The following is a 115,343-nucleotide window of genomic DNA, read 5'->3' on the forward strand; positions in this document are numbered from 1 at the left end:
GCTCTTCGGCGGGGTGTTCGGCAGGAACAGGGCAAAGATGCCGAGCAGGGCGGAACTGGCTGCGGTCATCAGCAGCGGGATATTGGTATCGGAGATGTCGCTGTAGCCCATCATCTGCGGCAGGAACCCGCATGCCAGGCCCGAGGCGATCCAGCCAATGGTGCCCATTACGCGAATGCGCGGAAAATCGGCTTCGACGTCATCCACGTTGGCAAAGGCAATGCTGTTGGTCAGCGCGATGGTCGGCATATAGGTCAGTGAGTAGGCCAGCAGCAGCGGGAAGAAGGTGCTGAACTGGGTTTGCTGCGCGGCGAAATACATCAGAATCGCACCGGCGAACATCAGCACCGCCAGCACTTTCTGGGCGGCGAAGAAGCGGTCTGTCAGCGAGCCGACCAGAATCGGTGAAAGGATGGCGGCAATGGCGGTACAGGCATAAGACCAGCCGATTTCCCCGGCGGTAAAACCGCTTTTGCTCAGCCACAGCCACAATGGCACAAACCACGCGCCCCAGATAAACCATTCAACAAACATCATGAATGACAGTTGGACTTTCGTTTTCATTTTTTAATCCTGCATGTCAGTGAGGGTACGCCTTTAACATACCACTTAATAATACCTTTTAAATACCTTTGGGGTGAATGTTTGATCAGTGTAACAAAATTGTTGTATACGAAACGAGCCAGCAGATTGTGCTTAAAAAAGTTGCAGACGGTGGAAAATCTGTTAAGTCGGTACCAGGCTTAGTCTGCCTGCAAACTTGTGGGTTTGGATCACACGCTCCGACGCGACGTCGGACTTACGGGAGCATCACTATGACTGATATTGCGCAGTTGCTTGGCAAAGACGCCGACAGCCTCTTACAGCATCGTTGTATGACCATTCCAGCTGACCAGCTCTACCTGCCCGGGCACGACTACGTGGACCGCGTGATGGTGGACAACAACCGTCCGCCTGCCGTGTTGCGAAACATGCAGACGCTCTATAACACCGGGCGACTGGGCGGCACTGGATATCTCTCTATTCTGCCGGTAGACCAGGGCGTTGAGCACTCTGCGGGGGCATCCTTCGCTGCCAATCCGCTCTATTTCGATCCGAAGAACATTGTCGAACTGGCGATTGAAGCGGGCTGTAACTGCGTGGCATCGACCTACGGCGTGCTGGCCTCCGTCTCGCGTCGCTATGCCCACCGCATTCCGTTCCTCGTCAAACTGAACCATAACGAAACCCTGAGCTACCCGACGGAATATGACCAGACGCTGTACGCCAGCGTGGAGCAGGCATTCAATATGGGGGCGGTGGCAGTGGGAGCGACCATTTACTTTGGCTCCGAGCAGTCTCGTCGTCAGATTGAAGAGATCTCCGCCGCGTTCGAGCGCGCGCACGAGTTGGGGATGGTCACCGTACTGTGGGCGTATCTGCGAAACAACGCGTTCAAGAAAGACGGCGTGGATTATCACGTGTCTGCCGACCTGACCGGGCAGGCGAACCACCTGGCAGCGACCATCGGCGCGGATATCGTGAAGCAGAAAATGGCCGAGAACAACGGCGGCTATAAGGCGGTGAACTTTGGCTACACCGATGACCGTGTATACAGCAAGCTGACCAGCGATAACCCGATCGACCTGGTGCGCTACCAACTGGCGAACTGCTACATGGGCCGTGCGGGGCTGATTAACTCCGGCGGGGCGGCAGGCGGTGATACCGACCTGTCAGACGCGGTGCGCACTGCGGTGATTAACAAACGCGCGGGCGGCATGGGGCTGATTCTTGGCCGTAAGGCGTTTAAGAAATCGATGGCCGACGGCGTGAAGCTGATCAATGCGGTGCAGGATGTGTATCTGGACAGTAAAGTCACGATTGCTTAAGACATATCCCCCCTCACCCTAACCCTCTCCCCGCAGGGGAGAGGGGATGGTTTGCTCCCTCTCCCTCCGGGAGAGGGCCGGGGTGAGGGGAAAAGGTAATTCGGAATCCTATTTCATTTCATTCAAATACCCATCCCGATCCACCTCACACTTCCCCTTCCTTTTGTGAAAACTGTCACTCTTTCCCGTGCATATGCACAAAAAATGGTCGGCGCTTAGCGGAATTTGTCTAAGGCAGCGGACGAATTTTGCGCTTAAAGTTAGTTTCGAAACGGCTTTTCAAAATTCTATTCGTGCTGAACCTCTGTCGTCTTAAGGACTGATAATGAAAATTGAATCTGTAAACGTCACCGTCTTCCAGTACCCGACGCACCGGGTTTCCGACGCCGCCGGGCACTCGCATCCGGGGCCGGAGAGCATGGCTAAAATGGCGATGCTTTCTATTACGGCAGACGATGGCACCAAAGGGTACTCCTTCGCGCCACCGGAAGTGGTGCGCCCCTTTGTGGTTAACACCTTCTTTCGCAAGGTGCTGGTCGGCCAGGACGCGTTCAACCGTGAGCGTATCTGGCAGGATCTGGCGCACTGGCAGCGCGGTAGCGCGCACCAGCTGACCGAGCGCGCGCTGGGCTTCGTTGAACAGGCGCTGTGGGATCTCATTGGCCGTAAGCTGAACATGCCGGTCTGGAAGCTGCTGGGCGGCTACCGCGACAAGGTCCCGGCCTACGGCAGCACCATGTGCGGCGACGATCTGCCCGGTGGCTTATCCACGCCGGACGAGTACGCCAGCTTTGCCGAGACGCTGGTGGCGCGCGGTTACAAGGCCATCAAGCTGCATACCTGGATGCCGCCGGTCTCCTTTGCGCCCAATCCGAAGATGGACGTCAAAGCCTGCGCCGCCGTGCGTGAAGCGGTTGGCCCGGATATCGATCTCATGATCGACGGCTATCACTGGTACAGCCGCACCGAGGCGCTGTACATCGGCAAGGAGCTGGAAAAACTCAACTTCGCCTGGTTCGAAGAGCCGATGGAAGAGGAGAGCATGGCCTCCTACGCCTGGCTGGCGGAAAACCTGTCGATCCCGATTATCGGCCCGGAAAGCCTGGGTGGGAAACACCACAGCCGCGCGGACTGGATCAAAGCCGGGGCGTGCGACATCCTGCGTGCGGGCGCCAACGGTGTGGGCGGCATCTCTCCGACTCTGAAGGTGGCGAACCTGGCGGAAGCCTTCGGGATGGACTGCGAAGTTCACGGCAACGGCGCGGCGAGCCTGGCGGTGATTGGCGCCATCAAAAACTGCCGCTGGTACGAGCGCGGCTTGCTGCATCCGTTCCTCGACTACGACGAACCGGCGGCGTACCTCAACAGCCTGGTCGATCCGATGGATGAACACGGCATGGTCAGCCTGCCAACCCGCCCGGGACTGGGCGAAGACATTAATTTTGCATATATCGAAGCCAATACCGTCAGCCACGACTGACAAATAAAAACGTACCCTACAGGCGATATATACATGAAACGATCTCCTTTAGCAGGGGCGTGCCTGCTCGCGCTCTCGCTGATGATGGGGAGCGGTACGACGGTCGCGAAAACGCCGCCCGACCAGCTCATCATCGGCATGAATATGAACAACCTCCTGACCCTCGACCCGGCGGCAATGACCGGTAACGAAGTGGTCGGCATTGTGGTCAATCTCTATGATTCGCTGGTGGAACTGGATCCGAACGAGCTCACCAACGTCAGGCCCGCGCTGGCAAAGTCATGGGATATTTCGCCGGACCGTCAAACCCTGACCTTCCACCTGCGCGATGACGTGAAGTTTCACTCCGGCAACTCGCTCACGGCGGAGGACGTGGTCTGGTCGATGCGCCGCCTGCTGCACCTCAACCTTGCGCAGGCGTCGGTGTGGAAATCCTACGGATTTTCAAAGAAAAACATCGATAGCCACATCAGCGCACCCGATGCGTACACGGTGCAGATTGTCCTGCCAAAGGCTAACGACCCGCAGCTGGTGATTTACTCCCTTGGCGCGCTCGGCAACCTCGGCGTGCTCGACAGCAAAACGGTGCAGCAGCACGCGGTCAACAACGACTGGGGCAACCGCTGGCTGACCACCAACGAAGCCGGTTCCGGCCCGTTTATGCTGGAAACCTGGCTGGCGAAGGACGTGCTGCGCATGCAGCGTAACCCGCACTCCTGGCGCGACGCGCCGAAGATGAGCCGCGTGGTGCTGCGCCATTTCCAGGAGTCGCAAACTCTGCGCCTGATGATTGAAAAGGGTGACCTCGACATTGCCAACAATATGGCGGTGGCGGACATCAACGCCCTGCGTAAAGACCCTCAGCTCACCGTGGAAGCCGTGCAAAAAGGCACGGTCTACTACGTGGCGATGAGCATGAAGGAGGCCCACTTCGCTAACCCGAAGGTGCGCGAAGCAGTGCGCTACCTGATTGACTATCAGGGCATCAATAAAGCGCTAATGCCGGGCTACGGTGTGCTGCACCAGCGCCCCATCAAGGCCGGTATGCCATCAACGCTGCCGGACCCGGGCTATAAGCTCGATATCCCTCGCGCCAAAAAACTGCTGGCAGAGGCGGGTTATCCGAACGGATTTGATACCACCCTGAGGGTGCTGGCGGATCAGCCGTTCCTGAACATTGCCATTGCGGTGCAGTCAACGCTGATGCAGGCGGGGATTAACGCCAAAATCATCACCGGCACCGGGAACCAGATCTACGGCGCAATGCGCGAACGCAGGTTCGACATGCTGGTCGGGCGCGGGGGCAGCGGGGTAGAGCCGCATCCGCACTCCAGCCTGCGCGCGCTGGTCTATAACCCGGACAACAGCGACGAAGCCCGGCTGACCAACTTCCAGGGCTGGCGCACCAGCTTTTATGACAAGCCGCTCAACGAGATGATCGACAAGGCCCTGCTGGAGCGCGATCCGAAGAAACAGGTCGCCGACTACCAGCAGATCCAGGTGCGCTACGACGCGCTGATCCCGGCGATGATCCCCCTGTCGCAGATGGTGGATTCGGTGGTGGTGCGTAACGAGGTGAAGAACTTTCAGTCGCACCCGTCGGCCACTACCTTCCTGCGCGACGTTTACAAAACCGGAGGTGAAAAATGAGCGTGGCGATCCTCGCGCCCGGCTCCCGGACCCGGCGCTTCTCAAAGCGGCTCACGCAGGTGCTGGTAACGCTGTTCGGCCTGCTGCTATTGACCTTTTTCATCGGTCGCGTGATGCCCGTCGACCCGGTGCTGGCGATTGTCGGCCCGGACGCCGACCACAGCACCTACCAGCAGGTCTATCACCAGTTGGGGTTCGATAAATCTCTGCTGACGCAGTTCGGCATTTATCTCGGTAACCTTCTGCACGGCGATCTGGGCAACGCGCTGCTGACGGGCAAGCCCGTGACCGCCGATATCCTGCGCGTCTTCCCGGCGACGCTTGAGCTGGCGACAATGGCGATAATCGTCGGCGCGGGCTTAGGCATCCCGCTGGGTGTGCTTGCGGCGGCGCGTCGCAACAGCGTTTCCGACTACGTGGTGCGCATCATCAGCCTGGCGGGCTACTCCACGCCCATTTTCTGGGTTGGAATGATGGGGTTGCTGCTGTTCTACGCCTGGCTCGGCTGGGTGGGGGGCGCAGGGCGTCTGGATCTCGGGCTGGAGGGTTTAGTCCCGCGCCGCACCGGACTTATGACGGTGGATGCGCTGCTGGCCGGGAACGGCGCGGTGTTCTGGAACGCCGTTAACCATCTGGTGTTACCGGCCTCGCTGCTCGGCTTCCACTCGCTGGCCTACATCAGCCGCATGACCCGCAGCTTTATGCTGGCGCAGCTGTCGCAGGAGTTCATCATCACCGCGCGAGTAAAAGGCTTAACCGAGCGTCAGGTGATCTGGAATCACGCGTTTCGCAATATCCTCGTACAGCTGCTGACGGTGGTGGCGCTGGCCTACGGCTCGCTTCTGGAAGGGGCGGTACTGATTGAGACCGTCTTCTCCTGGCCGGGCTTCGGCTCGTACCTCACCGGCAGCCTGCTGCTCGGGGACATGAACGCGGTCATGGGCTGCGTGCTGCTGGTGGGGATTATCTTCGTGATGCTCAACCTGCTTTCCGACATGCTGTATCAACTCTTTGACCCGAGGACGAAATCATGACCGTTTCTCTGGATACGCCGCTGGGGGCAGGGCCGTCAGAAAGCCGCCAGCGTATCAAGCGTACGCTGGGCCGCGCCGCCGGTTTTGTCGGCAAGATGGCGCGCAACCCGCTCACCGTCATCGGCGGCGGGATTATCCTGCTGCTGCTGATTGTGGCGGCCTTCGCGCCGCTGATCGCGCCATACAATCCGCTGGTACAGGATCTTAATAACGCGCTGGTCGCCCCGAACGCGCAGCACTGGTTCGGCACCGACGAGTTTGGCCGCGACATCTTCAGCCGCCTGGTGTACGGCTCGCGCATTACGCTCTATATCGTGCTGCTGGTCTCCGTGACCGTCGGGCCGCTTGGGCTGCTGCTGGGCGTCACCGCAGGCTATTTCGGCGGCAAGGTTGATGCCGTGCTGATGCGGGTGACCGATATCTTTATCTCCTTCCCGAGTCTGGTGCTGGCGCTGGCGTTTGTGGCGGCGCTCGGTCCCGGGCTGGAGCACGTAGTTATCGCGATTACGCTCACCGCCTGGCCGCCAATTGCCCGTCTGGCGCGCGCCGAAACGCTCTCCCTGCGTCAGGCCGATTTTATCTCCGCCGTTCGCCTGCAGGGGGCGTCATCGGTGCGCGTGCTGTGGCGCCACATCGTGCCGCTGTGCCTGCCCTCGGTGATTATTCGTATCACCATGAACATGGCGGGGATCATTCTCACCGCTGCCGGGCTGGGCTTCCTCGGCCTCGGCGCACAGCCGCCTGAGCCGGAGTGGGGCGCAATGATCTCCAGCGGTCGCACCTACATGATGGAGTGCTGGTGGGTAGTGACTATTCCGGGGTTGGCGATCCTGATCAACAGCCTGGCGTTCAACTTCTTAGGAGATGGCCTACGTGACATCCTCGATCCTCGCAGCGAATAACCCGCTACTCGACGTGCGCGACCTCCACGTCGATTTCATCAACGGCGGCGCGGTCACCCACGCGGTGCGCGGCGTCTCTTTCCAGCTTGGACGCGAAAAGCTGGCGATCGTCGGCGAGTCCGGCTCCGGCAAATCCACCGTCGGGCGGGCACTGCTGCGGCTGCATCCGGCGAAAGCGCAAATCAGCGCTTCGCGGATGCAGTTTGGCGACGTCGATTTACAGGCCATCAGCGAGGCGCAGATGCGCGGCATTCGTGGCAAGCGTATCTCGATGATCATGCAAGACCCGAAATACTCGCTCAACCCGGTGGTCTGCGTGGGCGATCAAATTGCCGAAGCCTGGCTGACCCATCATCCTGGGCGCAAGGCGGAAGCCAAAGCCAAAGTGCTGGAAATGCTCGACGTGGTGCGCATTCGCCAGCCCGGGCGGGTATATCACCTCTATCCGCACGAGATTTCCGGCGGGCAGGGGCAGCGCATCATGATCGCCATGATGCTGATTACCGACCCAGAGCTGGTGATTGCCGATGAACCGACCTCGGCGCTGGACGTGTCTGTGCGTTTACAGGTGCTCGGCCTGCTGGACGACCTGGTGCAGTCCCGCGGGCTCGGCCTGATCTTTATCAGCCACGACATTAATCTGGTGCGCAGCTTCTGCGATCGGGTGTTGGTGATGTACGCCGGGCGCGTGGTGGAGTCGATCGCCGCGAAGGATTTGCACAACGCGAAGCATCCGTACACGCAGGGTTTAATCAGCGCGCTGCCGGAAATCAACCATCGCCGTCCGACGCTGCCGGTATTACAGCGTCAGGCCAGCTGGCTCACCGAGTAAGGAGCAGAGATGATCGAGATTAACCACCTCAACCTGGCGTTCGGCGAGGGTGAGAAGCGCAATCAGGTGCTGGACAATGTGAATATCAGCGTGAAAGAGGGCGAGATTTATGGGCTGGTGGGGGAGTCCGGTTCGGGCAAAACCACGGTGCTGAAATGTCTGGCCGGGCTGTTCACCCACTGGGACGGTGAGCTGGCGATTGACGGCAAGCCGCTGGAAAAGCGCATCAGCCGGGAACGGTGCCGTCGGGTACAGATGGTGTTTCAGGACCCGTACGGCTCGCTGCATCCGCGCCATACCATCGGGGATATTCTGGAAGAACCGCTGCAGATCCACGGCATAAAAGACCGCGACAGCCGTATTCATACGCTGCTGGATAAGGTGGGATTAAACCGGGCCTTTCGCGACCGCTATCCGCACCAGCTTTCCGGCGGCCAGCGCCAGCGCGTGGCGATTGCCAGAGCGCTGATTCTGGAGCCGCAGGTGCTGCTGCTGGATGAGCCGACCTCGGCACTGGACGTCTCCGTGCAGGCGGAAATCCTCAACCTGCTGGTGGAGCTTCAGTGTGAGTCAAATTTGACTTACCTGATGGTGACGCACGATCTCGGCGTGATCGCCCATCTGTGCCAGAAGGTGGCGGTGATGCAGTACGGCAAAATCCTCGACAGCCTGACCGTCGACGCGCTGGTGGCCGGGCAGGCCAAAACCGACTATACGCAGATGCTGGTCAATGCCAGCCAGCAGTATTCCCGCGAGATGGCGCGAGAGGTGGCGGTGTATTAGGGTTGTGCGGTTTTCAACCGGGTGGCGGCTACGCCTTACCTGGCCTACAGTACCGAGCGCGTAGGTCGAGTAAGGCGTAGCCGCCACCCGACAAAACATCAGCGCAAAAGCACACAGTCCGGCGGCAAACGGCACTGCAGCGCACCGGGCAACACCTCAATGCGGAACTGCGTTCCGCTCAGCGGCTCTCCGTCGAGGTTAAAGGTCATTCCGTGCGGAGCATTCACTTCAAACCACGCCGATTTCCCGGCGATGATATTTGGACTCTCTTCCGGCTGTGTCAGCGTGGTAAACAGCGCGGGCAGCAGGCCGTCGCCCGTGAAAATACGCAGCTGTAGCTGGCCGTCATTGATCAGCGCCTCCGGGCACAGCTGCTGCCCGCCGCCCGCCTGACGCCCGTTGCCGATGCCAATCACCAGCGCGTCGCCCTGCCAGTGAAAATTCTCGCCGTGGATTTCACAGCTGTCTGGCTTGAGGGTGTCCATACGCATCAGGCCGTGGATCAGGTATGACACACCGCCCAGCGCCGCCTTCAGCTTTTCCGGCGTTTCGCTGGTGATGCGCGTCCCGAATCCGCCCGTCGCCATATTGATAAAACAGGTTTTGTCATTCACCTGCGCAATATCCACGGCAGTGGTTTTACCCAGGATCGCCAGCTGGAGGGCTTTTTCTAACTCCTCCGGGATCCCGGCGCTGGTGGCAAAATCGTTGGCGGTGCCGAGCGGTAAAATCCCCATCGCCGGCCGGTCCGCCGAGGGCAGGTCGATAAGGGCTGATGCAATCTCATTGATGGTGCCGTCGCCGCCGCCGGAAATGATGGTCTTTACACCCAACCCTATCCCTTCATCGATATAACGCGCGGCATCGCCTTTTTCAAACGTGACACGCACGTGGATACGCGCGCCGTCTTCACGTAAGCCCAGAATTGCCTGACGCAACAGATCGTTGCCCGCACTTTTGCCATTGAGAATCAATAAACTGTCTGGATAGGTTGCCATCCGCGCTGCTCCCTTTTTTAACTTTACTAAGAGTGTATAGCAGAGAGGAAAAAAGCGGGTAAGAACAGGATGAAAGGAACAAAATATGCATGAAATAGCGTTACACTCCATTGATGACAGGAATGTAATCACAGGAAAGTGATGATGAATAAAATTTTGGTAAGCGCTTGCCTGATGGGCTTCAGGGTCCGTTATAACGGCAGTGAAAAAGCGCGAATGAACGACCAGCTTGCTCGCTGGCAACAGGAACAACGTCTGGTTATCCACTGCCCTGAACTTGCGGCCGGGATGCCTGTACCTCGTCCCCCGGCAGAGATTATGGCCGCTGATGGCAAAGACGTGATGAACGGGCAAGCCAGAATTATTGAACACACGGGGCAGGATGTGACCGAGCATTATCAGCTTGCCGCCTGGCTCGCGCTACGCACTGCTCAGGCATCGGGATGTAGCGCTGCGCTGTTAACTGATGGCAGCCCAACGTGCGGCAGTCAGTTTATTTATGACGGATCTTTTCGCGGTATACATAAAGCGGGAACGGGGGTTGCTGCATCGTTGCTCGCAGAGTATGGGATAGCCGTGTTCGCAGAGAGCCAAATCGACGAACTTATTGCCTGGATTGAGGAAAGAGAAGGCAAAAAATAAGCCCACGTAAGGGAGATTACGCGGGCTAAGGAGGTGGTTCCTGGTACAGCTAGCATTTATGGGTTATGTTTTTCAGCGCTGGGGATAATACCCGTATTGAACGAAGCGGTATGTGATCCGATTCTAAGAATTATCCCGGCGTGAAAAAATCCCGTTGATTGACTATTTACTGTGCGGGTTACGGGTGTTTTCACCTTCAAAATTACGCATCAGCAGTGCGAACTCCAGCTCGACCTCTTCAGGAACCGGCAGCCAGACGACGTGTCCGTCGCCCGGAGCAACGTCAATCGCTTCACCCTTTTTGTTTTCCAGATGCTCCAGACGGAAGTTCATGTTGCCTTGCGGGGTCATCAGCTCCAGGCTGTCGCCTTTGGTGAATTTGTTTTTCACCGCCACGGCCGCCAGCGCGCCTTTGCGCTCGCCGGTGAAATCGCCGACAAACTGCTGGCGCTCAGAGATGGAGTAGCCGTGCTCGTAGTTCTGATAGTCATCGTGGGTGTGACGGCGCAGGAAGCCTTCGGTGTAGCCGCGGTGCGCCAGGCCTTCCAGCGTCTCCAGCAGGGTCGTATCGAAAGGTTTACCGGCTGCGGCATCGTCGATGGCCTTGCGGTACACCTGAGCGGTACGCGCGCAGTAGTAGTAAGACTTGGTGCGGCCTTCGATTTTCAGAGAGTGCACGCCCATCTGGGTCAGACGCTCAACGTGCGCGATGGCGCGCAGATCTTTGGAGTTCATGATGTAGGTGCCGTGCTCGTCTTCAAAGGCGGTCATGTACTCGCCCGGACGTTTAGCTTCTTCAATCATAAACACGCTGTCGGTTGGCGCGCCGACACCCAGCGTTGGCTCAACGTTGGTCACCGGGATCGGCTCGTGCTTGTGCACGATGTTGCCGACGTCATCCTCTTTGCCTTCCTGGACGTTATATTCCCAGCGGCAGGCGTTGGTGCAGGTGCCCTGGTTCGGGTCGCGCTTGTTGATATAGCCAGACAACAGGCAGCGGCCGGAGTAGGCCATGCACAGCGCGCCGTGAACGAAGATTTCGATTTCCATATCCGGCACCTGAGTGCGGATCTCTTCGATCTCTTCCAGTGAAAGCTCGCGGGAAAGAATAACGCGGGTCAGCCCCATCTGCTTCCAGAACTTCACCGTCGCCCAGTTGACGGCGTTAGCCTGCACGGAGAGGTGAATATCCATCTCCGGGAAGTTCTCCCGAACCAGCATGATTAAACCCGGGTCCGACATGATCAGCGCGTCCGGCCCCATATCCACTACCGGCTTCAGGTCACGGATGAACGTTTTCAGCTTGGCGTTGTGCGGCGCGATGTTCACGACCACGTAGAATTTCTTGCCCAGGGCATGCGCTTCATTGATGCCGAGCTGCAGGTTCTCGTGGTTGAATTCGTTGTTACGCACGCGCAGCGAGTAGCGCGGCTGGCCCGCGTAAACGGCGTCGGCACCATAGGCGAAAGCGTAACGCATATTTTGCAGCGTTCCCGCCGGGGAAAGGAGTTCCGGTTTAAACATGTTTGTTCTCGTTCTGATGACAGGTCAGATCCGCGTGCACCTGGTGCAGCGGTAAGGGGAGATCCCCCACTTTAAGGGCGGGCATTGTAGCGCTGCGGGGCAGGGAGGTAAAGTTATTGTGCCGGGTGACGGCTTCGCCTTACCCGGCCTACGTTGACCCGGGGATGACTACGCAATCCTGCACGCATCCGCTTCCCAGCGATACCCCACGCCATACACCGCGCGGATAAACGACTGCTCGGCGTCCAGCGCCTCCAACTTGCGGCGCAGGTTTTTGATATGGCTGTCGATGGTGCGGTCGGTCACGACGCGGTAATCGTCATACAGGTGGTTCAGCAGCTGTTCTCGGGAAAAGACTTTTCCCGGCTCGTGGGAGAGGGTTTTCAGCAGGCGGAACTCCGCAGGCGTCAGGTCCAGCAGCTTGCCGCGCCAGCTCGCCTGGAAGCGGCTTTCGTCGACAATCAGCGGGCTTTCGGCGTCGAGCACCTGAAGCTCGCGCTGCGGCCTGCAGCGGCGCAGAATGGTTTTCACGCGGGCGACCACTTCACGCGGGCTGTAGGGTTTGCAGATATAATCGTCCGCGCCTATTTCAAGCCCCAGCAGGCGGTCGATTTCTTCTATTTTGGCGGTCACCATCACGATGGGCACGTCAGAGAAACGACGAATTTCCCGGCACAGCGTCAGGCCGTCAGTGCCCGGCAGCATCAGGTCAAGCAGGATCAGATCCGGCGGCGTCTGGCGTACGTAGGGCAACACCCGATCGCCATGATTAATCAGCGACGGGGCATAGCTTGCCGCGCGTAAATAGTCGATCAGTAACTGCCCAAGCTTAGGCTCGTCTTCCACAATCAAAATGCGTGGCGTGTTTTCGTCAATCGGTAACTCGGTCATGCTTCTCTCGATAAATCCCGTTCCAGAGGTAACTCTACTGTAATGCTAACCCCGCCAAAAGGCGAATGGGCGGCGCGGAGGGTGCCGTTGTGGGCCTCGACGATGTTGACGCAAATCGCCAGCCCTAGCCCGGAGCCGCCGCTGGCGCGGTTGCGCGATCCCTCGGTGCGATAAAACCGCTCAAACAGTCTCTCCAGCTGCGCATCCTGCACGCCGGGGGCGGAATCCGCGAAGGTGATGGCAAAACGCCCGTTTTCCTGCCTGCCGGAGATGTGCAGCCCGCCGCCGCTGTCGGTGTAGCGCAGGCTGTTTTCCAGCAGGTTGTTAAACAGCTGCATCAGCCGGTCTTTATCGCCAAACACCACCGCGCTGTCCGGCAGGGAGAGGTCGATCTTCAGGTTGCGGCTGGCAAAGCGCTCGCGGAACGCGCCGCTGATCACTTCCAGAATGTTAATCACGTCCACCGGCGCTTTCTGGTAGGCCAGCGCGCCTTCATCGGACATGGAGAGCTGATGCAGATCGTCCACCAGCTTGGTCAGCGTACCCACCTCCGCCTGCAGCGAGGCCACCGATTCGGGCGTAAACTGACGCACGCCGTCCTGAATGGCCTCCAGCTCGCCGCGCAGCACCGCCAGCGGGGTGCGCAGCTCGTGCGAAATATCGGCCATAAAGTCGCGGCGCATCTGCTGGTTCTTCTCCAGCGTGCTGGCGAGCTGGTTAAAGTCCTGCGCCAGCTTACCCAGTTCGTCCTGGCTGCGGGTGTCCACGCGGGTGGTAAAGTCCCCGGCGGCCAGCCTGTGCGTGCCTTCCACCAGCCGTTTAACCGGGGCGAGCAGGCCGCGCGCCAGCGGGAAGGTGGCGAGCGCGGCGAGCAGCGTCGATAGGGCCACAATCAGCCAGCTGGTCTGACGCTGCTGGCGGTCAAAGTTGATGTCGGTGTTGCGCGTCAGCCGTTCCACCGGCGAGGCGATCACCCAGCCCACCGTGGCGCCGTTAGCGGTGATGGCGCGCCGCGTGCCGTCCGGGGGTATTGGCGCGCGCGGGCCAACCAGCGTGCGCATGTCCTGGTCTATCACCCAAAACTGGGTGCGCCAGCCGTGCGGCGGCATGCCCGGCCCCGGGCGGTCGTCGTCATTATCGTGCTCCAGCGAGCGCAGGATCTGGAAGATAAAACGGTCATTATTGCGCAGGAACCGCCAGTTGCCGTGCTGCGTATACTGCTCGCCCAGCGCATCGCTTAACCCCTGCAGGCGCTGTTCGTTGCCGTGCTTGATGTAGTCGATAAAACCGCGCTCAAAGCTGACCCGCACCGCCCAGTGCATGGTGATCAGCAGGACGATACAGGTGGCAAAAATCGCCACAAAGAGTTTGCCGGTAATACCCGGACGCCAGAATTTCATGGTGCACTCCTTTTGCCGCGTCGGATCACGACGTTCTTTGTGGTGTCATTCGGGACTCTGGCGAAGATGACGGCGGGCAGGGCGATAATCACCGACATGCTGAGATAAGTATATAAAAAGACCTGATGCGCAACGGGCGTGTCCACGCTGAGATGGTGCTGCCCGTACATGCCGAGCAGCAAGCCCGCAATGGTCACGCCGACGCTCATGGAGAGCTGCATGATCATCGACAGCAGGCTGTTGCCGCTGCTCGCCAGCTCGTCTGGCAGGTCCTTCAGCGTCAGGGTGTTCATCGACGAGAAGCGCATGGAGTTGATGATCCCCTGGCAAAACAGCACCAGCGGCAGGGCGTAGTACCAGCCCATCAGCGCCACGGCCATAAACAGCAGGCTCACCAGTGCCAGCCCCAGCGTGGCGGCGACCAGCACGTGGCGGTAGCCAAAGCGGTTCACCACCTGCACCACGATGCGCTTCATTCCCATGCTGCCGAGCACCATCGGGATCATCATCAACCCCGCGTGGAACGGCGAAAAACCCATGCCAATTTGCAGGAACACGGGCGTCATAAACGGCAGCATCCCGCTGCCAATACGCCCGGCGAAGCTGCCGAACAGGCCAAGACGGTAGGTGGGGTTTTTAAACAGATTCAGGCTGAACAGCGCTTTGTCATTCTCGCGAGCATGCCACAGATACCACAGAATGGCGGTGATGCCGATAACGACCAGCATCCCCAGCGTCAGGGACGAAATGCCCAGCCCCTTCTGCCCGTCGAGCGCCAGCGTGAGCGTTGCCATGCCCGCCGCTAGCAGGATAAAGCCGAAGAAATCAAAGCGCCGCGTCTGCATTTTGTAGTTCGGCATCAGCGTCAGGGTGGCGATGGCGCCGATGATGCCAACCGGCAGGTTGATTAAGAAGATCCAGTGCCAGGAGGCGTACTCCACCAGAATCCCGCCCAGCGCCGGGCCCAGCAGCGGTCCCACCTGACCGGGTAACGTCACAAAGGTCATCGCCGCCATATACTGCTCGCGCGGCACAATCTTCATCACCGTTAGCCGCCCGACGGGGACCATCATCGCCCCGCCGACGCCCTGCAGCACCCGCGCCATCACCAGCTGGTCGAGGGTACTGGCCTGGGCGCAAAACAGCGATCCGGTGGTAAACAGCACGATGGCGGTAAAAAAGATATTGCGCACGCCCACTTTGTCCGCCAGCCAGCCGCTGGCAGGCAGCATCACCGCTACTGTCAGCACGTAGGAGACAATCACCATATGCATGTGCAGCGGGCTCTCCCCCAGGCTTTTCGCCATTGAGGGGAGGGCAGTATTAACGATGGTCGTATCCAGCGACTGCATAAAGAAGCCGAACGCGACTATCCACAGCTGCCAGCGAACGTTGTTGGGGAGGTCGGTCATTTACTCGGTCACCGTGGTTCTCTTTTTACGTGAAAAACGCAGCCGCAGGCGGTCAAAGAACAGATAGACCACCGGCGTGGTGTACAGCGTCAGCAGCTGGCTCATCACCAGCCCGCCGACGATGGTGATCCCCAGCGGCTGACGCAGTTCAGAACCGTCTCCACCCGATATCACCAGCGGCAGCGCGCCAAACAGCGCCGCCAGGGTGGTCATCATGATCGGGCGGAAGCGCAGCAGGCAGGCCTGGAAGATCGCCTCTTCCGGCGTCAGGCTGCCGTTGCGCTGGGCGTCCAGCGCGAAGTCGACCATCATAATGGCGTTTTTCTTCACAATGCCGATTAACAGCATGATCCCGATGAGCGCGATGAGGCTGAACGGCGCGCCGAACAGCTCCAGCGCCAGCAGCGCCCCCACGCCCGCCGACGGTAGCGTCGAGAGAATGGTCAGCGGGTGAACGTAGCTCTCGTACAGCACGCCCAGCACAATATAAACCGTAGCAATCGCCGCCAGAATCAAAATTACCTGCGAGTTCATCGTATCCTGGAACACCTGGGCCGTGCCGGCAAAGCTGCCGCGCACGGTGGACGGCACGCCAAGCTGCGTCATGGCGCGGTTGATGGCATCGCTGGCCTCTGAGAGCGACGAGCCGGTTGGCAGGTTAAACGAAATGGTCGAGGCGGCCGAAAGCCCCTGATGGTTAACCGACAGCGGCGCATTCGACGGCTGCCAGCTGGCGAAGTACGACAGCGGAATGGCCTTGCCGTCGTTGTTAATCACAAACATTTTATCCAGCGCGCTGATGTCCTGGGTGTAGCGCGGGTCAACTTCCATCACCACCTTGTACTGGTTCATCGGCTGGTAGATGGTAGAAATCTCGCGCTGACCAAAAGCGTTGTTCAGCAGGCTGTTAGCCGCTGCCACGTCAATGCCCAGCCGCGACATGGTTTCGCGGTCGTAGGTGAGCGCCATCTCCGCGCCGTTGTCCTGCTGATCCGAGTTGACGTCGGCCAGCTCCGGCAGGGCAGCCAGCGCTTTACGGATCTTCGGCTCCCACTCGCGCAGGGCGGCTAAATCATCCGAGAGCAGGGTGTACTGATAGCTGGCGTTGGCCTGACGACCGCCGACGCGGATATCCTGAACGGCCATCAAAAACAGGTTCGCGCCCGGCTCTTTGGCGAGCTTCACGCGCAGGCGGTCAATCACCTGCTGCGCGGTAAGATTACGCTCGTCGCGGGGCTTGAGGGTAATAAACATCATCCCGCTGTTGACGCGCGAGCCGCCGGTAAAGCCGGTGACGTTATCCACCGCCGGATCCTCACGAATGATCTTCATAAAGTCCTGCAGCTTGCCGCGCATCGCCTGGAACGAAATGCTCTGGTCAGCCTGAATACCGCCCATCAGCACGCCGGTATCCTGCTCCGGGAAGAAGGTTTTCGGGATGGTGATGTACATCCAGACGTTCAGCCCAATGGTGGCGATAAGTACCAGCCCGACCAGCCGCGTATGGTTTAGCACCCACTTCAGCGATGTGCCGTAGCCTTCCTGCATCGCCATCAGGACACGACCAAAGCCTTTACGGCGCGGCTGCGAGTACGGCTTGCTGCGCCTGAGCATCCAGCCGCACATCATCGGCGTGAGCGTCAGCGAAATCACCAGCGAAATGCCGATGGCGACCGAAAGCGTGACGGCAAACTCCCGCAGCAGTCGACCCGGCAGCCCGCCCATTAGCAGCAGCGGCAGGAACACCGCCACCAGCGACAGGCTCATGGAGAGCACGGTAAAACCGACCTCGCGGGTCCCTTGCAGCGCCGCCTGCAGCGGCTTCACGCCCGCTTCCAGATGGCGGGAGATATTCTCCAGCACCACGATGGCGTCATCCACCACGAAGCCGGTGGCAATCGTCAGCGCCATCAGGGACAGGTTGTTAAGGCTAAAGCCGCACAGGTACATGGCGGCAAAGGTGCCGATCAGCGAGACCGGCACGGCCACCGCCGGGATCAGCGTCGCGCGGCCGGAGCGCAGGAACAGGAACACTACCAGGATCACCAGCGCGACGGAGATGATCAGCGTTTGCTCCACCTCTTCGAGCGAGGCGCGAATAGTCGGGGAGCGATCCTGCGCAATTTGCAGATCGATGGCCGCAGGAATGGTCTCCTGTAGCTCCGGCAACCGCTCGCGGATGCTGTTGACCGTCTGGATGATGTTGGCTTCCGGCAGCTTGCGGATCATCAGCAATATCGCCGGTTTGGCGTTGGTCATCCCGGCGTTACGCACGTCCTGCACCGAATCGGTGACGCTGGCAACGTCGCTCAGGCGCACCGCCGCGCCGTTGTTGTAGTGAATAATCAGCGGCTGATATTCGGCGGCGGTTTTCAGTTCGTCGTTGGTCTGGAGCTGCCAGCGGTGGCTGCCGTCCTCAATCGCCCCCTGCGGTTTGCGCACGTTGGCGTTGCTGATGGCGGAACGCACGTCGTCCAGCGACACGCCCTGATTAAACAGCGCCTGCGGGTTCAGCCCCACGCGCACGGCGGGCAGGGAGCTGCCGCCGACGTCAACGTCACCCACGCCGTCAATCTGGGCGATGGTCTGCGCCAGCTGCGTAGAGGCGAAGTCGTACAGCTGCCCCTGAGAATAGGTCTCCGAGGTCAGCGTCAGGATCATGATCGGCGCGTCGGACGGGTTGGCTTTGCGATAGGTCGGTCGGCTCGGCATGCCGCTCGGGAGCAGGCTTTGTGCGGCATTGATCGCCGCCTGGACGTCTCGGGCGGCACCGTTAATATCCCGATCGAAGCTGAACTCCAGAATGATGCGCGTGCTGCCCAGCGAGCTGCTGGAGGTCATCTCGTTGACCCCCGCAATGCGCCCGAGCGAACGCTCCAGCGGCGTGGCGACCGACGAGGCCATGGTTTCCGGCGACGCGCCGGGCAGCGAGGCGCTGACCATGATCACCGGGAAATCCACCTGCGGCAGCGGGGCCACCGGCAGCAGCCGGAAGCCGAGCACGCCGCACAGGGTGATGGCGACGGAAAGTAAAATCGTCGCTACCGGACGGTAAATGAAGAGGGCGAAAAACTTCACTTACGCCTCCTCTTCACGTTTCGGGAAGCGGCTTTTTGCCCACAGCGCCAGACGGTCAAACAGGAGATAGATCACCGGCGTGGTGAAGAGCGTCAGCACCTGACTGACCAGCAGGCCGCCAACCATGCCGATCCCCAGCGGACGGCGCAGCTCCGCGCCAACGCCGGTACTGAGCATCAGCGGCAGCGCGCCTAACAGCGCCGCCAGTGTGGTCATCAGGATTGGACGAAAACGCAGCAGACAGGCCTGGAAGATGGCATCGCGCGGCGACATCCCCTGCTCGCGTTCGGCGGCCAGGGCGAAGTCGATCATCATGATGGCGTTTTTCTTCACGATCCCAATAAGCAGGATAATGCCGATAATGGCGATGACGTCCAGCTCGCTGCCCGCCAGCATCAGCGCCAGCAGCGCCCCCACGCCCGCCGTCGGCAGGGTAGAGAGGATGGTGATCGGGTGAATAAAGCTCTCGTACAGCACGCCGAGCACGATGTACATCGCGACCACCGCGGCGACAATTAGCCAGACGGTGTTACCCAGCGCGGCCTGGAACGCCAGCGTGCTCCCCTGGAACTGGGTCTGAATATCGGACGGGAAGCTGAGTTCTTTTTCGGCGCTCAGAATGGACTCTACCGCTTCGCCCAGCGAATATCCGTCCGGCACGTTAAACGAAATGGTGGTGGACGGGAACTGATCCAGGTGGTTGATCGACAGCGGGGTATAGCGCTCCTCCACGCTGGCAATGGCGCTTAGCGGCACAATACCGCCGTCTTTACTGGTCAGGCGCACCGAGTCCAGCGCGGCGAGGCCCGGCGTGTTATCCGTGTTGTGCTCCAGCACCACGCGGTACTGGTTCGCCTGGGTGTAGATGGTGGAGATCAGGCGCTGACCAAAGGCGTTATAGAGCGCGTTGTCCACGTCCGACATGGTAATGCCCAGACGGCTGGCGGTATCGCGGTTGACGTTCACGTAGGCCGCCAGCCCTTTGTCCTGCCAGTCGCTGCTGACGTCCGAGAGCTGCGGCAGCGCTTTCAGTTTATCCACCAGCTGCGGCACCCAGGTGCTGAGGGCATCGAGCGTGGTCGCCTGTAGGGTGAACTGATACTGCGTGCGGCTCACCTGGGTATCGATGGTTAAATCCTGAATGGGTTGCAGGTAAAGCTCAACGCCCGGCACCCGCGCGACGGCGTTTTGCAGACGCTCAATGACGGCGTTGACGCGGTCGTCGCGGTCATCCAGCGGCTTAAGGTTGATCTGAAGGCGCGCGCTGTTGAGCGACGGGTTGGTGCCATCCACCCCCACGTAGGCGGTCAGGCTCTCCACCGCCGGATCTTTCATGATGATTTCAGACACCTGCTGCTGGCGCTGGGCCATATTGGCGAAGGAGACCGACTGCGGCGCCTGAAGCGTGCCCTGAATAATGCCGTTGTCCTGGATGGGGAAGAAGCCTTTCGGAATGAAAATCCACAGCATCACGCTGAGCGCCAGCGTACCCAGCGCCACGCCGAGCGTGGCCCACGGATGGTTCAGGACTTTCGCCAGCACGCGACCGTAGGCGGCAATAATCCGCTCGAACATGCGCTCGGAGGCGCGCGAGAAGCGGTTTTGCTTGCGCAGTGACTCGTGGCTCAGCATGCGGGCGCACATCATCGGCGTCAGGGTCAGCGAGACCACGGCGGAGATCAAAATGGCGACCGCCAGCGTCACGGCAAACTCGCGGAACAGCCGCCCGACGATATCGCCCATAAACAGCAGCGGGATCAGCACCGCAATTAGCGAGAAGGTCAGCGAGATAATGGTAAAGCCGATTTCGCCCGCGCCCTTCAGCGCGGCGGCTAAGGGCTTCTCACCTTTTTCGATATAGCGCGAAATATTCTCGATAACGACGATGGCGTCATCCACCACGAAGCCGGTGGCGATGGTCAGCGCCATCAGCGTCAGGTTGTTGATCGAAAAATCGAGGAACACCATCACCGCGAAGGTGCCGACCAGCGAGAGCGGCACGGCGACAGCGGGGATAATGGTTGCCGGGACGTTGCGCAGGAACAGGTAGATGATCATAACGACCAGCGCAATCGCCAGCATCAGCTCGAACTGGGTATCAGTGACCGAGGCGCGAATGTTGGTGGTACGGTCGGAAAGTACTTTCACGCTGACCGATTTCGGCAGGCTTTCAATAAGCTGCGGAAGCATGGTGCGAATGCTGTCGGCGGTGTCGATGATGTTCGCGCCAGGCTGGCGCTGCACGTTCATCACGATCGCCTGCTGCTTGTTGGCCCATGCTCCCAGCCAGCTGTTTTCCGCGCCTTGCTCCACGGTTGCCACGTCGCCCAGGCGAATCGGAGCCCCGTTCTGGTAGGCAATGATCAGCTGACGGTACTCATCGGCGGACTGCATCTGATCGTTCGCGGAGAGCGTTACGGCGCGGGTCGGGCCGTCCAGCGAGCCTTTCGCCGAGTTGACGTTGGCATTACTGATGGCGGTGCGGATGGTTTCGCTGGTCAGGCCCAGCGCGGCAATCGCCTGCGCGTTCAGCTTCACGCGTACGGCAGGGCGCTGGCCGCCCGCCAGCGTGACGAGGCCCACGCCCGAGACCTGCGAAATTTTTTGCGCCACGCGGGTTTCGACCATGTCTTCCACCTGCGTCATCGGCATGGCGGAGGAGGTGACGGCGAGCGTCATGATCGGCGGATCCGCCGGGTTCACCTTGCTGTAGACCGGCGGGTTAGGCAGGTCAGACGGCAGCAGGTTGGTGGCGGCGTTAATGGCGGCCTGTACCTCCTGCTCGGCGACGTCCAGCGACAGCGTCAGCTGGAACTGCAGCGTCACGACGGATGCCCCACCGGAGCTTTGCGAGGACATCTGCTTCAGGCCAGACATCTGCCCAAACTGGCGCTCCAGCGGCGCGGTAATGGCGGACGTCACCACGTCCGGGCTGGCACCGGGATAGAGAGTGACAACCTGAATAGTTGGGTAATCCACCTCCGGCAGCGCCGACACGGGCAGGAAGCGGTAGCCGATAATCCCGGCCAGCAGGATCGCCACCATCAGCAGCGTGGTGGCGACAGGACGCAAAATAAACAGGCGTGAAGGCCCACCTGTAGAGCCTGGTGGCATCACCTGCATCAGGCTTTCGCTCCCTGTTTTGCCGGTTCAACCACTTCCACTTTCGCCCCTTCGGTCAGGCGGTCGATGCCGTCTGTCACCACGCGGTCGCCAGCGGAAAGCCCGGCGGCAATCACCACCGTCTGGCTGTCCTGAATCCCGGTTTTCACCAGATGTTTACTGACCTTATTGTCGCTATTCAGTACCCAGACAAAGTTACCTTCGTTACCCATCTGTAGCGCAGCCGTTGGGATCACTACCGCGTTCTCTTCGGTCGCAACCAGCATTCGCGCATTGACGAACTGGTTCGGGAAGAGGGCATCGTCCTGGTTATTAAAGCGCGCCTTCAGCTTGATGGTGCCGGTGGTGGTGTCGATCTGGTTATCCAGGCTGAGCAGGGAGCCTTCGCTCAGCTTCTGCTTATTGGTGCGGTCCCAGGCTTCCACCACCAGACCTTTACCTGCTTTTTGCGCCTGCACCACCGTCGCAATGTCGCTTTCCGGCAGGGTAAAGACTAAATCGATAGGGTGAGTCTGGGTGATGACTACGATGCCCGTGGTGTCGCCGCTGGAGATCTGGTTGCCGATATCGACCTGCTTCAGGCCCACGCGGCCGTCAATCGGCGCGGTGATGCGGCTCCAGTCCAGCTGCAGCTGTGCGCTGGCCACGGCTGCCTCGTCGGCTTTGATGGTGCCCTGCGTTTCGCTGACCAGCGACTGCTGGGTGTCCAGCTCCTGACGTGACACGAGGTTGGTTTTTACCAGCTGCTGGTAGCGCGCTAAATCGCGACGGGCGTTGGCGAGAGTGGCTTTATCTTTCGCGAGCTGTCCCTGCGCCTGGGCGAGGGCAACCTTGAACTGGCTCGGGTCGATTTCCGCCAGTAAATCACCGGCTTTGACCTGCTGCCCTTCCTGGAAGTGAATGGCCATCAGCTGGCCGTCGACGCGGCTGCGCACCGTCACGGTGTTGGCGGCGGTAATGGTCCCAAGGCCCGTAAGATAGCGCGGAACGGCCTTGTTCACCGCCGTTGCCGCCTGTACCGGCGCCAGCGCGCCGCCGCGCATGCCGTGACGGCCTCCGCCTGCCGGACGCTGTGCCTGACTGCTGGCAGCTGCGGGAGCGGCGGAGTTCGCGGATTGACTGTGCCAGTACCAGGCGGCGGCAAGGACCACCACAATGATGCCAGCGGCGATTGCCCAGCGGGATTTGTTACTGCCTTTCATCGTTATACGTTCTCATCCTGAAGACTTCGGGGAATGATACTAGTTTAGTCAGCTAACACAGCGGAAAAATGGAGGAAATATGGAAGACTGTCAGGAATGGTCTGAATGGAGGTAAAAGCAAAACGGCAACATCCGTTGCCGTTTTTGGTGTTTTCTCCCTCTCCCTGTGGGAGAGGGCCGGGGTGAGGGCACCAGACCGCACCGCAACCGCACTAGCTAAACATCACCTGCGCCCAGCGCGCCAGCCCTGCGGTAACGGAGCCAAAGTCATCCCCACCGGCAATCGGAATGCCCGGCAGCTGTTCCGCCAGCGCTTTCTTGATCAGCGGTGAACGGGCGCTACCGCCGGTCAGGTAGATAACGTCCGGCTTCTCTTTGCCGTTCTCCAGTGCCAGCTGCACCTGTTCCAGAATGCGCTGCAGCGGCTGCGCGAGCGCCGTCTCCAGCCCGTCCTGCGAAATCGCGGTAGCCAGATCGTCGCTGATAAACGGCAGCGAGACCGCATGTTCCACGCGGTCGGAAAGCGCAATCTTACTCTCTTCGGCAGTACGCACCACGCGGTAGCTCAGGCGCTGACGCCACACTTTATACAGCAGTGCGACTTTGTCGGCGTCCTGCGCGTCGCGCACCAGATCGTTGAGGAAGCGGCCGTTCGCGGTGCTGTAAAAATCACTCTGCGCAGGTACGTCGTTGATGGCAATGGCGTTCCACCACGGCAGGATCGGCAGGGCGATGCCTTTTTCCGTTTGACCGCCCATGCCGAGCAGCGGCATCAGGCTCTTGAATGCAAGAGCGATATCGAGATCGTTACCGCCTACGCGGCACCCGCTGTGCCCCAGCAGGCTGTTTTCACGGTCACGACGGTTATGCCACTCTGGCCCCATCAGCAGCAGCGAGCAGTCCGTCGTGCCCCCGCCGATATCCACGACCAAGACGCGTTTTTCTTCCGTCAGCGTGGCTTCAAAATCCAACCCCGCGGCAACCGGCTCGTACTGGAACACCACGTCGCGGAAGCCCGCGCGGTGCGCTGCGCGTTCAAGGATCCCCTGTGCCTGCTGGTTGGCCTCGTCGCCGCCCAGCCCCTGGAAGTTGATCGGGCGGCCAATCACCGCCTGGGTGATGGCATCCGAAACCTGGGTCTGCGCCTGATGACGGATGTGCAGCATCATGGCGCATACCAGATCTTCAAACATGGCCACCTGCTGCGGCTTCAGGCCGCTGGCACCCAGGAAGGATTTCGGTGATTTGACGAAGTAAACCTCTTCCGGATCTTCAATATAGTGACCGAGCGAGGAGAGGCCGAACTGCACGCTGGACGGCGTAACGTCGATGTCTTCTTCGCGGTTAAAGCTGACCGCACGGCGCAGCAGCGCCTGGGTTTCCGCGGCGGTAGCAGGAACCTGGTGATGGCGGAACAGCCATTCGCTGACCGCTTCGCGCGTTGGCGCGCAGAGCATTGACGGCAGCAGCGTGCTCTCTTTCTCCATTTTCAGGAGCTGCGGTTGTCCGTTTTGCATAATCGCAACCGAGCAGTTTGCCGTACCGTAGTCGAATCCAATAAACACGATAAATCCCCATGCCAGTGAGAAGGGGCGAGACTTTAACGAAATGTCTTCATGGCGACAACAGGAATATGAAAGCAAGGCGAAACAAGACCTTTCCGTTTATGCTGTGGAGAACCCAAAAGGAGAGACGATGTACACCCTGACCTGGCAACCCCCTTACGACTGGCAGTGGATGTTTGGCTTTCTTGGCGCGCGTGCGGTAACGGGCGTTGAAACCGTCACGAGCGACTACTACGAGCGCAGTTTCGCCTGCGGTGGCCATCGCGGTGTCTTTCGCGTGACGCCGGATACCGCGGCTCATACGCTGGTTGTGACGCTCAGTCCGGGACTTATCCCGGTTGCGCAGACCTGCCTTGAACGTATAGCGCGCCTGTTCGATCTCGCCTGTAACCCACAGCACGTTGCGGATACGCTGGGCGATCTCGGTGCCGCGCGGCCGGGCTTGCGTTTGCCGGGCGCAATGGATGCCTACGAACAGGGCGTTCGGGCCATTCTCGGGCAGCTGGTGAGCGTGGCGATGGCGGCGAAGCTGGCGTCGCGCGTGGTGGCGCTGTGCGGCGAACCGGTGGCGGATTGTCCGGACTATCTCTGCTTTCCCACGCCGGACGCGCTGGCGGCAGCAGACCCGATGGCGCTGAAAGCGTTGGGCATGCCGGTAAAGCGCGCGGAGTCGTTAATTCATCTGGCACAGTCAGTCATCGACGGGACGTTTCCGCTTTCCCCGCCCGCGGATATTGAGGCCGGAATGAAGGCGTTACAGCAGCGGCCGGGAATTGGTCGCTGGACGGCAAACTATCTGGCCCTGCGCGGCTGGCAGGCGAAAGATGTCTTTCTGCCGGATGATTATCTGATTAAGCAACGCTTCGCCGGCATGACGCCCGCGCAAATCCGTCGCTATGCCGAGCGCTGGAAGCCGTGGCGCTCCTATGCGCTGTTGCACATCTGGTATACCGACGGCTGGTCACCCTTAATTGATGGCGAAGTAACTGGTATTCAGCAGTAGCTCCAGCGGCTGCGCTTCAGCGATGGTATCGCCGTAAATGAAGTCGATACCAATGCCTGAAAGCGTATCCATGACGATCGGCTGATGACAGGGTCCCGCCAGGGTTTTCATCCCCAGACGCTGAGCGTGCCCCTGGATAATGGTCACCATCATTTCGTCCATCAAATTGCCGTGAACGTTGTTAACCACGTCAGTATCCAGCATCAGATAATCAGCCATGTTGGGGCTAAGCTGGTTAACGTCATTCATATCGCGTCCCACGTGGCTTAACACCACGCGGCAGCCCGCATGGCGGAGTTTTTGCAAATTACGCTGCGCGTTTTCATCCGGGTTGCGCACCACGTCAACCGGGATAACCAGATGCAGCAGACGGCCGGGCAGCGGGCTTTTCTCAAGCAAATCGAGCAGTTCATCCACCAGCGTGACGCTGGCTAATCCGGCTTCCGAAAGCGGCAGGGCAACGCCCATGCCTTTTGCAGCGACGGGTGCGGCATAGGCGCGGAAGAATTCGTTAAAGATCCGCCTGTCGAGGGCGTGCAGCAGTTCAGGCTCCGCCAGACCTGAGCGGAAGGCATGCTCTTCCTGCATTTCACCCTGGCTGGTCCACAGGCGGAGCGACAGCAGCCAGAAGCTGGCGCTTTCCGGAATGCGCGGGGAGGCGACGCTGCGGGCAATCATCATCAGGTGATTGTCTTTAATCATATGCCACTGCTCGTCCAGGGACATCATGCTGCGGTTGCTGTGGATCCGCTCCTGCTGTGGCTCGTAGAGCGTTACCACGCCGCGACCGCTGTTTTTCGAGGCATAACAGGCGATATCTGCCTGAGACATCACTTCCGCCGCCTGATGGTTGCTCTCATCAATCAGCGTGATGCCCGCGCTGGCGCCGATCCGGTGCAGCCGTCCTTCCCACGTGAAGTGATAGTTATTAATGGTATTAATCAACCGTCCCGCGATATAGCGCGCGCTTTCGAGATTGCAGTCCGGCAGCAGGAGACCAAACTCATCCCCGCCCAGCCGCGCCAGAACATCGCTGGAGCGCAGCATGGTCAGCATGAGGGATGAAAGTTCCCTCAGGAGGGCGTCGCCCGCGGCATGGCCTGCCGTATCGTTAACGGCTTTGAAGCGATCAAGATCGATAAACACCAGCGCATGACGCTGGTGCGTCTCCTGCACCGTTTGCAGCAGGCGTTTGAGATGGTTCTCGAAACTGACGCGGTTTGCGAGCCGGGTTAGCGCATCATGGGAGGCGCTATAGCTCAGCTGGCGCAGCATTTTGCGCGACTCGGTTACATCCTGGATCACCAGTACGGAGCCAATATTGTGTCCGTCCAGGGTACTTAATGGGGTGATGCTGTAGTGAATGTCGAAGCTCCCGCCGTTGCGGCAGTTGAGCACCACGTCCTGTTCGATATCTGACCGTGACATATCGCCGCTGTGGATGTTCTCCATCAACGGCCCGTTCTCGCCAAAGGTAATGTGCAGCACGCGCAGTATCGGTTGCCCGATGGCCTCGGCTTGCGGCCAGCCGCTCATCTTCTCGGCGACCGGGTTCATAAAGGTGACGTTCATGTCGATGTCGGTACAGATCACCGCTTCGCCGATGGAGTCGAGCGTAATATGCAGGCGCTCTTTTTCCTGGAACAGCGCCTCGTTAAGCTGCTTCACCTCGGTCATGTCCATATTGATGCCAAGCAGGCGTTCCACCTCGCCCTGTTTGTTCAGCACCCGATTCGCCAGCGAACGAATGTGGCGAATGCCGTCCTTTACCCGAATGCGGAATTCCAGCTTAAACGGCAGTCTTGCGATTAATGAATCGCGCAGCACCTGTTCGGCGTGCTCCCGGTCTTCTGGCACCATGGCGTCATGCCAGAGCTGCCAGGTCGGTTTGATGTGCGGCGGGATTTCGTAAAGCTCGAACATCCGCTTGTCCCAGCTGATGATATCCGGCTCCAGATCCCACTCCCAGATGCCAATCCCGCCCGCTTCGTTGGCGAGCGTAATGCGCTCCATCAGGCGTTTGTTGACCCACTCGGTTTGTTTCAGGTCGTTAATATCTTCAATCTGAGCGATAAAATAGAGCGGCGTGCCGTCAGCATGACGGACGACAGAGACGGCGAGTAGTGCCCAGACAACCTCGCCGTTACGGGTGTAATAGCGTTTCTCCAGCGTGTAGGTATTAATTTCGCCGCTTACCAGCTGCTCAAGCTGCTCCAGGTCGGTGTTCAAATCCTCCGGCCAGGTCAACTGCTGGAAGGTGAGGGACTGAAGCTCCGTCTGGCTATAGCCAAGGAAATTGCATAGCGCTTTGTTGGCCTGCAGCCACTGGCCTTCGATCCCCACCAGCGCCATACCGATGGCGGAATACTCCATGGCATTACGAAAACGCTCTTCGCTTTCGGTGATGTGCTTGCGTTCGGCGCGAAACGCGTACATCACCATGGTCATGACGTTGGCGGGCAGCAGCATCATCAGGAAGGGGAGCCAGGGCGCGTTGAACGCGACGATGACATTCTGCGGCGTTATGGACGCCGGGTTTCTCGCCATCATCAGGGAGACCATCATGATAGTGGCTAAAAATACCAGGTAGGCCTCCATCCGCGGCAGGCGAACGGCGCTCCACATCAGCAGAACGATGACGCAGGTGAAAGGCCACGGGAGCCAGGTGATCGCCGCCCAACAGAGAACCAGCGTTATCACCGTCGTCACCAGCGTTTCCAGCAGCAGTTTCGGGTTACGGTGACGCAGCAGGTAGTGCGGTTTAAATAGCAGCCCTAATGGCACCAGCGCCAGCGCGCCGATGGACTCCGACAACACCCAGGTGAGGAAATTACGCAGGGGGTCAGCGTTCGGTATCAGTAAATAAACCAGTACCCCGCCCACAAGAGGCGGGATCAATGCACTGCCCACGGCCAGGCGGATCCAGTCGTTAAGGTTCTGCAGCGGGTTGTACCAGGGGAGCAGTTTGCGTAACAGTAACGCCCCAACGCACGCCTCGATAATATTCACAAAGGTATAGACGAAGTTGAGGGATCCCCATGAGAACAGCATCCACGAGGCCAGAATGTTGCCGAACGAACAGGCCAGCGCAATACCCGGCCACATTTTCCCCGCGTGGCGATAAAAGGCCACCATCATGATGGACGTCGGGAACCACAGCGGTGCCAGCAGCGTACCAAAGCGGGTCAGCTCGAGTGAAAATAGGGTAAAAATGAAGGTGACCAGGCCCAGGCAGACAAGTCGTAATAAAGGATGTGGGGTGGTAACCAAAACCCGTTGGTATTGTTTATTCATTACCGCTCTATCCAGAGACGCCATGCCGTCAGGAGCGAGGTCCGGGCGCGTGAAAGGATTAATTTCGTTTATGCTAGTACAAACAATTTACAAATCATATGCTGACTGCTCAGATTTTGACATCATAGACTTATTAAATAGTTACTCCGGGAAAAATTCCGGGTGAGTGCCGAAAAAGCAGGCATTAAAATTTCACTCAGGGAGTAAAAAGACACTTTTCAAACAGTCTCGCATAACCTGCGCTTTCGACTGGTATCACGCCCGCGAAATCCCTATAATTGCCGCGTTTGACGCTACGGCGTCGTCCTTCCTTAACATCCAGGTTAATCAGGTCGCTAAATTTATGACTGATAAGTCTCATCAGTGCGTCATCATAGGCATCGCCGGCGCATCGGCTTCAGGTAAGAGTCTAATTGCCAGTACGCTTTATCGCGAATTGCGTGAACAAGTCGGTGATGAGCACATCGGCGTCATTCCCGAAGACAGCTATTACAAAGACCAATCCCATCTTTCGATGGAAGAGCGCGTCAAAACCAACTACGACCACCCCAGTGCGATGGATCACAGCTTGTTGTTCCAGCATCTTCAGTCACTTAAAAACGGTACGGCCATTGAGCTGCCGGTCTACAGTTATGTAGAACACACCCGCACGCAGGAAACGGTCCACATTGAACCGAAAAAAGTCATTATCCTTGAAGGCATCCTGCTGCTGACGGATGCGCGTTTGCGCGAGTCGATGAATTTCTCCATTTTCGTCGATACGCCGCTGGATATCTGTCTGATGCGCCGCATCAAGCGCGACGTTAACGAACGCGGTCGTTCCATGGACTCCGTCATGGCGCAATACCAGAAAACCGTGCGTCCAATGTTCCTGCAATTTATCGAGCCATCAAAGCAATACGCCGATATTATCGTGCCTCGTGGCGGTAAAAACCGTATTGCTATTGATATCTTGAAAGCGAAAATTAGCCAGTTTTTTGAATAAGCCGCGCGAATTGTGTACCGTTCAGAGATAACCTGCTTTGCCCTGTGACCATACGGTTGCGGGGCACGATGCACGAAAGGAGAAAGTGCCATGCGTCTTTGTGACCGCGATATAGAAGCCTGGCTGGATGAAGGCCGCCTGTCTATCACCCCGCGTCCGCCGGTAGAACGCATTAACGGTGTCACCGTTGACGTGCGCCTGGGGAATAAATTCCGCACCTTCAGCGGCCACACGGCACCGTTTATCGATCTCAGCGGGCCGAAAGATGAAGTCAGCGCCGCGCTCGATCGCGTGATGAGTGACGAAATCGTTCTTGATGAGGGCGAGGCGTTTTATCTGCATCCCGGTGAGCTGGCGCTGGCAGTGACCTTTGAGTCGGTGACGCTGCCTGCCGATCTGGTGGGCTGGCTGGATGGCCGCTCTTCGCTGGCGCGTCTGGGTCTGATGGTGCACGTTACCGCTCACCGTATCGATCCCGGCTGGTCTGGCCGCATCGTGCTGGAGTTCTTCAACGCCGGTAAATTGCCTCTGGCGCTGCGCCCGGGCATGATGATTGGCGCGCTGAGCTTTGAGCCGCTGACAGGCCCGGCAGATCGTCCTTACAACCGCCGTCAGGACGCAAAATATCGCGACCAGCAGGGTGCGGTTGCCAGTCGTATTGATAAAGACTGATTGTTCGTTCACTGAGGATGCCATGAGAAGAGTTCTTACAACGCTGATGATTTTGCTGGTGGTACTGGTGGCTGGCCTTTCTGCGTTGGTGCTGCTGGTTAACCCCAATGATTTCCGTGCTTATATGGTGCGGCAGGTCGAAGCACGCAGCGGGTATGAACTGAAGCTGGACGGGCCGCTGCGCTGGCACGTCTGGCCGCAACTCAGCATTCTCTCGGGTCGTATGTCGTTAACCGCGCCAGGGGCGTCTCAGCCGCTGGTGTCGGCAGACAATATGCGTCTTGATGTGGCTTTGTTCCCGCTCTTCTCGCATCAGCTTCAGGTTGACCAGGTGATGCTGAAAGGGGCAGTGATCCAGCTTACTCCTCAAACTGAGGCTGTTCGCAAAGCGGATGCCCCCGTCGCGCCACGCGAAAATACCTTGCCGGATGAGCCGTCTGATACCGGCTGGTCGTTCGATATTGGTAACCTTAAAGTGGCCGACAGTGTGCTGGTCTTCCAGCATGAAGGTGACGAGCAGGTTACCGTGCGCAACATCAACCTCAAGATGGAGCAGGACGCCAACCATATCGCCACCGTCGAGTTCTCCGGACGGGTCAACCGCGATCAGCGCGATTTGAACCTCTCCATGAACGCTAACGTGAACGCGTCGGACTATCCCCATCGTCTGACGGCGGATGTCCAGCAGCTGAACTGGCAACTGACGGGTGCTGACTTGCCGACGGCAGGGATTACCGGGCAGGGCACGCTGCAGGCCGTCTGGCATGAAGAAAACAAGCAGCTGGAGCTGAACTCTCTCAATTTGCAGGCCAACGACAGTACCCTGAAAGGGCAGGCGAGCGTCTCGCTTGCTGAAAAACCGAAATGGGTTTTTGACCTGCAGTTCGACAAGCTGAACCTGGAAAACCTGCTGCCACCGCAGCCGAACGCTGCGGCTGACGGCGACGTCGCGCAGACAGGGCAAAGCCAGGCCGCGAAGCCGCGTCCGGTGATCTCCTCAAACCTCGATCAGCCCAATTACAACGGTCTGCGCGGATTTACCGCCGACATACTGCTGAAAGCCAACAGCGTACGCTGGCGCGGCATTGATTTCACCGACGTCAGCAGCCAGATGTTCAACCATAATGGCCTGCTGGTGATATCTGAACTCAGCGGCAAGATGGGGGCAGGGCACATGTCGCTGCCGGGGACGCTGGACGTGCGCAAAGACGTGGCCAGCGCTGAGTTCCAGCCGCGTCTTGAAAACATTGAGATCGGCAACATCCTCAAAGCCTTCAACTATCCGATTGACCTCACGGGGCAACTGACGCTGGCGGGGGATTTCTCCGGCACGAAGATTGACGCGGAGGCATTTCGCCGCGACTGGCAGGGCCAGGCGCACGTTGAGCTGAAAGACACCCGAATGGAAGGTCTCAACTTCCAGCAGCTGGTGCAACAGGCGGTAGAGCGCAGCAGCAATGTCAAAGCGCAGGAAAACTACGATAGCGCAACGCGTCTCGACAGCTTTACCAGTGCGCTGACCCTGGATAACGGAAAGCTGTCCCTGGACGAGATGCAGGGAACCTCTTCTTTGCTGTCGTTGACGGGTGAGGGCAAGCTGGATTTAGTGCAAGAGACGGCGGATACGCGGTTTAACGTCCGTGTGCTTTCCGGATGGGAAGGCGAAGGCGAGCTTATCGATTTCCTGAAACAGACGCCGATCCCGCTGAACGTTTACGGTAAATGGCAGGCGCTGAATTATAGCCTGCAGGTCGATCAGATCCTGCGTAAGCATCTGCAGGACGAAGCAAAACGTCGGCTGAACAGCTGGGCGGACCGCAATAAAGATTCCCAAACCGGCAAGGACGTGAAGAAGCTGTTAGATAAGCTTTGATGTCGGTGGTGCCGGGTGGCGGCTGCGCCTTACCCGGCCTACAAAAAACCGGACACCGTAGGCCGGGTAAGCGAAGCGCCACCCGGCTTTTTTATACCTCAAAATCCATCTCATCCACACTGCGTAGTGGTATCAGCTGTACCTTCTGCACGCGGTGGCTTTCAACCTGAAGCGTTTTAATCATGTACTCACCCACCTGAACTTCTTCCCCCGGCTGCGGGATACGCTGTAAATACTCCATCAGCAGACCCGCAATGGTGTGATACTCCCGTTTCTCATCCAGCGGCAACGGCACAAACTGCACCAGGTCCTCCAGCGGCATATGACCGTTAGCCGTCCACGTACCGTCTGCGTTTTTCTGAATGTCATGGCGCGCATCGATTTCATCCACCTCATTCGGCAGATTACCGGCGATGGTTTCCATCACGTCGCTGAGCGTCACCAACCCCTCGACGGACCCGAACTCATCCACCACAAAGGCGAAGTGGGTGCGAGCGTTACGGAACTGCTCAAGCGCGGAGAGCAAGGGCAGGCCTTCCGGGAACACCAGCGGCTGGCGTACCAGCACGCGCAGATTAAGCGGCTCGCCGTGCAGCTGCTGCTGTAGCAGGTCAATCACGTGCACCACGCCCAGCAGCTCCTCTTCCTCTTCACCGCCCGTGACCACGACCCGGGTGTGCTGGTTTTTATCCAGCAGGGCGCGAATTTGCTCTTCCGGCGCAGTCAGGTCAATGTGCTCGATATCGTGACGCGAGGTCATGATGCTGCTGACGGAGCGCTGGTTCAGGTTAAGCACCCGCTCAATCATGCGCCGTTCCTGCGGATCGAAGATCTGCCCGTCGCTGTGATCGGCCAGCATCGCAGAGGATTCGGCATCCAGCTCGGCATCCTCTTTTCGCCCGCTCAGCAGGCGCATTACCGTATCGGCGGTGCGCTGGCGCAGCGTCTGATTTGCAGAGAGAAAGCGGCGACGGTTAAAGATTGCCAGCTGGTTTAGCGATTCGATCATGACCGAGAAGCCAATCGCCGCGTAAAGGTAGCCTTTTGGAATGTGGAAACCGAATCCGTCCGCGACCAGGCTGAAACCAATCATCAGCAGGAAGCTCAGGCACAGGATCACGATAGTCGGATGGCTGTTCACAAACCGCGTGAGCGCTTTACTTGCCATCACCATCAGCGTGATGGCGACGATCACGGCGGCCATCATCACCGCAAGGTGATCGACCATGCCGACGGCGGTGATGACGGAATCCAGGGAGAAAACGGCGTCGAGCACCACAATCTGCGCCACCACCGGCCAGAATTTCGCGCCGCGCCGCTGTGTGGGGCTATCGCTGTCTTTGCCTTCGAGCCGCTCATTGAGTTCGACCGTGGCTTTGAAAAGAAGGAACAGCCCGCCAAAGAGCATGATCAGGTCACGCGCGCTGAAGCTCAGGCCGTAGAGCGTAAACAGCGGTGTGGTGAGGGTAACCAGCCAGGAGATTGAGGCCAGCAGCAGCAAACGCATCACCATCGCCAGCAGCAAACCCGTGACGCGCGCACGGTCGCGCTGCGCGGGAGGCAGCTTTTCGGCGAGGATGGCGATAAAGACCAGATTATCAATACCGAGCACTAATTCGATGACGACCAGCGTAACCAGCCCGGCCCAGATTGATGGATCGGCAATCCATTCCATAGTAATAGCAATACCTTCAGTTATATGAGCAATGTCACACTTCGATCATGGATAAAGCTGACCGAAATTGCAATGCCAGGCTGAGATTTCTCTTAATAGAAGACAGGATAAAACGAGTGGAAAAATGAGCCGTGTAAATAAGGTAATGGAGAAGATTTAATTACAATGGGTCACATTTAGGATATATCGCAATAAATGGTTTTAACTCATATTTTGTCAATATAAAGAAAATCCTAAAACCTCAAAACTTTGCTCTTAATATTAATCTTAAAAACAGATATTAGGAGGGTTGTCTCCTTGCCTGCTATTAGGTTAGCTGCAACAATTCTCCCAGCATCAAATGTTAAATTTCTTTGTTGCTATTTTTGTTTCGTTCTTATGGTGTGGCAATTCATTGCCAGCGGGCTATTTAACGTGGCTGAAATATTCCCCATAAGACCTTGTTTAAGAGGGTGTCTATCCATAACACATTGTTTAGTCAGTGGATTGGTAACTGAAAGCCAAGGGCGGTAGCGTGCCTGAAAGCGTGTGAATCAGCCTCGATTATTCTGTCAATAGCCAATGGATGAATAAGCTTTTTTTAGGACTGATGCCAGTTATATTTCTAATTGCTTAACTGCATTCTGAATGCCAAAACGACCCGCGCTTATTTAAATTGCACAGGATAATTACTCTGCCAAAGTGATAAATAATCAATGATGAAATCCAAAATGAAATTGATGCCATTATTGGTGTCTGTGACCTTGATGAGTGGTTGCACGGTCTTTCCCGGCAGCAATATGTCAACTATGGGCAAGGATGTGATCAAACAGCAGGACGCCGATTTTGACCTCGACAAAATGGTGAATGTTTATCCATTGACCCCACGTCTGGTGGAACAATTACGTCCGCGTCCTAATGTTGCCCAGCCGAATATGTCGCTGGACCAGGAAATCGCCTCTTACCAGTACCGCGTAGGACCGGGTGACGTGATCAACGTGACCGTATGGGACCACCCGGAACTGACGACCCCAGCGGGCCAGTACCGCAGCTCAAGCGACACCGGTAACTGGGTTCAGTCTGACGGCACGATGTTCTATCCGTACATCGGCAAAGTGCATGTGGCTGGCAAGACGTTGGCCGAGATCCGTAGTGATATTACCGGCCGCTTAGCGCAGTACATCGCTGACCCGCAGGTGGACGTTAATATCGCCGCCTTCCGCTCGCAGAAAGCCTATATCTCTGGCCAGGTCAACAAATCCGGCCAGCAGGCCATCACTAACGTCCCGCTGACGGTTCTGGATGCCATCAACGCCGCAGGCGGCTTAACCGACGGTGCCGACTGGCGCAACGTTGTCCTGACCCACGAAGGCAAAGAGCAGCGCATTTCGCTGCAGGCGCTGATGCAAAACGGCGACCTGACGCAGAACCGACTGCTCTATCCGGGTGACATTCTGTACGTGCCACGCAACGACGATCTGAAAGTGTTCGTGATGGGTGAAGTGAAGAAACAGAGCACCCTCAAGATGGACTTCAGTGGTATGACCCTGACCGAAGCGCTGGGCAACGCGGAAGGCATCGACCTGACCTCGTCGAACGCCAGCGGTATTTTCGTTATCCGTCCGCTGAAAGGCGAGGGTACGAAAGGCAAGATCGCCAACATCTACCAGCTGGATATGTCTGATGCGACGTCGCTGGTGATGGCAACGGAGTTCCGCCTCCAGCCATACGATGTGGTCTATGTTACCACCGCGCCGGTTGCTCGCTGGAACCGCCTGATCAACCAGTTGCTGCCAACCATCAGTGGCGTTCGCTACATGACGGATACGGCGCGCGACATTCATACCTGGTAATCCGCGATGTTTAACAAAATTCTGGTGGTATGCGTGGGGAACATTTGCCGTTCCCCTACGGCGGAGCGGCTGCTGAAGCAGTACGAGCCTGCGTTAACGGTTGAGTCCGCAGGGCTTGGCGCGCTGGTGGGCAAAGGGGCCGACGAGCGTGCGACGAGCGTTGCACAGGCTCATAACCTCTCCCTCGACGGGCATGTTGCCCGTCAGGTCTCAGGCCGGATGTGCCGGGAATATGACCTGATCCTCACGATGGAAAGACGCCACATTCACGCGCTGTGCGAGATCGCACCGGAAATGCGCGGCAAGGTGATGCTGTTTGGTCACTGGGATGGCGAGCGTGAAATCCCCGATCCGTATCGCAAGAGCCGTGAGGCATTTGAGGCGGTATACACCTTACTTGACCAGTCTGCCCGTCAGTGGGCGCAGGCACTGAAAGCTCAGCAGGGATAACAATGACAGAAAAAACAAAACCTTCTGCCGCCCCGACTTCGGGCAGTGATGAAATCGATATTGGTCGCCTGGTCGGCACCGTTGTTGAAGCGAAGTGGTGGGTGATAGGGATCACCGCCGTGTTTGCCGTGGCGGCGATTATTTATACGCTGTTCGCGACGCCAATCTACAGCGCAGACGCGCTGGTGCAGATTGAACAGAACACCGGTAACTCGCTGGTTCAGGATATCGGCTCTGCGCTGGCGAACAAACCGCCCGCATCTGACGCTGAAATTCAGCTGATCCAGTCGCGTCTGGTACTGGGCAAAACGGTGCACGACCTCGGGCTGGATATCTCCGTCACCAAAAATACCTTCCCGATATTCGGGGCGGGCTGGGATCGCCTGATGGGGCGCAGCAATGACACCGTCAAGGTGACGGACTTCGTGCTGCCAAAAGGGGCGGGCGATCAGACCTTTACCCTGACGGTGCTTGGTCCGAAGCAGTATCAGCTGACCAGCGACGCGGGCCTGAGCGCGCGCGGTGAAGTGGGGCAGATGTTGACCAAAGACGGCGTCAGCATGATGGTGAGCGCAATCCACGCGCAGGAAGGCGGTGAGTTTACCGTCACCAAATTCTCCACGCTGGGGATGATCAATAACCTGCAAAACAACCTCACCGTTACCGAAAACGGGAAGGACACCGGCGTCCTGAGCATGACCTTTACCGGTGAAGATAAGGACAAAATCCGCGATATCCTGAACAGCATTACCCGCAACTACCTTGAGCAGAACGTCGAGCGTAAATCTGCGGAAGCCGCAAAAAGCCTGGCCTTCCTTGCCAAACAGCTGCCGGAAGTGCGCTCCCGTCTGGATGCCGCAGAGAACAAGCTGAATGCCTATCGTCAGGACAAAGACTCCGTGGACCTGCCGCTGGAGGCGAAATCCGTTCTTGATTCGATGGTGAACATTGATGCGCAGCTCAATGAACTGACCTTCAAAGAGGCGGAAATCTCCAAGCTCTACACCAAACGTCACCCGGCTTACCGCACGCTGCTGGAAAAACGCCAGACGCTGGAAGAAGAGAAGGCCAAGCTGAACAACCGCGTGACCGCCATGCCGAAGACGCAGCAGGAAATTGTGCGTCTGACCCGCGATGTGGAATCCGGTCAGCAGGTCTATATGCAATTGCTGAACAAACAGCAGGAGCTGAAGATCACCGAAGCCAGTACGGTGGGTGATGTACGTATCGTCGACCCTGCCATCACGCAGCCCGGCGTGCTGAAGCCGAAGAAAGCGCTGATTATTCTCGGCAGCATTATTCTCGGCCTGATGCTCTCTATCGTGGGTGTGCTGCTGCGCTCGCTGTTCAACCGCGGTATCGAAAGCCCGCAGGTGCTGGAAGAGCACGGCATCAACGTGTATGCCAGCATCCCGCTCTCCGAATGGCAAAAGTCGCGTGACAGCGTCAAGACCATCAAAGGGGTTAAGCGCTACAAACAGAGCCAGCTGCTGGCCGTGGGTAACCCGACTGACCTCGCGATTGAAGCGGTGCGCAGCCTGCGTACCAGCCTTCACTTCGCCATGATGCAGGCGAAAAACAACGTCCTGATGATGACCGGCGTTAGCCCGTCAATCGGTAAAACCTTCGTCTGTGCCAACCTGGCGGCGGTGGTAAGCCAGACCAACAAGCGCGTGCTGCTGATCGACTGCGATATGCGTAAGGGCTACACCCATGAGCTGCTGGGCACCAACAACGTTAACGGCCTGTCGGAAATCCTGCTCGGCAAAGGGGAGATTAGCGAGAGCGCGAAACCGACCTCTATCCCGAAATTTGACCTGATCCCACGTGGTCAGGTGCCGCCGAACCCGTCCGAGCTGCTGATGAGCGAACGCTTCACCGAACTGGTGGAGTGGGCGAGTAAGCATTACGACCTGGTGCTGATCGATACCCCGCCAATTCTGGCCGTGACCGATGCCGCCGTGGTGGGCCGTCATGCAGGCACCACGCTGATGGTGGCGCGCTACGCGGTGAACACCCTGAAAGAGGTGGAAACCAGCCTGAGCCGCTTCGAGCAGAACGGCATTGAGGTGAAAGGGGTGATCCTGAACTCCATCTTCCGCCGCGCGACCGGGTACCAGGATTACGGGTATTACGAGTACGAATATAAATCTGACAGTAAATAACAAAACACACCCCACACCCCTCACCCTAACCCTCTCCCCAAAGGGGAGAGGGGACTGTTCGGTGCTGGATTTGGGGGACAAACGTAATGATAACCACTGGCTGCCTTTCACCCTCTCCCCTTTGGGGAGAGGGCCGGGGTGAGGGGAAAAGATGACCACACAACGCCCTTTAGTTTCAATCTATATGCCGACATGGAATCGTCAGCAGCTGGCGATCCGCGCAATCAAATCCGTCCTGCGACAGGATTACGATAACTGGGAGCTGATCATTGTTGATGACTGCTCTTCTTCGTATGAACAGCTGCAAAAGTTTGTGACTGACCTCAACGACCCGCGGGTGGTCTATACGCATAACGCCATTAACTCCGGCGCGTGTGCGGTGCGTAATCAGGCGATTATGCAGGCGAAAGGGCAGTATCTGACCGGGATTGACGACGATGACGAATGGACGCCAAACCGTCTGTCCATCTTTCTCTCTCATAAAGCGCAGCTGGTGACGCACGCGTTTCTGTATGCCAACGACTACGTTTGCCAGGGCGAAGTGTACTCGCAGCCGGCCAGCCTGCCGCTGTACCCGAAATCACCGTACTCCCGCCGCCTGTTCTACAAGCGCAACATTATCGGTAATCAGGTCTTTACCTGGGCATGGCGCTTCAAAGAGTGCCTGTTCGATACCGAACTGAAGGCCGCGCAGGATTACGATATTTTTCTGCGCATGGTGGTGGAGTACGGCGAGCCGTGGAAGGTAGAAGAGGCCACGCAGATCCTGCACATCAACCACGGGGAGATGCAAATCACCTCGTCGCCGAAAAAGTTCTCGGGCTACTTCCACTTCTACCGCAAGCATAAGGACAAGTTTGACCGTGCCAGCCGGAAGTATCAGCTCTTTACCCTGTATCAGATCCGCAATAAGCGCATGAACTGGCGCACGCTGCTGACGTTGCTTTCCGTGCGTAACGGCAAGCGTCTGGCCGACGGGCTTCGGGGGAAATAATGTTTCTGGAAGATTGCCGCGCTAACAGCTGGAGCCTGCGCCCGTGCTGCATGGTTCTGGCGTACCGCATCGCGCACTTTTGCTCGGTGTGGCGCAAGAAAAACGTTTTAAACAATATCTGGGCGGCACCCGTGCTGGTGCTGTACCGCATCATTACCGAATGCTTTTTTGGCTATGAAATTCAGGCCGCTGCCACCATTGGCCGACGCTTCACCATCCACCACGGGTATGCCGTGGTGATCAACAAGTTCGTCGTGGCGGGAGATGATTTCACTATTCGCCACGCGGTCACCATCGGCAACCGTGGCCCAGAGAGCCTGGCCTGTCCGGTGATAGGCAATAACGTCGAGCTGGGCGCCAACGTGGTCATCATCGGTGACATCACGATCGGCAACAACGTCACTATTGGCGCCGGTAGCGTGGTGCTGGACAGCATTCCGGACAATGCCCTGGTGGTGGGAGAGAAAGCCCGCGTGAAGGTGATTAAATGAACATTCTGCAATTTAACGTACGCCTCGCAGAAGGCGGGGCGGCAGGCGTGGCGCTGGATCTGCACCAGCGCGCGCTGCAAAAAGGATTACAGTCGCGTTTTGTTTACGGCTACGGCAAGGGCGGCAAGAAAAGCGTCAGCCATGATAACTATCCTCAGGTGCTGAAGCAGACCCCGCGTCTGACCTCCATTGCCAACATCGCGTTGTTCCGCCTGTTTAACCGCGACCTGTTTGGCAACCTGAACAACCTTTACCGCACCGTGACGCGCACGACCGGTCCGGTTGTGCTGCATTTTCACGTTCTGCACAGCTACTGGCTAAATCTGGAAGAGGTGGTGGCGTTTTGCGAGAAGGTGAAAGCGCATAAGCCGGACACCCGATTCGTCTGGACGCTGCATGATCACTGGAGCGTGACCGGACGCTGCGCCTTTACCGACGGCTGCGAAGGCTGGAAAGATAACTGCCAGAAATGCCCGACGCTGAGCAATTACCCGCCGGTGAAGGTGGATCGCGCGCATCAGCTGGTTGAGGGCAAGCGTCAACTGTTCCGCGACATGCTCTCGCTCGGCTGCACCTTTATCTCCCCAAGCCAGCACGTGGCGGATGCCTTCAACAGCCTGTACGGGGCAGGGCGCTGCAAGATCATCAACAACGGTATCGACGTGGCGACGGAAGAGATCCTGGCGGAACTGACGCCGGTAGCCGAAACGCCCGGCAAACCGAAAATTGCCGTTGTTGCGCACGATCTGCGCTACGACGGCAAAACCAACCAGCAGCTGGTGCGCGACATCATGGCGCTCGGCGACAAGGTTGAACTGCATACCTTCGGCAAGTTTTCCCCGTTTGAAGGGGCGAACGTGGTGAACCACGGATTTGAAACCGACAAGCGCAAGCTGATGAGCGCCCTGAACGGGATGGATGCGCTGGTGTTCAGCTCCCGCGTGGACAACTATCCGCTGATCCTCTGCGAAGCGCTCTCTATTGGCGTGCCCGTCATTGCCACCCACAGCGACGCCGCGCGCGAAGTGCTGGAGAAATCCGGCGGGAAAACCTTCGCGGAGCAGGAGGTGCTGCCGCTGGTGCAGCTGCCGAAGGCCGCGATTGCGCAGGCCGTTTTTGGCACTGACCTGGAATCGTTCCGCAACCGCAGCCGCAAGGCCTACAGTGGACAACAGATGCTGGAGGAGTATGTCTCGTTCTATCAGAATCTGTAGTTATCTGCTGCTGCCGCTGATCTACCTGCTGGTCAACGTCAAAATTGCCCAGCTGGGAGAGAGCTTCCCGATTACCATCGTCACCTTCTTGCCCGTTCTGCTTTTACTCTACGTTGAGAAAATCAGCCTCAAGAAGCTGATGATAGCCTTAGGGCTCGGGGTGGGTCTGACCGCGTTTAACTACATCTTTGGCCAGTCGCTGGATGCCAGCAAATACGTTACCTCAACCATGCTGTTTGTTTATATCGTTATCATTATTGGCATGGTGTGGAGTATTCGCTTTAAAACTATTTCTCCGCACAATTATAAGAAAATCCTTAGGTTCTTTTATATTGTCGTCGGGGTCATTGTTATGCTTGCCGCGATGGAAATGGCGCAAATTATTTTGACCGGCGGCAGCAGCCTGATGGAGATAATTTCGAAATATCTCATATACAGTAACAGCTATGTCCTGAACTTCATTAAGTTTGGTGGGAAGCGTACTACAGCGCTCTATTTTGAACCGGCTTTCTTTGCTCTGGCATTAATCTCAATTTGGCTCAGCATCAAACAGTTTGGTATCAAAACCCCCAAAACCGATGCTATGATTCTTGCAGGAATTGTTCTGTCTGGATCGTTCTCAGGGGTAATGACATTTATCCTGTTTTACCTCCTGGAGTGGGCGTTCCAGTACCTGAACAAAGATGCGATTAAGAAAAAACTGCCGCTGGCGATTATCTCCCTGACGGTATTTATGGTTGGCGTGATATTTGCCTTCCCATACATCTCAGAACGTCTGGGAGATTTGGGAACGGAAGGATCTTCGTCCTATTATCGCATCATCGGGCCACTGGTGATGGTGGGTTATTCCTTAACCCATATTGATGGGGTAGTAAGATTCGGCTCACTTTACGAATATGTTGCATCATTCGGAATCTTTAACGGTGCGGATGTCGGTAAAACCATAGACAATGGTCTGTATCTGTTAATTATTTATTTTTCGTGGTTCGCCGTACTGTTGACGATCTGGTATCTGTTTAAAGTTTTTAAAATGATGATTAACGCGTTTGGTGATAACCAAAACTTTCGCGTACAGCTTTATCTTTTTACGCCAGTATCGTTGTTCTTTACGGGGTCAATATTTAGCCCGGAATATGCTTTCTTGATTGTCTGCCCGTTTATTTTGCGCAAAGCGCTCAATATTACGCGCGTATGACGAAATGAGGTGATTTATGTTTCTTAGCGTCATTACTGTCGCCTTTCGTAACTACGAAGGGGTGGTAAAAACCTGGCGCTCGCTGCGCAACCTGGCGCGCGATCCAAGCCTCACCTTTGAGTGGATCGTGGTTGATGGCGGTTCGAACGACGGTACGGCTGAGTTTCTGGAAAAACTCAACGGTGAGTTCAACTTACGTTACATCAGCGAGAAAGATAAAGGCATTTACGACGCGATGAATAAAGGCATCGCGATGGCGCAGGGGCGTTACGCCATCTTCCTCAATTCTGGCGATGTGTTCCATGACGACGTGGCCCTGTTTGCCCGTCAGCTCGCCCGCCAGAAAGAGGACGCCATGTATATTGGCGATGCGCTGCTCGATTTTGGTGATGGAAATAAAGTGCTGCGCAGCGCCAAGCCGGGCTGGTATATCTACCACAGCCTGCCGGCCAGCCATCAGGCCATTTTCTTCCCGGTTGAGGGTCTGAAAAAACAGCCTTACGATTTGCAGTATAAAGTGTCTTCAGATTATGCACTGACTGCCAGCTTGTACAAATCAGGTTATCCATTCCGTCGAATTAAAGGGCTGGTATCTGAATTTTCCATGGGCGGTGTGTCAACCTCAAATAATCTGGAATTGTGCCAGGATGCAAAAAACGTACAGCGTAAAATATTACGCGTACCGGGGTTCTGGGCGGAGTTGTCTTATTTTTTACGCCTGAAAACGACAGGTAAAGCGAAAGCCTTATATAACAAAGCCTGAAATATAAGGAAGCCTAATGCAGGAACTTAACGGATTCTCCGTGCCGAAAGGCTTTCGGGGCGGGAACGGTATTAAAGTGCAGTTGTGGTGGGCGGTTCAGGCAACATTATTTGCCTGGTCTCCGCAAATACTGTACCGCTGGCGAGCCTTTTTATTGCGTCTCTTTGGCGCAAAAATCGGAAAAAACGTAGTGATTCGCCCCTCGGTGAAAATTACCTATCCCTGGAAATTAACGCTTGGGGATTACGCCTGGGTAGGGGATGACGCGGTGTTATATACCCTGGGCGAGATTACGATTGGCGCAAATTCGGTGGTGTCGCAGAAGTGTTATTTGTGCACCGGCAGCCATGATTTTATGAGTCAGCATTTTGATATTACCGCTTCGCCAATTGTGATTGGTGAAAAATGCTGGCTGGCAACAGATGTCTTTGTTGCACCTGGTGTTTCTGTTGGCGATGGCACAGTTGTTGGTGCCCGCAGCAGCGTTTTTAAATCGCTACCGGCAAATAAAGTTTGCCGTGGCAACCCCGCAGTGGTGATACGCGAACGCGTTGAAACTGATTAAATTCATAAGTAGAGGAATATAAACATGTCTAAAGTCGCTCTCATCACCGGCGTTACCGGGCAGGATGGTTCTTACCTGGCAGAGTTCCTGCTGGAAAAAGGTTATGAAGTTCACGGTATTAAACGTCGTGCCTCTTCGTTCAACACCGAACGTGTGGATCATATTTATCAGGATCCTCACGCGGCGAACCCGAAATTCCACCTGCACTACGGCGACCTGACCGATACCTCCAACCTGACCCGTATCCTGCAGGAAGTACAGCCGGATGAAGTCTACAACCTGGGCGCGATGAGCCACGTAGCGGTCTCCTTCGAATCCCCGGAATACACCGCCGACGTTGACGCCATGGGTACCCTGCGTCTGCTGGAAGCCATTCGCTTCCTCGGCCTTGAGAAGAAAACCCGTTTCTACCAGGCGTCCACCTCCGAGCTGTACGGCCTGGTGCAGGAAATTCCACAGAAAGAGACCACGCCGTTCTACCCGCGCTCTCCGTATGCGGTCGCTAAGCTGTACGCCTACTGGATCACCGTAAACTACCGTGAATCCTATGGCATGTACGCCTGTAACGGCATTCTGTTCAACCACGAATCCCCGCGTCGCGGCGAAACCTTCGTGACCCGCAAAATCACTCGCGCGATCGCCAACATCGCTCAGGGTCTGGAATCTTGCCTGCACCTCGGCAACATGGACTCCCTGCGTGACTGGGGCCATGCGAAAGACTACGTGAAAATGCAGTGGATGATGCTGCAGCAGGAACAGCCAGAAGACTTCGTGATCGCGACCGGCGTGCAGTACTCCGTGCGTCAGTTCGTTGAAATGGCCGCAGCACAGCTGGGCATCAAACTGCGCTTCGAAGGTACCGGCGTGGAAGAGAAAGGTATCGTGGTTTCCGTGACCGGCCACGACGCGCCGGGCGTGAAGCCAGGCGACGTGATTGTGCAGGTTGACCCGCGCTACTTCCGTCCTGCTGAAGTGGAAACCCTGCTGGGCGACCCAACCAAAGCGCACGAGAAGCTGGGCTGGAAACCAGAAATCACTCTGCAGGAGATGGTTTCCGAGATGGTAGCCAAAGATCTTGAAGCAGCGAAAAAACACTCCCTGCTCAAGTCTCATGGCTACGAGGTTGCCATCGCGCTGGAGTCCTGAGAATGACAAAACAACGTATTTTTGTCGCCGGTCATCGCGGAATGGTGGGTTCCGCGATTGTTCGCCAGCTCGAGCAGCGCGGCGACGTCGACGTGATTGTCCGCACGCGCGACGAGCTGAACCTGCTCGACAGCCGTGCGGTGCAGGACTTCTTTGCTAACGAACGCATTGACCAGGTGTATCTGGCGGCGGCGAAAGTGGGCGGCATTGTTGCCAACAACACTTACCCGGCGGATTTCATCTACGAGAACATGATGATCGAGAGCAACATCATTCACGCGGCGCACCTGCACAACGTGAATAAGCTGCTGTTCCTCGGCTCGTCCTGTATCTACCCGAAAATGGCGAAGCAGCCGATCGCCGAGAGCGAACTGCTGCAGGGCACGCTGGAAGCCACCAACGAGCCGTACGCGATTGCCAAAATTGCCGGGATCAAGCTGTGTGAGTCCTACAACCGTCAGTATAACCGCGACTATCGCTCGGTGATGCCGACCAACCTGTACGGACCGCACGACAACTTCCACCCGAGCAACTCGCACGTGATCCCGGCGCTGCTGCGCCGCTTCCACGAGGCGACCGCCGAGAACGCGCCGGATGTGGTGGTGTGGGGCAGCGGTACGCCAATGCGCGAGTTCCTGCACGTGGACGACATGGCTGCGGCCAGCATTCACGTGATGGAGCTGGATCGCGAGGTGTGGCAGGAGAACACCGAGCCGATGCTGTCGCACATCAACGTCGGTACCGGCGTGGACTGCACCATCCGCGAGCTGGCGCAGACTATCGCGCAGGTGGTGGGCTACAAAGGCCGCGTGGTGTTTGACGCCACCAAGCCGGACGGCACGCCGCGCAAGCTGCTGGACGTGACCCGCCTGCACCAGCTGGGCTGGTATCACGAGGTGTCACTGGAGCAGGGGCTGGCCAGCACCTACCAGTGGTTCCTGGAAAACCAGCACCGCTTCCGGGGGTAACGATGTTTTTAAGTCAGGAAGATTTTGCCACGGTAGTGCGTTCCACTCCGCTGATCTCAATTGATCTGATCGTGGAGAACGAACGCGGCGAGTTCTTGCTGGGGAAACGAACCAATCGTCCTGCACAGGGCTTTTGGTTCGTGCCCGGCGGGCGCGTGCAGAAGGATGAGCGGCTCACCGATGCGTTTGAGCGTCTCACTCTGGCGGAGCTGGGCCTGCAGCTGCCGATGGCGGCAGGCCAGTTTTACGGGGTCTGGCAGCACTTCTATGACGATAACTTTTCAGGCACCGGGTTCTCCACGCACTACATCGTGCTGGGGTTCCGCCTGAAGGTGAGTGAGGCAGACCTGCGTCTGCCTGATTCTCAGCATGACGACTACCGCTGGCAGACGCCTGAGGCGCTGCTGGCGAGCGATAACGTTCACGATAACAGTCGAGCGTACTTCCTCGCAGAACGTCAGGCCGAGGTGCCGGGTTTATGAAGATCCTTGTGTATGGAATCAACTACTCGCCGGAATTAACCGGCATCGGGAAATATACCGGCGAGATGGTCGAGTGGATGGCGAGCCAGGGACATGACGTGCGGGTCATTACCGCGCCGCCGTACTACCCGGAGTGGAAGGTGGGCGAGCGCTACTCAAGCTGGCGCTATCGTCGCGAAGAGGGCGCAGCGACCGTGTGGCGCTGCCCGCTCTACGTGCCGAAACAGCCTTCGACGCTGAAACGTTTAATTCATCTGGGCAGCTTTGCCCTGAGCAGTTTTTTCCCGCTGATGGCGCAGCGTCGCTGGAAGCCGGATCGCATTATCGGCGTGGTGCCGACGCTGTTTTGCACGCCGGGCATGCGCCTGCTGGGCAAACTTTCCGGCGCGCGCACCCTGCTGCACATTCAGGATTATGAAGTAGACGCCATGCTCGGCCTGGGAATGGCAGGCAAGGGCGAGGGCGGTAAGGTGGCGAAGCTCGCCAGCGCCTTTGAACGCAGCGGGCTGCACAACGTGGACTACGTCTCGACCATATCGCGCTCGATGATGAACAAGGCGCAGGAGAAGGGCGTCCCGGCGGAGAAAGTCATTTTCTTCCCGAACTGGTCCGAAGTGGCGCGTTTTCGCGATGTGACAGAGCAAGACGCTCAGGCGCTCCGCGCCCAGCTCGGTTTGCCGGATGATCAAAAAATCATTCTTTACTCCGGCAACATCGGCGAAAAGCAGGGGCTGGAGAGCGTGATTGAAGCGGCCCAGCAGCTTAGCGAACATCCGTGGATGTTTGTGATTGTCGGGCAGGGCGGCGGGAAAGCGCGGCTGGAGAAGATGGCCCTCGAACGCGGCCTGACCAACGTGAAATTTTTCCCGCTTCAGTCTTACGAGGCGCTGCCAGCCCTGCTGAAGATGGGCGACTGCCATCTGGTCGTGCAAAAGCGCGGCGCGGCGGACGCGGTGCTGCCGTCCAAGCTGACCAACATTCTGGCGGTGGGCGGCAACGCGGTGATTACGGCAGAAGCCGAAACAGAATTAGGCCAGCTGTGTAACAGCTATCCCGGCATTGCCGTTTGCGTGGAGCCGGAATCCGTTCCCGCGCTGGTGGCCGGTATTGAGCAGGCACTCGCCATGCCAAAAAAGAACACGGTGGCACGTGAATATGCCGAACGCACGCTCGAAAAAGAGAACGTGCTGAGCCAATTTATTGCAGATATACGGGGATAAATCATGAGTCAAACCACGTTGTATCCGGTTGTGATGGCAGGTGGCTCTGGTAGCCGGTTGTGGCCGCTGTCCCGCGTGCTCTATCCAAAACAGTTCCTCTGCCTGAAAGGGGACCTCACCATGCTGCAGACGACGGTCAACCGTCTGCACGGCGTGGAGTGTGAAAGTCCGGTCGTTATTTGTAACGAACAGCACCGTTTTATCGTTGCCGAGCAGCTGCGCCAGCTGAACAAACTCACAGAAAACATCATTCTGGAGCCTGCCGGTCGTAACACCGCCCCTGCGATCGCCCTGGCGGCGCTGGCGGCAAAACGCAGCAGCCCGAACTGCGACCCGCTGATGCTGGTGCTGGCGGCTGACCACGTCATTCAGCAGGAAGAGGCGTTCCGCGACGCGGTGCGTGCGGCCATTCCTTACGCGGAAAGCGGCAAGCTGGTGACCTTCGGCATCGTGCCGGACCTGCCGGAAACCGGCTATGGCTACATCCGTCGCGGCAGCGTAACGCCGGGCGAAGGCGACAGCGTGGCGTTTGACGTGGCGCAGTTCGTCGAAAAACCGAATCTGGAAACCGCGCAGGCCTACGTGGCCAGCGGGGAATATTACTGGAACAGCGGCATGTTCCTGTTCCGCGCCGGACGCTACCTGGAAGAGCTGGAAAAATACCGTCCGGACATCCTGAGCGCCTGCGAGAAAGCGATGGCGGTGGTGGATCCTGACCTCGACTTTATTCGCGTTGACGAGCAATCCTTCCTCGCCTGCCCGGAGGAGTCCATTGACTACGCGGTCATGGAGCGCACGGCGGATGCCGTCGTGGTTCCGATGGACGCGGGCTGGAGCGATGTGGGGTCCTGGTCATCCCTGTGGGAGATCAGCGCGCATACCCCGGAGGGTAACGTCCATCACGGTGATGTGATTAGCCACAAAACGGAAAACAGCTACGTTTACGCCGAATCCGGCCTTGTCACCACGGTTGGGGTGAAGGATCTGGTGGTCGTGCAGACCAAAGATGCGGTGCTGATTGCCGACCGTAACGCCGTGCAGGACGTTAAAAAAGTGGTTGAACAGATCAAGGCCGATGGTCGTCACGAGCACCACATTCACCGTGAAGTCTACCGTCCGTGGGGCAAGTATGACTCCATCGACTCCGGCGACCGCTATCAGGTGAAGCGTATTACCGTGAAGCCGGGTGAAGGGCTGTCCGTACAGATGCACCACCATCGCGCCGAGCACTGGGTGGTGGTTGCGGGAACCGCAAAAGTCACCATCGACGGCGAAATTAAACTGCTGGGCGAAAACGAATCCATCTACATTCCGCTGGGGGCCACGCACTGTCTGGAGAACCCCGGGAAAATTCCGCTCGACTTAATTGAAGTGCGCTCCGGTTCGTATCTGGAGGAGGACGATATCGTTCGCTTCCAGGACCGTTACGGACGGGTGTAGCGCCTTTGCTTCCTGCCCGGTGGCGCTGCGCTTGCCGGGCCTACGAATGAAAAAAAAGAATTTGGCCATTAATTGGTCAGGGCCAACTGTTGCCTGAAAAAGGGGTCATCATGGAAAAGTTAACCTGTTTTAAAGCCTACGATATTCGCGGCAAGCTGGGCGAAGAGCTGAATGAAGACATTGCGTGGCGCATTGGCCGCGCGTACGGCGAATATTTAAAGCCGCAAACCATCGTGCTGGGCGGCGACGTACGCCTGACCAGCGAGTCCCTGAAGCTGGCTCTGGCGAAAGGGCTGCAGGACGCGGGCGTGGACGTGCTGGACATCGGCCTTTCCGGCACTGAAGAGATCTATTTTGCCACTTTCCACCTTGGCGTGGACGGCGGTATCGAAGTGACCGCCAGCCACAACCCGATGGACTACAACGGCATGAAGCTGGTGCGCAAGGGCGCGCGTCCGATCAGCGGCGATACCGGCCTGCGCGACGTGCAGCGTCTGGCGGAAGCCAACGACTTCCCGCCGGTGAACGACGCGAAGCGCGGCAGCTACAAGCAGATCAATTTGCAAAAAGAGTACATCGACCACCTGCTGGGCTACATCAACGTGGCAAACCTGAAGCCGCTGAAGCTGGTCATCAACTCCGGTAACGGTGCGGCAGGTCCGGTGGTGGATGCACTGGAAGCCCGCTTTAAGGCGCTGAACGTGCCGGTCACCTTCATCAAAGTGCATAACACCCCGGACGGCAACTTCCCGAACGGTATTCCTAACCCGCTGCTGCCGGAGTGCCGCGACGACACCCGCAACGCGGTGATTGAGCACGGCGCGGATATGGGTATCGCCTTTGACGGCGACTTCGACCGCTGCTTCCTGTTCGACGAGAAAGGGCAGTTCATCGAGGGCTATTACATCGTTGGCCTGCTGGCGGAAGCCTTCCTCGAGAAAAACCCGGGCGCGAAAATCATTCACGACCCGCGCCTTTCCTGGAACACCGTCGACGTGGTGTCCGCGGCAGGCGGTACGCCGGTGATGTCCAAAACCGGCCACGCCTTTATCAAAGAGCGCATGCGTGAAGAAGACGCTATTTATGGCGGCGAGATGAGCGCTCACCACTACTTCCGTGATTTTGCCTACTGCGACAGCGGGATGATCCCGTGGCTGCTGGTGACCGAGCTGCTGTGCCTGAAAGGACAGACCCTGGGCGAGCTGGTGCGCGACCGCATGGCGGCCTTCCCGGCGAGCGGGGAGATCAACAGCAAGCTGGCGCAGCCAGCCGACGCGATTGCCCGCGTGGAACAGCACTTTGCCATCCACGCGCTGGAAATTGACCGTACCGACGGCATCAGCATGGCGTTCCCGCAGTGGCGCTTCAACCTGCGCTCGTCCAATACCGAGCCGGTGGTGCGCCTGAACGTGGAATCCCGTGCCGACACGGCGCTGATGGAAGCCCGAACGAAGGACATTCTGGCGCTGTTGAATCAGTAATATTTGCCCCTCACCCCAGCCCTCTCCCCATAGGGGAGAGGGTGTTCAAGTCCCCTCTCCCCTGTGGGGAGAGGGGTAGGGTGAGGGGTAAGGTTTTGAACTAAAGGAACAACGATGACGAATCTAAAAAAACGCGAACGAGCGAGAACGAATGCATCGTTAATCTCTATGGTGCAGCGTTTTTCTGATATCACCATCATGGTCGGCGGATTGTGGGCGGTGTGTCGGATTAGCGGGCAACCGTTCTTATATATGCATCTGCTGATGGCATTGATTGCGCTGGTCGTGTTTCAGATGATCGGCGGGATGACCGATTTTTACCGCTCGTGGCGTGGGGTGAAAATCACCACCGAGCTGATGCTGCTGCTGCAAAACTGGACCTTAAGCCTGATTTTCAGCGCCGGGCTGGTGGCGTTCAGCCATGATTTTGATAACCGACTCGTGACCTATCTCTGCTGGTACCTGTTGACCAGCGTGGGCATGGTGGTCTGCCGTTCGCTGATCCGCTTCGGTGCGGGCTGGCTGCGCAATCGGGGTTACAACAGACGCTATGTGGCCGTAGCAGGGGATTTGCCCGTCGGTCAGGTGCTGCTCGACAGCTTCCGCAAAGAGCCGTGGTTAGGTTTTGAAGTGGTGGGGATTTATCACGACGCGAAGCCGGGCGGCGTCCCGTCTGAGTGGGCCGGCAACTACGATCAGCTTATCGACGACGCGAAAGCAGGGAAGATCCACAACGTCTATATCGCCATGCAGATGAAAGACGAATCCCGCATCAAGAAACTGATGCGCGAGCTGGCGGATACCACGTGCTCGGTGATCCTGATCCCGGACGTCTTTACCTTCAACATCCTCCATTCCCGCATTGAAGAAGTGAACGGCGTACCGGTTGTGCCGCTGTACGATACGCCGCTCTCCGGCATTAACCGCGTGCTCAAGCGCGTGGAAGATATTGTTCTCTCTTCGCTGATCCTGCTGCTGATTTCGCCTGTGCTGTGCTGCATTGCGCTGGCGGTGAAAATCAGTTCACCCGGTCCGATTATCTTCCGCCAGACGCGCTACGGCATGGACGGCAAGCCGATCATGGTGTGGAAATTCCGCTCCATGAAGGTGATGGAAAACGACAGGGTGGTGACCCAGGCAACGCAGAACGATCCGCGCGTGACCCGCGTGGGTAACTTCCTGCGCCGGACCTCGCTGGACGAGCTGCCGCAGTTCATTAACGTCTTCACCGGCGGCATGTCGATTGTTGGCCCGCGTCCTCACGCGGTAGCCCATAACGAGCAGTACCGCTCGCTGATTGAAGGCTACATGCTGCGCCACAAGGTGAAGCCAGGCATCACCGGCTGGGCGCAGATCAACGGCTGGCGCGGCGAGACCGACACGCTGGAAAAAATGGAAAAACGCATCGAGTTCGATCTGGAGTACATCCGCGAGTGGAGCCTCTGGTTCGATATCAAGATTGTTTTTCTGACCATCTTCAAAGGTTTCGTGAACAAAGCGGCGTACTAAGATGAGCTTACGTGAAAAAACCATCAGCGGCGCCAAGTGGTCGGCCATGGCCACCATCGTCATCATCGGCCTTGGGCTGGTGCAGATGACGGTGCTGGCGCGCATTATCGATAACCACCAGTTCGGTCTGCTGACCGTCTCGCTGGTGATTATCGCGCTGGCCGATACGCTGTCTGACTTTGGTATCGCCAACTCGATTATCCAGCGCAAAGAGATCAGCCATCTGGAGCTGACCACGCTCTACTGGCTGAACGTTGGGCTGGGGATCTCCGTGTTCGTACTGGTCTTCCTGCTGAGCGATACCATCGCCCGCGTGCTGCACAACCCGGATCTGGCGCCGCTGATGCGCACGCTGTCGTTTGCCTTTGTGGTGATCCCACACGGGCAGCAGTTCCGCGCGCTGATGCAAAAAGAGCTGGAATTCAACAAGATCGGCATGATTGAAACCAGCGCGGTGCTGGCGGGCTTTACCTTCACCGTGGTGAGCGCCCATTTCTGGCCGCTGGCGATGACCGCCATCCTCGGTTACCTGGTTAACTCTGCCGTGCGCACGCTGCTGTTCGGCTACTTTGGCCGCAAGATTTACCGTCCGGGGCTGCATTTCTCTCTCGCGTCCGTGTCGTCCAATCTGCGCTTTGGCGCGTGGCTGACGGCGGACAGCATTATCAACTACGTCAATACCAACCTCTCGACGCTGGTGCTGGCGCGCATTCTGGGCGCGAGCGTGGCGGGGGGCTACAACCTGGCCTACAACGTCGCGGTGGTGCCGCCGATGAAGCTGAACCCGATTATCACCCGCGTCCTGTTCCCGGCGTTTGCCAAGATTCAGGACGACACAGAGAAGCTGCGCGTTAACTTCTACAAGCTGCTTTCCGTGGTGGGGATCATTAACTTCCCGGTGCTGCTGGGGCTGATGGTGGTGTCCAGCAACTTCGTGCCGCTGGTGTTTGGTGAGAAGTGGAACGGCATCATCCCGATCCTGCAGCTGCTGTGCGTGGTAGGGCTGCTGCGCTCCGTGGGAAATCCGATTGGTTCCCTGCTGATGGCAAAAGCGCGCGTGGATATCAGCTTTAAGTTCAACGTGTTTAAAACCTTCCTGTTTATTCCGGCAATTATCGTGGGCGGACACATGGCGGGCGCTATCGGCGTCACGCTCGGGTTCCTGCTGGTACAAATTATCAACACCGTGCTGAGCTACTTCGTGATGATCAAGCCGGTGCTGGGCTCCAGCTACCGTCAGTACATCCTGAGCCTGTGGCTGCCGTTTTATCTCTCCTTACCTACGCTTGCGGTCAGCTATGGCCTGGGCGTGGTGCTCAGCGGTCATCTGCCGCTGGCGGCGCTGCTGGCGGTACAGGTCGCCGCGGGCGCACTGGCGTTCGGCGTGATGATTGTGCTGTCGCGTAATGCGCTGGTGGTTGAGATGAAGCGCCAGTTTTGCCGTAACGAAAAAATGAAAACGCTGCTTCGCGCAGGCTAATTTTAAGAGGCCATTATGAAATTACTTATTCTTGGCAACCATACCTGCGGCAACCGTGGCGACAGCGCCATCCTGCGCGGTTTATTGGATGCAATTAACACCCTTGAGCCTGAGACAGAAGTGGATGTGATGAGCCGTTATCCGGTCAGCTCATCCTGGTTACTGAATCGCCCGGTAATGGGCGACCCGCTCTACAGCCAGATGAAACAGCACAATAACGCCGCGGGCGTGATGGGGCGCGTGAAGAAAGTCCTGCGCCGTCGCTACCAGCATCAGGTGCTGCTTTCACGCGTGACCGACACCGGCAAGCTGCGCAATATCGCCATTGCCCAGGGCTTTACGGATTTTGTCCGTCTGCTCTCCGGCTATGACGCCATTATTCAGGTCGGCGGTTCGTTCTTCGTCGATCTCTACGGCGTGCCGCAGTTTGAGCATGCGCTCTGCACCTTTATGGCGAAAAAGCCGCTGTTTATGATCGGCCACAGCGTCGGGCCATTCCAGGATCCGCAGTTTAACCAGCTCGCAAACTACGTCTTCGGCCACTGCGACGCGCTGATCCTGCGCGAGTCCGTAAGTCTGGACCTGATGAAGCGCAGCGAGATCGACACCTCAAAAGTTGAGCACGGCGTGGACACCGCCTGGCTGGTGGATCACCAGGTCGATAATTTCCAGCCAAGCTACGCGGTGCAGCACTGGCTCGACGTGGCGGCGAAACAGAAAACCGTCGCCATCACCCTGCGCGAGCTGGCGCCATTTGATAAACGTTTAGGCACCACGCAGGCGGCGTATGAGAAAGCCTTCGCCGACGTGGTGAACCGCGTGCTGGACAGCGGCTACCAGGTGCTGGCGCTCTCCACCTGTACCGGTATCGACAGCTACAACAAAGATGACCGCATGGTGGCGCTCAACCTGAGCCACCTGGTGAACGACCCGTCGCGCTACCACGTGGTGATGGACGAGCTGAACGACCTGGAGATGGGCAAACTGCTCTCCGCCTGTGACCTCACCGTCGGCACGCGCCTGCACTCGGCCATTATCTCCATGAACTTCGGCACGCCGGCGATTGCCATCAACTACGAGCACAAATCCGCGGGCATTATGCAGCAGCTCGGTATGCCGGAAATGGCGGTCGATATTCGTCATCTTCTCGACGGTTCGCTCGGTGCCATGGTCGGCGACACGCTGGGACAGCTGCCCGCGATTAACGAACGCCTGGCCGTGGCGGTGAAAGCCGAGCGCGAAAAAGGGATCGGCATGGTGAAATCGGTGCTCGACCGCGTCGGGGAGGGGAAATGAAGGTTGGTTTCTTCTTACTGAAATTTCCGCTGTCGTCTGAGACCTTTGTACTGAACCAAATCACCGCGTTTATCGATATGGGATATGACGTGGAGATTGTCGCCCTGCAAAAGGGCGATACGCAAAATACCCATGCGGCGTACACCCAGTATGGGCTGGAAGCTAAAACCCGCTGGCTGCAGGATGAGCCGGGCGGGCGGCTGAACAAACTGCGCTACCGCGCCAGCCAGACGCTGCGCGGGCTGCATCGACTCTCGACGTGGCGGGCGCTGAACGTGTCACGTTACGGGGCGGAATCCCGCAATCTGATCCTCTCCGCCATTTGCGGGCAAACGGCGCGGCCGTATCGTGCGGATGTGTTTATCGCCCACTTCGGCCCGGCGGGTGTGACCGCCGCGAAGCTGCGCGAGCTGGGGGTGATTGACGGCAAAATCGCGACCATTTTCCACGGTATCGATATCTCCAGCCGGGAGGTGTTGAACCACTATACGCCGGAGTACCAGCAGCTTTTCCGCCGCGGTGACATGATGCTGCCCATCAGCGAACTGTGGGCTGGTCGGCTGAAAAAGATGGGCTGCCCGAGCGAAAAAATCACCGTTTCGCGGATGGGCGTCGATATGGAGCGCTTCACTCAGCGCCCGGTGAAGGTGCCGGGGAAACCGCTGCAGATTATCTCGGTCGCGCGTTTAACCGAGAAGAAAGGGCTGCACGTCGCGATTGAAGCCTGTCGTCAGCTAAAAGCGCGTGGAGTAGATTTCCACTATCGCATTTTAGGTATCGGCCCCTGGGAGCGCCGACTGCGCACGCTGATCGAACAGTACCAGCTGGAAGGCTGCGTGGAGATGCCGGGCTTCAAGCCAAGCCATGAGGTGAAGGCGATGCTCGACGAGGCGGATGTTTTCCTGCTGCCGTCCGTGACCGGTGCAGACGGTGATATGGAAGGTATTCCTGTCGCGCTGATGGAGGCTATGGCCGTGGGCATCCCTGTTGTCTCTACGCTGCACAGCGGGATCCCGGAACTGATCAGATCGGAGTATTCCGGCTGGCTGGTGCCTGAAAACAACGCTTTCGCCCTGGCCGACCGCTTAGCGGCCTTCAGCGACATCGACCAGCAGGAGCTGGTACCGGTGCTGCAAAATGCCCGACAAAAAGTCGAAACAGAATTTAACCAGCAGGTGATTAATCGCCAGTTAGCGAGCCTGCTGCAAACGCTGTAACGCCGAGGTTGTATGCTGAAAAAGATTACCCGACGCCATTTTGTCTCTTCCTTATCCGTACTGGCGGCAATGCCGCTGCTGTCGCCGCGCGCCGCGCGGGCGGCCACAGGGAGAACGGTCTCTGTGAAACAGTACAACAACAGCGACTGGATCGCCGCCTTTAAGCAGGCGTTTACCGAGGCCGACACCGTTGTGGTACCCGCCGATCTCGTCTGTGACAACATCAATACAGGGATTTTTATCCCCGACGGTAAAACGCTCCTGATACGGGGGGGGCTCAAAGGCAACGGGCGCGGGCGCTTTGTGCTCCAGGAAGGCAGTAAAGTCATCGGTGAGGGAGAAGGGCGCACGCACAACATCACGCTGGATATCCGTGGCTCTGATTGCGTCATCAAAGGTCTGGCGATGAGCGGCTTTGGCCCCGTCACGCAGATCTACATCGGCGGCAAAAAGCCGAGGGTGATGCGCAACCTCCTCATCGATAATATCAACGTGAGCCAGGCCAACTACGCCATATTGCGACAGGGCTTCCATAATCAGGTGGACGGCGCGCGCATTACCAACAGCAGATTTAGCCACCTGCAGGGTGACGCGATTGAGTGGAACGTGGCGATCAACGACCGTAACATTCTGATCTCTGACCATGTCATCGACAACATCAACTGCACCAACGGTAAAATCAACTGGGGGATTGGCATCGGGCTTGCGGGCAGTACCTACGATAATGACTACCCTGAAAAGCAGACCGTGAAGAACTTCGTGGTGGCCAATATAACGGGCAGCAATTGTCGTCAGTTAGTCCATGTCGAAAACGGTAAGCACTTTGTTATTCGCAATATTAAGGCTAAAAACATCACTCCCGACTTCAGCAAAAAGGCGGGAATAGATAACGCTACGGTAGCAATTTACGGCTGTGATAATTTCGTTATTGATAATGTCGACATGGTCAATAGTGCTGGAATGTTAATCGGTTACGGCGTAATTAAAGGCAACTACCTGTCGATACCGCAGAATTTTAAGCTCAACGATATTCGCCTGGATAATCGGCAGCTTGCCTATAAGCTGCGCGGAATACAAATTTCATCCGGCAACGCGACCTCTTTTGTCGCCATCACCAACGTTGACATGCAGCGCGCGACGCTTGAGCTGCACAACAAGCCTCAGCATCTTTTCTTGCGTAACATCAACGTGATGCAGGAAGCAGCCGTGGGACCGGCGCTGAAAATCAAATTCGATTTGCGTAAGGACGTGCGGGGCAAGTTTATGGCCAAGGACGAAACGCTGCTGTCGCTGGCAAACATTAAGGCCGTCAATGAAAAGGGGCAAAGCTCGGTGGATATTGACCGGGTTGACCAGCATGTTGTGAATACGGAACGGCTGAATTTTGCTCTGCCGAGTAGATAATCACCCGCTGGCAATTTTGCGACGATTCCTGGTCGGATAATGTGATCTATTCAGATTACAACTACTGTAATTTGTGGTGCCTGGGCGTAACATGAATCCAGAATTACAGCAAAACATACTGGCGAAAACAGGTTTAAAAGCTATAATTCGTCAACCATTTTAAGGTGGAAGATATAATGATTAATTTGAAAGCAGTCATTCCGGTAGCGGGTCTGGGCATGCATATGCTGCCAGCCACCAAGGCAATTCCAAAAGAGATGCTGCCGATTGTCGACAAGCCGATGATTCAGTACATCGTCGACGAGATTGTTGCTGCAGGGATCAAAGAAATCGTTCTGGTTACGCATTCCTCGAAGAATGCGGTTGAAAACCACTTCGACACCTCTTACGAACTCGAAGCGTTGCTTGAGCAGCGCGTTAAGCGTCAGCTGTTGGCAGAAGTTCAATCTATCTGCCCGCCAGGCGTGACCATCATGAACGTGCGCCAGGCGCAGCCGCTGGGTCTGGGCCACTCGATTCTGTGCGCGCGTCCGGTCGTGGGTGATAACCCGTTCATCGTCGTTCTGCCGGACATCATCATTGATACCGCGTCTGCGGACCCGCTGCGTTACAACCTGGCGGCAATGGTGGCGCGTTTCAATGAGACGGGCCGCAGCCAGGTGCTGGCGAAGCGCATGGATGGCGATCTCTCTGAGTACTCAGTTATTCAGACCAAAGAAGCGCTGGAAACGGAAGGGCAGGTGAGCCGCATTGTTGAGTTCATCGAAAAGCCGGATCAGCCTCAAACCCTGGACTCCGACCTGATGGCCGTTGGCCGTTATGTTCTGAACGCCGATATCTGGGCCGAGCTGGAAAAAACGGAGCCAGGCGCCTGGGACCGTATCCAGCTGACCGATGCGATTGCTGAACTGGCGAAAAAACAGTCCGTAGATGCCATGCTGATGACCGGCGACAGCTATGACTGCGGTAAGAAAATGGGGTATATGCAGGCGTTTGTGAACTACGGCCTGCGTAACCTGAAGGAAGGGGCGAAGTTCAGAAGCCGCATTGAGAAGCTGCTGGCTGAAGACTGATTCGTCTCTGTCTGTTTGAATAAGCGGCAGTTATCATTTGGTATGTATAAACATAACCAAAATGGTAACTGCCGCTTTTTGTTATTAATTCTAGTGATAACATGGAGTTATCTGATTCAAATGTGGACTGATTTGTAACGATTTGTGCTTGTTTCCGAGGCCATTTAGGAAGACAATTAACGCCAGTTTTTTGTCTGTGATCAGACCACAAAATCCTTTATTCAACATTCGCTCAGTGCACTGGTAGCTGTTAAGCCAGGGGCGGTAGCGTGCAAAATTTCTGAAACCGTTATTATTAATCGGTTTCCAGAGCATCAATATCTCGAAATACCCATTAGATGGAATAGCTAACGTGAAGATTCTTGTTACGGGCGGTGCCGGTTTTATCGGCTCAGCAGTGGTGCGACATATTATTAAAAATACCCAGGATGCAGTCGTCAATGTGGATAAGCTGACGTATGCCGGTAACCTGGAGTCACTGACCGACGTTAATGATAGCGATCGTTATGTCTTTGAACATGCAGATATTTGCGATAAAGCGGCAATGGATCGCATTTTCGCCGAGCACAAACCGGATGCGGTGATGCACCTTGCGGCAGAAAGTCACGTTGACCGTTCGATTACCGGGCCTGCTGCATTTATTGAGACCAATATTGTCGGTACCTATGTACTTCTGGAAGCCGCACGGGCTTACTGGTCGACGCTGGATGACGCGGCCAAAACGGCGTTTCGCTTCCACCACATCTCTACGGATGAAGTGTACGGTGATTTACCTCATCCTGATGAACACCCTGCCTCTGCAGAGCTGCCGCTGTTTACAGAAACCACAGCCTATGCGCCGAGCAGCCCGTATTCTGCGTCTAAAGCGTCCAGCGATCACCTGGTTCGCGCATGGCTGCGTACCTACGGTTTCCCAACGATTGTGACCAACTGCTCCAATAACTATGGCCCGTATCACTTCCCTGAGAAGCTGATCCCGCTGGTAATTTTGAATGCCCTGGACGGTAAAGCGTTGCCTATTTACGGTAAAGGCGACCAGATCCGTGACTGGCTGTACGTTGAAGACCATGCGCGTGCGCTGTACACCGTCGTAACCCAAGGTAAACCGGGTGAGACTTACAACATCGGCGGGCATAACGAAAAGCAAAATCTGGATGTGGTGCACACCATCTGCGATCTGTTGGATGAAATCGTGCCGAAAGAAGGCTCCTATCGCGATCAAATAACGTATGTTGCTGATCGTCCTGGCCACGATCGGCGCTATGCCATTGACGCACAAAAGATTGCCGCTGAGCTGGGTTGGAAGCCTGCTGAAACATTTGAAAGTGGCATTCGTAAGACAGTGGAATGGTATCTAAATAATAAAAAATGGTGCATTCGAGTGCAGGATGGAAGTTATCAACGTGAGCGTCTGGGGTTAGTATAAATGAAAGGCATTATTTTAGCTGGTGGTTCCGGAACCCGACTTTATCCTATTACTATGGGAGTTTCGAAGCAGTTATTACCTATTTATGATAAACCGATGATCTATTATCCATTATCGGTTTTAATGCTTGCAGGTATAAGAGATATTTTAATAATTACCACCCCGGAAGACCAGGAAGGATTTATCCGTCTTCTAGGCGATGGTTCAAATCTCGGTTTGAAGCTACAGTATGCTATTCAACCTTCTCCTGATGGACTTGCTCAGGCGTTTATTATAGGTGAAGAGTTCATCGGCAACGATTCTGTTTGTCTTGTTTTGGGAGACAATATTTTCTATGGTCAGGGGTTCTCGCCAAAATTAAAAGAGGCTGCAGTTCGGGCAACAACAAAAGCAACTGTTTTCGGTTATCAGGTTAAAGACCCTGAGCGATTTGGTGTAGTAGAATTTGATGAAAACCGCAACGTGCTCTCTATAGAGGAAAAACCGGTTAAACCGAAAAGTAATTATGCAGTGACAGGTTTGTATTTTTATACAAACGAAGTCGTTGAATTTGCAAAAAAAGTTAAGCCCTCTGAACGAGGTGAACTTGAAATAACATCAATAAACCAAATGTACCTCGAGAAGGGCGATCTGGTTGTTGAGATGCTAGGTCGTGGTTTTGCCTGGCTGGATACAGGCACTCATGAAAGCCTTTTACAGGCAGCACAGTTTGTTGAAACTATCGAAGTCCGACAGGGCTTTAAAGTCGCTTGTCTGGAAGAGATTGCGTATAATAACGGGTGGTTGGCAAAGGAAGACGTTCTGAGACAGGCTGCCTTAATGTCAAAAAATGGTTATGGTCAGTATCTTTCACAACTTGTTAAGTAATGTATAGTGTCTGAACTTAAAAGTAAGACCGTTAATGGTCTAAAATGGAGCGCTCTTGAGAGAATACTCTCACAGGGTGTTCAGCTCATTTTGATGCTGATTTTAGCGCGTCTATTAGGTCCCAAAGCCTTTGGTCTCATTGGGATGTTAGCTATCTTTATTGCGATAGGCCAAGTCTTTATTGATAGCGGATTTAGCTCTGCACTGATAAGAAAGACCGACCGTAGTAATGTAGATTATTCAACGGCATTTTATTTTAATATCATTGTAGCCTTTTGCTTCTATATTTTACTTTATATAAGCTCAGGTTACATTGCTGATTTCTATCAACAGCCAGAATTAGCCTTATTGACAAAAGTAATAGGTTTAACGCTGATGGCGAACAGCTTTTCAGTCGTGCCTAGAACAATTTTGACGGTCTCGATGAACTTTAAAGCGCAAGCTAAAGCCTCGATCTGCTCGGTTGTTCTGGGTGGAGGCGTTGCTTTGATTATGGCGTTGAATGGTTTTGGCGTTTGGGCACTGGTAGCACAAACGCTAACCGCAGCAGTGTTTAGCGCTGTTTTTCTTAATCTCATAACACGCTGGGTTCCAGTCTTTTGCTTTTCAAAAAAATCGTTTGATTATCTCTTTGGTTTTGGCGGTAAATTATTGATTTCTGGTCTACTTGATACAGCTTACAATAATCTCTACCAAATCATTATCGGTAAAAGATTTAATGCGGAAAATGTTGGGCAGTTCACTCAAGCCAACCAGATATCTAGCATACCTGCTATGACGATGACCAACATTATTCAACGTGTTACCTATCCTATGTTTAGTCATATGCAAAGTGATCAGCATAAGATGGATGAGTATTATTTGTTAACAATGAAAGTTGCTGCATTATTTATTTTTCCGCTAATGGCTGGGGTTGCCATTCTTGCACAACCGTTATTGCAACTAGTTTTAGGTGAGCAATGGAAAGAGGCTGCGGAACTTGTCGCCGTTCTTGCATTAGCGTATATGCTTTATCCCATACATGCCATTAATCTGAATGTGCTACAAGTCAAAGGCCGTAGCGACCTTTTTCTGAAATTAGAAATTATAAAAAAAATCATAGGTATTTTTATCATAGCAGTAACTATGAATTACAGTATTTACCTGATGTGTGTCGGATTGTTAATTCATTCTTATTTCGCTCTTTTGTTAAATACTTATTATACAGGTAAATTAACCGGGTTAACGGTATGGCGTCAATTCAAAGAAGTATCGCCTATCTGGTTGATTACCATGACCTCATGTTTATTTGCTAAAATGACTGCTATTTATATTACGGTTCATGATGTTTGGCAGATCGTTACAATGTTGACTTTGGCGCCTGGTATATATGTAGTCTTGATTTACCTCACGCAAAGAAAATTATTTAAGATTGTGTTGTCTATCAAAGAATAGAGAAAGCTAAATGAAAAATATACCAGTGACCCAACCTTTTCTTCCTGAGCTCAGCGAGTTTATTCCTTACCTGGAACAAATTTGGGATAATAAATGGTTAACTAATAATGGTCCTTTCCATCAGCAACTCGAAAAAGAACTGTGTGAGTATTTGGGGGTTGAGTACATATCCCTCTTTAATAATGCTACTATTGCACTCATTACAGCTCTTCAGGCACTGCGTATTTCAGGCGAAGTGATTACTACGCCATACTCCTTCATTGCGACCAGTCATTCTATTTTATGGAATGGGTTAAAGCCGGTATTTGTCGATATTGATCCTAAGACATTCAATATCGATCCAAAGAAAATCGAAGCTGCCATCACGCCAAATACTACAGCTATCATGCCTGTGCACTGTTATTCCAGCCCTTGTGATGTTGAAGCTATTCAGGAAATCGCGGACAATTACGGTCTGCGTGTAATTTACGATGCGGCTCATGCTTTTGGTGTTAATTACAAAGGCCAAAGCATTTTAAGATTTGGCGATATGTCTATCCTCAGTTTCCATGCCACAAAAGTATTCAACACCTTTGAAGGCGGAGCGATTATTTGTCAGGATGCCAAAACTAAACAGCGCATTGACAGATTAAAGAATTTTGGAATTGCTGATGAACTTACCGTAACGGCGCCTGGAATCAATGGTAAGATGAGTGAAATCAACGCTGCCTTTGGTCTGGTTCAGCTCAAGCATATCAACAGTGCAATTGAGCAGCGTAAAAAAATTGACCTGGCCTACCGTGAAGCGCTTTCGAGTATCACAGGCATTACAGTTCCTGCACCATCAGAACATTCAAACAGTAACTATTCTTATTTCCCTGTGTTGATTGAACCTGAATTTCGTGTTTCAAGGGATGAGCTTTACCTAGAGCTAAAACGAAATGACATTCTTTCTCGTCGCTATTTCTATCCATTGATTAGTAATATGCCAATGTACAGAGGAATTGAATCAGCTGCCATTGAGAATCTACCTTTATCAAATACAGTCTCTGATAAGGTACTGTGTTTACCAATTTTCAACGAATTAAGTGAGGAAGATTTCTCGCGTATTATAAATATTATTCGAGGGTAGAAATGGCTATCTTGACCCGTGAAGAAATTGAAAAGATGGGATTTGCCTCCATTGGAGAAAATATTCATATATCAACGAAAGCATCATTCTACGGTATATCAAAAATTCATATCGGGAACAATGTTCGAATAGACGATTATTGTGTTATTTCCGCAGGAGAGGGGGGGGTATATATCGGAAATTATATACATATTGCGGTGTATTCGTCTTTGATAGGTGCGGGGAAAATCACGGTAATGGATTTTTCAAATATTTCGTCGCGGGTTTCGATTTATTCTAGTAACGATGATTATTCTGGGGAATGTATGACAAACCCTATGGTTCCCACTGAACTAACAAATGTTTATCATGCCTCCGTTACTATAAATAAACATGTTATCATTGGTTCTGGGTGCGTTATATTACCAGGTGTAGTTATAGGGGAGGGGACCGCAATAGGTGCTCTTTCTCTTGTTAAATCTGATTGTGAACCCTTTTCAATATATGTAGGAAATCCCGCGTACAAAGCTAAAAAAAGAAGTATGGGCATGATCGAACTTGAAAAAAAAATGGACATAAAATCGGATCAGTAATGATAGAAATAAATGAAGAGCAAATAAAAAAAGATTGGATCACGTCGATTGATGAAATCAAAGTGAGCATTTGTTGCATTGCATATAACCAAGAGCTTTATATTTCTGAAACGATTGATAGCTTCCTAAAACAAAAAACAAAATTTCCCTTTGAAATACTTATTTCTGATGATTGCAGCACTGATGCAACCAGAGAGATTATAGAACAATATGTGCGAGAATTCCCTAGCATAATAAAATCAGTTGGCGTTGGTAAAAATCTAGGTGCTAATGGAAATATTATGAATGTACTATCTCATGCTAAAGGGAATTATATAGCCTTTTGCGAAGGAGATGATTATTGGATTGATGATATCAAGTTGCAGGTGCAACTTGAGGCTATGGAATCAAATCCACATATTAAATTTTCATTCCACCCCTGTTATTTGCTCAATAACAATGTATTGAATGAATCAAGATCCTTTTATAAAGGGCCTAACCCTACAGTTTTTCACATCAAGGATGTCTTAAATAGTTTAAATCAATTCGCACCGACTGCATCTTATATGTTTCATAGAAGCTTAATAGATACTATTCCTGATTGGTTTATAAACGCACCTGTGGGCGATCTATTTTTAGAACTTTATGGGATGAAATCTAGCGGAGGGTTATATATTCCAGATATAAATTCAGTATATCGATTAGCATCATTAGGTTCGTGGTCTACAGAAACACAAAAAGAAACCACAACGCATAAAAACAGACATCTTAAACTTATTGAATTTCTATCTTTAGCACAAAAAGATTTTTCTGAATACTCCAACGCTTTTTCACGTAAAAAAGCATATATATTTTTATCATTAGCAACTCGTGCGGTAAAAGTTGGAAACTATCAAGATTTTAATAAATATCTCAAAGCCGCTAATGAGCACTATAAGCAATTAGATTTCAGGCATAAATTTTTCAATTACATGCACAAGTTTCCGCTGGTTATTCGTTTGTTTATCAAAATGAAAAATAAACTTACCCATAATAAATAGTTTTGGTATTCTTATTAGAGATAATTGAGAGAACAATGACGAGAAAATATCTATTTGCTCTATATATATTCCTGAATATATCATGTGCGTTATATTTTGGCGTGTTAGGGATGTTGGGCGGGGATTTCAAGTATGAATACCCTGCAGATTCAGAATTGTTGTTATTATCTCTTTTAATTGTATTATTAACTTTGTGGATTGTACAAAGAGTTATATTTAAGATTTTTGAGAATATACCAGTCAAAAAAACAATTAATTTAAATAATTCAATCGTTCTGGATTGGCTTGTTTTTGCTATAGTCACTATTGGTTTGTTCTCATCAATATTTTTTAGTGTAGGTGTACTGGGTGCAAGTAAGGATGTTGCAGAGGATGCGCCAAAACTGATATTTTACTTTAATTCTTTCTTCCAACCTTCATTATTTGTTCTTATCTATTTGTTTTATAGATATGATAGTGCTCGTTTTTTATATTATATTAATTTTATTCTATATATTATATTGATTTTAGTTAGTGGGCAAACAGGACAATTATTATTATTGTTTTGCCTCTATCTTTTAAGGAAAAAAAATCCGTTAAATTTCTTCCAGCTTTGTATATTTACTTTACTTGGCATAGGATTATATCCATTTGTAAGGATTATCAAGGACGCGATTGTTCAAAGTGTCAATGCTGGCTCGAATTTAATTGAAACAGTTCTCACCGCAATGTCCAACATTGATATGGACATTTATTTTAGCTATTTATTCATAACACTTGAACGCTTTCAAAGTGTAAGCAACATACATTATCTTCTCCAGAATGGAGAGAGGTTATCAACGCTTTTTGATCTAACAGGATCAACATACTCTTTCTTTTCCTTATATTGGATTGTGTCAGCTTTTTTACGCATGTTTGGAACTGATTTGTCCAATATAACTTCAGCACAAGATTTTACCGCCGTAAGTATTAATGGCGTTTCAACTTGGTCTTCACAAATCGGTGTGTTTGGATATGTTTACTTTCATGGTATATATTCAGCCATCATCTTTTTTTCAATGATGATTGTATTGTTTTTTTGTATCCGGATGAGTAAGTTGTTAAATAAAAATAATGCTATAACAAACTTAACATGGTTCATGTCATTACTTTTGATATGCCATGGGTGGTTTATTCCATTTTATAACTATGCTCAGGCATTATTAATTTTTCTAGGTTTAGTATTAACCTTAAATGCTTTTAAAATGAAGCATAGGGTATATGGATCATGAATGCATTGCAAAAAAAAATAGTTGTTTTTAGGACTAAGTTATTGCCATACTCTGAGACTTTCATTAAAGAGCAAGTATTATCATACCAGCAATGGTCTCCGATTTTGGTTGGACACTTTAGGCTGTCTGACGGTATTGATTTAAAAGATGTAAATTACGTCACCTTTGAGAAAAGGTATAATACATTCTCTAATTTTAAAAGGAACTTTTATAAACTTATTGGGTTTTCACCTTATTGTGACTTTGCTATGTTGAACAATATAAAACCTGATCTAATCCATGTGCATTTCGGTGTTGATGCTGTTGTAAATTGGCCGCTGTTAAAAAACATTCACGTGCCCATGCTCATTACTCTTCATGGATATGATATAACAATAGATAAAAATTGGTGGGCAGCTGGTAAAGAAGGTATACATCTAAAAAAATACCCTGAAAAATTAAATCAAATTGCTAAATATGAGAACGTCAAGTTTATTGCTGTTTCACAAGCAGTTAAAGAAAAAGCAATAGAGTTTGGGATACCTTCAGATAAAATAAAAATATCATACATTGGTATAGATCTTCTAAATTTCTCATTATCAACTAACAAGTTTGTTAACCGTAAACAAATCTTATTTATTGGACGTTTGGTAGAGAAAAAAGGCGCTCATGTACTGCTAAATGCATTCTCAAAAATAAAAGATAAATTCCCTGATCACATCATTACATTTATTGGTGATGGACCATTGAAACCTCAACTTTATGACCAGGCTCATACTTTAGGAGTAAATGCAAAATTTTTAGGCGCATGCTCAAAAGAAAAAATTATAGAGGAGTTGCATAATACAGCAGTATTTTGTTTGCCTAGCATTCGCGCAAAGAATGGTGATTCCGAAGGGTTTGGGTTGGTAATCCTTGAGGCTGCAGCATGTGGTGTACCTGTCGTGACTTCTGCATTGGGTGGGGCAACGGAGGGTATTGTTCACGGGGAAACAGGTTTTAGATTTGGTGAAAATAATAGTGATGAGTTGGCTTTATATTTAGATACCTTATTGAGTGATCCACATTTAATGAAATCAATGGGTCAAAATGGCAGAGAGTTTGTTGAGAAAAACTTTGATATAAACAAATGCACGAGATCTCTTGAAATAATATATGCAGATATTATAAACGGTTGTTAAAAAAGGTTGAGATAGTAATGACTCTGAGGAATAAAGTGGATGTAATTATCCCTTGTTTTAATCGATTAGAACTTATAATGAGTTCAATACGAAGCGTCAAGTTGCAAACATATCCTATTAATAAAATAATTATTGTGGATGACTGCTCTTCCTTTACAAATGAGCAGTTTTGGATGGCGCTTAATAATAATATATCTGATTCTTCAAATATCGAATTTCATAGAAAAAAAAATAATGGTGGCGCTTGTCAATCCAGGAACCAAGGCGCAAGCCTTAGTGAAGCAGAATTTATTGCTTTTCTTGATGATGATGATATGTGGGAGCCAGAGCATATAGAAAAGCTAATAAACTGTTTTAACGATGATAAAGTTGCATTAGCCTACTCTGGGAAAAAAATAACTAACTTTGCCAAAGATAGCGTCAGAAAAAGCTTAAATATTATCCCTAATAAAGAACAATATAAAGCGCTTCTTAAATGTAACTATCCAGGTTCAACTTCTTCAATTCTTGTAAGGAAAAAGTATTTCCTTGAGACTTCTGGATTTGATGAAAAACTGCCTGCCATTCAGGACTATGATTTTTATTTAAGATTAGTCAAGAAAGGTAAAATTGCAACAAGCAAAGAATATACATTGATTTATAGAGATGATACGGGAATTAAAATTACGAATCAATTGAATAAAGCTCGTTGTGCATTTTATATGATAATCGGGAAAACAGAGAGCTGTTTTAAAAAACAACTTGCGTATACAATTTTCATCCAAAATTTTAAAAAAGCCGTCATAAATAAAAACATCACGTATGCTTTATTGTTTAGTCTGGATTATTTTAAATTCTTATTGATGAGTAAATGAAATGAAATATGATTACCTGATTGTTGGGTCTGGGCTGTTTGGTTGTGTCTTTGCTCATGAGATGCACAAACGTGGTTTCAAAATTAAAGTGATTGAAAAAAGAAATCATATTGGTGGAAACATATACTGTAAGGAAATCGAAGGTATAAACGTCCATGCTTATGGTGCGCATATCTTTCACACAAATGATAAAAAAATCTGGGACTACGTTAATACTCTTACTGAATTTAATCGATTTACAAATTCCCCGGTTGCAATATCAAAAGGTAAAATGTATAACTTGCCTTTTAATATGAATACATTTTATCAATTATGGGGGGTAACTAAGCCTGAAGAGGCTAAAAGCAAAATTGCTTCCCAGAGTGCGGAAATGGATGGGAAGGACCCCCAAAATCTTGAAGAACAGGCGATTTCGTTAGTCGGTAGAGACATCTTCAATACTTTAATAAAAGAATATACTGAAAAGCAATGGGGACGAGATTGTAAAACACTTCCTCCATTTATCATTAAGCGACTTCCTGTGCGCTTTACTTTTGATAATAACTACTTTAATGATAAATATCAAGGTATACCAATTGGCGGCTATAATAGCATAATTGAATCCTTGCTTAATGGCATAGAAGTTGAAACAGAAGTAGACTTTTTTGACGATAAAAACAGATGGATCGAATCTGCTTCAAAAGTTGTTTATACTGGGCCTATCGATAAATACTTTGATTTTGAGTTTGGTGAGCTTGAATATCGCACGCTTGAATTCCAGAATGAGGTTCTGGAAACAGATAATTTCCAGGGTAATGCGGTGATAAACTATATTGATGCTTATTTCCCTTATACCCGTATTATTGAGCATAAACATTTCGAATTTGGAACTCAAGCTAAAACAGTAATCACTAAAGAATATCCAAAAGAATTCAAGCATGGCGATGAGCCGTATTATCCTGTTAACGACAGTAAAAATAACAGAATTTTCTCTCAATATAAACAAAAGTCAAAAACATTAAGCAATATTCTATTTGGCGGCCGTTTGGCTGAATACAAATATTACGATATGCATCAGGTAATAGCTTCTGCATTGAATGCTGTCGAAAAGGAGTTAGAAGCTAAATGAAGAAGGTTATAGCTTTAGTCGTTACTTATAAACGCAAGGATTTTTTAAGTAAAGTAATAAAAGGCTTACATAATCAGTCCTATCCAATAAATGAGATCATTATTGTCGATAATAATAGTCAGGATGGTACAGATTTATTAGTCCAAGAGATGCAGAAAGAATTTTCTGATGCCGCTTTGACCTATTTTAATACTGGGGCAAACCTTGGTGGTGCAGGTGGCTTTTCATTTGGTTTCGACATTATTAAAAACAAAGAATATGATTGTGTATGGTTGATGGATGATGATCTGCTTCCTTCACCAGATTGCCTTTCTCATCTTGTGAAATTCGATAATAACGGTATTACGCAGCCAATGAGATTCAATCTAGATGGATCATGTGCTGAAATTTCACCTTTGAAATATGATCTATCAGATCCATTCATTATTAACCCAAAAAGATCAACGATTCAAGACTTATACGAAAGGCAGCCTTTTCATGAGCCAATAGAAATTGATGGTGTTCCTTTTGAAGGTCCATTGATATCCAAAGAACTTGTAGATAAAATTGGCAAGCCTGATGCCAGATTTTTCATCTTCAACGATGATCTGGACTATTCAATTCGTGCTAGAAATAATGGGTATAAAATATTTTGTCATCCAAGCGCTAAAGCAACACGCTTATTGGTTAATAACCAAGGTAATGATTTAAATTCATGGAAAGGATATTTCATGTTACGCAATCATTTTTATATATTAAGAGTTCATGGTAATTCTATCCCTGTAAAAATGAGACCATTATTTTTGACGGTGGGATATTTTGGTTTATCCTTATTGCGTGGCAAAATTTCACATGCTTTAACTACCTTAAAAGCATACAGAGATTCCTTCTCTTTGAAAAATAATGATAAATTTAGACCTTGATTTTTATATGCAGCAATATTCAGTGATTATTGCTCATTTAGGCACAATTGTCCCTACACACACATGATAAAATTGGGTTAACATCAGAGCTACATTCAAGCCGCGCACAAGTCGCGGTGACCACACCTGACAGGAGTATGTAATGTCCAAGCAACAGATCGGCGTTGTCGGTATGGCAGTGATGGGGCGCAACCTGGCGCTCAACATCGAAAGCCGTGGTTATACCGTCTCCGTTTTCAACCGCTCCCGTGATAAGACTGAAGAAGTCATCGCTGAGAATCCAGGCAAGAAACTGGTTCCTTTCTATACGGTTAAAGAGTTCGTTGAGTCTCTGGAAACACCTCGTCGTATCCTGTTAATGGTGAAAGCGGGCGCAGGTACCGATGCTGCTATCGATTCCCTGAAACCGTATCTGGATAAAGGCGACATCATCATTGATGGCGGTAATACCTTCTTCCACGACACCATTCGTCGTAACCGTGAACTGTCTGCGGAAGGCTTTAACTTCATCGGTACCGGCGTTTCCGGTGGTGAAGAAGGTGCACTGAAAGGTCCATCTATCATGCCTGGCGGCCAGAAAGAAGCGTACGAACTGGTCGCTCCTATCCTGACCAAAATTGCAGCCGTTGCTGAAGACGGCGAGCCGTGCGTGACCTATATCGGTCCTGACGGTGCTGGCCACTATGTGAAGATGGTTCACAACGGCATCGAATACGGCGATATGCAGCTGATTGCCGAAGCATACTCCCTGCTGAAGGGGGGCCTGAACCTCTCAAACGAAGAACTCGCCGAGACCTTCACCGAGTGGAACAAAGGCGAGCTTAACAGCTACCTGATCGACATCACCAAAGATATCTTCACTAAAAAAGATGAAGAGGGTAAATACTTGGTTGATGTGATTCTGGATGAAGCAGCGAACAAAGGTACCGGTAAATGGACCAGCCAGAGCTCTCTGGATCTGGGCGAGCCTCTGTCCCTGATCACTGAATCTGTGTTTGCACGTTACATTTCCTCCCTGAAAGAGCAGCGCGTTGCAGCTTCAAAAGTGCTGTCCGGCCCTCAGGCCAAGCCAGCCGGTGACAAAGCTGAATTCGTTGAGAAAGTCCGTCGTGCTCTGTACCTCGGTAAAATCGTCTCTTACGCGCAGGGCTTCTCTCAGCTGCGTGCCGCTTCAGACGAAAACAACTGGGATCTGAACTACGGTGAAATCGCGAAGATCTTCCGTGCTGGTTGCATCATTCGCGCTCAGTTCCTGCAGAAAATTACTGATGCGTACGCTGAAAATGCCGGTATCGCGAATCTGCTGCTGGCACCGTACTTCAAGAAAATCGCTGACGAATACCAGCAGGCGCTGCGTGACGTGGTTGCTTACGCTGTGCAGAACGGTATCCCTGTTCCGACCTTCTCCGCTGCGGTGGCGTACTATGACAGCTACCGTGCTGCCGTACTGCCAGCGAACCTGATTCAGGCACAGCGTGATTACTTCGGTGCGCATACGTATAAACGTACCGATAAAGAAGGTGTGTTCCACACCGAATGGCTGGATTAATCTGATTTAACTCAGCCTGATAACAAAGCCCGGTGATGCTCACCGGGCTTTTTTTATAACGGATAAGCCCATCTGGACTTGCTTTGTCCAGCGAGTGTCTTTCAACACCCTATAAACCACTGCGTTTTCTCATTTCTGCAGCCAGGCATTCGCCTTGACAGCCGCTCAACATAAGAGGTAAAAACCTCAACAGTTGTTTATTGCGGTGGTGTGCTTACGCCTCCTGAAACCTAAACTTGAAGAAGTTGAACGAATGAAAATAACTATCTCCGGAACAGGCTATGTAGGCCTATCAAACGGCATTCTGATCGCACAAAACCATGAAGTGGTGGCGTTGGATATCGTTCAGTCCAAAGTGGATATGCTTAATCAAAAGCAATCCCCGATTGTCGATAAAGAAATCCAGGAATACCTTGCTAATAAACCTCTGAATTTCCGTGCCACGACGGATAAAGAAGACGCCTACCGCGACGCAGATTTCGTCATCATCGCCACACCAACGGATTACGATCCTAAAACCAACTATTTCAACACCTCAACGGTAGAAGCGGTGATCAAGGACGTTATCGCAATCAATCCGAAAGCGGTGATGATCATTAAGTCGACCATTCCGGTAGGCTTTACTAAATCGATTAAAGAAGAGTTGGGTATTGATAATGTCTTCTTCTCGCCAGAGTTTCTGCGCGAGGGTAGGGCGTTATACGATAACCTGCACCCATCCCGTATCGTGATCGGTGAGCGCTCTGAGCGTGCGGAACGTTTTGCTGCACTGCTCCAGGAAGGCGCAATCAAGAAAGATATTCCGGTACTGTTCACTGACTCTACCGAAGCCGAGGCGATCAAGCTCTTCGCTAATACCTATCTGGCAATGCGCGTGGCCTACTTCAACGAACTAGACAGCTATGCAGAGAGTCTGGGCCTGAACACCCGCCAAATCATCGAAGGCGTGTGCCTCGACCCGCGTATCGGCAACCATTACAACAACCCGTCCTTTGGCTACGGCGGTTATTGCCTGCCAAAAGATACCAAGCAGCTGCTGGCAAACTATCAGGCGGTGCCAAACAATCTGATTTCCGCGATTGTCGATGCCAACCGCACGCGTAAAGACTTCATCTCTGATTCCATTCTTGCGCGTCAGCCGAAAGTGGTGGGCGTTTATCGTCTGATTATGAAGAGCGGCTCTGATAACTTCCGTGCTTCTTCTATTCAGGGGATCATGAAGCGTATTAAGGCGAAAGGCGTGCAGGTCATTATCTATGAACCAGCGATGCAGGAAGACGAGTTCTTCCACTCCCGCGTGGTTCGCGATCTGGACGCTTTCAAAAAAGAAGCGGATGTGATTATCTCCAACCGTATGGCGGAAGAGCTGGCAGACGTGGCGGATAAAGTTTATACCCGCGATCTGTTTGGTAGCGACTAATCTCCCGTCTACCGCACATAAAAAACCCGGCTCATGCGCCGGGTTTTTTTGTATTAAACCTTATAAAAATTACGGTACCAGTCGACAAAGTTCTTCACTCCGTCTTTTACCGAGGTCTGCGGTTTAAAACCAATCACGTCATATAACGCCTTCGTATCGGCGCTGGTTTCCAGCACGTCACCTGGCTGGATGGGCATCATGTTTTTCTCTGCCTTTTTACCTAACGCATCTTCCAGCGCGGTAATGTAATCCATCAGTTCGACAGGCGAGCTGTTACCGATGTTGTAGACGCGATACGGTGCGGAGCTGGTCGCTGGTGAACCGGTCTCGACGGTCCAGTTCGCATCGGCCTGAGGGATCACATCCTGCAGGCGGATGATCGCTTCAGCGATATCGTCGATGTAGGTGAAGTCACGCTTCATCTTGCCGTAGTTGTAGACATCGATACTCTTACCTTCAATCATCGCTTTGGTGAACTTAAACAGCGCCATGTCCGGACGTCCCCACGGACCGTACACCGTAAAGAAGCGAAGCCCGGTTGTCGGCAGGTTGTAGAGATGCGAGTAAGTGTGCGACATCAGCTCATTGGCTTTTTTGGTCGCCGCATACAGTGAAACTGGGTGATCCACTGAGTCGTCAGTTGAGAACGGCATCTTACGATTCAGACCGTAAACGGAGCTGGAGGAGGCATACAGGAGGTGCTGAACCTTGTGATGGCGGCAACCTTCCAGCACGTTGAGATGACCAACCAGGTTAGCATCTGCATAGGCGAGCGGATTTTCCAGCGAATAGCGTACGCCCGCTTGAGCCGCCAGGTGGATGACACGGTCAAATCTCTCGTTGACGAAAAGGGTGGCCATGCCTTCACGGTCGGACAAATCCAGCTTGTGGAAGTTGAAATTATCGGAGTTGAGCAGATCCAGACGTGCCACCTTTAGGTTCGGATCGTAATAGTCATTCAGATTATCAATACCGACGACCTGATGGCCTGCGTCCAGTAGTCGCTTGCTGACATGTGAACCGATAAAACCTGCTGCGCCCGTTACCAAAAATTTCATATCTTTCCTCGTTAACGCTTCGTTCTTGTTGATGCCTGAGGCATCAGAATTTGTCTATGATAGCGCGTAGCGCATCAGTTACATAACCCATCTTTCCGATATAACTCATCGTATTCCTATAGAAAAATTGCCAGCAACAGATACACTATGGGAACATGATTTCTTTTGCCCTTTTTGATCTGTTAGGGATTGTATGACGCAAAACAACAATAACCTGGTCACGCGCAGTAACGACCCGGAGCAAATTGATTTACTTGATTTAGTGCTACAGCTGTGGCGTGGGAAGTGGGTAATTGGGGCGTTTATCGCTGTTTTTATCGTATTGGCTGGTGTTTATATCACCATAGCAAAAGAAAAATGGACCTCATCTGCTATCATTGCCCAGCCCGATGCGGCTCAGATTGCCACTTACGCGAATGCGCTGAATATCCTTTACGGTGGCGCAGCCCCTTCAATGTCGGATATACAGAATCGTGCTATTGGCCGCTTCAACTCTTCATTTTCAGCTTTAGCTCAGGCGCTGGAAAACCAGGAGATTTCAGAGAAGCTGACCATCGACGCTACCGTTAAGGGTCAGGCATTTCCATTAACCGTAACCTATCAGGGCGAATCTGCCGAAGCGGCTCAGAAGCAGCTTGCGCAGTACATCCAGCAGGTTGACGAGCAAACCGCAAAAGAGCTGACGCTTGATCTGCGGGATAACATCAAACAGCAGATCACCACTCTGAACGACTCCCTGGAAAACCAGGAGAAAGTGTCTCAGGAGCAGAAAGATCTGCGTATCAAACAGATCACTGAGGCCCTGAAAAACGCTGAAGCCGCAAAAATCACGACACCGCAGATTCAGCAAACTCAGGATGTAACCCAGGAAACTATGTTCCTGCTGGGAAGCGAAGCGCTGAAGTCAATGATTGAGAACGAAGCGTCCCGTCCGTTGGTCTTCTCAGGTGCGTACTACCAGACCAAACAGAACTTACTGGACATCCAGAACCTGAATGTGAACCCGGACACCATTCACGTTTACCGTTATGTGATGAAACCGAATTTACCTATCCGTCGCGATAGTCCAAAAAAATCCATTGCTCTGATTCTTGCCGTATTGATGGGGGGCATTTTTGGTTCAATGACTGTATTGGGTCGTAATGCGGTACGGAGACATCATGAATGATTTGTTATTCTATCTTCATGATTTAATGTGATATTCATACACTATTATTTTTATCTTTTATATTATTGTGTGAGTGCTGTGAGGTTAAATAAAGCGGAGCATAAGCTCCGCTTTATTATGCGATTTTTTTTGCGAGAATGTTGCTATATTTTACTGAGCCATTGTCCACGAATTTTTCGAAATAAATGGCAGTTATTATTGTCATGAAATACACCATTGAAGATAAGGCTATCATCGAGATAAATGTAGTTGGCACTACATTTTTGAAGTTTAGGATGAAAATCAGGAATGGAACATGCAAAATATATACAGAAAAGGATATTTTTCCCATGAATTGAAGGGGGCGTTTATTGAAAAATAATATTGATTCGTGAAGGCTGAATAATCCAATAAACAAAGCCATGCTACCAAATTTTATAAGATACTGATATGTTTTATTATGATCCGAAAAAAGCATCATATATTGATAGATCCCTCCAATTTCCGTTCCGGTTCTAGGGTATGGGAATGACATTAATATCAATGATGCTATTATTAATATAATTGACAAGGATTTTTTACGCAAGGTAATTGAATAATTATCATGAAGGAGTGAGTTCACAGTCATCCCAAAGATAAAAATACAGTAATAGGTGTCTAATGTGAAGATAAAACAAATTAAATACACTATATATTTATAGCGAAAATTACCAAATATAGCTAACAACGCAAAAACGAGAAAAGAACCGAATAATTCATATGTGATTGTCCACATTGCTCCATTCTCTAAACGTTCACCTCCGAAAGGAACATAAACAAAAGATTGCATAAAAACATCTTTGATTGTCATTTGAAAGGACGTATCAAAGGTATAGTTGCTCACTTGATATATTAGATATAAAATAACCATTGCGAAAAAGATCGGAATAATTAGTCTTGGGTATCTTTTTATACTTGCTGATGTAAGAATGCTAATATCCTTTTGTTTATTAAATTTGTGTGATAACACAAATCCACTGAGAATGAAAAATATGTATACGGATGGGATTCCGCTATAAATTAAATTCAATGGAGACCATGCGATTATCCTTTGTATCTCTCCCCAAATCCCCGAAACATTTGTATGCCTGAAGGCAGAATTAAAGGCTGTAACACAATGATCGAAAACCACTATGAAGCAGCATAGCCCTCTTAACCCTTCTAAATGTGTTATTTTTTGCATTCGAAGTACTAACCCTTCTAAACTCAATTTTTTTGATTGAAACTCTTAACAGTAGTGAATGACTTGCCTTCCTGTCTCAATTATTGAAATATTAGGCTGCTTAGCATTGGATATCTGAGTAAACGCAGAATTTTGGCTCAATAAGGTGCAGACTAACTCTTAAAAAAAGTGTGGTTGAGACTGAATTTTTCATTATAAATGATTGTGGGGAGATGTAAATATAGCTATCGAATAATTTGTCAGCTATATGAATCGATGAGGTAATGACCTCGAACACTTAACTAGCTGAGAACGTTTACAAACGTGTTCATGAGATAGCTTATCTTTTTGCTTAAAAATTCTCTGCATTAGAGGCAAAGATGAAACTATTGTAGAACAAGCCTTACAAAATAAGAATTGAAAATCAATACAAAAGCGACAAATTAAATATGACAACTTGTCGCTTGAGTAGTTTTATTTGTGGCGCTTACGTAAGTTCTCAATCACCGCCGTTAAATCCAGCTCCTGATCCTGCAGCAGCACCAGCAGGTGGTACATCAAATCCGATGCCTCGTTAGTCAGCTCTTCCCGGTCATGCACCGTCGCCGCCAGCGCCGTCTCGACGCCTTCTTCGCCCACTTTCTGCGCTATGCGTTTGGTGCCGCTGGCGTACAGCTTCGCGGTATACGAACTTTCAGGGTCAGCCGTTTTACGTTCAGCCAAAAGCTGCTCAAGCTGGTAAAGGAACAGCCACTGGTGGCTCGCCTCACCAAAGCAACTGCTGGTCCCTTTGTGGCACGTCGGCCCAATCGGGTTTGCCAGCACCAGCAGGGTATCGTTATCGCAGTCAGGGGTAATGCTGACCACGTTCAGGAAATGACCCGAGGTTTCGCCTTTGGTCCACAGGCGTTGTTTGGTACGCGAGAAAAAGGTCACCTTACCGCTGTCGAGCGTTTTTGCCAGCGCGTCCTGGTTCATATACCCCAGCATCAGCACTTCACCTGAAACAGCATGCTGTACAACTACCGGCAGTAATCCGTCAGTCTTTTCCCAGTCCAGCTGCGCCTGTTGTTGCTCTGTTAACATACCCTAATCTCCACGCCCTGGTCGGCCAGGTACGTTTTTAACTCACCAATATTGATAATTTGTTTGTGGAACACGGACGCGGCCAGCGCGCCGTCCACGTTCGCATCGCGGAAGGCTTCCAGGAAGTGCGCCATGGTGCCCGCGCCGCCGGAGGCGATCAGCGGCACATGGCACACGGCGCGCACTTTTTTCAGCTGCTCCAGGTCATAGCCGTTACGCACGCCGTCCTGGTTCATCATGTTCAGGACAATCTCGCCCGCGCCGCGCTTCTGCACTTCCTGCACCCAGTCCAGCGTCTCCCACTGGGTAACGCGGGTGCGGCTTTCGTCGCCCGTGTACTGGTTAACGTGGTACTTGCCGGTGGCATCGTCAAACCAGGTGTCGATACCGACCACAATACACTGCACGCCAAAGCGATCGGCCAGGCGGGTGATGAGTTCCGGATCGGCCAGCGCAGGGGAGTTGATGGAAATTTTGTCCGCGCCAAACGAGAGAATTTTGGCCGCGTCGTCAGCGGATTTGATTCCGCCCGCCACGCAGAACGGGATGTCGATGACTTCAGCCACGCGTGCGACCCAGCTTTTGTCGACCACGCGTCCATCGCTGGAGGCGGTGATGTCATAAAATACCAGCTCATCGGCACCTTCATCGGCATAGCGTTTTGCCAGCGGAACGATGTCGCCAATGATCTCGTGGTTGCGGAACTGCACGCCTTTCACCACTTGGCCGTCACGTACGTCCAGGCAAGGGATTATCCGTTTTGCCAGCATTGAATCGCCTCCGTCACCGTAAATTTGCCTTCCAGTAAGGCCCGTCCCACAATCACGCCCTGCACACCAGTACCGCGCAGCGCGGCCACGTCGCCGATATCACCGATACCGCCAGAAGACTGGAACGCTACCTGTGGATAGCGCGCGCAGACCTCTTCGTACAGCGAAACGTTAGAACCAGCCAGCGTACCGTCGCGTGAGATATCCGTGCACAGCACGTGCTTCAGGCCGACGGGAAGATAAATATCGACCAGCTCTTCCAGCGTTACGCCGGAGTTTTCCTGCCAGCCGCTAACGGCAACCTGCTTGTTACCCTGTTCATCAATCCGCACGTCCAGCGCCAGCACCAGTGCATCGGCACCGAAGCGGCGGAACCAGCCCTTCACTGTCTCAGGATCTTTTACGGCGGTTGAACCGACCACCACGCGCGCCACGCCCGCGTCCAGCAGGGCAGCAACGTCGTCTTCCGTACGCACGCCGCCGCCAACCTGTACGGGGACATCCACGCCGGCAACCAGCTTTTTGAGCAGAGGGATCTGGCGTTTCGCCGGATCTTTCGCGCCGGTCAGGTCGACCAGGTGAAGCACCTCAGCGCCCTGCGCCGCGTAGTCCTGCAGGCGCGGCAGCGGGTCGTTACCGTAGTCGCGCTGCTGGCCGTAATCGCCCTGGTGGAGACGAACAACTGTGCCGTCAATTAAATCTAAAGCGGGAATAATCATCACATCTCCAGGAAGTTTTTCAGCAGCTGTGCGCCTGCGGCACCAGAGCGTTCCGGGTGAAACTGCACGCCGTAGAAATTATCTTTCTGTACCGCTGCGGTAAACGCCTCGCCGTAGTTGCACTGGGCAATGGTGTTCGCGTTCACCGGCATGGCGTAGCTGTGTACAAAGTAAAAATACGCGCCGTCTTCGATCCCCTGGAACAGCCTGTTGCCTGCCTTCGGGTAGACGCGGTTCCAGCCCATGTGCGGCAGCGGTAAACCGTGGTCGGTCATTTTCGGCACGTCTTCGTCAATGATGCCCAGCAGGTCGACGCCGTTGCTCTCTTCGCTGCGGCGGCCCAGGATCTGCATACCCAGGCAAATGCCGAGCACCGGTTGGGTACAGGCTTTGATCAGATCGACCAGCTCGCGTTCGCGAATCTGATCCATCGCCGCCTGCGCGGTGCCCACGCCCGGTAAAAAGAGTTTGTCGGCGCGCAGCACCACGTCCGGGTCACGGCTCACCACCGGCTCGTAGCCGTGGCGGGCAATCGCCGACTTCACGGAGTTCAGGTTGGCGCATCCGGTATCCAGAATCACCACGTTCATTACAACACTCCTTTCGACGAGGGAAGGGCGTCACCTTCAACGCGGATCGCCTGGCGCAGCGTACGGCCAAAGGCTTTGAACAGGCTTTCCACGCGGTGGTGATCGTTCTTGCCTTTGGTTTTCAGGTGCAGCGTCAGGCCCATAGTGTAGGTGAGCGAACGGAAGAAGTGCTCCACCATTTCGGTGCTGAGATCGCCCACGCGCTGGTAAGTGAAATCGGCTTTATATTCCAGGTGCGGGCGACCGGAGATGTCCATGGCGCAGCGTGCCAGGCACTCGTCCATCGGCAGGACGAAGCCGAAACGGTTGATGCCGCGTTTGTCACCAAGCGCCAGCTTCAGGGCTTCGCCCAGCGCCAGGCCGGTGTCTTCCACGGTGTGGTGATCGTCAATGTAAAGGTCGCCTTTTACCGTAATTTCCATGCGGAAACCGCCATGGGTCGCAATCTGGTCCAGCATGTGGTCAAAGAATCCGACGCCGGTGTGGATCTTGCTGCCGCCTTCACGGTCCAGCCAGACCTTCACATCAATCTGCGTCTCTTTGGTGTTGCGCTCAACGTGTGAGTAGCGGTCGCGTTTGGTCAGCTGTTCGCCAATCTTCGCCCAGTTGAGATCGCTGCTGCTGTAACGCAGGCCCGTGATGCCCATGTTTTCGGCGAGGATGATGTCGGTGGCGCGATCGCCAATCACATAGCTGTTGGCTTTATCGAGCGCTTCTTCCGCCAGATAACGTTCAACCAGCTTCACTTTCGGTTTACGGCAGTCGCACTCGTCGGCTGGCAGGTGCGGACAAATCAGCACCTCATCAAACACCACGCCCTGCGAGGTGAGGATCTGCATCATAAGGTTGTGCGGGCCGTCGAAGTCGGCCTGCGGGAAGCTGTCTGTACCCAGCCCGTCCTGATTGGTGATCATCACTAGCTTAAAGCCAGCCTTCTGCAGTTTAAGCAGAACCGGGATCACGTCGGGTTCAAAAGCCAGCTTGTCGAAACGATCGACCTGAAAATCGGTAGGTGGCTCCGAAATAAGGGTGCCGTCACGATCGATAAAGAGATACTTCTGACTCATACTTTCTCCGCTTTCAGGGCGTCAATCACGCGCTGGCTCTCTGCACGGGTGCCGACGGTAATACGCAGGCAGCCGCTTAAGGATGGTTGTTTATTTTGGTCTCGTAAGATAATGCCCTGATCCCACAAAGATTTAAATACGGAGCTTGAGGCAGTAAAGCGCACCAGAATGTAGTTGGTTTCAGAGTCAAACACCTGCTCTACGCAGGGGATCGCTTTCAGGGCCGTCACCAGGTACTGACGCTCTTCCAGAATTTGTGCCACGCGTTCACGCATGGCGTTGATACCCTGCGGCGCCAGCGCCTGTGCGGCAATATCGGCCACCGGCGTGGAGAGCGGGTAAGGCGCGATAACTTTCAGCAGCAGGTCGATGACCTCTTTATTGGCCAGCGTAAAGCCGCAGCGCAGACCCGCGAGGGCGAAAGCCTTCGACAGCGTGCGCAGCACCACCAGGTGCGGGTACTCTTCAATCCAGCCTGCCAGCGTCGCCTGTGGGCAGAATTCAATATAGGCTTCATCCGCCACCACCAGCGCCTTGCCGCGGGTCATCTCCAGCAGGGTACGAATATCCTGCGGGTTAATAATCTGGCCGGTCGGGTTATTTGGGCTGCAGACGAAGACCACCTTCACGCCGTCGAGGTTGTCGGCGATGCCCTGCAGATCGAGCTGCCAGTCTTCCAGGGACAGCACGTTGCGGCACGCCACGCCGAAGGTTTCCGCGCTGACGCTGTACATGCCGTAAGTGGGCTGACAGTACATCACCGCATCTTTACCGGGCTCGCAGAACGCGCGGATCAGCAGTTCAATACCTTCATCCGCGCCGCGGCTGACCAGAACCTGCTCCGGCTTCACGCCCGCGTACTGGGCGTAGTTTTCGATAACCGCCTTCGGCTGGCACTCCGGGTAGCGGTTCAGCGTTTGCTGCGACAGCTCGAACTGCACCGCCGTCGGGAACTCGTTGGCGTTCAGCCAGACGTCGCCGTTACCGCCCAGGCGACGGGCAGACTGATACGGAGTCAGTCGACGGACATTTTCGCGGGCTAATTCTTCAATGTTCATGCTTGCTCCTTCAGGGCGGCAACGCGCAGCGTCACGGCGTTTTTGTGTGCGGTCAGGCGCTCGGCGGCGGCCAGGGTTTCAATGGTGGAAGCCAGTGATGCAAACCCCTCGCGGGAGAGTTCCTGCACGGTCATGCGTTTCTGGAAATCCGCCAGGCCCAGACTTGAGCAGGTGGAGGTATAGCCGTACGTTGGCAGCACGTGGTTGGTGCCGGAGGCGTAATCGCCCGCGGACTCCGGTGACCAGTCGCCGAGGAACACCGAGCCCGCGCTGGTAATGCTGTCGACCAGATCGCGCGCGCTGCGGGTCTGAATGATCAGGTGCTCAGGACCGTACTGATTAGAGATGGCAATACACTGGTCCAGATCGCGCGCCACGATCAGGCGGCTGGCGGACAACGCCTGGCGTGCCGTTTCAGCACGCGGCAGGTCTGCAAGCTGACGCTCAACGGCTTCGCCCACGCGTTTCGCCATATCGGCGTCCGGCGTCAGCAGGATGACCTGCGAGTCCGGGCCGTGTTCCGCCTGAGATAACAGGTCGGACGCCACGAAATCCGGCGTCGCGCCGCTGTCGGCAATCACCAGTACTTCAGACGGACCGGCTGGCATGTCGATGGCTGCGCCGTCCAGACGCTGGCTGACCTGGCGCTTGGCTTCGGTCACAAAGGCATTGCCCGGGCCAAAAATCTTGTCAACCTTCGGGATGGACTCGGTGCCAAAGGCCAGCGCGGAAATGGCCTGCGCACCGCCCACGTTAAATACCTCCTGAACGCCGCACAGTTTCGCGGCATAAAGGATCTCGTCGGCAATCGGCGGCGGCGAGCAGAGCACCACTTTCTGACACCCGGCGATACGCGCTGGCGTCGCCAGCATTAATACGGTAGAGAAAAGCGGAGCAGAGCCGCCAGGGATATAAAGGCCGACCGACGCAACCGGGCGAGTCACCTGCTGGCAGCGTACGCCGGGCAGCGTTTCCACATCGACGGTCTGTAATTTCTGCGCGGTGTGGAAGGTATCAATGTTTTTCACCGCGACGGCCATCGCCTGTTTGATCTCGTCACCCAGACGGCTTTCCGCTGCCGCGATTTCCTCTTCGGTGACCCTTAACGCGCCAACCTCGGTTTTATCAAACTTCGCACTGTATTCACGCAGCGCGTCGTCGCCACGGGTTTTGACGTTATTGAGGATCTCGGCCACGGTACGGGTGATGCTTTCCGAGGCGGAAATCGCCGGACGCATCAGCAGCTCGCGCTGCTGTGCGTCGCTACAGTTATTCCAGTCGATGATTGTGTTAAAGCTCATGGCCATTACTCCATCATCTTCTCAATTGGCAGCACCAGAATAGAGCTTGCCCCCAGCGCCTTCAGCTTTTCCATGGTTTCCCAGAACAGGGTTTCGCTGCTCACCATGTGCATCGCCACGCGCTGCTGATCGCCCGCCAGCGGCAGAATGGTTGGACGCTCCGCGCCCGGCAGCAGGGCGATCACTTCGTCCAGGCGCTCGGTAGGCGCGTGCATCATGATGTATTTGGATTCACGCGCCTGAATCACGCCCTGAATACGGGTCAGCAGTTTGTCGATGAGCTGCTGCTTGGCATCGGCCATGTCGCCATCGCGCTGAATCAGGCAGGCTTTGGAGCGGTAGATAACTTCCACTTCGCGCAGACCGTTCGCTTCCAGCGTCGCGCCGGTAGAGACCAGGTCACAAATCGCGTCAGCCAGACCAGCACGGGGTGCCACTTCAACAGAGCCGTTCAACAGGCAGGACTTAAACTGCACGCCTTTCTGATCGAGATAACGTTTTAACAGGTGAGGGTAAGAGGTGGCGATACGTTTGCCGTTCAGCGCTGCCGGGCCGTCCCACGCTTCATCGACCGGCGTAGCCAGCGACAGGCGGCAGCCGCCGAAGTCCAGACGACGCAGGGTGAAGTAACGCGGGTCTTCGCCCTGCGCGCGGCGGGTCAGCAGCTCTTCTTCCAGCACGTTTTCACCGATGATGCCGAGATCAACAACGCCGTCCATCACCAGGCCTGGAATATCGTCATCACGCACGCGCAGAATATCGATAGGCATATTTTCAGCCAGGGCAATCAGGCGCTGGGTGTGCAGGTTGATTTTAATCCCGCAGCGGGCCAGCAGTTCGCGTGAATCGTCACTCAAACGGCCTGATTTTTGAATAGCTATGCGTAAACGTGAGTTATCTAACATTCTTTATTCCTCGTTAACCTGTTTTAACCTGTCTGAATGCGGTCCAAAAAAAAAGCCCCCGGAAGATGATCTTCCGGGGGCTTTCTCTTGCGTTCGCGCACCACTGGAAGATCCAAACGTCTTCCAGCACACATCGCCTGAAAGACTAGTCAGGATGATGGTGATGATGGTGGTTTTTAAATGGAACGCGTGTCATATAAATTCTCGTTGAATGCTTATGCATCTGATGTCTTTTAACCTAAACCACTTACCCGGCAGATTGCAAGGGCTTTTTGTGATCATTAAATCATTTCATATTGATGCTATGAATTGTGTGTTCTGCCGGGCTGGCGTAGCCTTAATACAAGCATGTGTAAGCGGAGAGTTTTCATGAAAAAGGTCGCGATTGTCGGTTTAGGATGGTTAGGAATGCCGCTGGCGATGTCATTAGCCGCGAAAGGCTGGCAGGTGACCGGGAGCAAAACCACGTCGGATGGGGTAGAAGCCGCACGCATGTGTGGCATCGAGGGCGTTGAGCTGCGCCTTGAGCCCGAACTGGTCTGTGATGCTGACGATCTGGATGCGCTGATGGATGTCGATGCGCTGGTTATCACCTTACCCGCCCGTCGCAGCGGGCCGGGAGAGTCTTTTTATCTGCAGGCGATGCAGGAGATTGTCGACAGCGCGCTGGCGCATCACATCCCGCGCATCATTTTCACCAGTTCCACCTCAGTCTACGGTGACGTTGAGGGGACGGTGAAGGAAAACAGTGAACGTCAGCCGGTAACCGCGAGCGGTCGCGTGCTGAAAGAGCTGGAGGACTGGCTGCATAACCTGCCGGGCACTCAGGTCGATATTCTCCGTCTGGCCGGGCTGGTGGGGCCGGGTCGCCATCCAGGACGGTTCTTTGCCGGAAAATCGGCTCCGGATGGACAACATGGCGTCAATCTCGTCCATCTTGAGGATGTTATTGGTGCAATTGAGCTGCTATTACAGGCTCCGAAGGGTGGGCACATCTATAATATATGTGCACCCTCTCATCCATCGAGAAGTACCTTCTATCCGCTGATGGCTCGTCAATTGGGGCTGGCTCCGCCAGTCTTTGGCGATGCGAAAGGGGAAGGGAAAGGCAAAATTGTTGATGGCAATCGTATTTGTCATGAACTGGGATTTGAGTATCAGTATCCCGATCCGCTGGTCATGCCCATGGAATAATGCCATCAGCGGAGACGATCGCACACCGTAAGGGGGCGAAGATGAAACCGCTGCTGGATGTTCTTATTATTCTGGATGCTCTGGAAAAAGAGGGAAGCTTCGCCGCAGCGTCAGCGAAGCTTTATAAAACGCCTTCTGCGCTCAGTTATACCGTGCATAAACTTGAAAGCGATCTGAACATTGAGCTGCTCGATCGCTCCGGGCACCGCGCGCGTTTTACGCGAACAGGACAGATGCTGCTGGAAAAGGGGCGTGACGTTCTCCATACGGTTCGCGAGCTGGAAAAACAGGCCATCAAACTTCATCAGGGGTGGGAAAACGAACTGGTGATCGGCGTGGATGATACCTTTCCCTTTTCCCTCCTGACGCCGCTGATCGAAGCGTTCTATCAGCGCCACAGCGTGACCCGGCTAATCTTCATTAATGGTGTGCTGGGCGGCTCCTGGGATGCCCTGACGCGGGGCAGGGCGGATATCATCGTTGGGGCACTGCATGAGCCCCCCCAGTTGAGTGATTTTGGCTTTGCGCGACTGGGAATCCTGGAACAAATTTTTGCCGTCGCGCCGCATCATCCGCTGGCGAATGAACCGGAGCCCCTTAACCGCCGTATTATTAAAAACTACCGTGCCATTGTGGTAGGCGACAGTTCCCGGCCTGAATGTGGTGTCTCTTCGCAGCTGCTTGATGAGCAGGAGGCGATTACCGTGTTTGATTTTAAAACCAAGCTGGAGCTGCAAATTAGCGGCCTGGGGTGCGGTTATTTGCCGCGCTATCTGGCGCAGCGCTTTATTGATAGCGGTGCGCTTGTTGAAAAACAGGTGCTTGCGCAAAGCAGCAACGAATCGGTGTGGGTGGGCTGGAACGAACAAACTGCCGGGCTTGCCAGCGCCTGGTGGCGGGACGAAATTTTAGCAAATAGTGCTATCGCTGCCGTTTACTCTCAGGGCAGCGTTGAGAAATCAGCCAGTTAGCAAAAAGAAAATGACCCGGTGCGTTGCAAAGTATTGCCTTTTGTATCCGATGTGGGGCAAAATGCCGCCGCTGCAAACAAATGAATAATCGACGATATAAAAGGCGTCGGTTATTTTTTTTTGCATGTACGAAACGAAACTAAAAACCAAGAGGCCGGGCTTCGTACCGGATAGATATTTACTAAAATCCGACAGTTGTTGTCGCTGAGGAAGAAAGAAATGGGGCAATTTTTCGCTTACGTGGCGGTTATTACCGTAAAGGAGAATAACGATGTCGCATAACGCAACTCCAAACACCTCTCGCGTGGAATTACGTAAAACGCTTACGTTGATTCCGGTTGTTATGATGGGCCTTGCCTATATGCAACCGATGACGCTGTTCGATACATTCGGTATCGTATCAGGCCTTACTGACGGTCACGTTGCAACGGCGTACGCCTTTGCGCTGGTCGCTATTCTCTTTACAGCGCTGAGCTACGGAAAACTGGTTCGCCGTTTCCCGTCTGCAGGCTCTGCCTACACCTATGCTCAGAAATCCATTAGCCCGGCGGTTGGCTTTATGGTGGGCTGGTCATCGCTGCTGGACTACCTGTTCATGCCGATGATCAACATTCTGCTGGCAAAAATTTACTTCGAAGCGCTGGTACCTTCCGTACCGTCGTGGATCTTCGTGGTGGCGCTGGTGGCCTTTATGACCATCTCTAACCTGCGCAGCATCAAGACCGTGGCAAACTTCAACACCCTGATTGTTATTCTTCAGATGGGTATCGTTGCGGTTATCGTGGGGTTGATCATTTACGGCGTGTCCCATGGTGAAGGCGCAGGTACGCTGGCCAGCACCCGTCCGTTCTGGTCTGAAGGCGCGCACGTTGTGCCGATGATCACCGGTGCGACCATCCTGTGCTTCTCGTTCCTGGGCTTCGACGGTATCTCTTCTCTGTCTGAAGAGACCAAAGACGCCGAGCGCGTGATCCCGAGAGCGATTTTCCTGACCGCGCTGATTGGTGGCATGATCTTTATCGGTGCTTCCTACTTCCTGCAGCTGTACTTCCCGGACATCTCTCGCTTTAAAGAGCCGGACGCATCACAGCCTGAAATCATGCTGTATGTGGCAGGGAAAACCTTCCAGTGGGGCGTGCTGATCTTCTCCAGCGTAACCGTACTGGCATCCGGTATGGCGGCACACGCAGGTGTTTCTCGCCTGATGTACGTAATGGGTCGTGACGGCGTGTTCCCAACCCGTTTCTTCGGCTACGTTCATCCGAAATGGCGTACCCCGGCGTGGAACGTCCTGCTGGTGGGCGCAATCGCACTGATGGCCATTAAATTTGACCTGGTGACTGCAACTGCGCTGATTAACTTTGGTGCGCTGGTGGCGTTTACTTTTGTTAACCTCTCGGTGATCTCTCAGTTCTGGATCCGCGAGAAGCGTAATAAAACGCTGAAAGACCACTTCAACTATCTGGTGCTGCCAATGTGTGGTGCGCTGACGGTGGGTGCGCTGTGGATTAACCTGGAAGAGAGCTCAATGGTTCTGGGTCTGATCTGGGGCGGTATTGGTCTGGTTTACCTGGCCTGCGTTACGAAGAGCTTCCGCAACCCGGTTCCTCAGTACGAAGACGTTGCGTAACATAATGTCGGGTGCCCGACCTGTACACCCGTAGGCCCGTGTAAGCGTAGCGCCACCGGGCGAAAAAAAGCCGGAGACAATGTCTCCGGCTTTTTTGTACCCGTCACTCAGACTATCTCTTGCGCGTACTGGAACAGGGATTTCAACAGCGCCTGTTTCTCAGCATTCCCTTCATACTGGCCGTAAAGCATTTCCAGCTCCTGGGCATAGCTGTTGAGGAATTCCGGCGTAAACACGTTACGTCGATGCTGAAGCCAGCGTTGCTGCTCCACTTCGTCCAGGGTACCCGGATAGTTTCGCGCCCGGTAATTGAACATCAGCTTTTCAATGCGCTTATCTGCAAAGGTAATATCCAGTGCCGGTAAATTACGCGGCTCGGTTTGCAGGACGATATTCATTGCTGCGCGATCGGCATCGCTGAAGAAACCGTTATAAAGCTGTGCATCGACGTTCTCAGACGGCACAAACGGCTCGGCTTCCGCAAAGATAGCGACCACTTTTTCCCGTACCTGCGGGTTGTCGCGCAGCACCTTCAGGTTATCCAGACAGTGCTGACGATTAATACCCAGCCTGTCAGCATCTTCCGGGCGCAGCGTATTGGCCTGGGCCAGCACCGGACATTTATTGATGTGAACCAGCTTCACTGGTACCGCAGGCAGATCACCGAGCTCGTTTTTCGACGTGTAAAGCCGTTCACGCAGCGTATCGCTATCCAGTTCCAGCAGCGGGGAGATATCGCCCGCCAAATCCACCATGATAACGGCATTACGGTTGTCGGGATGCCATGCCAGCGGCGCAACCCAACTGGTGTTGCCGCGCCAGGCACCGAACATCCCGGAGATGTGTACCAGCGGTTTCATCTGCGGTACATCAATCAGCGTGGTCAGCTTCTGCTTGCTGCGGTGGCTCAACAGGTACTCAAACAGACGCGGCTGAGCGGTTTTCACCAGCTTTGCCATGGCAATGGTGGCATAGACGTCCGCCATCGCGTCGTGGGCATTGCTGTGCTCAATGCCGTTGGCACGCGTCAGGTGTTCAAGCCTGAAACTCGGCAGACCTTCCTCATTCTCCGGCCAGTTAATGCCTTCAGGACGCAGGGCATAGCAGGCGCGCATAATGTCGAGTAAATCCCAGCGGGAATTGCGGTTCTGCCAGCTCCAGGCATAGGGATCGTAGAAGTTGCGGTAGAAGATATTGCGCGTCACTTCATCATCGAAGCGGATGTTGTTGTAACCGACCACGCAGGTATTGGGAACGGTAAACAGATCGTGGATGCGGCGGGCAAACTCCGCTTCGCTAACGCCTTTTTCCCGTGCTTCCTGCGGTGTAATGCCCGTAACCATCACCGCGCCCGGCTGCGGCAGATAGTCATCCGCGGGCTTGCAGTAAAAGACCTCTGGCTCGCCAATGATGTTGAATTCGTCATCGGTACGGATGGCAGCAAACTGCGCCGGTCTGTCCAGCGCCGGATGGGTGCCAAAGGTTTCGTAATCGTGGAACAAAAAAGTTGGGCGCGCGGCAGAATCAGACACCAGTAATATCATCCTGTAAAAAATTCACGACGCTATGGTAAACGATCGCGCTAAGCAGTCCGAATAAAATGCGCCGTTAAGCGTGAAATTTGCGAGACAGCGCCAGAGAAAAACATGCACTCTGTCACATTTTTTTGCAATTAAGGCAGGTAACGACAGCAGAACTCCCGTAAAAAGGTCATCGATTTTTAATGACCTGAGGATATACCGTTGAAACGCCGTCTGTTTATTGCTGTTTCTTTACTTGCTTCGAGTATCACATCTGCGCTGGCTGCCGATCCGCTGGATTTCTCCCCGCAGCCACCTGCCGTCCAGGCGGGGTCATGGGTACTGATGGATTACACTACTGGTCAGATATTAACGGCGGGCAACGAACATCAACAGCGTAATCCGGCAAGCCTGACCAAGCTGATGACGGGCTACGTCGTCGATCGCGCTATCGACAGCCATCGCATCAGCCCGGATGACATCGTCACGGTTGGTCGCGACGCGTGGGCAAAAGGTAACCCGGTCTTTGACGGATCGTCTCTGATGTTCCTGAAAGAGGGCGACCGCGTTTCCGTACGCGATCTCAGCCGGGGCCTGATTGTCGACTCTGGTAACGATGCCTGCGTGGCGCTGGCCGATCACGTCGCGGGCGGCCAGCCGCAGTTCGTGAACATGATGAATGACTACGTGCAAAAGCTGAACCTGCGCGACACCCATTTCGAAACCGTTCACGGACTGGATGCACCTGGGCAGCACAGCTCCGCTTACGATCTGGCCGTGCTCTCCCGCGCCATCATTCACGGTGAGCCAGAGTTTTACCATATGTACAGCGAGAAGAGCCTGACCTGGAACGGGATCACCCAGCAGAACCGCAACGGCCTGCTGTGGGATAAAACCATGAACGTGGACGGTCTGAAAACGGGGCATACCTCCGGGGCGGGCTTTAACCTGATTGCCTCTGCGGTGGACGGTCAGCGTCGCTTGATCGCCGTGGTAATGGGCGCAGACAGCCCGAAGGGGCGTGAAGATCAGGCGCGCAAGCTGCTCCATTGGGGACAACAGAACTTTGATACGGTGCAGATCCTGCACAGCGGTAAAAAAGTGGGGACCGAGCGGATCTGGTACGGTGATAAAGAACAGGTAAACCTGGGAACCGATCAGGACTTCTGGCTGGCCTTGCCAAAAGCGGAAGTGCCTAACATCAAGGCCAAATACGTGCTGGATAAAAAAGAGCTGGAAGCTCCGATTGCCGCCCATCAGCGGGTCGGTGAAATTCAGCTGTACGACCGCGATAAGCTGGTGGCGCACTGGCCGCTGGTCACGCTGGAACGCGTTGATAAAGGCGGTCTTTTCTCTCGCCTGAGTGATTATCTGCATCACAAAATCTAACCTTTCTGAGCAGACTGGCAGGGTTGCGAGTCTGCTCACATAATAAACACACCTCGTTTGCCGATAATATTCATTCTGCTTTATAGTGTATAAATATACAGTAATAATCGGAGGCAGCATGGACTACAGCATCAAGCAGCAACAGAAACGTAAGATCGCGGGTTTTCACCTTGTTGGGCCTTGGGAAAAAACCGTTAAGCAGGGCTTTGAACAACTGGTCATGTGGGTGGATGGGCGTCACATTCAGCCGCTGGAGTGGGTGGCGGTTTACTACGATAATCCTGATGAGGTCCCGGCAGAAAAACTGCGCTGTGACACCGCCGTCACGGTACCCGATGACTTTATCATTCCAGATAACAGTGAAGGGGTGATAATGACCGAAATTGCAGCTGGTGATTATGCCGTCGCAACGGCGCGCGTGGAGAACTACGACTTTGCGACCCCGTGGTACCAGTTCTTTAATTCCCTCCTGCAGGACAATAAATACCAGATTGCTCCAAAACCCTGCTTCGAACGCTATCTCAATGATGGTAATGCAGATGGCTACTGGGACATTGAGATGTTCGTCGCGGTAGAGCATAAAGCAGGTTAACCCTGTAAAAAGTGGGTTTTTTAGCCGGGGGCGATCCACCCGGCTGAAAACACAGTACAATTGTGATTTGCCGTGTAGCTGGAGAGCGGGTGTGCGTCCCGACAAATCATTAACGCCGTTTGAAATTCGGTTGTACAAACATTACCGCGTGGTGCATGGGTGCCGCATCGCGCTGGCGTTCGTGTTGACGTTTGTACTGGTTCGCTTGCTGGATGTTCCGGAGGGGACGTGGCCGCTGATTACGCTGGTGGTCGTGATGGGGCCCATCTCCTTTTGGGGAAACGTTGTTCCGCGCGCGCTTGAGCGAATTGGCGGGACCGTTTTAGGCTCCGCCCTTGGGCTTATCGCCCTGAAACTGGAGCTGATCTCCTTTCCTATCATGCTGGCATGGTGCGGTGCCGCCATGTTCCTCTGCGGCTGGCTGGCGTTGGGCAAAAGGCCCTATCAGGCGCTGCTGATTGGGATTACGCTCGCGGTGGTGGTCGGCGCGCCCGCCGGGGATATGACTACGGCGCTGTGGCGAAGCGGGGATGTGGTACTCGGCTCGCTGCTGGCGATGCTGTTTACGGGAATTTGGCCGCAACGCGCCTTTCTGCACTGGCGCATCCAGATGGCGAATTACGTCACCGCCTTTAACCGCGTTTATCAGGCCGGTTTCTCCCCAAATCTGGTTGAGCGGCCACGGCTGGAAAAACACCTGCAGAAGATCCTCAATGATGTCGTCAAAATGCGCGGCCTGATTACACCTGCCAGCAAAGAAACCCATATCCAGAAAGCGATTTTTGAAGCCATACAGACGGTCAGCCGCAATCTGGTCTGCATGCTTGAACTGCAGATTAACGCGCACTGGGCTTCCCGTCCCAGCCATCTGCTGATGCTTAACGCGCATACGCTCAAAGAGACCCAGCAGATGACGCAGCAAACGTTATTGACCATTGCTCATGCACTCTATGAAGGCAACCCGCAGCCGATACTGGCCAACAGCGAGCGACTGAATGAGATCGTCGCGGAGCTGAAGCAGCTAATCAATGAACGCCAGAGCGATAACGTGGCGGAGACGCCTATTCATGGCTACGTCTGGCTGAGTATGGAACTGGCGCGACAGCTTGAGCTGCTATCGCACCTAATTTGTCGGGCGCTGCGCAAATAAAAGGCGTATGTGACGCCTGCTGCTTCGATTCAGCAGCAATTGGGGTTATGATAGATTTAAACGATATACTCATTGTCATTCGCAGCCGCTGTCTGTTACAACGGTTGCCTTAACGAATCCGAATCTCACATTATCAGGGGTGTAAAAATGGAAACTACCAAGCCTTCGTTCCAGGATGTTCTGGAATTCGTCCGCCTGTTCCGCCGTAAAAACAAACTACAGCGTGAAATCCAGGACGTTGAGAAGAAGATCCGTGACAACCAGAAACGTGTTCTGCTGCTCGACAACCTGAGCGACTACATCAAGCCAGGCATGAGCGTAGAAGCTATTCAGGGCATCATCGCCAGCATGAAGAGCGACTACGAAGACCGCGTTGATGATTACATCATCAAAAACGCTGAGCTGTCCAAAGAGCGTCGCGACATCTCCAAGAAGCTGAAAGTGATGGGCGAAATCAAAAACGCTGAAGCAAAAAGCGAGTAATCGCCGCTAATTGTGAAAAAGGCTCTCTGGTGACAGAGAGCCTTTTTTATTACGCAGAGCGCGGCTGAAGCTGATAAATCCAGGCCTTAACCTCTTGACCCTCAAGGGTCGTCACCGTGACCTCAACCCGGTCGTAGCCGTCTTCAAACTCATCCAGCATTTGCCAGTGTGCGGCAAGGTTATCAGAGATAAACAGATAGCCTTCGACGCGGGGTCCGTCCGGGTGGAGCACAATCCCGGGGAAATCCGCTGCTGCGCCCCAGCCGCGTTCGTAAAACGTGCCGGATACGAAGCCAGCGACCCATTCACCGCCAATGTTTTCAAGAATATGCGCGTTAGAGTGACCGGGGCGTAGCGTGCCGTAAACAAACAGTGCGTCCATTTATCCTCACCGGAAAAGCAAAAAGCCCGCTCGAAAGCAGGCTTTTCTAAATGTGGCTCCTCTGACTGGACTCGAACCAGTGACATACGGATTAACAGTCCGCCGTTCTACCGACTGAACTACAGAGGAATCGTTGTGGAGGCTTATCTTAGCGGCGAAAAAAGTTTTGTCAAACCTGATCTTAGGGAAAATCGACTGATTGCTGATTATGTCGTCGGTTTGTTGTAAATCCAAACATCTTTTTTATGGAAATACTTTGCAGGATAGCCATTTCTCCCCCATCATTTGAAATGGAGTTTCAACTTTTCTCGCTAAGGTCCATTTTGAACGTCACTGCCCCCATACGCCAGGCGATCATGCGCACGCCCTGGTATGCAAAACGTAAAAGTTATCGTGTTCTGTTCTGGCGTGAAATCACCCCCCTTGCGGTGCCTATTTTCCTGGAGAATACCTGCGTACTGCTGATGGGCGTGCTAAGTACGTTCCTGGTCAGCTGGCTGGGTAAAGAGGCGATGGCGGGGGTAGGGCTGGCGGACAGTTTTAACATGGTGGTGATGTCTTTCTTTGCCGCCATCGATCTGGGTACAACGGTCGTCGTTGCCTTTAGTCTGGGTAAACTCGATCCGAAGCGCGCGCGCGAGGCGGCACGCCAGTCGCTGATGATCATGACCATCTTTTCGATCGTTCTGGCAGCGGTTATCCATTACTACGGCAAAGAAATTATCGATATAGTCGCGGGCGAGGCGACCAGTGAGGTAAAAGACCTTGCGCTGACATACCTGGAAATGACGGTGTTAAGCTATCCGGCGGCGGCCATTGCCCTGATTGGTAGCGGTGCGTTACGCGGGGCGGGCAATACCAAAATTCCGCTGCTGATCAACGGCGGGATGAATATCCTGAACATTATCATCAGTAGTGTCCTGATTTACGGGGTCTTTTCCTGGGACGGTCTGGGGTTTGTTGGTGCTGGCCTTGGCCTTACTATTTCGCGATACATTGGCGCGGCAGCGATTATCGGGGTGCTGATGACGGGCATCACCCCGTCGCTGCGCCTCACGCTGAAAAGTTATTTCAGGCCGTTTAACTTTGCCATTATCTGGGAAGTGATGGGCATCGGTATTCCGGCCAGCATTGAGTCGGTGCTGTTCAACGGCGGCAAGCTGCTGACGCAGATGTTTGTGGCCGGTATGGGGACGGATGTTATTGCCGGTAACTTTATCGCCTTCTCCATCGCCTCGCTGATTAACCTGCCGGGCAACGCCCTTGGTTCCGCCTCCACGATTATCACCGGCAAACGGCTCGGGAAAGGGCAGATAGGACAGGCGGAGCGTCAGCTCCGGCATGTCTTCTGGCTATCGACCATTGGGTTGACAATGATTGCCTGGGGAACCGCGCCTTTTGCCGGACTGATGGCCTCGTTCTACACCCACGAAAACGATGTTAAAGAGGTGGTTAAGATCCTTATTTGGCTCAACGCCGCGTTTATGCCGATCTGGGCGGCATCCTGGGTGTTGCCCGCTGGCTTAAAAGGCGCGCGCGATGCCCGCTTTGCCATGTGGGTATCCATGCTCGGGATGTGGGGGTGCCGTGTCGTGGCGGGTTATACGCTGGGGATTATGCTGGGAATGGGCGTTGTAGGGGTCTGGCTGGGGATGTTCCTTGACTGGGCCGTACGCGGTGCACTTTTCTACTGGCGCATGGTAAGTGGGCGCTGGTTATGGAAATATCCGCGAAAGAATGCCTGACAAATGTGCGAAATGGAGAATAAATCGGCAAACGAACGGAAATCTGCATTCTGCCTTTGACATCATCGGGGAGCATCGATAATATGCGCCCCGTTCACACGATTCCTCTGTAGTTCAGTCGGTAGAACGGCGGACTGTTAATCCGTATGTCACTGGTTCGAGTCCAGTCAGAGGAGCCAAATTTGAAAAGCCTGCTTTTAAAGCAGGCTTTTTGCTTTTCTGCATCTGATAAAATTGTCGGGTGGCGGCTTCGCCTTACCCGACCTACAAAAACCTCGAATCGTAGGCCGGGTAAGGCGAAGCCGCCACCCGGCAAAAGCCGCACTATCCGTTCACACGAATCGGTGCCGTTGCCTCAACCAGCCACGAACGAGCCTCGCTATTCACCAGCGGTAACAGCGCCTCGCGTACCTGCTGATGATATTCATCCAGCCACTGCTTTTCCTGCTCGCCCAGCAGATGCAATTCCACCTGGCTTAGGTCAATCGGGATCAGCGTCAGCGAGGCAAATCTGCAGAATCCCGGACGGCTCTCCACAATCTCCACCTGATTTTCAATACGAATGCCGTGGCTATCGCCCAGATAGTAGCCCGGTTCGATGGTCATGATATTCCCCGCCACCAGCGGCCACGGGTTGACCTTTTTGGCGATGCGATGCGGGTTCTCATGGATCAGCAGCTGATGCCCCACGCCGTGTCCGGTGCCATGATCGTAATCCAGCCCCATCTCCCAGAGCGGGCGACGCGCAAACGCATCCAACTGATGCCCCTGAGTTCCGGAAGGAAACTGCAGGGTAATGAGCGACAGGAAGCCTCTCAGCACGGCAGTGTAGTGCAGGCGCTGCTGCGGATCGACTTTCCCCCACGCCAGCGTGCGGGTGGCGTCGGTGGTGCCGTTAGCGTACTGGCCGCCGGAATCGTTCAGGTAAAAATGGTCATGGCCGATGGGCTTATTGCTGGCCTCGCTCGAATGATAGTGGCACATCGCCGCATTGCTCGAAGAGGCGGAGATGGTTGCAAAACTCTGCTCGATGAACCCAGGCTGCTGTTGACGGAACGCAAGCTGCTGCGCCTGTGCGTCCAGCTCGGTGAGCGGTTTCCCAGCCGCCTCGCGCAGCGGCACTTCACGGCTCAGCCAGGCGAGGAAGTTGACCCACGCGGCCCCGTCCTGGTGATGGCACTCGCGATAACCTGCCAGCTCGACCGGGTTTTTAGTCGCTTTCATCAGGGTGATGGGGTCGGTCCGCCAGACAATTTCTCCCCGTGGCTCAATGGCGAAGCGCAGGGCCACCGGCGCGGAATCGGCATCAATCATTACCCGTTTGCCTTCAGCAATCTGCTGGCAGCGTTCAATAAAGGTATCCTGCGGCGCAATGGTGAACGCACTGCGCACATCGTCAGGCAGGGCGCTGAGCTTATTGTCGTTAACAAACCACTCAACGTGACCGTCACGACCAAGAAGGGCAAAGGAGAGCGGTACCGGGCTGTAGGGGATATCGGAGCCACGCACGTTCAGCAGCCAGGCGATGTTATCCGGCAGGGTGACGGCGAGATAATCAGCATTGTGTTCTGCCAGCACGGCGGCCACACGCTGACGTTTTTCTGCGCTGCTTTCACCGCTGACCTCAATGGGCATTTCACGGATAAGCCCCGCCGGTGCGGCAGGGCGGTCAGTCCACAGCGTGTCAAACGGCGAGGCCTTCAGAGGCACCAGCTCGCACGCCGTGGCAGACAGTTGCTCAAACTCCGAGTTGGTCATCAGCAGCGCGTCAAAACCGATGCGTGTCCCGGCCTCAACGTTTTCTGCAAGCCATTCTGCCAGCGGCTCGTTGTGCAGGTGGTGGATCTCAACCTCATCCGTATTGACCTGAATGCGAGCCTGAACCTGATAACGCCCGTCGACGAACAGCAGCGCTTTGTCTTTCAGCACCTGAGCCAGACCGGCCGAGCCGTCAAAGCCCGTCAGCCAGGCCAGCTTTTCGTCGTAGGGCGCGCAGTATTCGCTCTGCCAGGCATCCGCCCGCGGGACGATCATCCCGTCGAGTTGGCTGGCCTCAAGCCAGTGGCGCAGGGCAGAGAGCCGTGATGTGCTGGACATTGTTTTTCCTTATCGTTATTAGCGGAACGGCGGCTCGTTGAAGGTGCGCAGCTTGCGCGAATGCAGCTTGTCGCCCTCCGCGCGAAGTAAATCAATCGCACGAATGCCGATCTGCAGATGCTCAGAGATAGCCCCTTCGTAGAAGCGGTTGGCCTGGCCCGGAAGCTTAATTTCGCCGTGCAGCGGCTTATCAGACACGCACAGCAGCGTGCCGTAAGGGACGCGGAAGCGATACCCCTGCGCGGCAATGGTGGCGCTCTCCATATCAATCGCCACCGCGCGGCTCAGGTTGAAACGCAGCGCGGAGGCGGAGTAACGCAGTTCCCAGTTGCGGTCATCCGTCGTCACCACCGTGCCGGTACGCAGGCGCTGTTTAACCTCTTCACCCGGCATACCGCTGACCTCTTTGGTGGCGTCATACAGCGCGCGCTGTACTTCCGCGATGCTCGGGATTGGGATGTCCGGCGGCAGTACCGCGTCCAGCACGTGGTCATCACGCAGATAGGCGTGGGCCAGCACGTAATCGCCAATCAGCTGGCTTTCACGCAGGCCGCCGCAGTGGCCAATCATCAGCCACACGTCCGGGCGCAGTACCGCCAGATGGTCGCAGATAGTTTTGGCGTTTGACGGGCCCACGCCGATGTTGATCAGGGTGATGCCCTGTCCGTCGGCGGTGATCAGGTGCCACGCGGGCATCTGATGTTTTTTCCACGCCAGATCGGAGATAGCCTGCTCGGGCGCTTCGGTCTCTGCGGTGATCCAGATCCCGCCCGCACAGGAAAGGGCAATGTACGGACTGTCCGGATCGAGAATTTGGTTACAGCCCCAGCGGACAAACTCATCCACGTAGCGGGTGTAGTTGGTGAACAGCACAAACGGCTGGAAGTGCTCCGCGGGCGTGCCGGTGTAGTGACGCAGGCGCGCCAGCGAGAAGTCCACGCGGCGAGCATCAAAGTGCGACAGGGGGGAAAATTCAGCCGGGTGATAAATGCCGTCTGCCGTCTCATCACCAATCTGGGAAAGCTCGGTGGTCGGGAAGTGGCGCGTCAGCCCCGCGCTCATGGAGCGATCCAGCGTCAGCGCCGAGCCGTCTATCACGTACGGATAAGGGATTTCATGCAGCGAAGGTTCCACAGAAATGTGCGCGCCGTAATCCTGATACAGCAGTGTCAGTTGTTCTTCTAGATACGGGCGGAACAGCGCAGGGCGGGTGACGGTGGTGCTGTAGCAGCCGGAGTGGGTAAAGCGCGCGTAGGCACGGGTTTTGGGATTACTGCTGGCACTGCCGTCCCAGGTCACAGAGAGCGACGGATAAACAAAAAGGCCCTGAGTTCTGGCCTTTTCATCGGGAAGTTTCCCCGTTTCGATGTATTCACTGATGGCGCTGCGCAGCGCGTTGACGGACTGTTCATACAGCGCGTCGAGTTTTTCCAGCGCCTGAGCCGGGGTCAGGCTGGAGCCCTTATTATTCATCTCTGTCTCCTTGTTCCACAGGTGTGTGACTCTACCCGATAGTATGTCACACGCCCGTGAAACAAAAGTGAGATCAGGCGTGGCGCGGCTCTTTCATAAACAGCGCCGTGGCTGCAGAGAGCAGGCAACCGGCCAGCAGATAAATCGCCACGCTGTGCCAGTTTCCGCCAGAGAAGGTCACCAGCGCGGCGGCAATAAACGGCGTAAACCCGCCACCGACCACGCTTGCCACCTGATAGCCCACGCCTGCACCGCTGTAGCGGTAGCTTGCGCCAAACAGCTCGGTGAACATCGGCTGCTGCACGCACACCACCATGTCATGAGCAATGTTGGCGAGCATGATGGCGAAGAAGACAATCCAGAAGATCGACTGTGCCTCGAGCGCCATAAAGAACGGCCAGGCGCTGAGGGTGCCAATCAGCGCCCCGGTAATATAGACGCGACGGCGGCCAAACCGGTCCGCCAGCCAGGCGAAGCAGGGAATCGTCAGGCAGCTAATCCCGCCGACCAGCAGGCCAATATTCAGGAACAGCTCGCGCGGCAAACCGAGGTTCTGCGTCGAGTAGTTCAGGGCAAACGCGGTGACGATATACATCGTCAGCAGTTCACAGAGGCGCAGGGCGATAATTTTCAGAAAAGCGCCAGGATGCTGAACCAGCGCTTCCATTACCGGCAGCCGTTTTTTCGCAACCGGCTTTTCCCGCTGCTGCTGTTCGAATTCCGCCGACTCCTCCATCCCGTTGCGGATCCACAGCGCGGCGATGACCAGCACGATGCTGAAGATGAACGGAATGCGCCAGCCCCAGCTCAGGAACTGCTCGTCGGTGGTGAGCTGGCTGATTAGCGATACCAGCCCGGTAGAGAGCAGCAGGCCGACGCCGTAGCCCACCTGCACGCCGCTGCTGTAAAAGGCTTTCCTGTGCTTTGGCGCGCTCTCAACGGACAGCAGCGCCGCGCCGCCCCATTCACCGCCCACGGCGAAGCCCTGGATGGCACGCAGCGTCACCAGCAGTACCGGTGCCCACCAGCCAATAGAGGCAAAGGAGGGTAAAATACCGATAAGCGCGGTGGCGATCCCCATCATCCAGACGGTGAGCATCAGCATGCGCTTGCGGCCAAGACGGTCGCCGAAGTGGCCGAAGATCACCCCGCCCAGCGGGCGAAACAGAAAGCCGACGCCGAAGGTGGCAAACGCGGCGAGCGTGCCCATCGCCGGGCTGACCTGGGGAAAGAATTCGCGGTTAAACACCAGCGCGGCGGTGATGCCGTAGAGCAGAAAATCATACCAGTCGACGACGGCACCCGCGAAGCTGCCTAAAGCGGCGCGGCGGGCGCGATTCAGCGAAGGTGTCTCCTCGTTGGGACGTTCGGAGATGAGGGTGGAGTCCATAGTTGTCCTGTCTGTACTGATTTTTAATTATTGGTATAAGAAAAGGTCACTCACATTGCGTCCGTCATATAAACGGAACCTATGAGACTACCGCGACAAAACGCCTGAGAAAACGTTTTTATCTTTCCGGAAGGCGCTGAATAAATAAATTTCATCTTCCCCTGCCTTGAGATAAATCAGTCTGTTTGGCTCCGGTTAGTGCTGAATGGATTACAGTAATAGAAACCGCTGCGTGACTTAAGCGAGGGAAAAACGATGCAACGCACCTTTTCGGCCATATGGATAGTCCTGTTTTTATTCGCCGCACCGCTTCATGCCGAGCAGAAAGTCTATGGAGAACAGCGGATTAGCGGCTGGTGGAATACGCTGACGGATGATATCTCCCAGACCTGGGAAGAGCCTCAACGTTACGATTTGTACCTGCCGTTCCTGAGTTGGCACGCTCGCTTTATGTACGACAAAGAAAAAACGGACAATTACAATGAAATGCCGTGGGGCGGCGGGCTGGGCGTTTCCCGCTATAACGAAGAGGGCAACTGGAGCGCGCTCTTTGCGATGATGTTCAAGGACTCCCACAACGAATGGCAGCCCGCGATGGGCTATGGCTGGGAGAAGGGCTGGTATCTGGATAATGCGAAGGATTTCCGCCTGGGGCTCGGTGCTGCAGCGGGCATCACGGCGCGAGATGATTTTGCCAACTACGTGCCGCTACCGTTCATCTTCCCGCTGTTTTCCGCCGGTTATAAGCGCGTTACCGTCCAGTTCACCTATATTCCAGGTACCTACAATAACGGCAACGTGCTCTTTGCCTGGCTGCGCTTAGGCTTTTAAAGGGTGATCACCTTTTTTGCCACGGCGTTAGACAATACCAGCATGGAGAAGAGAACAGAGGTAATGAAAGTGAGCACAATCAGCGCCAGCTTCATACCGAGAGAGGTCACCGGTATCAGCGCCGTCAGCAGATGAAACACCGAGTAGTGCACGATGTACACGCCGGTCATCGTTTTGCTGATGGCGGCCAGAATGGACTCCTTAAATTCAGCGTTGCGGCGAAAGCGCACGCCGTTCGCCGCAATCACCAGGGCAATAATCAGGATGTAGATCTGCGAGCCGGTGAGAATAAAGGCGTTTCTGTCCGCCTTGAACAGCGCGAAGAAGAAGTGGCGCTCGTAAAACCAGGTGAAGAGGTAGATAAACGGGATGGCGACAACCGCCGCCCGGACCACATTTTTGCGGCTAATCCACTCGGCGACTTTCGGGTCGCAGAAGAGTTGCCCCGTCAGATAAAACAGCAGCCACGTCCACAGCCGATACTGCGGTGAAAGAGAAAGGGCGTGCGTTTCAGGATAGAGCGCCGATAGCAGATCGTATCCGTAGGAAAAGAGCAGCAGGGCGGCAATCGCGCCGCAGAACAGCGCTCGCCGCTGGCTGAGCCATTCCACCGCCGGGTGGAAGGTGTAAATCACCACAAAGGCGAACACGAACCAGGGCTGGATTAAATACCCGCGCTGATAGGGCTCCCACAGGTAGTAGATCGTTATCCAGAAGAGAAAAACAATCACCAGACTTTTAATTTTACCCAGCTGCCAGCGGGTGCCGTGCCGGGATTGTCCGTCGAGATAGCCCGAAACCACAAAAAACAGCGGCGTGGCGATGGTCGAGATAAAAGTTAAAAATCCCAGGATCCAGTGATAGTCATAATCATAATGATCCCAGGTGTTGTAGATAGTAAAGAAGGTCACCGCCGTCATACAGCCCAGCGTCTTGATAATGTTCAGCCCTGTCGCATTCATTGTGGTTTGGCTTCGTCCTTACGATGGAAACACGCATAGATAACGGGGAGTACCAGCAGCGTCAGGATTGTAGCAAACCCCAGTCCAAACATAATCACAACGGCCATGCTCTGGAAGAAAACGTCCAGCAGTAGCGGAGCCAGGCCAAGTACGGTCGTAAACGCGGTAAGCAGGATGGGGCGCAGGCGCGAGGTGGCGGCATAAATGATCGCGCTTTGCTGATCCTTTTGCGTTTTCTGCTGTTCGATCTCTTCCACCAGCACGATGCCGTTGCGGATGAGCATTCCGCTCAGGCTCAGCAGGCCAATCAGCGCCATAAAGCCAAAGGGAATGCCGGTAATTAAAAATCCCGGCGTCACGCCGATCAGCGCCAGCGGTACGGTCAGCCAGATGGCGACGGCATTTTTCACCGAGCTGAACATCAGCACTGTAATGACAAACATCACCAGATACCCGAGAGGTAGCGTTGTGAATAGCCCCTGTTGCGCTTCGCTGGAGTTTTCCGCGTCGCCCCCCCACTCGATGCTATAGCCGTGTGGCAGGCTAAGGGCATCCACCTGCGGCTTCACGCGGGTGAGAATGTCCCCCGAGGTTTGTTGGCTCAGCGGGTCCGGGTCTGTCTGAACCGTCAGCACCCGCGAACGGTCGCGTCGAAGGATGAGCGGATCCTCCCACTCCAGCGAGAAGCGGCTGACGACGTTGCTCAGCGGGATATACTGCTGCCGCGTCTGGCTCCACACCAGCACGTTGTTCAGGTGATTGGCGTCCAGCCGTTCGCTCTCGGGCGGGCGCACCACGACCGGGAGCAAGTCGCTGCCTTCCCGGTACAGCCCCGCCCGGCTGCCGGAGAAGTTCATCTCCAGCGCGTTATCAACGTCCTGCTTATCTACGCCAAGCTCGCGGCCCAGGGCGGCAACGTACTGTGGGCGGATCACCTTGCTGCGGTTTTGCCAGTCGTTCCTGACGCTGCCCGTGGCCGGGTCGCGGGTGAGGATGTCGTCCACCTGGCTGGCAATCAGGCGCAGCCGGTCAGGATCGGGACCTTTAATGCGCACCTCAATGGCGCTGTCGCCGGAGGGGCCAAACATCACGCGTTTGGTACTGGCGTTGACCTGCGGATAGTTTCGCGCGATGTACTCGTCCACGTGGCGCGTCAGGGCAGAGATGTTGCGCTGGTCGTCCATGCGCACCATGATCTGCGCATAGTTGCCGTACTGCCGCTGCCCGCTGTAGGTCAGAATAAAGCGCATACTTCCCTGACCAATGGTTGAGACGGTGGTCTCCACGCCTGGCTGGCCATTGATTGTCTTTTCGATATCGCCGGTCATTTTCTCGGTCCATTTAATATCGGTACCGTAGGGTAACCAGAGGTCGACAAAGAAAATCGGCGTATTAGACGACGGGAAAAAATTTTGCCGCACGGCGCCGAAGCCCCAGATGGACGCTGCCAGCAGCGCAGCCATCACAATGAGCGTCGGTGCCTTATGGTGCAGCAGCGTGTTAAGCAGTCGCTGGTAGGCGCGGTAGAGTCGTTTATCGTAAGGATCTGACTCGTCGGTTTTATCGGGCGCGCTGTCGTTTTTAAACAGCCACCACTTAATCAGCACCGGGGTGAGGGTGAGCGCCGAAAACCAGCTCAGCATCAGGGAAATCAGCAGCACCTGGAACAGGGATTTACAGTATTCCCCGGTGGAATCCTGCGACAGCCCGATTGGGGCAAACGCCAGGATGGCAATCACCGTCGCCCCCAGCAGCGGCAGGGCGGAGCGGCGGATGATGTAGTTCACGGCGGTTAGCAGCGGGGAGCCCTGCTGTCGGGCAATCAACACCCCTTCGACAATCACGATGGCGTTATCCACCAGCATGCTGAGGGCGATAATCAGCGCCCCGAGCGAGATGCGCTGCAGCTCAATGCCCCACAGATACATAATCAGCAGCGTGCCCAGCACGTTAAGCGCGAGAGAAAACGCAATGATGATCCCGCTGCGTACGCCCATAAAGATCAGCAGTACGCCGATGACAATCGCCAGCGCCATCAGGAAGTTAATAATAAAACCGTTAACCGAGTGGCCCACTTCGGCTGCCTGATCGTAAAACAGGTCTATCTGTATGCCCGCCGGTTTTTCCGCCGACATCTGGTTTAGCTTCGCCTCCAGCGCGTGGCCCACGTCGATCACGTTCACGCCGGGAATAAACGAGACGCCCATGGTGACGGCTTTTTTGCCGTTGGCATGGTAAATACTGGCTGGCGATTCGTTCAGCCCGCGCGACAGAGTGGCGATATCTCGCAGACGCGTCGCCGCCCCGGTGCCGGAAGGCGTGATGATAATATCCGCGAGTTCATCAAGATTCTCGAACTCACCGGTCGGGTGCAGGCGAATGGATTCGGTGCCGGAGGTGATTTCTCCGGCGCTGGAAACGACGTTAAGTCTGCTGAGCAGGGCGGAAAGCTGGTTCAGCGTAATGCCGCGCGCGGCCATTTTGGTCAGGGAGATATCGATGTTGACCTGTTGGCTAATGGCCCCGCCGATGGCGACCTTCGCGACGCCGGGGATCAGAATCAACTCCCGGCGCAGCTGCTCCGCATATCGCACCAGTTCAGGATTACTGAATTCATCTCCGGAAATGGCAAAGAAGAAGCCGAACACGTCGCCGAAATCGTCATTCACAAAGGGCGTGACGACGCCGGGCGGGAACTGACGCGAGGCATCGCCCACGCGGCGGCGCAGTTCATCCCAAATCTGCGGCAGCTCGTTCGAGTGATAACGAGAAGCGATGTTAACGGTGATTTGCGACAGACCGTTTGAAGAGATGGAGCTCACGTTATCCAGATAAGGCAGCTGCTGCAGGGCATTCTCCAGCGGAAGCGTCACCTCTTCTTCAACCTGCTGAGCGGATGCGCCGGGGTAGTGGGTGACCACCACTGCGGTTTTGATGGTAAAGGCGGGATCTTCCAGCCTGCCGATATTCAACAGGGCGAAAATACCCCCAACGCCCAGCAGCAGAATTGTTAGCCAGACGCGAACAGGGTTATTAATAAATTGACGAGAGATATCCATTACAGTCCCCGTTCACGCGTCCAGATACGAACCGGCTGGTTAGCATGGAGTTCCCCAACGCCTGCGGCCACCACGCGCTCGCCCGCCTTAAGCCCGCTGGTAATCACCACGCCTTCGGTACTCACTTGCCCCACGCTGACCTTGCGGTCTTCCAGATGCAGCGCATCGCCTTCGCCCGTTACGACCCAGACGTGAGGCTCATTGCGCGGGCTGTTGTCCGGGTTAAAGACTGCCTCAACCGGTACGACGAGCGCCTGAGCACCCGCCCCGGCCGGGAGGTTGGTTAGATTAATGGTCACCGTACCGCTTACGCCGCCGACGGCGGGAAAATCATCTGGCCGTGGCATGGTCAGAATCACCTGCCAGGTCAGGGTATTGCTGTCGCTGCTGCCCGAATGCTCTTTGTAGATGGCGGTAAATTCCCGATCCGGAAGGGCGTTAATTCTTACAATCGGACGATACTGCGCGTTGCGGATATCAAAGGTCTTAAACAGGTTTTCAGGGATGCTGAACACCACGTCCAGCAGGTCGGTGCGGGTTAATGTCGCGATGGGCTGACCGGCAGACACCACCTGATGGTTTCGCACGTGCACGCTGGCTGCCGTCCCGCTGAAGGGAGCAACGAGCGTCATTTGATTTAGCTCTTCTCGGGCAATCTGCAGCGCCGCATTCGCCGAATCGCGGTTCGCACGCTGCACGTCCATCTCGGCTTTTGAAATGGCCTGGCGGCCCGCCAGCGTCTGGAAGCGATCGAACTGCCTCTGGGCCAGCGTCGCCGCTGTTTGTCTGTCGTTAACCCGCTGCTGGGCTTCTCGGGCGTTTAGTCTGGCAAGCTGTTGCCCCTGTTTGATGGCAGCACCCTGACGTACATCGAGCGCTTCAATTTGACCTGCGCGCTTGAAGGAAAGGTCTGTGGCATCGCCCGATTCAATGCGGGCAGGAAAAACGCGCTGCTGGGCGTGGCCGGGAACTGTCACCTCCGCCACTTTTACCATCCTGGGGAGGGGGGAGGCTTGCTTCGGTTTCGGGTCGCACGCCGTGAGCGTTAACAAAACGAACGGTAGAAGAGAGAGGTAGCGGTTCACTGTATTCCCCTAATAAATAACTGTTTTTATTTATTCCATATCCTGGACAGGGGGTGACACTATTCTGCCAGAACAGTGACGACCATATAGGTAAATAAACCAATCGCCGTGCTGGCGATAATGGCGAGTGCAATAAACATACCCAGGCGGATCAGGCTTAAACCATACATAAATTCCTCCATGAGCCGGAAGCGGTGGCTGACTATGAGCATAGTCGGCGAAAACATAAATGTTAAATAACCATTATCAGTGGGTAAGCGCTAAACCTGATATTCCTGTGCTACGTTTAATATTATTCATCTCTTTTTACCGTAACTGGCATTAAGGGCAACCCCCTGCATTTAATGCGTTTTTTTGCTTCATTCACTCTCGTGTTGGTTATAAAAAGGATGCTCGATATGTATAAAAACATTCTCGTTCCGGTGGATGTCTACGAGACAAGCCTGGCGGATAAAGCGTTGCAGCATGCACAGTTTCTGGCGCAAAGCGCATCGGGTGACATTCATTTGCTGCACGTCATGCCCAAATTTTCAGCCGAACTGACGCGTGGTTTTATTTCAGATGCGCGCAAAATGGATGAATATATGATTAATAATTCGAAAGAAAAGCTGTCTGACCTGGTCAAAAAATTGAATCTGCCAGAAGCGCGTGTTCATCTCCATGTTCGTAGCGGTAATGTTCGTGATGAGGTTATTAAGCTGGCGGATGAACTTGCTGCTGGCGCGATTATTGTCGGCTCGCGAAATCCCAATATTCAAACCCATTTGTTAGGATCGGAGGCGGCAAGTATTGTTCGTTACGCTCATGTTCCTGTTTTCGTTATTCGTTAATTACAGAGAAGCAAGGTGATTTCTGAATAGAACCTGAGGAAGGAACGATGAAAACAGGAAAACCTGAACGTCCGTATTATCAACAAACCGTTGACGAAACCCTGTCGAATATCCACTCCACCCTGGAAGGCCTTAGCGGCACTGAGGCATCAGCCCGACTTCAGCAGCACGGTGAGAATGCGTTACCGCAAAAAAAGGGCAAACCCGCCTGGCTGCGCTTCCTGGCACATTTTAACGACGTATTGATTTACGTTCTGCTGGTGGCCGCGTTGCTTAAGCTCTTTATGGGCCACTGGGTAGACATGTTTGTGATCCTTGGGGTTGCCATCATTAACGCGCTGATTGGCCATATTCAGGAGAGCAATGCTGAAAAGTCGTTGCAGAGTATTCGCAATATGCTCTCCAGCGAAGCCGTGGTGGTACGACAGGGGAATCATGAAACGATACCCACTACGGCGCTCGTCCCGGGTGATATCGTGGTGATCCGCGCCGGGGATCGTATCCCTGCGGATCTGCGCGTGATTGAAGCGCATAACCTGCGCGTGGAGGAGGCCATCCTGACCGGCGAATCCACCGTTGTTGAGAAAAACAGCGATGCGTTAAGCGGGGAACTGCCCTTAGGTGACCGGTATAATCTGCTCTACTCAGGCACCACCGTCAGCTCCGGCGGCGGTAAAGGCGTGGTGGTGGCAACCGGGGGCGAGACCGAGCTGGGTCATATCAATCAGATGATGTCCGACATTGAAAAGCACCGGACGCCGCTGATGGTGCAGATGGATATGCTCGGTAAGACCATCTTCATCACTATCCTGGTGATGATGGTGGCGCTGTTTGTCTTTAGTCTCCTGTTCCGGGATATGCCGGTTTCTGAACTGGTGCTGTCGCTTATTAGCCTCGCCGTTGCCGCCGTGCCGGAAGGCCTGCCGGCCATCATTTCCATCATCCTTTCGCTTGGCGTACAGGCCATGGCGCGTCGCAAGGCCATCATTCGCAAGCTGCCTACGGTGGAAACGCTGGGCGCAATGACGGTCATCTGCTCGGATAAAACCGGCACCCTGACGATGAATGAAATGACGGTCAAAGCGGTGATTACCGCTGACACGACCTATCGCGTAGAGGGCGACAGCTACGAACCGGTGGGGAATATTCACCCCGTAGATGACCCGACGCCCGTCAGCGTGACGCAGGGTTCCCTGCTGGAACGCTACCTGCGCACTATTGACCTCTGTAATGACAGCCAGCTAATTAAAGACGAGCAGGGGCTGTGGAAAATCACCGGGGGACCAACCGAGGGCGCGCTGAAGGTGCTGGCGGCGAAAATTCCGCTCCCACCGCTCGATACCGAAATGCGCAGTAAAATCCCGTTTGATTCGCAGTATAAATACATGTCCACGCTGTACCGGCTGGGCGATGAAGAGGTGATTTTAATCACCGGCGCGCCGGACGTCCTGTTCCGCCTCTGCCAGTACCAGCAGACGAATGACGGGCTGCAGCCGTTCGATCAGCCCTACTGGGAAGGGAAGATTGAAGAGTATGCCCGGGAAGGGTTGCGCATGGTGGCTGCGGCCTGGAAACCTGCCCGCGAGGGGCAGCGCGAGCTGGATCACCCGGACCTGCATGATGGTGTGATCCTGCTGGGTATTGCAGGGATGATGGACCCGCCGCGTCCTGAGGCCATTACCGCCATTGCCGACTGTCTGCAGGCTGGGATCCGCGTGAAAATGATTACCGGCGACCACCCGCAAACGGCAATGAGCATTGGGCAAATGTTGGGGATTGGTAACGCCGCAAGCGCTATCACCGGACGGGAGCTGGAGGCGATGGACGATCGTCAGCTGAGCGACGCCGCGCAGCAGTACGATATTTTCGCCCGAACCAGCCCGGAAGATAAATTCCGCCTTGTGCAGGCTCTGCAAAGTAAGCAGGAAGTCGTGGGCATGACCGGGGATGGCGTAAATGATGCCCCAGCGCTCAAGCGGGCGGATGTGGGTATCGCCATGGGGATTAAGGGGACGGAAGTCACCAAGGAAGCCGCCGACATGGTGTTAACGGATGACAACTTTGCCACCATTGCCCGTGCGGTGCATGAGGGTCGTCGGGTTTACGATAACCTGAAAAAGACCATTCTGTTCGTTATCCCCAGCAACATCGCGCAAGCTCTGCTGATCATCATCGCGCTACTGGCGGGGAACCTGATCCCGCTAACGCCGGTCCTGATCCTGTGGATGAACATGGCGACGTCGGCCACGCTGTCGTTTGGCCTGGCGTTTGAAGCGGGTGAGAAAAACATCATGAACCGGCCACCGCGCAAGGCGAATCTCCATGTGATGGACGGCTATGCCATCTGGCGCGTGGTGTTTGTCGGTCTGATGATTGCCATCAGCGCCTTCGTGCTGGAAGCCTGGCTACAGCCGCGCGGCTATTCGGCGGAATTTATCCGCACCGTGCTGCTGCAAACCCTGGTCACTGCGCAGTGGTTCTACATGCTCAACTGTCGCGTGAATGACGGCTTCTCGCTGAGCAAAGGCCTGCTGGCGAACAAAGGGATTTGGATCGTGAGCGGCGTACTGCTGGCGTTACAGCTTCTTATTATTTACGCCCCCTTCATGCAGATGCTGTTTGGCACCGAGGCGCTGCCGTTCCGCTACTGGATCATCACCTTGCTGATTGGTTTTGTGATGTTCCTTATTGTCGAGGCGGAAAAAGTACTGACGCGCAGGTGGCGCAAAACCGAGGCGTGATAGCGTAAACTGAGAAAGCCTGCCTGAGCCGGGCTTTCTCTTTTTATGAGCACAGGAAACTATGATTCGACTTATCTGGTTCGTCCTTACGCTGTGCGCCGCTGTTCCCGGTGCGTTTGCCGTAACCTATCCACTTCCGCCGGAAGGCAGTCGTCTGGTAGGAACCCCGATTATCATCACCGTTCCCGAAGGCAACACGCTGCCTCTGGAAGCCTTTGCCGCGCAGTACGGGCAAGGGCTGAGCAACCTGCTGGAAGCAAACCCGGGCGTGGATCCTTTTTTGCCCAAATCCGGCACCCGGCTGGTGATACCTCAGCAGCTGATTTTGCCCGACACCGTTCGCGAGGGCGTTGTCGTTAACGTGGCAGAAATGCGTCTCTACTACTATCCACCGGGCGGCAATACCGTGGAGGTGCTGCCCATCGGCATCGGACAGGCCGGGCGTGAAACCCCGCGTAACTGGGTGACGGCCGTTGAGCGTAAGCAGGAGGGGCCAACCTGGTCTCCGACGCCGAATACGCGCCGCGCCTATGCGGCAGAGGGGAAAACCCTTCCGGCATTCGTACCCGCCGGGCCGGATAACCCGATGGGGCTGTATGCGATTTATATCGGCAGGCTGTATGCCATTCACGGCACAAACTCGAATTTCGGCATCGGGCTGCGGGTAAGTCAGGGCTGTATTCGTCTGCGTAATAACGACATCAAATACCTTTTCGATAATGTTCCCGTAGGAACCCGCGTGCAGCTTATCGATCGGCCCGTTAAAGTCACCACCGAGCCGGACGGTAGCCGCTGGGTAGAGGTTCACGAACCCTTGTCACGTAACCGCGCGGAATTTGAATCGACCAGCAAAGTGCCTCTGCCTATTTCAGCCGTGCAGCGAGCGCAGCTGATAAACGAGGGCGCGGGCGCTGAACTGGAACGGCGGTCGGGGATGCCGGTTAAGATCGGCATATGAGGTGATTTTCGCCTTGCCCGGCCTACGATTCGAGTTTTTTGTAGGTCGGGTAAGGCGAAGCCGCCACCCGACATTTTTACCAGATGCAGAAAAGCAAAAAGCCTGCTTTAAAAGCAGGCTTTTCAAATTTGGCTCCTCTGACTGGACTCGAACCAGTGACATACGGATTAACAGTCCGCCGTTCTACCGACTGAACTACAGAGGAATCGTGTGAACGGGGCGCATATTATCGACCTGCGTTCGCCTTGTCAAAGGATGGATCAACACCTTTTGATCGTTTGCTGACAAAATCAGCAAAGTGGCGTTTTTGCCAACGTAATGCACCGTTATGGTGCGAATATACCTCTAATGGGGCAGATCATAAACCGCTGTTTCAGTCATTAAACCCCCATCCATGATTAGCTTTCCTTATTTTCAGCCGCTTAGCAACAAATCAGACCTCTTCGCAAAACTGGCATTCATATTGCAAAACCAGTTCAACAACGACAGCCGGTTACGGCACAGTTTTTTGAACAGGGGGCAAAATGAACTTAAGACGACTGAAATACTTCGTAAAAATCGTCGATATCGGCAGCCTGACTCAAGCGGCAGAAGTGCTGCATATCGCGCAGCCTGCGCTGAGCCAGCAGGTGGCTACGCTGGAAGGCGAGATGGATCAGCAATTACTGATCCGCACCAAGCGCGGCGTAACGCCAACAGAAGCTGGCAAAATTTTGTATACCCACGCCCGCACTATTCTGCGCCAGTGTGAACAGGCGCAGCTGGCGGTGAATAACGTGGGCCAGACCCTGAGCGGGCACGTGTCTATCGGCCTGGCGCCGGGAACGGCCGCGTCCTCTATTACCATGCCGCTGCTGCAGGCCGTCCGCGCTGAGCTACCTGAAGTGCTGGTCTACCTGCACGAAAACAGCGGTTCCGTACTGAATGACAAACTGCTCAACGGCCAGCTGGATATGGCCGTCCTTTACGATCGCTCTCCCGTCGCCGGGATCACCAGCCAGCCGCTGCTGAAAGAAGATCTTTATCTGGTCGGCACCCGCGACTGCCCGGGTCAGAGCGTTGATTTAACCGCCGTGGCCGAGATGAATCTCTTCCTGCCGCGCGATTACAGCGCGGTGCGCGTGCGCGTGGATGAAGCATTCTCCCTGCGCCGCCTGACGGCCAAAATTATTGGCGAAATTGATTCTATTTCCACGCTGACGGCAGCGATTGCCAGCGGAATGGGCGTGACGGTTCTGCCGGAATCCGCCGCCCGCTCGCTGTGCAGTGCGGCAAACGGCTGGATGGCGCGCATCACCACGCCTTCAATGAGCCTGCCGCTGTCGCTGAACATGTCCGCACGCGGCTCGCTGTCGCCGCAGGCACAGGCGGTAAAAGAGATTTTAATGTCGCTGGTCAGCAAGCCGTCGCTTGAGAACCGTGAACTCCAGCTCGTGAGCTGATATTCCATAAAAGCATAAGATGCTGGTTTTTATTATTTGTTCTGCAGCTCGGCTGACTCTAACAATAGAGCTATGTCAGATGCGCCGGAGTGAATCGTGAATTTCCAGCAACTTAAAATTATCCGTGAGGCGGCCAGGCGGGATTACAACCTCACCGAAGTCGCTAACATGCTTTATACATCCCAGTCGGGCGTCAGCCGCCATATTCGCGAGCTGGAAGAGGAGCTGGGGATAGAGATTTTCATCCGTCGCGGCAAGCGTCTGCTTGGGATGACGGAGCCGGGCAAGGCATTGCTGACCATCGCTGAGCGGATCCTCAACGAGGCCAGCAACGTGCGTCGTCTGGCGGATCTCTTCACCAATGACGCCTCGGGCGTGCTCACCATCGCCACTACCCACACGCAGGCGCGCTACAGCCTGCCGCCGGTGATTAAAGCCTTCCGCGAACTTTTCCCGGATGTCCGTCTGGAGCTTATTCAGGGCACGCCGCAGGAAATTGAAGTGCTGCTGCAAAACGGTGGGGCGGATATCGGCATCGCCAGTGAACGCCTGAGCAACGACCCGCTGCTGGTAGCCTTCCCCTGGTTCCGCTGGTACCACAGCTTATTACTCCCGGTCGATCATCCGCTGAATCAGGTCTCTCCCCTGACGCTGGAAGACGTTGCGAAATGGCCGCTGATCACATACCGCCAGGGGATAACCGGACGTTCGCGCATAGACGAGGCCTTCAACCGCAAAGGGCTAACGCCGGACGTGGTGCTGAGCGCGCAGGACTCCGATGTGATCAAAACCTACGTTGAGCTGGGTCTGGGCATTGGCCTGGTGGCGGAACAGTCCAGCGGAGAGCGCGAGGACGGGAACCTGGTGCGCCTCGATACGCGTCACCTGTTTGACGCCAATACCGTATGGCTTGGCCTTAAGCGGGGGCAGCTGCAGCGCAACTACGTGTGGCGCTTTATCGAGCTATGCAATGCCGGGCTGTCGGTGGATGAGATTAAACGCCAGGTGATGGAACCGGAAGAAGTGGCGATTGATTATCAGATTTAGCTGCTGGCTTGCCCGGTACCGCTGCGCTGACCGGGCTCGTCGACTGAATAAACGTCCAGACAACCGTGCTCATGACGGCAACTTATCGGTGGACGTGGGAACACGCTGCTGCATCAACTCAACGACCCAATCAATAAAAACGCGCAGCCTGGCGTTGACATGGCGGTTCGGCGGAAATGCCAGGTACAGGGGCATTGGGTTAATACGCCATTGCTCAAATAGCGGAATTAAGGCGCCACAAGCCTGATGCGCTGCCGCCATATAGACGGGGAGCGCAATCACACCTAACCCCGCGAGCCCAGCCTCGAGATAGGCGTTGCCATCATCCACTGCCAGCACATAGCTGCCCGTGATTTCAATATGTTCACTCTCACCGTGCAGTACCAGAGGATCAATCTTACCGGTGCGTGAGGACATGAATCCCACGATGCGATGGTCCGTGTTTTCCAGCTCTCGCGGATGCGCAGGAGTGCCGAGGCGTTCCACATAGCTCGGTGCGACGTAAACACCGATTTGCAAATCGCCGACATGGCGTGCAATCAGGGACTGGTCGTTGATTTCGCCGCCCCGCAGGACGCAATCCACGTTATCGCCGATCAGATCGACCACCCGGTCGCTCACGCCCATGTCGAACTGGATATCAGGGTAGCGCGCGTGAAAAGCCGGTAGCGCGGGCACCAGCACCAGGCGGGCGAGAGGAGTGGGCACATCTATCCGCAGCCGTCCTCTGGGCGTCATTGCTGAACTGGACAGGCTGTTTTCAGCATCCTCCATGTCCGCCAGCAGGCGGATGACGCGCTCATAGTAGACCGCGCCATCAGGCGTGACGCCGAGCCTGCGGGTGGTGCGATGGAGCAGCCTGACGCGCAGGCGCGCTTCCAGCTGCTGAATAAGCTGCGTCACCGTGGTTTTGCTCATATGGAGCGTTTGGGCAGCTTTTGTGAAGCTGCCTGCCTCCACCACGCGAGCAAAGGCGCGCATCGCATCGAAACGATCCATCCTTTGTCCTCTCTTTTCACCGATTGTTTGGATATTACAAACAATGATGGACAAAGTCGCTTGTTTATCCGCCGGATCCTGCACCTGTAAAGTGTCTTTATGTTCACCGGGCAGATTTCGCCCCATCACAAAGGCACAAACATGACAACACGCGAAGCAGTTTATCCCTTCGGACGACAGGCGCTCTATGAGCGCAATCGGTATTCACCCGCCATCAAATCTAACGGCTTCCTGTTTGTTTCGGGGCAGGTTGGTAGCCGGGAGGATGGTTCGCCTGAAGAGGATCTCAACGCGCAGGTCCGGCTGGCATTCGATAACCTTAATGCTGTTCTCACGGCTGCGGGCTGCACGTTCGCTGACGTGGTCGACGTTACCCTCTTCGTCGTCGATCCCGAGTCAAACCTCGACACTATCTGGAGCATCCTGCCAGAATATTGGGGGGAAGCGCCTTACCCTACGTTAACCGGGATCGGCGTGACGTGGCTGTACGGATTTCAGTTTGAGATTAAGGTGATTGCCAGGCTGGATGCGATTCTGAGTTAACTTCAGATACGCAGAAAAGCAAAAAGCCTGCTTTAAAAGCAGGCTTCTTAAATTTGGCTCCTCTGACTGGACTCGAACCAGTGACATACGGATTAACAGTCCGCCGTTCTACCGACTGAACTACAGAGGAATCGTGTGAACGGGGCGAATATTATCGGCCTGCGTTCACCTTGTCAAAGGGGGAAAGTAAACTTTTCGTTCGTTTGCCGACAATTTCAGCAAATTGCTGATTTTATGGCAAATTTGCGTCGAAATTACACAGCAGAATGCGCCGCCCGCAGGCGGCGCGCAGGATCAGAACAGTACCGAGTAGTTCAGACCAAAGGTACGTCCGCGGCCTTTGTAGGTATACAGGCCCGGTGCACCGTAGGTTGGGCTATACAGCCCCGGTGCGCGCTGGCCCCAGGCGGTGGTGTAGTCTTTGTCCAGCAGGTTTTCCACGCTGAAGCTGACCTTGCCCACCGGCAGGGTGTAGCTGCCCAGGAAATCAATGGTGTTATAACCATCGATCTTTTTGCCGTCGGCGTCAGACACGTCAAAGGTCTGCGTGCTCTGCACGCGCAGCGCCCAGTCGCCCGGTGCCCAGTTAACCCATGCGCTGGCCTTCGACGGGCTGGCACTGTCGACCGTCAGCTTCTCCCATTTCCCGTTTTCGCGGGTTTCAGACTTGATGGCGTTAAAGTTCGCGCCGGTGCTCCAGTCGCTGTCGGTGAAGAAGTAGTCCACCTGGCCTTCAACCCCGTAAATACGACGTTTGTCGTCTTCGAGGTTGATGGTCATGTCGCTCTTGTTGATGGTGATGGTTTTATCCGAGAGCGAGTAGTATGCCGCGACCTGCGTGCGCAGGTTATCGCCGGTGAAACGCCAGCCCAGCTCGTAGGCGTTGACCTTGATCCCGTCCAGAGTCGAGTCGTTCACGTTCACGCTGTTCAGCAGGCGATAGTGGCCGTCGACAAGCTGGTAGGTGCCAGAGCCGTAGTATTTC

Annotated in this window: 96 protein-coding genes, 4 tRNA genes and 1 other annotated feature (1 of these 101 running past the window's edge); of the genes, 64 read left to right on the forward strand and 36 right to left on the reverse strand. The window is 54.3% G+C overall.

From position 1 onward, the window contains the following. A partial coding sequence (locus K5E19_RS18315; RefSeq protein ID WP_221552464.1) for an MFS transporter occupies positions 1 to 564 on the reverse strand: 564 nt, incomplete at its 3' end. A 251-nt stretch (positions 565 to 815) separates the two neighbouring features. Here K5E19_RS18315 and fbaB point away from each other — a divergent pair. From fbaB to K5E19_RS18350, 7 genes are all read left to right on the forward strand, one after another. Further along, positions 816 to 1,868, forward strand: a complete 1,053-nt coding sequence (gene fbaB / locus K5E19_RS18320; protein ID WP_221552465.1) for a class I fructose-bisphosphate aldolase — start codon at positions 816 to 818, stop codon at positions 1,866 to 1,868. Between the two features lie 325 nt (positions 1,869 to 2,193). Beyond that, on the forward strand, positions 2,194 to 3,348 hold the full coding sequence (locus tag K5E19_RS18325) for a mandelate racemase family protein (RefSeq protein WP_221552466.1): 1,155 nt from the start codon (positions 2,194 to 2,196) through the stop codon (positions 3,346 to 3,348). Positions 3,349 to 3,381: 33 nt separating this feature from the next. Further along, on the forward strand, positions 3,382 to 4,998 hold the full coding sequence (locus tag K5E19_RS18330; RefSeq protein ID WP_221552467.1) for an ABC transporter substrate-binding protein: 1,617 nt from the start codon (positions 3,382 to 3,384) through the stop codon (positions 4,996 to 4,998). Next, complete coding sequence (locus tag K5E19_RS18335; RefSeq protein WP_221552468.1) at positions 4,995 to 6,032, forward strand: ABC transporter permease; 1,038 nt, start codon at positions 4,995 to 4,997, stop codon at positions 6,030 to 6,032. The genes K5E19_RS18330 and K5E19_RS18335 overlap by 4 nt, the downstream gene beginning before the upstream one ends. Further along, on the forward strand, positions 6,029 to 6,934 hold the full coding sequence (locus tag K5E19_RS18340; RefSeq protein ID WP_221552469.1) for an ABC transporter permease: 906 nt from the start codon (positions 6,029 to 6,031) through the stop codon (positions 6,932 to 6,934). The genes K5E19_RS18335 and K5E19_RS18340 overlap by 4 nt, the downstream gene beginning before the upstream one ends. Further along, positions 6,906 to 7,766, forward strand: a complete 861-nt coding sequence (locus K5E19_RS18345) for an ABC transporter ATP-binding protein (protein WP_221552470.1) — start codon at positions 6,906 to 6,908, stop codon at positions 7,764 to 7,766. The genes K5E19_RS18340 and K5E19_RS18345 overlap by 29 nt, the downstream gene beginning before the upstream one ends. Before the next feature lie 9 nt (positions 7,767 to 7,775). Then, positions 7,776 to 8,549, forward strand: coding sequence for an ABC transporter ATP-binding protein (locus K5E19_RS18350; RefSeq protein WP_221552471.1), 774 nt, complete (start codon positions 7,776 to 7,778; stop codon positions 8,547 to 8,549). 98 nt (positions 8,550 to 8,647) lie between these two features. Here K5E19_RS18350 and yegS read toward each other — a convergent pair whose 3' ends face one another. Continuing rightward, complete coding sequence (gene yegS, locus K5E19_RS18355) at positions 8,648 to 9,547, reverse strand: lipid kinase YegS (RefSeq protein WP_221552472.1); 900 nt, start codon at positions 9,545 to 9,547, stop codon at positions 8,648 to 8,650. A 141-nt stretch (positions 9,548 to 9,688) separates the two neighbouring features. Here yegS and K5E19_RS18360 point away from each other — a divergent pair, with 141 nt between their 5' ends. Beyond that, complete coding sequence (locus tag K5E19_RS18360) at positions 9,689 to 10,189, forward strand: DUF523 domain-containing protein (protein WP_221552473.1); 501 nt, start codon at positions 9,689 to 9,691, stop codon at positions 10,187 to 10,189. 162 nt (positions 10,190 to 10,351) lie between these two features. On the opposite strand, the gene yegQ is transcribed toward K5E19_RS18360, so the two are convergent. From yegQ to yegD, 8 genes are all read right to left on the reverse strand, one after another. Further along, the gene (gene yegQ / locus K5E19_RS18365; protein WP_221552474.1) at positions 10,352 to 11,713 is read right to left on the reverse strand and encodes a tRNA 5-hydroxyuridine modification protein YegQ; all 1,362 of its coding nucleotides are present in this window, start codon (positions 11,711 to 11,713) and stop codon (positions 10,352 to 10,354) included. A gap of 168 nt (positions 11,714 to 11,881) precedes the next feature. After that, positions 11,882 to 12,604, reverse strand: a complete 723-nt coding sequence (gene baeR, locus K5E19_RS18370; RefSeq protein ID WP_221552475.1) for a two-component system response regulator BaeR — start codon at positions 12,602 to 12,604, stop codon at positions 11,882 to 11,884. After that, complete coding sequence (gene baeS, locus K5E19_RS18375; RefSeq protein WP_221552476.1) at positions 12,601 to 14,004, reverse strand: two-component system sensor histidine kinase BaeS; 1,404 nt, start codon at positions 14,002 to 14,004, stop codon at positions 12,601 to 12,603. The genes baeR and baeS overlap by 4 nt, the downstream gene beginning before the upstream one ends. Further along, positions 14,001 to 15,416: an MFS transporter gene (locus K5E19_RS18380; RefSeq protein WP_221552477.1), complete on the reverse strand. Its 1,416-nt coding sequence runs from the start codon at positions 15,414 to 15,416 to the stop codon at positions 14,001 to 14,003. Before K5E19_RS18380 ends, baeS begins: the two co-directional genes overlap by 4 nt. Further along, positions 15,417 to 18,494, reverse strand: a complete 3,078-nt coding sequence (gene mdtC, locus K5E19_RS18385; protein WP_221552478.1) for a multidrug efflux RND transporter permease subunit MdtC — start codon at positions 18,492 to 18,494, stop codon at positions 15,417 to 15,419. After that, a complete protein-coding gene (locus tag K5E19_RS18390) occupies positions 18,495 to 21,617 on the reverse strand; it encodes an MdtB/MuxB family multidrug efflux RND transporter permease subunit (protein ID WP_221552479.1) in 3,123 nt (1,040 codons plus the stop codon). Next, positions 21,617 to 22,819 carry an MdtA/MuxA family multidrug efflux RND transporter periplasmic adaptor subunit gene (locus K5E19_RS18395; RefSeq protein WP_221552481.1) on the reverse strand — a complete coding sequence of 401 codons (1,203 nt, stop codon included), beginning with the start codon at positions 22,817 to 22,819 and terminating at the stop codon, positions 21,617 to 21,619. The genes K5E19_RS18390 and K5E19_RS18395 overlap by 1 nt, the downstream gene beginning before the upstream one ends. A gap of 212 nt (positions 22,820 to 23,031) precedes the next feature. Continuing rightward, positions 23,032 to 24,384 carry a molecular chaperone gene (gene yegD, locus K5E19_RS18400; RefSeq protein WP_221552482.1) on the reverse strand — a complete coding sequence of 451 codons (1,353 nt, stop codon included), beginning with the start codon at positions 24,382 to 24,384 and terminating at the stop codon, positions 23,032 to 23,034. Positions 24,385 to 24,514: 130 nt separating this feature from the next. Between yegD and alkA the strand changes: the two genes are divergently transcribed. Next, a complete protein-coding gene (alkA, locus tag K5E19_RS18405) occupies positions 24,515 to 25,387 on the forward strand; it encodes a DNA-3-methyladenine glycosylase 2 (RefSeq protein ID WP_221552484.1) in 873 nt (290 codons plus the stop codon). Here alkA and K5E19_RS18410 read toward each other — a convergent pair. Continuing rightward, positions 25,352 to 28,681 carry a diguanylate cyclase gene (locus tag K5E19_RS18410; RefSeq protein WP_221552486.1) on the reverse strand — a complete coding sequence of 1,110 codons (3,330 nt, stop codon included), beginning with the start codon at positions 28,679 to 28,681 and terminating at the stop codon, positions 25,352 to 25,354. The genes alkA and K5E19_RS18410 overlap by 36 nt on opposite strands. Before the next feature lie 343 nt (positions 28,682 to 29,024). On the opposite strand from K5E19_RS18410, the gene udk reads away from it, so the two are divergent. From udk to asmA, 3 genes are all read left to right on the forward strand, one after another. Then, a complete protein-coding gene (gene udk / locus K5E19_RS18415) occupies positions 29,025 to 29,666 on the forward strand; it encodes a uridine kinase (protein ID WP_010431898.1) in 642 nt (213 codons plus the stop codon). A gap of 90 nt (positions 29,667 to 29,756) precedes the next feature. Next, positions 29,757 to 30,338 (forward strand): dCTP deaminase, encoded by a 582-nt coding sequence (dcd, locus tag K5E19_RS18420; RefSeq protein WP_006176323.1) that lies wholly within the window; start codon positions 29,757 to 29,759, stop codon positions 30,336 to 30,338. 22 nt (positions 30,339 to 30,360) lie between these two features. After that, on the forward strand, positions 30,361 to 32,211 hold the full coding sequence (gene asmA / locus K5E19_RS18425; protein WP_221552488.1) for an outer membrane assembly protein AsmA: 1,851 nt from the start codon (positions 30,361 to 30,363) through the stop codon (positions 32,209 to 32,211). Positions 32,212 to 32,302: 91 nt separating this feature from the next. On the opposite strand, the gene K5E19_RS18430 is transcribed toward asmA, so the two are convergent. Continuing rightward, the gene (locus K5E19_RS18430; protein ID WP_221552489.1) at positions 32,303 to 33,886 is read right to left on the reverse strand and encodes a TerC family protein; all 1,584 of its coding nucleotides are present in this window, start codon (positions 33,884 to 33,886) and stop codon (positions 32,303 to 32,305) included. A 695-nt stretch (positions 33,887 to 34,581) separates the two neighbouring features. Here K5E19_RS18430 and K5E19_RS18435 point away from each other — a divergent pair. The 34 genes from K5E19_RS18435 (at position 34,582) to ugd (ending at position 72,943) form a co-directional block, all read left to right on the forward strand. Next, the gene (locus K5E19_RS18435; RefSeq protein WP_042719349.1) at positions 34,582 to 35,718 is read left to right on the forward strand and encodes a polysaccharide export protein; all 1,137 of its coding nucleotides are present in this window, start codon (positions 34,582 to 34,584) and stop codon (positions 35,716 to 35,718) included. Positions 35,719 to 35,724: 6 nt separating this feature from the next. Continuing rightward, positions 35,725 to 36,168, forward strand: a complete 444-nt coding sequence (wzb, locus tag K5E19_RS18440; RefSeq protein ID WP_010431923.1) for a low molecular weight protein-tyrosine-phosphatase Wzb — start codon at positions 35,725 to 35,727, stop codon at positions 36,166 to 36,168. Between the two features lie 2 nt (positions 36,169 to 36,170). Then, on the forward strand, positions 36,171 to 38,333 hold the full coding sequence (gene wzc / locus K5E19_RS18445; RefSeq protein WP_221552490.1) for a tyrosine-protein kinase Wzc: 2,163 nt from the start codon (positions 36,171 to 36,173) through the stop codon (positions 38,331 to 38,333). A gap of 151 nt (positions 38,334 to 38,484) precedes the next feature. Then, positions 38,485 to 39,327, forward strand: coding sequence for a colanic acid biosynthesis glycosyltransferase WcaA (gene wcaA / locus K5E19_RS18450; RefSeq protein WP_063138246.1), 843 nt, complete (start codon positions 38,485 to 38,487; stop codon positions 39,325 to 39,327). Continuing rightward, on the forward strand, positions 39,327 to 39,818 hold the full coding sequence (wcaB, locus tag K5E19_RS18455) for a colanic acid biosynthesis acetyltransferase WcaB (protein WP_042715911.1): 492 nt from the start codon (positions 39,327 to 39,329) through the stop codon (positions 39,816 to 39,818). Before wcaA ends, wcaB begins: the two co-directional genes overlap by 1 nt. Beyond that, positions 39,815 to 41,032, forward strand: coding sequence for a colanic acid biosynthesis glycosyltransferase WcaC (gene wcaC, locus K5E19_RS18460; protein ID WP_221552491.1), 1,218 nt, complete (start codon positions 39,815 to 39,817; stop codon positions 41,030 to 41,032). Before wcaB ends, wcaC begins: the two co-directional genes overlap by 4 nt. Next, entirely contained in the window at positions 41,007 to 42,227 is a 1,221-nt protein-coding gene (wcaD, locus tag K5E19_RS18465) for a colanic acid polymerase WcaD (protein ID WP_089598070.1), read from the forward strand. Before wcaC ends, wcaD begins: the two co-directional genes overlap by 26 nt. A 16-nt stretch (positions 42,228 to 42,243) precedes the next feature. Further along, positions 42,244 to 42,990, forward strand: a complete 747-nt coding sequence (gene wcaE, locus K5E19_RS18470) for a colanic acid biosynthesis glycosyltransferase WcaE (RefSeq protein WP_221552492.1) — start codon at positions 42,244 to 42,246, stop codon at positions 42,988 to 42,990. Between the two features lie 16 nt (positions 42,991 to 43,006). After that, positions 43,007 to 43,555, forward strand: coding sequence for a colanic acid biosynthesis acetyltransferase WcaF (wcaF, locus tag K5E19_RS18475; protein WP_221552493.1), 549 nt, complete (start codon positions 43,007 to 43,009; stop codon positions 43,553 to 43,555). Positions 43,556 to 43,579: 24 nt separating this feature from the next. Then, positions 43,580 to 44,701, forward strand: coding sequence for a GDP-mannose 4,6-dehydratase (gmd, locus tag K5E19_RS18480; protein WP_014884502.1), 1,122 nt, complete (start codon positions 43,580 to 43,582; stop codon positions 44,699 to 44,701). A gap of 2 nt (positions 44,702 to 44,703) precedes the next feature. Beyond that, positions 44,704 to 45,669, forward strand: a complete 966-nt coding sequence (locus K5E19_RS18485) for a GDP-L-fucose synthase (RefSeq protein WP_193939470.1) — start codon at positions 44,704 to 44,706, stop codon at positions 45,667 to 45,669. A gap of 2 nt (positions 45,670 to 45,671) precedes the next feature. Further along, complete coding sequence (locus tag K5E19_RS18490; protein WP_221552494.1) at positions 45,672 to 46,151, forward strand: GDP-mannose mannosyl hydrolase; 480 nt, start codon at positions 45,672 to 45,674, stop codon at positions 46,149 to 46,151. Continuing rightward, on the forward strand, positions 46,148 to 47,371 hold the full coding sequence (wcaI, locus tag K5E19_RS18495; protein WP_221552495.1) for a colanic acid biosynthesis fucosyltransferase WcaI: 1,224 nt from the start codon (positions 46,148 to 46,150) through the stop codon (positions 47,369 to 47,371). Before K5E19_RS18490 ends, wcaI begins: the two co-directional genes overlap by 4 nt. A 3-nt stretch (positions 47,372 to 47,374) precedes the next feature. After that, a complete protein-coding gene (gene cpsB / locus K5E19_RS18500; RefSeq protein ID WP_089598073.1) occupies positions 47,375 to 48,811 on the forward strand; it encodes a mannose-1-phosphate guanyltransferase in 1,437 nt (478 codons plus the stop codon). A 110-nt stretch (positions 48,812 to 48,921) separates the two neighbouring features. Next, entirely contained in the window at positions 48,922 to 50,292 is a 1,371-nt protein-coding gene (gene cpsG / locus K5E19_RS18505; RefSeq protein WP_010431951.1) for a colanic acid biosynthesis phosphomannomutase CpsG, read from the forward strand. 114 nt (positions 50,293 to 50,406) lie between these two features. Then, a complete protein-coding gene (gene wcaJ / locus K5E19_RS18510; RefSeq protein WP_221552497.1) occupies positions 50,407 to 51,801 on the forward strand; it encodes an undecaprenyl-phosphate glucose phosphotransferase in 1,395 nt (464 codons plus the stop codon). A 1-nt stretch (position 51,802) separates the two neighbouring features. Next, positions 51,803 to 53,281: a colanic acid undecaprenyl disphosphate flippase WzxC gene (wzxC, locus tag K5E19_RS18515; RefSeq protein WP_221552498.1), complete on the forward strand. Its 1,479-nt coding sequence runs from the start codon at positions 51,803 to 51,805 to the stop codon at positions 53,279 to 53,281. A gap of 15 nt (positions 53,282 to 53,296) precedes the next feature. Next, positions 53,297 to 54,577, forward strand: coding sequence for a colanic acid biosynthesis pyruvyl transferase WcaK (wcaK, locus tag K5E19_RS18520; protein WP_100165926.1), 1,281 nt, complete (start codon positions 53,297 to 53,299; stop codon positions 54,575 to 54,577). Continuing rightward, positions 54,574 to 55,794, forward strand: coding sequence for a colanic acid biosynthesis glycosyltransferase WcaL (gene wcaL, locus K5E19_RS18525; protein WP_221552499.1), 1,221 nt, complete (start codon positions 54,574 to 54,576; stop codon positions 55,792 to 55,794). Before wcaK ends, wcaL begins: the two co-directional genes overlap by 4 nt. A gap of 12 nt (positions 55,795 to 55,806) precedes the next feature. Further along, on the forward strand, positions 55,807 to 57,198 hold the full coding sequence (gene wcaM / locus K5E19_RS18530) for a colanic acid biosynthesis protein WcaM (RefSeq protein ID WP_221552500.1): 1,392 nt from the start codon (positions 55,807 to 55,809) through the stop codon (positions 57,196 to 57,198). A 176-nt stretch (positions 57,199 to 57,374) separates the two neighbouring features. After that, a complete protein-coding gene (gene galF, locus K5E19_RS18535) occupies positions 57,375 to 58,271 on the forward strand; it encodes a GalU regulator GalF (RefSeq protein ID WP_108418182.1) in 897 nt (298 codons plus the stop codon). Positions 58,272 to 58,623: 352 nt separating this feature from the next. Next, positions 58,624 to 59,697 (forward strand): dTDP-glucose 4,6-dehydratase, encoded by a 1,074-nt coding sequence (rfbB, locus tag K5E19_RS18540; protein WP_221552501.1) that lies wholly within the window; start codon positions 58,624 to 58,626, stop codon positions 59,695 to 59,697. Then, complete coding sequence (gene rfbA, locus K5E19_RS18545) at positions 59,698 to 60,564, forward strand: glucose-1-phosphate thymidylyltransferase RfbA (protein WP_221552502.1); 867 nt, start codon at positions 59,698 to 59,700, stop codon at positions 60,562 to 60,564. Positions 60,565 to 60,570: 6 nt separating this feature from the next. Next, a complete protein-coding gene (locus K5E19_RS18550; protein ID WP_221552503.1) occupies positions 60,571 to 61,998 on the forward strand; it encodes a lipopolysaccharide biosynthesis protein in 1,428 nt (475 codons plus the stop codon). Between the two features lie 10 nt (positions 61,999 to 62,008). Beyond that, the gene (vioA, locus tag K5E19_RS18555; protein ID WP_221552504.1) at positions 62,009 to 63,109 is read left to right on the forward strand and encodes a dTDP-4-amino-4,6-dideoxy-D-glucose aminotransferase VioA; all 1,101 of its coding nucleotides are present in this window, start codon (positions 62,009 to 62,011) and stop codon (positions 63,107 to 63,109) included. Positions 63,110 to 63,111: 2 nt separating this feature from the next. Continuing rightward, a complete protein-coding gene (locus tag K5E19_RS18560) occupies positions 63,112 to 63,681 on the forward strand; it encodes an acyltransferase (protein WP_221552505.1) in 570 nt (189 codons plus the stop codon). Next, positions 63,681 to 64,700 carry a glycosyltransferase gene (locus K5E19_RS18565; RefSeq protein WP_221552506.1) on the forward strand — a complete coding sequence of 340 codons (1,020 nt, stop codon included), beginning with the start codon at positions 63,681 to 63,683 and terminating at the stop codon, positions 64,698 to 64,700. The genes K5E19_RS18560 and K5E19_RS18565 overlap by 1 nt, the downstream gene beginning before the upstream one ends. Before the next feature lie 35 nt (positions 64,701 to 64,735). Then, positions 64,736 to 65,950: an oligosaccharide repeat unit polymerase gene (gene wzy / locus K5E19_RS18570; protein WP_221552507.1), complete on the forward strand. Its 1,215-nt coding sequence runs from the start codon at positions 64,736 to 64,738 to the stop codon at positions 65,948 to 65,950. Beyond that, on the forward strand, positions 65,947 to 67,110 hold the full coding sequence (locus K5E19_RS18575) for a glycosyltransferase (protein WP_221552508.1): 1,164 nt from the start codon (positions 65,947 to 65,949) through the stop codon (positions 67,108 to 67,110). Before wzy ends, K5E19_RS18575 begins: the two co-directional genes overlap by 4 nt. Positions 67,111 to 67,145: 35 nt before the next feature. Then, positions 67,146 to 67,964: a glycosyltransferase family A protein gene (locus K5E19_RS18580; protein WP_221552509.1), complete on the forward strand. Its 819-nt coding sequence runs from the start codon at positions 67,146 to 67,148 to the stop codon at positions 67,962 to 67,964. 1 nt (position 67,965) lies between these two features. Continuing rightward, the gene (gene glf / locus K5E19_RS18585) at positions 67,966 to 69,072 is read left to right on the forward strand and encodes a UDP-galactopyranose mutase (protein WP_221552510.1); all 1,107 of its coding nucleotides are present in this window, start codon (positions 67,966 to 67,968) and stop codon (positions 69,070 to 69,072) included. Further along, entirely contained in the window at positions 69,069 to 69,974 is a 906-nt protein-coding gene (locus tag K5E19_RS18590) for a glycosyltransferase (protein WP_221552511.1), read from the forward strand. Before glf ends, K5E19_RS18590 begins: the two co-directional genes overlap by 4 nt. Before the next feature lie 142 nt (positions 69,975 to 70,116). Continuing rightward, positions 70,117 to 71,523 (forward strand): NADP-dependent phosphogluconate dehydrogenase, encoded by a 1,407-nt coding sequence (gndA, locus tag K5E19_RS18595; RefSeq protein WP_023294999.1) that lies wholly within the window; start codon positions 70,117 to 70,119, stop codon positions 71,521 to 71,523. A gap of 253 nt (positions 71,524 to 71,776) precedes the next feature. Then, complete coding sequence (gene ugd / locus K5E19_RS18600) at positions 71,777 to 72,943, forward strand: UDP-glucose 6-dehydrogenase (RefSeq protein ID WP_042716014.1); 1,167 nt, start codon at positions 71,777 to 71,779, stop codon at positions 72,941 to 72,943. 53 nt (positions 72,944 to 72,996) lie between these two features. Here the strand turns inward: ugd and K5E19_RS18605 are convergent, their stop codons facing one another. Beyond that, entirely contained in the window at positions 72,997 to 74,001 is a 1,005-nt protein-coding gene (locus K5E19_RS18605; RefSeq protein ID WP_221552513.1) for an NAD-dependent epimerase, read from the reverse strand. A 193-nt stretch (positions 74,002 to 74,194) separates the two neighbouring features. On the opposite strand from K5E19_RS18605, the gene wzzB reads away from it, so the two are divergent. After that, complete coding sequence (wzzB, locus tag K5E19_RS18610; RefSeq protein ID WP_221552515.1) at positions 74,195 to 75,169, forward strand: LPS O-antigen chain length determinant protein WzzB; 975 nt, start codon at positions 74,195 to 74,197, stop codon at positions 75,167 to 75,169. 115 nt (positions 75,170 to 75,284) lie between these two features. Here the strand turns inward: wzzB and K5E19_RS18615 are convergent, their stop codons facing one another. From K5E19_RS18615 to hisL, 10 genes are all read right to left on the reverse strand, one after another. Next, on the reverse strand, positions 75,285 to 76,370 hold the full coding sequence (locus tag K5E19_RS18615; RefSeq protein ID WP_221552516.1) for an acyltransferase: 1,086 nt from the start codon (positions 76,368 to 76,370) through the stop codon (positions 75,285 to 75,287). Between the two features lie 453 nt (positions 76,371 to 76,823). Further along, the gene (gene hisIE / locus K5E19_RS18620) at positions 76,824 to 77,435 is read right to left on the reverse strand and encodes a bifunctional phosphoribosyl-AMP cyclohydrolase/phosphoribosyl-ATP diphosphatase HisIE (RefSeq protein ID WP_114977796.1); all 612 of its coding nucleotides are present in this window, start codon (positions 77,433 to 77,435) and stop codon (positions 76,824 to 76,826) included. Next, entirely contained in the window at positions 77,429 to 78,205 is a 777-nt protein-coding gene (hisF, locus tag K5E19_RS18625) for an imidazole glycerol phosphate synthase subunit HisF (RefSeq protein ID WP_042716022.1), read from the reverse strand. The genes hisIE and hisF overlap by 7 nt, the downstream gene beginning before the upstream one ends. After that, on the reverse strand, positions 78,187 to 78,924 hold the full coding sequence (gene hisA / locus K5E19_RS18630; RefSeq protein WP_221552517.1) for a 1-(5-phosphoribosyl)-5-[(5-phosphoribosylamino)methylideneamino]imidazole-4-carboxamide isomerase: 738 nt from the start codon (positions 78,922 to 78,924) through the stop codon (positions 78,187 to 78,189). The genes hisF and hisA overlap by 19 nt, the downstream gene beginning before the upstream one ends. Further along, the gene (gene hisH / locus K5E19_RS18635) at positions 78,924 to 79,514 is read right to left on the reverse strand and encodes an imidazole glycerol phosphate synthase subunit HisH (RefSeq protein WP_221552518.1); all 591 of its coding nucleotides are present in this window, start codon (positions 79,512 to 79,514) and stop codon (positions 78,924 to 78,926) included. The genes hisA and hisH overlap by 1 nt, the downstream gene beginning before the upstream one ends. Further along, positions 79,514 to 80,581, reverse strand: coding sequence for a bifunctional histidinol-phosphatase/imidazoleglycerol-phosphate dehydratase HisB (hisB, locus tag K5E19_RS18640; protein WP_221552519.1), 1,068 nt, complete (start codon positions 80,579 to 80,581; stop codon positions 79,514 to 79,516). Before hisB ends, hisH begins: the two co-directional genes overlap by 1 nt. Further along, positions 80,578 to 81,639, reverse strand: a complete 1,062-nt coding sequence (gene hisC / locus K5E19_RS18645) for a histidinol-phosphate transaminase (protein ID WP_042716029.1) — start codon at positions 81,637 to 81,639, stop codon at positions 80,578 to 80,580. The genes hisB and hisC overlap by 4 nt, the downstream gene beginning before the upstream one ends. Then, the gene (gene hisD / locus K5E19_RS18650) at positions 81,636 to 82,940 is read right to left on the reverse strand and encodes a histidinol dehydrogenase (RefSeq protein WP_221552520.1); all 1,305 of its coding nucleotides are present in this window, start codon (positions 82,938 to 82,940) and stop codon (positions 81,636 to 81,638) included. The genes hisC and hisD overlap by 4 nt, the downstream gene beginning before the upstream one ends. Positions 82,941 to 82,945: 5 nt before the next feature. Then, positions 82,946 to 83,845, reverse strand: a complete 900-nt coding sequence (gene hisG, locus K5E19_RS18655) for an ATP phosphoribosyltransferase (protein ID WP_028018500.1) — start codon at positions 83,843 to 83,845, stop codon at positions 82,946 to 82,948. A gap of 46 nt (positions 83,846 to 83,891) precedes the next feature. After that, positions 83,892 to 84,015: a sequence feature (His leader region), on the reverse strand. Continuing rightward, a complete protein-coding gene (hisL, locus tag K5E19_RS18660; RefSeq protein ID WP_099516347.1) occupies positions 83,991 to 84,041 on the reverse strand; it encodes a his operon leader peptide in 51 nt (16 codons plus the stop codon). Its footprint overlaps the feature before it by 25 nt. A 173-nt stretch (positions 84,042 to 84,214) precedes the next feature. On the opposite strand from hisL, the gene K5E19_RS18665 reads away from it, so the two are divergent. The 4 genes from K5E19_RS18665 to K5E19_RS18680 all read left to right on the forward strand — a co-directional run bounded on the left by K5E19_RS18665 (position 84,215) and on the right by K5E19_RS18680 (position 87,640). Beyond that, positions 84,215 to 85,039: an SDR family oxidoreductase gene (locus K5E19_RS18665; RefSeq protein WP_042716031.1), complete on the forward strand. Its 825-nt coding sequence runs from the start codon at positions 84,215 to 84,217 to the stop codon at positions 85,037 to 85,039. A gap of 41 nt (positions 85,040 to 85,080) precedes the next feature. After that, positions 85,081 to 86,010, forward strand: a complete 930-nt coding sequence (locus tag K5E19_RS18670; protein WP_221552521.1) for a LysR substrate-binding domain-containing protein — start codon at positions 85,081 to 85,083, stop codon at positions 86,008 to 86,010. A 219-nt stretch (positions 86,011 to 86,229) separates the two neighbouring features. After that, positions 86,230 to 86,292, forward strand: coding sequence for a membrane protein YoeI (gene yoeI / locus K5E19_RS18675; RefSeq protein WP_100166194.1), 63 nt, complete (start codon positions 86,230 to 86,232; stop codon positions 86,290 to 86,292). Then, positions 86,282 to 87,640 carry an APC family permease gene (locus K5E19_RS18680; protein ID WP_221552523.1) on the forward strand — a complete coding sequence of 453 codons (1,359 nt, stop codon included), beginning with the start codon at positions 86,282 to 86,284 and terminating at the stop codon, positions 87,638 to 87,640. The genes yoeI and K5E19_RS18680 overlap by 11 nt, the downstream gene beginning before the upstream one ends. 107 nt (positions 87,641 to 87,747) lie before the next feature. Here the strand turns inward: K5E19_RS18680 and sbcB are convergent, their stop codons facing one another. Next, positions 87,748 to 89,184, reverse strand: coding sequence for an exodeoxyribonuclease I (gene sbcB, locus K5E19_RS18685; RefSeq protein WP_409334609.1), 1,437 nt, complete (start codon positions 89,182 to 89,184; stop codon positions 87,748 to 87,750). 192 nt (positions 89,185 to 89,376) lie between these two features. Here sbcB and dacD point away from each other — a divergent pair, with 192 nt between their 5' ends. The 4 genes from dacD to K5E19_RS18705 all read left to right on the forward strand — a co-directional run bounded on the left by dacD (position 89,377) and on the right by K5E19_RS18705 (position 92,774). Beyond that, positions 89,377 to 90,549 (forward strand): serine-type D-Ala-D-Ala carboxypeptidase DacD, encoded by a 1,173-nt coding sequence (gene dacD / locus K5E19_RS18690; protein WP_221552553.1) that lies wholly within the window; start codon positions 89,377 to 89,379, stop codon positions 90,547 to 90,549. 118 nt (positions 90,550 to 90,667) lie between these two features. After that, on the forward strand, positions 90,668 to 91,141 hold the full coding sequence (sbmC, locus tag K5E19_RS18695; RefSeq protein ID WP_221552524.1) for a DNA gyrase inhibitor SbmC: 474 nt from the start codon (positions 90,668 to 90,670) through the stop codon (positions 91,139 to 91,141). Between the two features lie 91 nt (positions 91,142 to 91,232). Continuing rightward, positions 91,233 to 92,291 carry an FUSC family protein gene (locus tag K5E19_RS18700; RefSeq protein WP_221552526.1) on the forward strand — a complete coding sequence of 353 codons (1,059 nt, stop codon included), beginning with the start codon at positions 91,233 to 91,235 and terminating at the stop codon, positions 92,289 to 92,291. Positions 92,292 to 92,438: 147 nt separating this feature from the next. Then, on the forward strand, positions 92,439 to 92,774 hold the full coding sequence (locus K5E19_RS18705) for a DUF496 family protein (RefSeq protein WP_010432067.1): 336 nt from the start codon (positions 92,439 to 92,441) through the stop codon (positions 92,772 to 92,774). A 49-nt stretch (positions 92,775 to 92,823) separates the two neighbouring features. Here the strand turns inward: K5E19_RS18705 and K5E19_RS18710 are convergent, their stop codons facing one another. Both K5E19_RS18710 and K5E19_RS18715 read right to left on the reverse strand, forming a co-directional pair. Continuing rightward, positions 92,824 to 93,156 (reverse strand): gamma-glutamylcyclotransferase family protein, encoded by a 333-nt coding sequence (locus tag K5E19_RS18710; protein ID WP_221552527.1) that lies wholly within the window; start codon positions 93,154 to 93,156, stop codon positions 92,824 to 92,826. A gap of 53 nt (positions 93,157 to 93,209) precedes the next feature. After that, positions 93,210 to 93,285, reverse strand: a tRNA-Asn gene (locus K5E19_RS18715). Between the two features lie 161 nt (positions 93,286 to 93,446). On the opposite strand from K5E19_RS18715, the gene emmdR reads away from it, so the two are divergent. Further along, entirely contained in the window at positions 93,447 to 94,901 is a 1,455-nt protein-coding gene (emmdR, locus tag K5E19_RS18720; RefSeq protein ID WP_221552528.1) for a multidrug efflux MATE transporter EmmdR, read from the forward strand. A 103-nt stretch (positions 94,902 to 95,004) separates the two neighbouring features. After that, positions 95,005 to 95,080: transfer RNA gene (locus K5E19_RS18725), tRNA-Asn, on the forward strand. Positions 95,081 to 95,225: 145 nt separating this feature from the next. On the opposite strand, the gene K5E19_RS18730 is transcribed toward K5E19_RS18725, so the two are convergent. From K5E19_RS18730 to shiA, 3 genes are all read right to left on the reverse strand, one after another. After that, entirely contained in the window at positions 95,226 to 96,998 is a 1,773-nt protein-coding gene (locus tag K5E19_RS18730) for an aminopeptidase P family protein (protein WP_221552529.1), read from the reverse strand. Positions 96,999 to 97,016: 18 nt separating this feature from the next. Further along, the gene (locus K5E19_RS18735; protein ID WP_221552530.1) at positions 97,017 to 98,471 is read right to left on the reverse strand and encodes an AMP nucleosidase; all 1,455 of its coding nucleotides are present in this window, start codon (positions 98,469 to 98,471) and stop codon (positions 97,017 to 97,019) included. Between the two features lie 73 nt (positions 98,472 to 98,544). Next, positions 98,545 to 99,861 (reverse strand): shikimate transporter, encoded by a 1,317-nt coding sequence (gene shiA / locus K5E19_RS18740; RefSeq protein ID WP_126817851.1) that lies wholly within the window; start codon positions 99,859 to 99,861, stop codon positions 98,545 to 98,547. A 255-nt stretch (positions 99,862 to 100,116) separates the two neighbouring features. Here shiA and pagP point away from each other — a divergent pair, with 255 nt between their 5' ends. Beyond that, the gene (gene pagP / locus K5E19_RS18745; protein WP_010432078.1) at positions 100,117 to 100,692 is read left to right on the forward strand and encodes a lipid IV(A) palmitoyltransferase PagP; all 576 of its coding nucleotides are present in this window, start codon (positions 100,117 to 100,119) and stop codon (positions 100,690 to 100,692) included. Here pagP and K5E19_RS18750 read toward each other — a convergent pair. From K5E19_RS18750 to K5E19_RS18760, 3 genes are read right to left on the reverse strand one after another with little or no spacing between them, the layout of a single operon-like run. After that, positions 100,689 to 101,654 (reverse strand): acyltransferase, encoded by a 966-nt coding sequence (locus K5E19_RS18750; RefSeq protein WP_221552531.1) that lies wholly within the window; start codon positions 101,652 to 101,654, stop codon positions 100,689 to 100,691. The genes pagP and K5E19_RS18750 overlap by 4 nt on opposite strands. Further along, positions 101,651 to 104,713, reverse strand: a complete 3,063-nt coding sequence (locus K5E19_RS18755) for an efflux RND transporter permease subunit (RefSeq protein WP_221552532.1) — start codon at positions 104,711 to 104,713, stop codon at positions 101,651 to 101,653. The genes K5E19_RS18750 and K5E19_RS18755 overlap by 4 nt, the downstream gene beginning before the upstream one ends. Beyond that, a complete protein-coding gene (locus tag K5E19_RS18760) occupies positions 104,713 to 105,798 on the reverse strand; it encodes an efflux RND transporter periplasmic adaptor subunit (RefSeq protein WP_221552533.1) in 1,086 nt (361 codons plus the stop codon). The genes K5E19_RS18755 and K5E19_RS18760 overlap by 1 nt, the downstream gene beginning before the upstream one ends. Before the next feature lie 398 nt (positions 105,799 to 106,196). On the opposite strand from K5E19_RS18760, the gene K5E19_RS18765 reads away from it, so the two are divergent. From K5E19_RS18765 to ldtA, 3 genes are all read left to right on the forward strand, one after another. After that, entirely contained in the window at positions 106,197 to 106,628 is a 432-nt protein-coding gene (locus K5E19_RS18765; RefSeq protein WP_221552534.1) for a universal stress protein, read from the forward strand. 47 nt (positions 106,629 to 106,675) lie between these two features. After that, complete coding sequence (locus K5E19_RS18770; RefSeq protein ID WP_221552536.1) at positions 106,676 to 109,369, forward strand: cation-transporting P-type ATPase; 2,694 nt, start codon at positions 106,676 to 106,678, stop codon at positions 109,367 to 109,369. A 61-nt stretch (positions 109,370 to 109,430) separates the two neighbouring features. After that, complete coding sequence (gene ldtA / locus K5E19_RS18775) at positions 109,431 to 110,327, forward strand: L,D-transpeptidase (protein ID WP_221552538.1); 897 nt, start codon at positions 109,431 to 109,433, stop codon at positions 110,325 to 110,327. A 129-nt stretch (positions 110,328 to 110,456) separates the two neighbouring features. On the opposite strand, the gene K5E19_RS18780 is transcribed toward ldtA, so the two are convergent. Next, positions 110,457 to 110,532 (reverse strand) — tRNA-Asn (locus tag K5E19_RS18780). Positions 110,533 to 110,851: 319 nt separating this feature from the next. Between K5E19_RS18780 and nac the strand changes: the two genes are divergently transcribed. Together nac and cbl are read left to right on the forward strand one after the other, a co-directional pair. Beyond that, on the forward strand, positions 110,852 to 111,769 hold the full coding sequence (gene nac, locus K5E19_RS18785; protein WP_010432103.1) for a nitrogen assimilation transcriptional regulator NAC: 918 nt from the start codon (positions 110,852 to 110,854) through the stop codon (positions 111,767 to 111,769). 96 nt (positions 111,770 to 111,865) lie between these two features. Beyond that, positions 111,866 to 112,816, forward strand: coding sequence for an HTH-type transcriptional regulator Cbl (gene cbl, locus K5E19_RS18790; protein ID WP_023336219.1), 951 nt, complete (start codon positions 111,866 to 111,868; stop codon positions 112,814 to 112,816). 69 nt (positions 112,817 to 112,885) lie between these two features. On the opposite strand, the gene K5E19_RS18795 is transcribed toward cbl, so the two are convergent. Continuing rightward, complete coding sequence (locus K5E19_RS18795; protein ID WP_221552540.1) at positions 112,886 to 113,815, reverse strand: LysR family transcriptional regulator; 930 nt, start codon at positions 113,813 to 113,815, stop codon at positions 112,886 to 112,888. Between the two features lie 141 nt (positions 113,816 to 113,956). Here K5E19_RS18795 and K5E19_RS18800 point away from each other — a divergent pair, with 141 nt between their 5' ends. Continuing rightward, complete coding sequence (locus K5E19_RS18800) at positions 113,957 to 114,358, forward strand: RidA family protein (protein WP_221552542.1); 402 nt, start codon at positions 113,957 to 113,959, stop codon at positions 114,356 to 114,358. Positions 114,359 to 114,412: 54 nt separating this feature from the next. On the opposite strand, the gene K5E19_RS18805 is transcribed toward K5E19_RS18800, so the two are convergent. Together K5E19_RS18805 and K5E19_RS18810 are read right to left on the reverse strand one after the other, a co-directional pair. Further along, a tRNA-Asn gene (locus tag K5E19_RS18805) sits at positions 114,413 to 114,488 on the reverse strand. Positions 114,489 to 114,652: 164 nt separating this feature from the next. Continuing rightward, on the reverse strand, positions 114,653 to 115,343 hold the final stretch of the coding sequence (locus K5E19_RS18810) for a TonB-dependent siderophore receptor (RefSeq protein ID WP_221552544.1). Its footprint extends 1,499 nt past the window's final position; only the last 691 of its 2,190 coding nucleotides appear in the window; the start codon falls outside the window, past its right edge — the gene reads right to left on this strand; its stop codon occupies positions 114,653 to 114,655.

Source organism: Enterobacter sp. RIT637, assembly GCF_019718755.1.
In the GTDB taxonomy this organism is placed as follows: domain Bacteria; phylum Pseudomonadota; class Gammaproteobacteria; order Enterobacterales; family Enterobacteriaceae; genus Enterobacter.

Coding starts and splice junctions, on each gene's coding strand:
- wcaE (WP_221552492.1), top strand. CDS start 42,244: ATGTTTCTTAGCGTCATTACTGTCGCCTTTCGTAACTACGAAGGGGTG.
- yegQ (WP_221552474.1), bottom strand. CDS start 11,713: ATGTTTAAACCGGAACTCCTTTCCCCGGCGGGAACGCTGCAAAATATG.
- K5E19_RS18800 (WP_221552542.1), top strand. CDS start 113,957: ATGACAACACGCGAAGCAGTTTATCCCTTCGGACGACAGGCGCTCTAT.
- K5E19_RS18575 (WP_221552508.1), top strand. CDS start 65,947: ATGAATGCATTGCAAAAAAAAATAGTTGTTTTTAGGACTAAGTTATTG.
- K5E19_RS18485 (WP_193939470.1), top strand. CDS start 44,704: ATGACAAAACAACGTATTTTTGTCGCCGGTCATCGCGGAATGGTGGGT.
- cpsG (WP_010431951.1), top strand. CDS start 48,922: ATGGAAAAGTTAACCTGTTTTAAAGCCTACGATATTCGCGGCAAGCTG.
- K5E19_RS18615 (WP_221552516.1), bottom strand. CDS start 76,370: ATGCAAAAAATAACACATTTAGAAGGGTTAAGAGGGCTATGCTGCTTC.
- K5E19_RS18755 (WP_221552532.1), bottom strand. CDS start 104,713: ATGGATATCTCTCGTCAATTTATTAATAACCCTGTTCGCGTCTGGCTA.
- K5E19_RS18410 (WP_221552486.1), bottom strand. CDS start 28,681: ATGAATAAACAATACCAACGGGTTTTGGTTACCACCCCACATCCTTTA.
- wcaF (WP_221552493.1), top strand. CDS start 43,007: ATGCAGGAACTTAACGGATTCTCCGTGCCGAAAGGCTTTCGGGGCGGG.
- K5E19_RS18680 (WP_221552523.1), top strand. CDS start 86,282: ATGTCGCATAACGCAACTCCAAACACCTCTCGCGTGGAATTACGTAAA.
- vioA (WP_221552504.1), top strand. CDS start 62,009: ATGAAAAATATACCAGTGACCCAACCTTTTCTTCCTGAGCTCAGCGAG.
- ugd (WP_042716014.1), top strand. CDS start 71,777: ATGAAAATAACTATCTCCGGAACAGGCTATGTAGGCCTATCAAACGGC.
- hisB (WP_221552519.1), bottom strand. CDS start 80,581: ATGAGTCAGAAGTATCTCTTTATCGATCGTGACGGCACCCTTATTTCG.
- K5E19_RS18350 (WP_221552471.1), top strand. CDS start 7,776: ATGATCGAGATTAACCACCTCAACCTGGCGTTCGGCGAGGGTGAGAAG.
- pagP (WP_010432078.1), top strand. CDS start 100,117: ATGCAACGCACCTTTTCGGCCATATGGATAGTCCTGTTTTTATTCGCC.
- K5E19_RS18560 (WP_221552505.1), top strand. CDS start 63,112: ATGGCTATCTTGACCCGTGAAGAAATTGAAAAGATGGGATTTGCCTCC.
- K5E19_RS18605 (WP_221552513.1), bottom strand. CDS start 74,001: ATGAAATTTTTGGTAACGGGCGCAGCAGGTTTTATCGGTTCACATGTC.
- wzxC (WP_221552498.1), top strand. CDS start 51,803: ATGAGCTTACGTGAAAAAACCATCAGCGGCGCCAAGTGGTCGGCCATG.
- wzc (WP_221552490.1), top strand. CDS start 36,171: ATGACAGAAAAAACAAAACCTTCTGCCGCCCCGACTTCGGGCAGTGAT.
- yegS (WP_221552472.1), bottom strand. CDS start 9,547: ATGGCAACCTATCCAGACAGTTTATTGATTCTCAATGGCAAAAGTGCG.
- K5E19_RS18665 (WP_042716031.1), top strand. CDS start 84,215: ATGAAAAAGGTCGCGATTGTCGGTTTAGGATGGTTAGGAATGCCGCTG.
- wcaB (WP_042715911.1), top strand. CDS start 39,327: ATGTTTCTGGAAGATTGCCGCGCTAACAGCTGGAGCCTGCGCCCGTGC.
- nac (WP_010432103.1), top strand. CDS start 110,852: ATGAACTTAAGACGACTGAAATACTTCGTAAAAATCGTCGATATCGGC.
- K5E19_RS18430 (WP_221552489.1), bottom strand. CDS start 33,886: ATGGAATGGATTGCCGATCCATCAATCTGGGCCGGGCTGGTTACGCTG.
- K5E19_RS18795 (WP_221552540.1), bottom strand. CDS start 113,815: ATGGATCGTTTCGATGCGATGCGCGCCTTTGCTCGCGTGGTGGAGGCA.
- wcaC (WP_221552491.1), top strand. CDS start 39,815: ATGAACATTCTGCAATTTAACGTACGCCTCGCAGAAGGCGGGGCGGCA.
- K5E19_RS18490 (WP_221552494.1), top strand. CDS start 45,672: ATGTTTTTAAGTCAGGAAGATTTTGCCACGGTAGTGCGTTCCACTCCG.
- K5E19_RS18325 (WP_221552466.1), top strand. CDS start 2,194: ATGAAAATTGAATCTGTAAACGTCACCGTCTTCCAGTACCCGACGCAC.
- dcd (WP_006176323.1), top strand. CDS start 29,757: ATGCGTCTTTGTGACCGCGATATAGAAGCCTGGCTGGATGAAGGCCGC.
- gmd (WP_014884502.1), top strand. CDS start 43,580: ATGTCTAAAGTCGCTCTCATCACCGGCGTTACCGGGCAGGATGGTTCT.
- hisA (WP_221552517.1), bottom strand. CDS start 78,924: ATGATTATTCCCGCTTTAGATTTAATTGACGGCACAGTTGTTCGTCTC.
- K5E19_RS18670 (WP_221552521.1), top strand. CDS start 85,081: ATGAAACCGCTGCTGGATGTTCTTATTATTCTGGATGCTCTGGAAAAA.
- K5E19_RS18705 (WP_010432067.1), top strand. CDS start 92,439: ATGGAAACTACCAAGCCTTCGTTCCAGGATGTTCTGGAATTCGTCCGC.
- K5E19_RS18360 (WP_221552473.1), top strand. CDS start 9,689: ATGATGAATAAAATTTTGGTAAGCGCTTGCCTGATGGGCTTCAGGGTC.
- K5E19_RS18565 (WP_221552506.1), top strand. CDS start 63,681: ATGATAGAAATAAATGAAGAGCAAATAAAAAAAGATTGGATCACGTCG.
- fbaB (WP_221552465.1), top strand. CDS start 816: ATGACTGATATTGCGCAGTTGCTTGGCAAAGACGCCGACAGCCTCTTA.
- K5E19_RS18750 (WP_221552531.1), bottom strand. CDS start 101,654: ATGAATGCGACAGGGCTGAACATTATCAAGACGCTGGGCTGTATGACG.
- wzb (WP_010431923.1), top strand. CDS start 35,725: ATGTTTAACAAAATTCTGGTGGTATGCGTGGGGAACATTTGCCGTTCC.
- hisH (WP_221552518.1), bottom strand. CDS start 79,514: ATGAACGTGGTGATTCTGGATACCGGATGCGCCAACCTGAACTCCGTG.
- wcaA (WP_063138246.1), top strand. CDS start 38,485: ATGACCACACAACGCCCTTTAGTTTCAATCTATATGCCGACATGGAAT.
- K5E19_RS18730 (WP_221552529.1), bottom strand. CDS start 96,998: ATGTCCAGCACATCACGGCTCTCTGCCCTGCGCCACTGGCTTGAGGCC.
- emmdR (WP_221552528.1), top strand. CDS start 93,447: ATGGAGTTTCAACTTTTCTCGCTAAGGTCCATTTTGAACGTCACTGCC.
- K5E19_RS18380 (WP_221552477.1), bottom strand. CDS start 15,416: ATGACCGACCTCCCCAACAACGTTCGCTGGCAGCTGTGGATAGTCGCG.
- K5E19_RS18735 (WP_221552530.1), bottom strand. CDS start 98,471: ATGAATAATAAGGGCTCCAGCCTGACCCCGGCTCAGGCGCTGGAAAAA.
- wcaK (WP_100165926.1), top strand. CDS start 53,297: ATGAAATTACTTATTCTTGGCAACCATACCTGCGGCAACCGTGGCGAC.
- glf (WP_221552510.1), top strand. CDS start 67,966: ATGAAATATGATTACCTGATTGTTGGGTCTGGGCTGTTTGGTTGTGTC.
- K5E19_RS18770 (WP_221552536.1), top strand. CDS start 106,676: ATGAAAACAGGAAAACCTGAACGTCCGTATTATCAACAAACCGTTGAC.
- wcaM (WP_221552500.1), top strand. CDS start 55,807: ATGCTGAAAAAGATTACCCGACGCCATTTTGTCTCTTCCTTATCCGTA.
- K5E19_RS18340 (WP_221552469.1), top strand. CDS start 6,029: ATGACCGTTTCTCTGGATACGCCGCTGGGGGCAGGGCCGTCAGAAAGC.
- baeR (WP_221552475.1), bottom strand. CDS start 12,604: ATGACCGAGTTACCGATTGACGAAAACACGCCACGCATTTTGATTGTG.
- wzy (WP_221552507.1), top strand. CDS start 64,736: ATGACGAGAAAATATCTATTTGCTCTATATATATTCCTGAATATATCA.
- K5E19_RS18390 (WP_221552479.1), bottom strand. CDS start 21,617: ATGCAGGTGATGCCACCAGGCTCTACAGGTGGGCCTTCACGCCTGTTT.
- wcaL (WP_221552499.1), top strand. CDS start 54,574: ATGAAGGTTGGTTTCTTCTTACTGAAATTTCCGCTGTCGTCTGAGACC.
- sbmC (WP_221552524.1), top strand. CDS start 90,668: ATGGACTACAGCATCAAGCAGCAACAGAAACGTAAGATCGCGGGTTTT.
- hisG (WP_028018500.1), bottom strand. CDS start 83,845: ATGTTAGATAACTCACGTTTACGCATAGCTATTCAAAAATCAGGCCGT.
- wcaD (WP_089598070.1), top strand. CDS start 41,007: ATGTCTCGTTCTATCAGAATCTGTAGTTATCTGCTGCTGCCGCTGATC.
- asmA (WP_221552488.1), top strand. CDS start 30,361: ATGAGAAGAGTTCTTACAACGCTGATGATTTTGCTGGTGGTACTGGTG.
- cpsB (WP_089598073.1), top strand. CDS start 47,375: ATGAGTCAAACCACGTTGTATCCGGTTGTGATGGCAGGTGGCTCTGGT.
- hisIE (WP_114977796.1), bottom strand. CDS start 77,435: ATGTTAACAGAGCAACAACAGGCGCAGCTGGACTGGGAAAAGACTGAC.
- wcaI (WP_221552495.1), top strand. CDS start 46,148: ATGAAGATCCTTGTGTATGGAATCAACTACTCGCCGGAATTAACCGGC.
- hisF (WP_042716022.1), bottom strand. CDS start 78,205: ATGCTGGCAAAACGGATAATCCCTTGCCTGGACGTACGTGACGGCCAA.
- alkA (WP_221552484.1), top strand. CDS start 24,515: ATGTACACCCTGACCTGGCAACCCCCTTACGACTGGCAGTGGATGTTT.
- udk (WP_010431898.1), top strand. CDS start 29,025: ATGACTGATAAGTCTCATCAGTGCGTCATCATAGGCATCGCCGGCGCA.
- K5E19_RS18330 (WP_221552467.1), top strand. CDS start 3,382: ATGAAACGATCTCCTTTAGCAGGGGCGTGCCTGCTCGCGCTCTCGCTG.
- K5E19_RS18590 (WP_221552511.1), top strand. CDS start 69,069: ATGAAGAAGGTTATAGCTTTAGTCGTTACTTATAAACGCAAGGATTTT.
- K5E19_RS18435 (WP_042719349.1), top strand. CDS start 34,582: ATGATGAAATCCAAAATGAAATTGATGCCATTATTGGTGTCTGTGACC.
- hisD (WP_221552520.1), bottom strand. CDS start 82,940: ATGAGCTTTAACACAATCATCGACTGGAATAACTGTAGCGACGCACAG.
- sbcB (WP_409334609.1), bottom strand. CDS start 89,184: ATGATATTACTGGTGTCTGATTCTGCCGCGCGCCCAACTTTTTTGTTC.
- galF (WP_108418182.1), top strand. CDS start 57,375: ATGATTAATTTGAAAGCAGTCATTCCGGTAGCGGGTCTGGGCATGCAT.
- K5E19_RS18765 (WP_221552534.1), top strand. CDS start 106,197: ATGTATAAAAACATTCTCGTTCCGGTGGATGTCTACGAGACAAGCCTG.
- baeS (WP_221552476.1), bottom strand. CDS start 14,004: ATGAAATTCTGGCGTCCGGGTATTACCGGCAAACTCTTTGTGGCGATT.
- gndA (WP_023294999.1), top strand. CDS start 70,117: ATGTCCAAGCAACAGATCGGCGTTGTCGGTATGGCAGTGATGGGGCGC.
- hisC (WP_042716029.1), bottom strand. CDS start 81,639: ATGAACATTGAAGAATTAGCCCGCGAAAATGTCCGTCGACTGACTCCG.
- wcaJ (WP_221552497.1), top strand. CDS start 50,407: ATGACGAATCTAAAAAAACGCGAACGAGCGAGAACGAATGCATCGTTA.
- K5E19_RS18395 (WP_221552481.1), bottom strand. CDS start 22,819: ATGAAAGGCAGTAACAAATCCCGCTGGGCAATCGCCGCTGGCATCATT.
- ldtA (WP_221552538.1), top strand. CDS start 109,431: ATGATTCGACTTATCTGGTTCGTCCTTACGCTGTGCGCCGCTGTTCCC.
- shiA (WP_126817851.1), bottom strand. CDS start 99,861: ATGGACTCCACCCTCATCTCCGAACGTCCCAACGAGGAGACACCTTCG.
- K5E19_RS18710 (WP_221552527.1), bottom strand. CDS start 93,156: ATGGACGCACTGTTTGTTTACGGCACGCTACGCCCCGGTCACTCTAAC.
- rfbA (WP_221552502.1), top strand. CDS start 59,698: ATGAAAGGCATTATTTTAGCTGGTGGTTCCGGAACCCGACTTTATCCT.
- K5E19_RS18335 (WP_221552468.1), top strand. CDS start 4,995: ATGAGCGTGGCGATCCTCGCGCCCGGCTCCCGGACCCGGCGCTTCTCA.
- wzzB (WP_221552515.1), top strand. CDS start 74,195: ATGACGCAAAACAACAATAACCTGGTCACGCGCAGTAACGACCCGGAG.